This is a genomic window from Levilactobacillus spicheri DSM 15429 (assembly GCF_001435095.1).
In the GTDB taxonomy this organism is placed as follows: Bacteria; Bacillota; Bacilli; order Lactobacillales; family Lactobacillaceae; genus Levilactobacillus; species Levilactobacillus spicheri.
In genome coordinates, this window is record NZ_AZFC01000012.1 from 64,098 (window position 1) to 176,984 (window position 112,887).

At 53.8% G+C, this 112,887-nt stretch carries 109 protein-coding genes, 2 pseudogenes and 1 riboswitch (1 of these 112 cut by a window edge); of the genes and pseudogenes, 70 read left to right on the forward strand and 41 right to left on the reverse strand.

Annotated elements, in window-relative coordinates:
* From FD37_RS03020 to FD37_RS03055, 8 genes are all read left to right on the forward strand, one after another.
* Positions 1 to 121, forward strand: the final stretch of a protein-coding gene (locus FD37_RS03020; protein ID WP_045806567.1) for a THUMP domain-containing class I SAM-dependent RNA methyltransferase. It extends 1,037 nt beyond the left edge of the window; only the last 121 of its 1,158 coding nucleotides appear in the window; its start codon lies beyond the left edge, outside the window; the stop codon is at positions 119 to 121.
* A complete protein-coding gene (locus FD37_RS03025) occupies positions 114 to 500 on the forward strand; it encodes an HIT family protein (protein WP_056963349.1) in 387 nt (128 codons plus the stop codon). The genes FD37_RS03020 and FD37_RS03025 overlap by 8 nt, the downstream gene beginning before the upstream one ends.
* Before the next feature lie 432 nt (positions 501 to 932).
* On the forward strand, positions 933 to 2,270 hold the full coding sequence (locus tag FD37_RS03030; protein ID WP_056963351.1) for an ammonium transporter: 1,338 nt from the start codon (positions 933 to 935) through the stop codon (positions 2,268 to 2,270).
* Between the two features lie 113 nt (positions 2,271 to 2,383).
* The gene (locus FD37_RS03035; protein ID WP_045806564.1) at positions 2,384 to 2,569 is read left to right on the forward strand and encodes a hypothetical protein; all 186 of its coding nucleotides are present in this window, start codon (positions 2,384 to 2,386) and stop codon (positions 2,567 to 2,569) included.
* An 80-nt stretch (positions 2,570 to 2,649) separates the two neighbouring features.
* On the forward strand, positions 2,650 to 3,120 hold the full coding sequence (locus FD37_RS03040) for an 8-oxo-dGTP diphosphatase (RefSeq protein WP_056963353.1): 471 nt from the start codon (positions 2,650 to 2,652) through the stop codon (positions 3,118 to 3,120).
* A 120-nt stretch (positions 3,121 to 3,240) separates the two neighbouring features.
* Positions 3,241 to 3,588, forward strand: coding sequence for a hypothetical protein (locus FD37_RS03045; RefSeq protein WP_045806562.1), 348 nt, complete (start codon positions 3,241 to 3,243; stop codon positions 3,586 to 3,588).
* A gap of 147 nt (positions 3,589 to 3,735) precedes the next feature.
* On the forward strand, positions 3,736 to 5,331 hold the full coding sequence (locus tag FD37_RS03050; protein ID WP_056963355.1) for an ATP-binding cassette domain-containing protein: 1,596 nt from the start codon (positions 3,736 to 3,738) through the stop codon (positions 5,329 to 5,331).
* A 147-nt stretch (positions 5,332 to 5,478) separates the two neighbouring features.
* Positions 5,479 to 6,168: a type 1 glutamine amidotransferase domain-containing protein gene (locus FD37_RS03055; protein ID WP_056963357.1), complete on the forward strand. Its 690-nt coding sequence runs from the start codon at positions 5,479 to 5,481 to the stop codon at positions 6,166 to 6,168.
* A gap of 136 nt (positions 6,169 to 6,304) precedes the next feature.
* On the opposite strand, the gene FD37_RS03060 is transcribed toward FD37_RS03055, so the two are convergent.
* Positions 6,305 to 6,970, reverse strand: a complete 666-nt coding sequence (locus FD37_RS03060) for a CPBP family intramembrane glutamic endopeptidase (RefSeq protein ID WP_056963359.1) — start codon at positions 6,968 to 6,970, stop codon at positions 6,305 to 6,307.
* 194 nt (positions 6,971 to 7,164) lie between these two features.
* Here FD37_RS03060 and FD37_RS03065 point away from each other — a divergent pair, with 194 nt between their 5' ends.
* The 3 genes from FD37_RS03065 (at position 7,165) to FD37_RS03075 (ending at position 9,696) form a co-directional block, all read left to right on the forward strand.
* Complete coding sequence (locus FD37_RS03065; RefSeq protein WP_056963362.1) at positions 7,165 to 7,722, forward strand: TetR/AcrR family transcriptional regulator; 558 nt, start codon at positions 7,165 to 7,167, stop codon at positions 7,720 to 7,722.
* Positions 7,723 to 7,830: 108 nt separating this feature from the next.
* Entirely contained in the window at positions 7,831 to 8,433 is a 603-nt protein-coding gene (locus FD37_RS03070; RefSeq protein ID WP_045806558.1) for a nitroreductase family protein, read from the forward strand.
* Between the two features lie 135 nt (positions 8,434 to 8,568).
* On the forward strand, positions 8,569 to 9,696 hold the full coding sequence (locus FD37_RS03075) for an NAD(P)/FAD-dependent oxidoreductase (RefSeq protein WP_056963364.1): 1,128 nt from the start codon (positions 8,569 to 8,571) through the stop codon (positions 9,694 to 9,696).
* Here FD37_RS03075 and FD37_RS03080 read toward each other — a convergent pair.
* Positions 9,669 to 10,079, reverse strand: coding sequence for a ribonuclease HI family protein (locus FD37_RS03080; protein WP_056963366.1), 411 nt, complete (start codon positions 10,077 to 10,079; stop codon positions 9,669 to 9,671). The genes FD37_RS03075 and FD37_RS03080 overlap by 28 nt on opposite strands.
* Before the next feature lie 34 nt (positions 10,080 to 10,113).
* On the opposite strand from FD37_RS03080, the gene FD37_RS03085 reads away from it, so the two are divergent.
* Together FD37_RS03085 and FD37_RS03090 are read left to right on the forward strand one after the other, a co-directional pair.
* Positions 10,114 to 10,524, forward strand: coding sequence for an EbsA family protein (locus tag FD37_RS03085; RefSeq protein ID WP_045806555.1), 411 nt, complete (start codon positions 10,114 to 10,116; stop codon positions 10,522 to 10,524).
* A gap of 6 nt (positions 10,525 to 10,530) precedes the next feature.
* Complete coding sequence (locus FD37_RS03090) at positions 10,531 to 12,189, forward strand: formate--tetrahydrofolate ligase (protein ID WP_056963369.1); 1,659 nt, start codon at positions 10,531 to 10,533, stop codon at positions 12,187 to 12,189.
* A gap of 368 nt (positions 12,190 to 12,557) precedes the next feature.
* Here the strand turns inward: FD37_RS03090 and FD37_RS03095 are convergent, their stop codons facing one another.
* Positions 12,558 to 13,649 carry an NAD(P)-dependent alcohol dehydrogenase gene (locus tag FD37_RS03095; RefSeq protein WP_056963371.1) on the reverse strand — a complete coding sequence of 364 codons (1,092 nt, stop codon included), beginning with the start codon at positions 13,647 to 13,649 and terminating at the stop codon, positions 12,558 to 12,560.
* 124 nt (positions 13,650 to 13,773) lie between these two features.
* Between FD37_RS03095 and FD37_RS03100 the strand changes: the two genes are divergently transcribed.
* Complete coding sequence (locus FD37_RS03100) at positions 13,774 to 14,676, forward strand: LysR family transcriptional regulator (protein WP_056963373.1); 903 nt, start codon at positions 13,774 to 13,776, stop codon at positions 14,674 to 14,676.
* A 73-nt stretch (positions 14,677 to 14,749) separates the two neighbouring features.
* Positions 14,750 to 15,376, forward strand: coding sequence for a DNA-3-methyladenine glycosylase (locus tag FD37_RS03105; RefSeq protein WP_056963375.1), 627 nt, complete (start codon positions 14,750 to 14,752; stop codon positions 15,374 to 15,376).
* 76 nt (positions 15,377 to 15,452) lie between these two features.
* Here FD37_RS03105 and FD37_RS03110 read toward each other — a convergent pair whose 3' ends face one another.
* Positions 15,453 to 15,689, reverse strand: coding sequence for a hypothetical protein (locus FD37_RS03110; RefSeq protein WP_045806550.1), 237 nt, complete (start codon positions 15,687 to 15,689; stop codon positions 15,453 to 15,455).
* A 182-nt stretch (positions 15,690 to 15,871) separates the two neighbouring features.
* Between FD37_RS03110 and lspA the strand changes: the two genes are divergently transcribed.
* The 5 genes from lspA (at position 15,872) to FD37_RS03135 (ending at position 21,610) form a co-directional block, all read left to right on the forward strand.
* Positions 15,872 to 16,345, forward strand: a complete 474-nt coding sequence (lspA, locus tag FD37_RS03115) for a signal peptidase II (protein ID WP_082077995.1) — start codon at positions 15,872 to 15,874, stop codon at positions 16,343 to 16,345.
* On the forward strand, positions 16,335 to 17,258 hold the full coding sequence (locus FD37_RS03120; protein WP_045806549.1) for an RluA family pseudouridine synthase: 924 nt from the start codon (positions 16,335 to 16,337) through the stop codon (positions 17,256 to 17,258). Before lspA ends, FD37_RS03120 begins: the two co-directional genes overlap by 11 nt.
* A 131-nt stretch (positions 17,259 to 17,389) precedes the next feature.
* Positions 17,390 to 17,944 (forward strand): bifunctional pyr operon transcriptional regulator/uracil phosphoribosyltransferase PyrR, encoded by a 555-nt coding sequence (gene pyrR / locus FD37_RS03125; protein WP_045806548.1) that lies wholly within the window; start codon positions 17,390 to 17,392, stop codon positions 17,942 to 17,944.
* An 18-nt stretch (positions 17,945 to 17,962) separates the two neighbouring features.
* Positions 17,963 to 19,036: a carbamoyl phosphate synthase small subunit gene (locus FD37_RS03130; RefSeq protein ID WP_045806547.1), complete on the forward strand. Its 1,074-nt coding sequence runs from the start codon at positions 17,963 to 17,965 to the stop codon at positions 19,034 to 19,036.
* Positions 19,037 to 19,039: 3 nt separating this feature from the next.
* A complete protein-coding gene (locus FD37_RS03135; RefSeq protein ID WP_056963377.1) occupies positions 19,040 to 21,610 on the forward strand; it encodes a carbamoyl phosphate synthase preATP-grasp domain-containing protein in 2,571 nt (856 codons plus the stop codon).
* Positions 21,611 to 21,820: 210 nt separating this feature from the next.
* Here the strand turns inward: FD37_RS03135 and FD37_RS03140 are convergent, their stop codons facing one another.
* Positions 21,821 to 23,536 carry an NFACT RNA binding domain-containing protein gene (locus tag FD37_RS03140; RefSeq protein ID WP_045806545.1) on the reverse strand — a complete coding sequence of 572 codons (1,716 nt, stop codon included), beginning with the start codon at positions 23,534 to 23,536 and terminating at the stop codon, positions 21,821 to 21,823.
* Positions 23,537 to 23,724: 188 nt separating this feature from the next.
* Between FD37_RS03140 and FD37_RS03145 the strand changes: the two genes are divergently transcribed.
* The 7 genes from FD37_RS03145 (at position 23,725) to FD37_RS03175 (ending at position 30,169) form a co-directional block, all read left to right on the forward strand.
* Entirely contained in the window at positions 23,725 to 24,156 is a 432-nt protein-coding gene (locus tag FD37_RS03145) for a MarR family winged helix-turn-helix transcriptional regulator (RefSeq protein ID WP_056963380.1), read from the forward strand.
* Positions 24,157 to 24,173: 17 nt separating this feature from the next.
* On the forward strand, positions 24,174 to 25,460 hold the full coding sequence (locus tag FD37_RS03150; protein WP_147007651.1) for an alkaline phosphatase family protein: 1,287 nt from the start codon (positions 24,174 to 24,176) through the stop codon (positions 25,458 to 25,460).
* Complete coding sequence (locus FD37_RS03155) at positions 25,461 to 26,708, forward strand: MFS transporter (protein ID WP_056963382.1); 1,248 nt, start codon at positions 25,461 to 25,463, stop codon at positions 26,706 to 26,708.
* A 63-nt stretch (positions 26,709 to 26,771) separates the two neighbouring features.
* A complete protein-coding gene (locus FD37_RS03160) occupies positions 26,772 to 27,638 on the forward strand; it encodes a DegV family protein (protein ID WP_045806541.1) in 867 nt (288 codons plus the stop codon).
* Between the two features lie 198 nt (positions 27,639 to 27,836).
* Positions 27,837 to 27,934, forward strand: a riboswitch (THF riboswitch).
* Between the two features lie 43 nt (positions 27,935 to 27,977).
* On the forward strand, positions 27,978 to 28,502 hold the full coding sequence (locus tag FD37_RS03165) for a folate family ECF transporter S component (RefSeq protein ID WP_225436285.1): 525 nt from the start codon (positions 27,978 to 27,980) through the stop codon (positions 28,500 to 28,502).
* 252 nt (positions 28,503 to 28,754) lie between these two features.
* Positions 28,755 to 29,186 carry a GtrA family protein gene (locus FD37_RS03170; protein WP_045806539.1) on the forward strand — a complete coding sequence of 144 codons (432 nt, stop codon included), beginning with the start codon at positions 28,755 to 28,757 and terminating at the stop codon, positions 29,184 to 29,186.
* A 122-nt stretch (positions 29,187 to 29,308) separates the two neighbouring features.
* Complete coding sequence (locus FD37_RS03175; protein WP_056963386.1) at positions 29,309 to 30,169, forward strand: aldo/keto reductase; 861 nt, start codon at positions 29,309 to 29,311, stop codon at positions 30,167 to 30,169.
* A gap of 51 nt (positions 30,170 to 30,220) precedes the next feature.
* Here the strand turns inward: FD37_RS03175 and FD37_RS03180 are convergent, their stop codons facing one another.
* The gene (locus FD37_RS03180; protein WP_045806537.1) at positions 30,221 to 30,742 is read right to left on the reverse strand and encodes a VanZ family protein; all 522 of its coding nucleotides are present in this window, start codon (positions 30,740 to 30,742) and stop codon (positions 30,221 to 30,223) included.
* Between the two features lie 228 nt (positions 30,743 to 30,970).
* Positions 30,971 to 32,014, reverse strand: coding sequence for an AI-2E family transporter (locus FD37_RS03185; RefSeq protein WP_045806536.1), 1,044 nt, complete (start codon positions 32,012 to 32,014; stop codon positions 30,971 to 30,973).
* A gap of 178 nt (positions 32,015 to 32,192) precedes the next feature.
* Between FD37_RS03185 and FD37_RS03190 the strand changes: the two genes are divergently transcribed.
* Entirely contained in the window at positions 32,193 to 33,209 is a 1,017-nt protein-coding gene (locus tag FD37_RS03190; RefSeq protein WP_056963388.1) for a zinc-dependent alcohol dehydrogenase, read from the forward strand.
* Between the two features lie 115 nt (positions 33,210 to 33,324).
* Here FD37_RS03190 and FD37_RS03195 read toward each other — a convergent pair whose 3' ends face one another.
* The 3 genes from FD37_RS03195 to FD37_RS03205 are packed head-to-tail and all read right to left on the reverse strand — an operon-like array spanning position 33,325 to position 34,712.
* Entirely contained in the window at positions 33,325 to 33,750 is a 426-nt protein-coding gene (locus tag FD37_RS03195) for an HIT family protein (RefSeq protein ID WP_056963510.1), read from the reverse strand.
* Positions 33,751 to 33,787: 37 nt separating this feature from the next.
* A complete protein-coding gene (locus FD37_RS03200; protein ID WP_056963390.1) occupies positions 33,788 to 34,219 on the reverse strand; it encodes a cytidine deaminase family protein in 432 nt (143 codons plus the stop codon).
* A gap of 13 nt (positions 34,220 to 34,232) precedes the next feature.
* On the reverse strand, positions 34,233 to 34,712 hold the full coding sequence (locus FD37_RS03205; RefSeq protein WP_056963392.1) for a GNAT family N-acetyltransferase: 480 nt from the start codon (positions 34,710 to 34,712) through the stop codon (positions 34,233 to 34,235).
* Between the two features lie 447 nt (positions 34,713 to 35,159).
* Here FD37_RS03205 and FD37_RS03210 point away from each other — a divergent pair, with 447 nt between their 5' ends.
* From FD37_RS03210 to FD37_RS03220, 3 genes are all read left to right on the forward strand, one after another.
* Positions 35,160 to 36,074: a helix-turn-helix transcriptional regulator gene (locus FD37_RS03210; protein WP_056963394.1), complete on the forward strand. Its 915-nt coding sequence runs from the start codon at positions 35,160 to 35,162 to the stop codon at positions 36,072 to 36,074.
* Between the two features lie 80 nt (positions 36,075 to 36,154).
* Positions 36,155 to 37,540 carry an MATE family efflux transporter gene (locus FD37_RS03215; protein WP_202813250.1) on the forward strand — a complete coding sequence of 462 codons (1,386 nt, stop codon included), beginning with the start codon at positions 36,155 to 36,157 and terminating at the stop codon, positions 37,538 to 37,540.
* Positions 37,541 to 38,174: 634 nt separating this feature from the next.
* On the forward strand, positions 38,175 to 39,359 hold the full coding sequence (locus FD37_RS03220) for a multidrug effflux MFS transporter (protein WP_056963396.1): 1,185 nt from the start codon (positions 38,175 to 38,177) through the stop codon (positions 39,357 to 39,359).
* 62 nt (positions 39,360 to 39,421) lie between these two features.
* Here FD37_RS03220 and FD37_RS03225 read toward each other — a convergent pair whose 3' ends face one another.
* A complete protein-coding gene (locus FD37_RS03225) occupies positions 39,422 to 39,634 on the reverse strand; it encodes a hypothetical protein (protein WP_056963397.1) in 213 nt (70 codons plus the stop codon).
* Between the two features lie 385 nt (positions 39,635 to 40,019).
* Here FD37_RS03225 and FD37_RS12750 point away from each other — a divergent pair, with 385 nt between their 5' ends.
* The 5 genes from FD37_RS12750 to FD37_RS03245 all read left to right on the forward strand — a co-directional run bounded on the left by FD37_RS12750 (position 40,020) and on the right by FD37_RS03245 (position 46,737).
* Positions 40,020 to 40,670: a WxL domain-containing protein gene (locus FD37_RS12750; protein WP_162256109.1), complete on the forward strand. Its 651-nt coding sequence runs from the start codon at positions 40,020 to 40,022 to the stop codon at positions 40,668 to 40,670.
* 79 nt (positions 40,671 to 40,749) lie between these two features.
* On the forward strand, positions 40,750 to 41,805 hold the full coding sequence (locus FD37_RS03230) for a DUF916 domain-containing protein (RefSeq protein ID WP_056963399.1): 1,056 nt from the start codon (positions 40,750 to 40,752) through the stop codon (positions 41,803 to 41,805).
* Positions 41,806 to 41,835: 30 nt separating this feature from the next.
* Positions 41,836 to 42,621 carry a hypothetical protein gene (locus tag FD37_RS03235; protein WP_056963401.1) on the forward strand — a complete coding sequence of 262 codons (786 nt, stop codon included), beginning with the start codon at positions 41,836 to 41,838 and terminating at the stop codon, positions 42,619 to 42,621.
* A 266-nt stretch (positions 42,622 to 42,887) separates the two neighbouring features.
* Positions 42,888 to 44,522, forward strand: a complete 1,635-nt coding sequence (locus FD37_RS03240; RefSeq protein WP_056963403.1) for an SWIM zinc finger family protein — start codon at positions 42,888 to 42,890, stop codon at positions 44,520 to 44,522.
* A 28-nt stretch (positions 44,523 to 44,550) separates the two neighbouring features.
* Positions 44,551 to 46,737, forward strand: a complete 2,187-nt coding sequence (locus FD37_RS03245; protein ID WP_056963405.1) for a Tex family protein — start codon at positions 44,551 to 44,553, stop codon at positions 46,735 to 46,737.
* 437 nt (positions 46,738 to 47,174) lie between these two features.
* Here FD37_RS03245 and FD37_RS03250 read toward each other — a convergent pair whose 3' ends face one another.
* Complete coding sequence (locus FD37_RS03250) at positions 47,175 to 47,447, reverse strand: type II toxin-antitoxin system RelB/DinJ family antitoxin (RefSeq protein ID WP_056963407.1); 273 nt, start codon at positions 47,445 to 47,447, stop codon at positions 47,175 to 47,177.
* Positions 47,448 to 47,724: 277 nt separating this feature from the next.
* Between FD37_RS03250 and FD37_RS13195 the strand changes: the two genes are divergently transcribed.
* From FD37_RS13195 to FD37_RS03295, 9 genes and pseudogenes are all read left to right on the forward strand, one after another.
* Positions 47,725 to 47,853, forward strand: a complete 129-nt coding sequence (locus FD37_RS13195; RefSeq protein WP_045806521.1) for a hypothetical protein — start codon at positions 47,725 to 47,727, stop codon at positions 47,851 to 47,853.
* Positions 47,854 to 48,007: 154 nt separating this feature from the next.
* The gene (locus FD37_RS12565; protein ID WP_082605105.1) at positions 48,008 to 49,420 is read left to right on the forward strand and encodes a serine hydrolase; all 1,413 of its coding nucleotides are present in this window, start codon (positions 48,008 to 48,010) and stop codon (positions 49,418 to 49,420) included.
* A gap of 326 nt (positions 49,421 to 49,746) precedes the next feature.
* Positions 49,747 to 50,490, forward strand: a complete 744-nt coding sequence (locus FD37_RS03265) for an SDR family oxidoreductase (RefSeq protein ID WP_056963409.1) — start codon at positions 49,747 to 49,749, stop codon at positions 50,488 to 50,490.
* A 35-nt stretch (positions 50,491 to 50,525) separates the two neighbouring features.
* Positions 50,526 to 51,929 carry a hypothetical protein gene (locus FD37_RS03270; RefSeq protein WP_056963411.1) on the forward strand — a complete coding sequence of 468 codons (1,404 nt, stop codon included), beginning with the start codon at positions 50,526 to 50,528 and terminating at the stop codon, positions 51,927 to 51,929.
* 19 nt (positions 51,930 to 51,948) lie between these two features.
* Complete coding sequence (locus FD37_RS03275; RefSeq protein ID WP_056963413.1) at positions 51,949 to 52,587, forward strand: SDR family oxidoreductase; 639 nt, start codon at positions 51,949 to 51,951, stop codon at positions 52,585 to 52,587.
* A gap of 12 nt (positions 52,588 to 52,599) precedes the next feature.
* Entirely contained in the window at positions 52,600 to 53,091 is a 492-nt protein-coding gene (locus FD37_RS03280; protein ID WP_056963415.1) for a YbhB/YbcL family Raf kinase inhibitor-like protein, read from the forward strand.
* Between the two features lie 24 nt (positions 53,092 to 53,115).
* Positions 53,116 to 53,534: pseudogene (locus FD37_RS03285) on the forward strand (cupin domain-containing protein).
* A gap of 2 nt (positions 53,535 to 53,536) precedes the next feature.
* Positions 53,537 to 53,905 (forward strand): cyclophilin-like fold protein, encoded by a 369-nt coding sequence (locus FD37_RS03290; protein ID WP_056963418.1) that lies wholly within the window; start codon positions 53,537 to 53,539, stop codon positions 53,903 to 53,905.
* Positions 53,902 to 54,558, forward strand: coding sequence for an NAD(P)H-binding protein (locus FD37_RS03295; RefSeq protein ID WP_056963420.1), 657 nt, complete (start codon positions 53,902 to 53,904; stop codon positions 54,556 to 54,558). Before FD37_RS03290 ends, FD37_RS03295 begins: the two co-directional genes overlap by 4 nt.
* A gap of 71 nt (positions 54,559 to 54,629) precedes the next feature.
* On the opposite strand, the gene FD37_RS03300 is transcribed toward FD37_RS03295, so the two are convergent.
* A complete protein-coding gene (locus FD37_RS03300; protein ID WP_056963422.1) occupies positions 54,630 to 55,529 on the reverse strand; it encodes a LysR family transcriptional regulator in 900 nt (299 codons plus the stop codon).
* Positions 55,530 to 55,891: 362 nt separating this feature from the next.
* On the opposite strand from FD37_RS03300, the gene FD37_RS03305 reads away from it, so the two are divergent.
* The 6 genes from FD37_RS03305 to FD37_RS03330 all read left to right on the forward strand — a co-directional run bounded on the left by FD37_RS03305 (position 55,892) and on the right by FD37_RS03330 (position 60,542).
* Entirely contained in the window at positions 55,892 to 56,476 is a 585-nt protein-coding gene (locus FD37_RS03305; RefSeq protein WP_056963424.1) for a TetR/AcrR family transcriptional regulator, read from the forward strand.
* Between the two features lie 180 nt (positions 56,477 to 56,656).
* Positions 56,657 to 57,034 (forward strand): nuclear transport factor 2 family protein, encoded by a 378-nt coding sequence (locus FD37_RS03310; protein ID WP_056963426.1) that lies wholly within the window; start codon positions 56,657 to 56,659, stop codon positions 57,032 to 57,034.
* Between the two features lie 13 nt (positions 57,035 to 57,047).
* Positions 57,048 to 58,502 (forward strand): MFS transporter, encoded by a 1,455-nt coding sequence (locus FD37_RS03315; RefSeq protein WP_056963428.1) that lies wholly within the window; start codon positions 57,048 to 57,050, stop codon positions 58,500 to 58,502.
* 123 nt (positions 58,503 to 58,625) lie between these two features.
* Positions 58,626 to 59,066 carry a nuclear transport factor 2 family protein gene (locus FD37_RS03320; protein ID WP_225436286.1) on the forward strand — a complete coding sequence of 147 codons (441 nt, stop codon included), beginning with the start codon at positions 58,626 to 58,628 and terminating at the stop codon, positions 59,064 to 59,066.
* A 1-nt stretch (position 59,067) separates the two neighbouring features.
* Positions 59,068 to 59,670, forward strand: a complete 603-nt coding sequence (locus tag FD37_RS03325) for an NAD(P)H-binding protein (RefSeq protein ID WP_056963432.1) — start codon at positions 59,068 to 59,070, stop codon at positions 59,668 to 59,670.
* A 17-nt stretch (positions 59,671 to 59,687) separates the two neighbouring features.
* Positions 59,688 to 60,542: an aldo/keto reductase gene (locus FD37_RS03330; protein WP_056963434.1), complete on the forward strand. Its 855-nt coding sequence runs from the start codon at positions 59,688 to 59,690 to the stop codon at positions 60,540 to 60,542.
* A 161-nt stretch (positions 60,543 to 60,703) separates the two neighbouring features.
* Here FD37_RS03330 and FD37_RS03335 read toward each other — a convergent pair whose 3' ends face one another.
* Together FD37_RS03335 and FD37_RS13210 are read right to left on the reverse strand one after the other, a co-directional pair.
* Positions 60,704 to 61,993, reverse strand: coding sequence for a replication-associated recombination protein A (locus tag FD37_RS03335; RefSeq protein ID WP_056963437.1), 1,290 nt, complete (start codon positions 61,991 to 61,993; stop codon positions 60,704 to 60,706).
* A 413-nt stretch (positions 61,994 to 62,406) separates the two neighbouring features.
* The gene (locus tag FD37_RS13210; RefSeq protein WP_147007653.1) at positions 62,407 to 62,568 is read right to left on the reverse strand and encodes a GNAT family N-acetyltransferase; all 162 of its coding nucleotides are present in this window, start codon (positions 62,566 to 62,568) and stop codon (positions 62,407 to 62,409) included.
* A gap of 283 nt (positions 62,569 to 62,851) precedes the next feature.
* Between FD37_RS13210 and FD37_RS12755 the strand changes: the two genes are divergently transcribed.
* On the forward strand, positions 62,852 to 64,162 hold the full coding sequence (locus tag FD37_RS12755) for a PDDEXK family nuclease (RefSeq protein ID WP_147007654.1): 1,311 nt from the start codon (positions 62,852 to 62,854) through the stop codon (positions 64,160 to 64,162).
* Between the two features lie 27 nt (positions 64,163 to 64,189).
* Here FD37_RS12755 and FD37_RS03350 read toward each other — a convergent pair whose 3' ends face one another.
* The gene (locus FD37_RS03350; protein ID WP_056963443.1) at positions 64,190 to 65,077 is read right to left on the reverse strand and encodes a hypothetical protein; all 888 of its coding nucleotides are present in this window, start codon (positions 65,075 to 65,077) and stop codon (positions 64,190 to 64,192) included.
* A 44-nt stretch (positions 65,078 to 65,121) separates the two neighbouring features.
* On the opposite strand from FD37_RS03350, the gene FD37_RS03355 reads away from it, so the two are divergent.
* Complete coding sequence (locus tag FD37_RS03355; RefSeq protein ID WP_056963445.1) at positions 65,122 to 65,988, forward strand: hypothetical protein; 867 nt, start codon at positions 65,122 to 65,124, stop codon at positions 65,986 to 65,988.
* A 482-nt stretch (positions 65,989 to 66,470) separates the two neighbouring features.
* On the opposite strand, the gene xerS is transcribed toward FD37_RS03355, so the two are convergent.
* The gene (xerS, locus tag FD37_RS03360; RefSeq protein ID WP_056963447.1) at positions 66,471 to 67,535 is read right to left on the reverse strand and encodes a tyrosine recombinase XerS; all 1,065 of its coding nucleotides are present in this window, start codon (positions 67,533 to 67,535) and stop codon (positions 66,471 to 66,473) included.
* Between the two features lie 215 nt (positions 67,536 to 67,750).
* Between xerS and FD37_RS03365 the strand changes: the two genes are divergently transcribed.
* From FD37_RS03365 to FD37_RS03405, 9 genes are all read left to right on the forward strand, one after another.
* Positions 67,751 to 68,788, forward strand: a complete 1,038-nt coding sequence (locus FD37_RS03365; protein ID WP_056963449.1) for a zinc-dependent alcohol dehydrogenase family protein — start codon at positions 67,751 to 67,753, stop codon at positions 68,786 to 68,788.
* Between the two features lie 15 nt (positions 68,789 to 68,803).
* A complete protein-coding gene (locus FD37_RS03370; RefSeq protein ID WP_056963451.1) occupies positions 68,804 to 69,400 on the forward strand; it encodes an NAD(P)H-binding protein in 597 nt (198 codons plus the stop codon).
* A 143-nt stretch (positions 69,401 to 69,543) separates the two neighbouring features.
* Positions 69,544 to 70,425 carry a LysR family transcriptional regulator gene (locus FD37_RS03375; RefSeq protein ID WP_056963453.1) on the forward strand — a complete coding sequence of 294 codons (882 nt, stop codon included), beginning with the start codon at positions 69,544 to 69,546 and terminating at the stop codon, positions 70,423 to 70,425.
* Between the two features lie 48 nt (positions 70,426 to 70,473).
* A complete protein-coding gene (locus FD37_RS03380; protein ID WP_056963455.1) occupies positions 70,474 to 70,941 on the forward strand; it encodes a flavodoxin in 468 nt (155 codons plus the stop codon).
* Positions 70,942 to 71,135: 194 nt separating this feature from the next.
* The gene (locus tag FD37_RS03385) at positions 71,136 to 71,831 is read left to right on the forward strand and encodes a DUF3658 domain-containing protein (protein WP_056963457.1); all 696 of its coding nucleotides are present in this window, start codon (positions 71,136 to 71,138) and stop codon (positions 71,829 to 71,831) included.
* A gap of 871 nt (positions 71,832 to 72,702) precedes the next feature.
* Positions 72,703 to 74,205: a hypothetical protein gene (locus tag FD37_RS03390; RefSeq protein ID WP_056963516.1), complete on the forward strand. Its 1,503-nt coding sequence runs from the start codon at positions 72,703 to 72,705 to the stop codon at positions 74,203 to 74,205.
* The gene (locus FD37_RS03395) at positions 74,205 to 75,230 is read left to right on the forward strand and encodes a metal-sensitive transcriptional regulator (RefSeq protein ID WP_082605107.1); all 1,026 of its coding nucleotides are present in this window, start codon (positions 74,205 to 74,207) and stop codon (positions 75,228 to 75,230) included. Before FD37_RS03390 ends, FD37_RS03395 begins: the two co-directional genes overlap by 1 nt.
* On the forward strand, positions 75,223 to 78,363 hold the full coding sequence (locus tag FD37_RS13110; protein WP_056963459.1) for an SbcC/MukB-like Walker B domain-containing protein: 3,141 nt from the start codon (positions 75,223 to 75,225) through the stop codon (positions 78,361 to 78,363). The genes FD37_RS03395 and FD37_RS13110 overlap by 8 nt, the downstream gene beginning before the upstream one ends.
* A complete protein-coding gene (locus tag FD37_RS03405; protein WP_056963461.1) occupies positions 78,356 to 79,168 on the forward strand; it encodes a DUF2399 domain-containing protein in 813 nt (270 codons plus the stop codon). Before FD37_RS13110 ends, FD37_RS03405 begins: the two co-directional genes overlap by 8 nt.
* Positions 79,169 to 79,367: 199 nt before the next feature.
* Here FD37_RS03405 and FD37_RS03410 read toward each other — a convergent pair whose 3' ends face one another.
* The gene (locus FD37_RS03410) at positions 79,368 to 79,910 is read right to left on the reverse strand and encodes a TetR/AcrR family transcriptional regulator (RefSeq protein WP_056963464.1); all 543 of its coding nucleotides are present in this window, start codon (positions 79,908 to 79,910) and stop codon (positions 79,368 to 79,370) included.
* Positions 79,911 to 80,026: 116 nt separating this feature from the next.
* Between FD37_RS03410 and FD37_RS03415 the strand changes: the two genes are divergently transcribed.
* The gene (locus FD37_RS03415) at positions 80,027 to 81,028 is read left to right on the forward strand and encodes an NADP-dependent oxidoreductase (RefSeq protein ID WP_056963466.1); all 1,002 of its coding nucleotides are present in this window, start codon (positions 80,027 to 80,029) and stop codon (positions 81,026 to 81,028) included.
* A gap of 138 nt (positions 81,029 to 81,166) precedes the next feature.
* Here the strand turns inward: FD37_RS03415 and FD37_RS13215 are convergent, their stop codons facing one another.
* Together FD37_RS13215 and FD37_RS03425 are read right to left on the reverse strand one after the other, a co-directional pair.
* The gene (locus tag FD37_RS13215) at positions 81,167 to 81,745 is read right to left on the reverse strand and encodes a DUF4811 domain-containing protein (protein ID WP_056963468.1); all 579 of its coding nucleotides are present in this window, start codon (positions 81,743 to 81,745) and stop codon (positions 81,167 to 81,169) included.
* A gap of 1 nt (position 81,746) precedes the next feature.
* Positions 81,747 to 83,228 carry a DHA2 family efflux MFS transporter permease subunit gene (locus FD37_RS03425; RefSeq protein ID WP_056963470.1) on the reverse strand — a complete coding sequence of 494 codons (1,482 nt, stop codon included), beginning with the start codon at positions 83,226 to 83,228 and terminating at the stop codon, positions 81,747 to 81,749.
* Positions 83,229 to 83,370: 142 nt separating this feature from the next.
* On the opposite strand from FD37_RS03425, the gene FD37_RS03430 reads away from it, so the two are divergent.
* A complete protein-coding gene (locus FD37_RS03430; protein ID WP_056963472.1) occupies positions 83,371 to 83,958 on the forward strand; it encodes a TetR/AcrR family transcriptional regulator in 588 nt (195 codons plus the stop codon).
* A gap of 1,603 nt (positions 83,959 to 85,561) precedes the next feature.
* Positions 85,562 to 86,407 (forward strand): CAP domain-containing protein, encoded by an 846-nt coding sequence (locus FD37_RS03435; protein WP_056963474.1) that lies wholly within the window; start codon positions 85,562 to 85,564, stop codon positions 86,405 to 86,407.
* A gap of 73 nt (positions 86,408 to 86,480) precedes the next feature.
* Here the strand turns inward: FD37_RS03435 and FD37_RS03440 are convergent, their stop codons facing one another.
* The 4 genes from FD37_RS03440 to msrB all read right to left on the reverse strand — a co-directional run bounded on the left by FD37_RS03440 (position 86,481) and on the right by msrB (position 88,468).
* Positions 86,481 to 86,933: an NUDIX domain-containing protein gene (locus tag FD37_RS03440; protein WP_056963476.1), complete on the reverse strand. Its 453-nt coding sequence runs from the start codon at positions 86,931 to 86,933 to the stop codon at positions 86,481 to 86,483.
* An 86-nt stretch (positions 86,934 to 87,019) separates the two neighbouring features.
* Positions 87,020 to 87,451 carry an NUDIX domain-containing protein gene (locus tag FD37_RS03445; protein WP_056963479.1) on the reverse strand — a complete coding sequence of 144 codons (432 nt, stop codon included), beginning with the start codon at positions 87,449 to 87,451 and terminating at the stop codon, positions 87,020 to 87,022.
* Between the two features lie 41 nt (positions 87,452 to 87,492).
* On the reverse strand, positions 87,493 to 88,017 hold the full coding sequence (gene msrA, locus FD37_RS03450) for a peptide-methionine (S)-S-oxide reductase MsrA (protein WP_056963481.1): 525 nt from the start codon (positions 88,015 to 88,017) through the stop codon (positions 87,493 to 87,495).
* A complete protein-coding gene (gene msrB / locus FD37_RS03455; RefSeq protein WP_045807807.1) occupies positions 88,010 to 88,468 on the reverse strand; it encodes a peptide-methionine (R)-S-oxide reductase MsrB in 459 nt (152 codons plus the stop codon). Before msrB ends, msrA begins: the two co-directional genes overlap by 8 nt.
* Positions 88,469 to 88,711: 243 nt before the next feature.
* On the opposite strand from msrB, the gene FD37_RS03460 reads away from it, so the two are divergent.
* From FD37_RS03460 to FD37_RS03475, 4 genes are read left to right on the forward strand one after another with little or no spacing between them, the layout of a single operon-like run.
* Complete coding sequence (locus tag FD37_RS03460) at positions 88,712 to 89,449, forward strand: DUF2087 domain-containing protein (RefSeq protein ID WP_056963483.1); 738 nt, start codon at positions 88,712 to 88,714, stop codon at positions 89,447 to 89,449.
* A 4-nt stretch (positions 89,450 to 89,453) separates the two neighbouring features.
* Complete coding sequence (locus FD37_RS03465; RefSeq protein WP_056963484.1) at positions 89,454 to 89,693, forward strand: DUF2087 domain-containing protein; 240 nt, start codon at positions 89,454 to 89,456, stop codon at positions 89,691 to 89,693.
* A gap of 4 nt (positions 89,694 to 89,697) precedes the next feature.
* On the forward strand, positions 89,698 to 90,096 hold the full coding sequence (locus FD37_RS03470; RefSeq protein WP_056963486.1) for a GIY-YIG nuclease family protein: 399 nt from the start codon (positions 89,698 to 89,700) through the stop codon (positions 90,094 to 90,096).
* On the forward strand, positions 90,089 to 90,754 hold the full coding sequence (locus tag FD37_RS03475) for a chloramphenicol acetyltransferase (RefSeq protein ID WP_056963488.1): 666 nt from the start codon (positions 90,089 to 90,091) through the stop codon (positions 90,752 to 90,754). Before FD37_RS03470 ends, FD37_RS03475 begins: the two co-directional genes overlap by 8 nt.
* A gap of 73 nt (positions 90,755 to 90,827) precedes the next feature.
* Here FD37_RS03475 and FD37_RS03480 read toward each other — a convergent pair whose 3' ends face one another.
* The 5 genes from FD37_RS03480 to parE form a co-directional block, all read right to left on the reverse strand.
* Positions 90,828 to 91,403, reverse strand: a complete 576-nt coding sequence (locus FD37_RS03480; protein WP_045807812.1) for a matrixin family metalloprotease — start codon at positions 91,401 to 91,403, stop codon at positions 90,828 to 90,830.
* Positions 91,404 to 91,554: 151 nt separating this feature from the next.
* Positions 91,555 to 92,484, reverse strand: coding sequence for a manganese-dependent inorganic pyrophosphatase (locus FD37_RS03485; RefSeq protein WP_045807813.1), 930 nt, complete (start codon positions 92,482 to 92,484; stop codon positions 91,555 to 91,557).
* Between the two features lie 35 nt (positions 92,485 to 92,519).
* Positions 92,520 to 93,479 (reverse strand): LysR family transcriptional regulator, encoded by a 960-nt coding sequence (locus FD37_RS03490; protein ID WP_045807814.1) that lies wholly within the window; start codon positions 93,477 to 93,479, stop codon positions 92,520 to 92,522.
* 143 nt (positions 93,480 to 93,622) lie between these two features.
* Positions 93,623 to 96,025, reverse strand: coding sequence for a DNA topoisomerase IV subunit A (gene parC / locus FD37_RS03495; RefSeq protein WP_056963520.1), 2,403 nt, complete (start codon positions 96,023 to 96,025; stop codon positions 93,623 to 93,625).
* A 74-nt stretch (positions 96,026 to 96,099) separates the two neighbouring features.
* Positions 96,100 to 98,073 carry a DNA topoisomerase IV subunit B gene (gene parE / locus FD37_RS03500; RefSeq protein WP_045807815.1) on the reverse strand — a complete coding sequence of 658 codons (1,974 nt, stop codon included), beginning with the start codon at positions 98,071 to 98,073 and terminating at the stop codon, positions 96,100 to 96,102.
* A gap of 256 nt (positions 98,074 to 98,329) precedes the next feature.
* On the opposite strand from parE, the gene plsY reads away from it, so the two are divergent.
* The gene (gene plsY / locus FD37_RS03505; protein ID WP_045807816.1) at positions 98,330 to 98,956 is read left to right on the forward strand and encodes a glycerol-3-phosphate 1-O-acyltransferase PlsY; all 627 of its coding nucleotides are present in this window, start codon (positions 98,330 to 98,332) and stop codon (positions 98,954 to 98,956) included.
* Between the two features lie 32 nt (positions 98,957 to 98,988).
* On the opposite strand, the gene FD37_RS12760 is transcribed toward plsY, so the two are convergent.
* The 12 genes and pseudogenes from FD37_RS12760 to FD37_RS13115 all read right to left on the reverse strand — a co-directional run.
* Positions 98,989 to 99,138 (reverse strand): hypothetical protein, encoded by a 150-nt coding sequence (locus FD37_RS12760; RefSeq protein ID WP_156153341.1) that lies wholly within the window; start codon positions 99,136 to 99,138, stop codon positions 98,989 to 98,991.
* Between the two features lie 194 nt (positions 99,139 to 99,332).
* Positions 99,333 to 100,208: an aldose 1-epimerase family protein gene (locus FD37_RS03510; protein WP_056963490.1), complete on the reverse strand. Its 876-nt coding sequence runs from the start codon at positions 100,206 to 100,208 to the stop codon at positions 99,333 to 99,335.
* 67 nt (positions 100,209 to 100,275) lie between these two features.
* Positions 100,276 to 101,685: an ATP-dependent protease ATPase subunit HslU gene (gene hslU, locus FD37_RS03515; RefSeq protein ID WP_045807818.1), complete on the reverse strand. Its 1,410-nt coding sequence runs from the start codon at positions 101,683 to 101,685 to the stop codon at positions 100,276 to 100,278.
* Positions 101,686 to 101,704: 19 nt separating this feature from the next.
* Positions 101,705 to 102,247: an HslVU peptidase proteolytic subunit gene (gene hslV / locus FD37_RS03520; protein ID WP_045807819.1), complete on the reverse strand. Its 543-nt coding sequence runs from the start codon at positions 102,245 to 102,247 to the stop codon at positions 101,705 to 101,707.
* A gap of 30 nt (positions 102,248 to 102,277) precedes the next feature.
* Positions 102,278 to 103,201: a tyrosine recombinase XerC gene (gene xerC / locus FD37_RS03525; RefSeq protein WP_045807820.1), complete on the reverse strand. Its 924-nt coding sequence runs from the start codon at positions 103,199 to 103,201 to the stop codon at positions 102,278 to 102,280.
* Between the two features lie 132 nt (positions 103,202 to 103,333).
* Positions 103,334 to 105,445, reverse strand: coding sequence for a type I DNA topoisomerase (gene topA / locus FD37_RS03530; protein WP_056963492.1), 2,112 nt, complete (start codon positions 105,443 to 105,445; stop codon positions 103,334 to 103,336).
* A 120-nt stretch (positions 105,446 to 105,565) separates the two neighbouring features.
* Positions 105,566 to 106,471 carry a DNA-processing protein DprA gene (dprA, locus tag FD37_RS03535; RefSeq protein WP_056963494.1) on the reverse strand — a complete coding sequence of 302 codons (906 nt, stop codon included), beginning with the start codon at positions 106,469 to 106,471 and terminating at the stop codon, positions 105,566 to 105,568.
* Positions 106,472 to 106,522: 51 nt separating this feature from the next.
* Positions 106,523 to 107,305 (reverse strand): ribonuclease HII, encoded by a 783-nt coding sequence (locus FD37_RS03540; RefSeq protein WP_056963496.1) that lies wholly within the window; start codon positions 107,303 to 107,305, stop codon positions 106,523 to 106,525.
* Entirely contained in the window at positions 107,298 to 108,164 is an 867-nt protein-coding gene (ylqF, locus tag FD37_RS03545) for a ribosome biogenesis GTPase YlqF (RefSeq protein ID WP_056963498.1), read from the reverse strand. Before ylqF ends, FD37_RS03540 begins: the two co-directional genes overlap by 8 nt.
* Positions 108,165 to 108,755: 591 nt before the next feature.
* Complete coding sequence (locus FD37_RS03550; RefSeq protein WP_147007656.1) at positions 108,756 to 111,749, reverse strand: DEAD/DEAH box helicase; 2,994 nt, start codon at positions 111,747 to 111,749, stop codon at positions 108,756 to 108,758.
* A complete protein-coding gene (locus FD37_RS03555; protein WP_147007657.1) occupies positions 111,736 to 112,590 on the reverse strand; it encodes a Hachiman antiphage defense system protein HamA in 855 nt (284 codons plus the stop codon). Before FD37_RS03555 ends, FD37_RS03550 begins: the two co-directional genes overlap by 14 nt.
* A gap of 115 nt (positions 112,591 to 112,705) precedes the next feature.
* Positions 112,706 to 112,887, reverse strand: a pseudogene (locus FD37_RS13115) (hypothetical protein); the annotation flags it as partial.

Here is a 112,887-nt window from a genome sequence, read left to right on the forward strand (position 1 = left end):
CTTCTACGGGCAAAAGGCCACGAAGAAGCGGAAGCTGTATAACGGGGCGCTGCGGACGGACTACTTCCAGTTCTGGGCCCAACGGCGGCCGCGGACCAAGGCGGCGACGGCCCGTGATTGATCCCGACTGTATCTTTTGCCAAAAAACCGACATCGTGTTGGAAAACGACCTGGCCAAGGCCTTTTGGGACCTGCATCCGGTCCGGGTCGGCCACCTGTTGATCGTGCCAAAGCAGCACTACGCGACCTACTTCGCCGTTCCCCGTGCGACACGGGCGGCGATGGAAGACCTGCTAGATCAGGCCAAAGCCTTCCTCGACCAGAAGTATCAACCGGCGGGGTATAACATCGGCATCAACACCGGCGCGGCGGCGGGACAGACCGTCATGCACGCGCACATTCACCTGATTCCCCGGTACGCCGGGGACGTTAAGGACCCCCGGGGCGGCATTCGCAATATGTTGCCGGCGGCGGTGCGGCGGACGTTCCTGCGCCATTAAGCAGAGACGAAGTCAGCGGGTTCTGCAACGACAACGTTCAGTCAAGTCAAAAGTCTTTAAGGGCCGAGTTCACGCAGGTTTCAAAGCTGACCTCATTGTTTTTGCGTTTTGATGGTTCGCCAGTGTGCGACCTGCTAAGATAAGAATGTCCAGAAGACGGGGCCACCCTCCTAACCAGGGGTGGCCTTTTTTGGTGCCACGAGCCAGCCGCGTAAACCGCCATTTCCGTTCTCGTCGGCGTCATTGATTAACGTATGTTATAAAACTTAACATTTGCTTTACCATTGGCGGCGATGCCCGTCAATGCCCTAGTGAGTGGGTCACTTAGTTCATCAATTAGCGAAATTAACCGCTGACTGGCTCATTTGTTCTGACAATCAGCAAATCTGGTGTTAGAATTTCTAACATAAAGAGCAGAGAGGGCGTTGATTCATGGATTTAGCAAATACGGCATTTGTACTCATTTCAAGCATTCTGGTTCTCTTCATGACCCCCGGATTGGCCTTCTTTTACGGTGGCTTGGTCACCGCGAAGAACGTGGTCAACACCATGCTGTCCGTCTTCATCATGACCGGGGTCGCCATCCTCCTATGGATCGGCCTCGGTTACACCATGGCCTTTTCGGGCGATGTGCTGGGCGTCGTGGGCAACCTGAAGCACGTCTTCATGGCCGGCGTCAATCTCGCCAGTCTGACGCCCACCAAGATTCCGGTGGGGGCTTACGCGTTATTTCAGATGATGTTCGCCATCATCACCCCCGCCTTGTTCGTGGGGGCCATCGTGGGACGAATTCGTTTCAAATTTCTCCTAGCGTTTCTCGCCGCCTGGTCCATCCTGATCTATTACCCGATGGTCCACTTGGTCTGGAGCCCGACCGGCTGGTTAGCGCGGCTCGGGGTCTTGGACTTCGCCGGCGGGACCGTGGTGCACATCAACGCCGGCATCACGGCGCTGGTCCTGTCCGCTTGGCTGGGACGGCGGCTCAAGATCGACAGTGAGCACCACTACAATCTGCCCTGGGTCCTGCTGGGGACCGCCATTCTCTGGATCGGCTGGTACGGCTTCAACGCCGGGAGCGCCCTGGCCGTCAACACCGTCGCCATGCAGGCGGCCATCACCAGTACCGTCGCGACCGGGACCGCCATGGTGGTCTGGATGGTCTTAGACATGCTGACGACGGGGAAACCCACGCTGGTCGGCGTCTGCACCGGGACGCTTTGCGGCTTGGTCGGGATCACCCCGGCGGCCGGGTACGTCACGGTGCTGGGATCCGTGGCGATTGGGGCGCTGGCCACGCTGACCAGCTTTGGGTTCATCCACGTGATCAAACCCCGGTTGGGCGTGGATGATGCCCTGGACGCCTTTGGGTGCCACGGCGTCAGCGGAATCGTCGGGAGTATCCTGACCGGCGTCTTCGCCACCAAGACGGTCAACGCCGCCGTGACCACCAACGGACTGGCCTACGGTGGCGGCTGGCGCCTACTGGGCATCCAGCTGCTGGCGACCGGTTTCACCATCGCCTTCGTGGCTGCCATGGGCTGTCTCATCATCTGGGGCTTGCGGCGCGTCATGCCGATGCGGGTCGACGCGACCGAAGAACAGCTGGGCCTGGACGAAGGGGAACACGGCGAACGGGCCGACTACACGGTGGGCTTGAGTGAGCGCTTGGGCACCTACACGGCCGATCAGGAACGCTACGCCGCCGAGTTCAAGGGTCAACTCGAGCACCTCAACCGGCATTCTTCGTCAACTCCCACGTTGCGCCATTGAAAAGTTAGTCGATTTCCTTAAGTTTCTCCCAGGGGTTTGCGGTCAGGACCAATCCTTGTTATCCTATAAATGTGGTAGGGGCCACACAAGTTTAAATTTCTGGGGGTAATTATATGACGAAAGATGGATTGACGTTAATCGTCCTGGTCGTTCTAAGTGTCTGCCTGTTGAGCTTAGTCCTGATGAAGTCACTGTTATGGGCCGTGGGCTTCCCACTAGCGTTCGCCGCATTAGGCGTGGTCTGCTACGGGGCCGAAGCGCTCATCATGAAGAATAAAAATAATCAGCGTCAAGCGTAAGCCAAAATAAGGGCGGCCAGTGAGCCGTCTTTTTGTTTGCCCTGAGGTTTGCTACAATGAGATTCAAAGGAGTGAATGCCATGCACCAACCACAAGCAATCGAACTAGTCACCATGACGCTGGTCACCGACCCGCAGACGCACCGGGTCCTGGTCGAAGATAAACTGAACGTTCCCTGGAAGGCGGGGCACAGCTTTCCCGGTGGGCACGTCGAGGTTGGCGAAACCGGTCTGAGCGCCGCCATGCGCGAGGTACGCGAAGAGACGGGGATTCAGCTCCATCACGCCGACTTCTGCGGAACCTGTGAATGGTTCGACCACCCCGGTCACCGCCGCAAGCTGGGCCTGCTGTACCGCAGCGATGACTTTAGCGGGACGCCCCGGGATAGTAACGAGGGGCACGTCTATTGGCTGCCCCGGCAGGAATTGACCGTGGAAAACAGCGCGGAGAGCCTCTTTGCCCTGTTGCGGGTCTTCGACCGTCAGGTGCCCGCGGTTTTCAGCGACCAGTGGGATGGCTCACTCCACGCCGATTCCGGCGATCAGGGATAGGAGCTGCTCGCCACACCCCATAGAATATTTTACGGGGGCGGGGGTGTTTTCTATTCTTGAAAGCGTTTACAAATAGGCGTAAACTAAAGGGAAGAGAGAGGGACTGAAGGAGTGATAATCGTGAAATCAACGACTCAAACACAACGCTGGTACGGTTACTTCTTTATGGGACTCAGTGGTGTCGCCGCACTGCTGGCCCTGGCACTGACCATGCCAGTCATGGATCACGCACTATTGTTGACGACGGCGTTAGCGTTACTGGTTTATGGCGTCACTTACCAACCCCGGGTGAGTCGGGGCTGGTGGCGAGTACTTTTAGGTGTGAGTTTGACCGTGATGGCCATCGACCTGATCATGGTCTTGACCTTAGCGGCAGAATTGGTTCCGGCTCTCTTTAGTTTCGCGTTACCGTTCGCCTTCCTGGGCGTCGTACTGGGGTACCTTCACCGGCACGTGCTCACCGCCTGAGGACACGGATTGGGAGACTCCCTTTGTGGGGAGCCTTTTTTGTTGGCAGTTATTTCGCTGATAAGATAAACGCTTGATTAAAAATTGATTAGTTTTTTTATTGCTGTATCATAAAAGGTACTTTAGTCATTGAAGAGGCGATCCGCTGTGAAAAAGTATCTGAATCGACCATTATTCACACTGGCAGTGCTGGCCAGTCTGCTAGCGGGGCTGGAAATGCCCTTTAATACTTTTACCTATTCTTTCTTCTTTTATCTCATCGAAAAGCGGTTGGCGAGCTGGATTGTTCCAGCCATTGTCCTGATTTTAATGGGCTATGCCTTGTTCGCTGGCCTAAAATACTGGCAAACCCGCATCGTTAATCGTAATATTTTTCAAATTAACCTGGCGTTGAAAACACAAGTCGTCCAGCACCGAATGGCCATCAGTTCGTCAATTGGGGACCACGAGACCGACAACGTCTCATTTTTCATGAACGATTTGAAACTGCTGGAAGACAACTACTGGCGTCAAATTTTCAGTCTGTTAGGGGCGGGGACGATGGTGATTGGGACGCTGGGATACGCGTTATACAGCAACGTTTTGGTGACTTTAGTTTTCTTGGCCTTTATGGTGGTACCGACCTTTGCGCCCAAATTATTTAGTCGTTCCATTCAAGTCCGAACACAGCAATGGTCGCAGCAAAATCAGACGCTGTCAGCGACGGTGCATGATTTATTCCATGGTGCGTTGCTGTTAAAGCGGTATACCGTTCTGCACGGATTTGATTCACGACTTAAAAGTTCACTTTCCGGGATGGAGGGGGCCAACGCGCGGTTAAAGAACCAGTTGGCCCTCTCTAACGCAGTCATTGGGTTTCTCTTTATGGTCTTCTCGGATATTCCCATTGGCCTCGGTATTTATCTCACCATCACCGGCCGACTCCAGCTATCGCAATTCGTCGCCATTCAATACTCCTCCAGTTGGATTCTCAACGGGTTCAACCAAATCGTTGCCGGTTGGAACACCATTACTAGTACCAAAGCCATTCGCCAACAGGTGGCACAAGACACGACGACTCCCGCGTTGCCTCAGGCGTCCACGGCAGCTGCTGTGCGAACGGTTGAGTTACAGCACGTGACTTTCGCTTACCAGGACCATCCTATTTTTCAGGACCTATCTCTACAGGTTCACCAGGGAGATAAGGTGCTAATCCGGGGACGGTCTGGAATTGGGAAGTCGACTTTAATCCGCCTCCTGCTTCAGGAGGAGACGCCCACAGCAGGCTGCGCATTGGTCAACGGTCAGGCTTACACGCAGGCCGACGCCGACCAGTGGTTCGGGGTAGTCGGCCAGACACCCGTGGTCTTTCAAGATACCGTTCAACAAAACATCACATTAGGTCAGCCAGCCAGTGTGCAGTCCCTCCAATCCGCACTGGCCATGGCGGGGCTTCCTGAGCTAGCGACCACAGCTTCATTGAACGCTTCGATCAGTGAAGAGGGGACTAACTTCTCAGGGGGGCAACTGAAGCGACTGGAGATTGCCCGTGCCCTATTCTTTAATCGAAAGGTTCTGCTGATCGATGAAGGAACCGCTTCTCTGGATCCGGCGACCGCCCTGGCCATCCACCGCCAAATCCTGGCTAATCCTCAACTAACCGTGATTGAAGTGGATCACCACATTCCGGCCGATATTTTACCCCTTTACACGGCCGTTTATGATCTCCAAGCGGGGCAGCTAACGCCCGCTACTGCTAATTAAGGTTCCAATCCTGTTATCGCCATAATGACGAGGGATCCGGCCAAATGGTCGGATCCCTCGTTGACATTAAGGGGCTTTTCTTGACGATGCAGAGAATTTATGGTTTAATGGTTTAAAATCTTAAACTAATCAAAGGAAGTCCTTTTCATGAAAAAAGTACTCGTCGTCCTGACCAACGTGACCCGTTACGCCAACACCAACGATGCGACTGGTTTATGGCTGGGGGAGGCCACCGAGTTCGTTGATGAACTGACCCAAGCCGGCTTGGCCGTGGATTACGTCAGTCCCAAGGGAGGCTTCGTGCCCCTGGACCCGCGGAGCATGTCCTACACCGACGCCAACAGCCTGGCCATCTATGAGAGCGCGACCTTCCAGCGTAAGGCCCTGACCCAGTCACTGCGGCCGGACCAGATTGTTCCCACCGACTACCAGGCTATTTACTACACCGGGGGCCACGGGGTCATGTGGGACTTTCCCCATAACCAGGCGCTGCAAGACCTGACGCGGCAGATCTACGACCAAGGCGGATTCGTGGCCTCGGTCTGCCACGGCATCGCGGGTCTGCTCAACGTGCGCGACGACCAGGGCAACTACCTGATCGCCGGCAAGACCGTTACCGGCTTCACCCAGGCCGAAGAGATCCTCGCCGGTAAACGGCGGGTCGTCCCGTTTTTGAATCAGAAAGTCGCAGAAGCCCACGGGGCCACTTTCCGGAAGAAGCGGGCCTACAAATCCTTCGCTGTCCGGGACCACCAACTGATCACCGGACAGAATCCCTTCTCGGCCCGTGCTGTGGGGAAGTTGCTGGTTCAGGGAATCAACGAAAGCGGCCACTAGGGTCGGGGGACCCTTAACGAAAATTGGGGCAGCCCGCGGGGGAGCACCAGCCGATCACTCACCCAATATTTGCCAATTTCCACTTAAAAAGACTCGTCCATGACCTTAATGGTCCGGATGAGTCTTTTTAAGGTTATTACGCAAACGCCGTGACCAGAATATCCCAGGTCATGTGCAGGATGATCCCCGGCCACAGGGACTTGCTCTTGGCGTAAAGCCAGCCGAAGAGGGCCCCGAGGACGGCGACCGAGACCAGGTTGCTGATCCAGGCGGTGGGGCTCATCGCCGGAACGGTGGTCAGGTAGCGGGGAATGTGCATCGCCGCAAAGGCAACCGCCTGGAGCGTATTGGCCCGCGTGAAGGAGACGCGCTTCAGTAACGCGTTCAGGAAGTACCCGCGGAACATGAATTCCTCGGTCACGCCGACGACAATGAAGTACCGGCCCCAATACTGGGGGACGAAGGTCCGTGAAAATCTGAGGCCGTGATGACTCAGGTAGAATTGCACCAGCAGGTACAGCACCACGACGAGCCAGATCCAGTACCCCGCCCGAAACGACCAGTTGGGTCGCCACTGGTCGGCCGGGGTGATGGCGAGGGACCGGGAGTCGGCCTGGCGAATGAACCACCAGGCACCGCCGCACCAGACCAGTAATTTAACGGCGTCCAGGGTCAATTCCTGGGGCCACCCGTACAGGTGATGCTCAACGGGAACGTTAATGACGACCTGGACCGCCAACCAGAGACACCAGAAGCAGATAAATTGAAAGATTAATCGTTTTCGTGAAATCGTGTTTGCCATGAATCAGTCTCTTTTCTTGTTTAATTTCGACCTAAATTCATTGTAAGCCTTCACCGTTAGTTCGGCTGTAAAAAAAGTGTAAAGCTCACGGTAAATCAGTTGATGTTATCACTGTTTACATATCATGTATACAGTGATAACATATGATGTAAACTCCTGTAACATCAGGACTCACCCGAAAGGAGCCAGGACCCATGACCAAACCATATCATCGTGAAAATCTTGCTGCCGCCATTCGGCAACGGGCGCGGCAGGTGCTTGAACAGCAGGGGGCGGCCGACCTATCACTGCGCCAATTGGCCAAGTTCTTAGACGTCACGCCGGCCGCCATCTACCGTCACTACCCCGACAAGGCCAGCTTACTCGCCACCTTACGAACGGAGATCTTAGCCGAGGTGACGGCGGCGCTCCACCAGGGGGTCCTGGAGTCTCCCGACGCCCAGGCCATGGTGACCCGGATGGTGACGAACCTGCTCGCATACGCTCAGGCGCATCCCCAGGCCATCGCGTTCGCCCTGACCGGCGACTGGCCGGTCCCGCAAAGTCTCCAGACGGTTTTGGCCCTGTTGCTGACGCAGGACCACGCCAACGGCGACCCCCAAGCAGCGGGGCAAGCCGTGTGGACGTTTCTCCTCGGGGTCCTGTGCCGGCCCCAAGCCCAGCTGACGGTCGATTGGGTGGTCAGCCAGATCAAAAAATTATTAAATTTATCCTCATATAATGGGCAGCATAAAAACCTCAACCTTTTCTAAAGTTCCGCACAAAACACTTTACTTTCAAAAAGTAAGTGATAAACTAAATTCAACGCTTAACCAAGCGAATCACTACCTAGTCAGACTAAAAGAGAGGTTATCTAACTTATGAAAACGCAATTAATCGATTTAGCAACCCAACGTCGCAGCATTTACGCCTTAGGCCGGAACGTCAGTGCTTCCCAAGAAGACATCACCCAGCTGATTGAGGACGCCATCAAGCAGAACCCGACGCCGTTCAACAACCAAACGACCCGCGCCGTGATCTTATTCGGGGCTTCCCACGAAAAGCTCTGGGACATCGTCATCGACCGTTTGAAGCAGGAGGTGCCCGACGAAGCCGCCTTTGCGAAGACGACCGCCAAGATCAACGCCTTCAAGGCCGCCTTTGGGACGGTGCTTTACTTCACCGAGACTAAGACTGTGAAGGCGTTCGAGGACAACTTCCCACTCTACGCGGACAACTTCCAAGACTGGTCCGAACAAGCCCAGGGGGGTGCCCAATTCGCCGTATGGACGGCCTTAGCTGAAAACGGCTTAGGGGCCAACCTGCAACACTACAACCCACTGATCGACGACCAAGTTCGGGCCGCCTTCAACCTACCAGCTAGCTGGAAGCTGCGGGCGCAGATGGACTTCGGTTCCATCGAATCCCCAGCCGGCGACAAGGACTTCATGGCCGACAGTGACCGTTTCTTAGTCTTTAAGTAATCTTTAGACCACGCCAAAATCCCCAGGATCGTTACGTCAACGGTCCTGGGGATTTTTTTGCGCGGTCAATAATGGTCGCCATGTGAGAACTTATGCTAGAATGAAAACGAGATCACTTAAGGGGGTCAGAGTCAGATGGAAAAACGCATTGCAATTATTGGCGGCGGCATCGTCGGGGCCACCGCAGCCTATTACCTCAGTACCTTACCCGGCAGTCAGAATCTCAAGGTGACCCTGTTCGACGACGGGATCGGTCAGGCCACCGCGGCGGCCGCGGGCATCATCTCACCCTGGTTATCGAAGCGGCGGAACCAACGCTGGTACCGCTTGGCCAAGGACGGGGCGGACCTGTACCCACAACTGATCCACGATGCCCAGATTGGCACCGACGTTTATCAGCAGACCGGGACCATCGTCACCCGTGAGGCCCAGCCCGACTTGGAGATCCTCCACGACCTGGCCGTCGACCGGCAAAAGACCGCGGCGGGGATGGGGCAAATCACGGTCCTCTCCGCACAGGACGTGCAACGACACGTGCCACTCCTGACGGCGCCGCAACCGGGCATCCTGATCAGTGGCGGGGCCCGCGTCGACGGGGCCGCACTGGTCCACGCCTTACTGGCCAGTGCGCAGGACAAGAACCTGACGATTCGGCGCGAACGGGTCACGTTGACCGCCGACGAAGCCGTGCACACGTCGCTGGGGGACCGGAAGTTCGACCGCATCATCGTGGCCGCCGGTGCCTGGCTCAAGGACCTGTTAGCGCCCCTCGACGTGATCGCTCAGGTACGGCCGCAAAAGGGGCAGCTGATCGAATTAGCCGTGAAGGATTATCCGCTTCAGGAGAACCTGCCCGTGGTCATGCCCGAGGGCGAACGCGACTTCATCCCGTTTGGCCACGGTAAGCTGATCGTGGGGGCGACCCACGAGGACGACAAGGGCTTCGACCTGCAAGCCGAGGCGGCCGTGACCGCCGATCTGCTCGCCAGTGCCCAGCGGCTGGTTGCCGGCGTGACCGCCGACGACATCACCGCCGTGCGGGTGGGCACCCGGGCCTACACGGACGACTTCGCGCCCTTCTTCGGACCGTTGCCGGACCACGAACGCTTACTGGTCGCCTCCGGGTTAGGGTCTTCCGGCTTGACTACCGGACCTCAGATCGGTCGGTTATTGGCTGGCTCGGCTTTGTACGGGGGCACCCCGGACTGGAGCGAATACGAGTTACCGTTAAAGACCTACTTGACGTCGGCTTCGCGGGCGTGAAGGGCCTGATTCGCCAGGGTGTGGGCCCCCTGATTCTGTTTTTCGGGGACCCACTCGGTCAGGACCAGCTGGAAGGCGCTTTGTACGCTGAGCAAGCGGTCGACCTCGGCCTGATAGTGTTTCGCGTAGTGCTTGGCGAGACTCTGACTGACGATTTGACTGTCGGTGTGGAACAGCACGGTCGTTTCACCCGCGGCGGCCCCCAGCTGGTCGCGTAACCGCGTCAACGCGATGGTCGCAATCTCAAATTCAGCGGTATGATTGTTAGTGGCGGTCAACGCCACTTTTTCTTGAGTTTGTTGATGGTCGTGAATCAACAGGATGCCACCCGCGCTCAGCCCGCTTTCGGGTTGCGTCGCCGCATCCGTGTATAAAGAGAACAAAAAAATCACTCCAATATGTGAGGTGTTGTCACTCATGATAACCCAGGAACGTCGTTTTTTATACCAGCCCAACCCAATTAGCAGCATTATTATCTGGAGTTGGACCCTCATGGTGCTGTTGATGGGGGCCATCTTCTGGCTGGAAGTGACCCACTTTAACTGGATCACCTTGGCCTTTTTCGGGGCCTTCGCCGTCCTGTGCTGGGTCGAGATTCATTTTCGCAACATCACCATGGCCAACCAGGTCCTGACCGTCAGCACGGTCCTGAACCACCGGCACCTGGTGATCCCGCTGCACCAAGTCAGCAACGTCAGCCTGGCCCATCACCGGCTGGGCATCGTGGCGCAGGGGAAGATCTACCAATTTTTACTGCCTAAAAACTCGGCGATTGAACTGGCCAACCTGGTTCAAGCCGCCATTACCGCTAACGAAACGAAGGAGTAATGTGGATTGAGTACAGACATCGAGATTTCCCAAGCAACCCCCTTAGAACCCATTGAAAAAATTGCCGCCAAGGTCGGCTTGACCCCCGACCAGATCGAACCTTACGGCCATACCAAGGCCAAGATTACCTTGCCGCTGAAGCAACACCACCAGCTTGGCAAATTGATTTTAGTCACGTCGATCAACCCCACCCCTGCCGGTGAGGGGAAGTCGACCGTCCTGATTGGCCTGGGCGACGGTCTGAACCGCTTGGGACACAAGACCGTGCTGGCCTTACGGGAACCCTCCCTGGGACCCGTCATGGGCCTCAAGGGGGGCGCGACCGGGGGCGGACACGCCCAAGTCGTTCCCATGGAAGACATCAACCTGCACTTCACGGGGGACATGCACGCACTGACCGAGGCCCACGACACCCTGGCGGCGCTGATCGATAACCACATCCAGCAGGGGAACGCCCTGCACCTTGATCCCCGCCAGATCGTCTGGAAGCGGGTGCTCGACATTAACGACCGGGCCCTGCGGCAGACGGTCATTGGCCTGGGCGGCCGGACCTCCGGGGTGCCGCGCCAGGACGGTTTCGACATCACCGTTGCCAGCGAACTCATGGCCGTGTTATGCCTGAGTGAGGACCTGACCGACCTGAAACGCCGGGTCAACCGTATCCTGATCGGGTACAATACCGACAAGCAACCCGTGACCGTGGCCGATTTGAAAGTCGGCGGGGCAATCACGCTGTTATTAAAGGACGCCATCAAGCCGAACCTGGTCCAAACGCTCGAGCACAACCCCGCTATCATCCACGGGGGCCCGTTCGCCAACATCGCCCACGGGTGTAACTCGGTCTTGGCGACCCAGACCGCGCTGCAACTCGGCGATTACGCCGTCACGGAAGCCGGCTTCGGGGCCGACCTGGGCGGTGAGAAGTTCATGGACATCAAGACGCCGGTCTTGGGGAAGACCCCGGACGCCGTGGTCTTGGTCGCCACGGTTCGCGCGTTGAAGTACAACGGCGGCGTCAAGCGCGCCGACCTAGAGACCGAGAACCTGGACGCCCTCAAGACCGGGAGCGCCAACCTGGTACGCCACATCCACAGCATGCAGCAGTACGGCGTGCCGGTGGTCGTAGCCATCAACCGGTTCACCAGTGATACCGACGCCGAGGTGGCCACGTTGACCAAAATCGTGGAAGACCTGGGCGTTGCCGTCGCCACCACGACCGAATGGGCCGATGGCGGGGCGGGGGCCGAAGCCTTGGCGGCGAAGGTCGTCACGGCGGCGAACCAGCCCAGCACCTTCCGGCCGTTGGTGCCGGCGGGAGCCGACATCATGACCCAGATGACCGCAATCACCCAAAAGATTTACGGTGGGGCGCGCGTCGAACTGTCCGGTAAGGCCCAGCGGCAACTCAAGAAGTTTGCCGAGCGCGGCTGGGACAAGCTTCCCGTCTGCATGGCCAAGACCCAGTATTCCTTGACCGACGACGCCCACCAGTTGGGCGCTCCTAAGGACTTCACGATTCACGTACGCGAGTTCTCCCCACGGTTGGGTGCCGGGTTCGTGGTCGCGCTGACCGGCAACGTCTTGACCATGCCGGGTCTGCCGAAGCATCCCGCAGCGCTCGATATGGATATCGACGAGAACGGCACGATCACGGGCTTGTTCTAACGTCTGCGTGGGGCCAGGGACCCTTCTAAAATATAAAATGACTAAAACCGGCAGGTAGTTCTCAAATCGAGAATTATCTGCCGGTTTTGCTACCACCCACGTGGTGATTCGACCTTATTCGCCTTCAGCCATCCCCACAATAAAGAGGAGTCCGTCACCGAACGATACTGGAGAAAATGGTGAATGGACCGTTTGAATTGGTCACTAAATCCAATCTTAGAGGAGATGTGGAAGCATCGACCATTTTCACTGATTTCAACGAGCACGATGCGTCGTTATCTTAATCAAAAGGGACTCGCCAGAAAAATGTCGGCGAGTCCCTTTTGAGATTGTGAAGGTTTAAATGCCGCTAAACTGGGAACGTTCGGCTAGTCAAACGTGACCACGGGTTTCAAGACGGAGCCGTCCTTCGAAGCCGCAAATCCCGCGTTGATGTCGTCGAACGCGAAGAACTTGATCAGCTTGTCGAACGGGAAGCGTCCCTGCCGGTAATAGGTCACCAATTGCGGGATGAACAACTGCGGAATCGCGTCTCCCTCGACCACGCCGGCCAAACTCTTGGCTTCCGCCAGCAGGTCGTCCATCAGGTTAAACGTGATGTCGCCCCCGATACCGACCGCGACGCACTGCCCACCCGGCTTCAAGGCGTGGACCGCGCTCTTGACCACCGGGGCGACCCCCGTCGTGTCGATCGTGTAGTCGGCGCCTGCCGGCAAGATGGCCTGCAGCGCCGTGGCGAGGTCGGTCGTCTTGCTATTGATGGTTTCCGTGGCGCCCAACTCGTGGGCCAGGGCCAAGCGGTTATCGAAGATGTCGACGGCCACGATATGGTCCACTCCGGCGATCTTTGCCGCCATCATGGCCGCTAAGCCCACGGTCCCGGTCCCAAAGACGACCAGGGATTCGCCAAACTGCGGCTTCAGGTAGTTCAAGACCGTCCCGGCTCCGGTCTGAACGCCACAGCCCAATGGTGCCAGCATTTTTAGGTCAAGATCCTTAGGCACCTTTACGACCCCGTGCTGGTCCACGACCGTATACGTAGAGAAGGACGACTGCCCGAAGAACGTTGAGAGCGGCTGGCCGTCCGGCAGGTGCAACCGGTGGCTCCCGTCGTAGTTGTGCCCGCCAAAGTTGAGGTCGTTGAATCGGGTACACAGCCCGGGATGACCGGACAAGCAGTTCGCACAGTGACCGCAGTAGGAAAATGACAGGACCACGTGGTCGCCGGGGACCAGTCCCACGACGCTGTCACCCACCCGTTCCACGATCCCGGCACCTTCGTGTCCCAGCGCGACGGGAAGTGGGGTGGTCGCGCCATCCCGCCCGGCGACGTCGGTGTGACAGATGCCAGTGGCCACCATCTTCACCAGCACTTCATTGGCTTGTGGGGCGTCTAGTTCGGCAGCGGTGATTTTGAGCTGGTCACTTTGACCGTCGGCATAGGCCGTTTTGATCTTCATAAGAATCGTCCTCCTTGAATTGTCGTTTCTTTCACAAAATCTAGTGTAACAGCTTCGCTTTCCGGTGTATTCTGCTAAAATGGGACCAGACCCGAACTAAAAGTTCGGCTAGGAGGGGACATCCATGGATCAAAAACAATTGACGTTGTTCATCGAGACCGCCCAACTGGGAAGCTTTCAGCAGGCGGCTCTAAAGAACCTGCTGTCACAACGGGCGGTCTCGAAACGGCTCCGCGCGCTCGAGGACGAGGTGGGGACCCCGTTATTCGACCGGCAACGCAATCAGGTCGTCCTGACCCCGGCCGGGCAACACTTTCTCACCCGGGCACAAGAGATTTTGGAAACCATGCACGCCGCCAGCACCGAGGCGCAACGGTTGGGGACCCACCACGCCCAGCGCTTGGCCGTGGGGTACTTTTCCCCCTTCGACGGGGCCCTCCTGCGGCCGGCACTCAGCCGTCTGACGCCGCATTACGCTTTGACCATCGAGGAGAAGGGCATGGAGCACCTCATCTCGGACGTCTTACTAGGGCACCTCGACTGTGCCGTCATCCTGCACCACCTCCCATTAGATGGCCCCCTTGATCAGGTCAATCTGGCCAGTGAGACCATCTTCCAGGGCCACACCACCATGGGCATCAGCGCCGCCTTAGCCGGGGAGGGCCCCACGCTGGCACCCCAGTTGCTGACCCAACTACCGGTCATCTATTACATCAGCGAGCCCTCGACCTACCTGGAGACCGGATTTCGGCACAGCGTCGCCCCGGTCGTCGACCACCTGACGATCCACCGGGTACCCTCGTTCGAGCAACTCCAGTTATTGGTCGGTCTGGGGCAGGGGGTGTCCTTCTATCCGGAGGAGCTCCTATCCGCCGTGGTCAATCCGCACGCCGGCATCGTTTACCGGCGGCTGGCAGGCATCGATACCGCCAACGAGACGTTCCAGCTGATCTACCGCAAGGACCGTCACCATCCCGGTGTGCGGGCCCTGTTACGCGCACTACGTCAGCCGGCCAATGGTCGCTGACCCAACCAACGACACCGAGTCCACGGCCTGGCCACCGTCGTGGGGCTAGGCTAAGGGTGAGGAGGGACCTACCATGTCTGAATTTTCTCGAACCTTTCAGCAGACCGCTACCGACCAGTTGGCCCGGGACCTCCTGGGGGTCACGCTGTGCTACCAAACACCGCGCGGACGCGTCAGCGGGTGGATCGTCGAGGACGAGGCCTACTTGGGGGTGAACGACCCGGCGTCGTTTGCCTATCACGGGCATCAGGATCGGCGTAACCTGCCCCTGTATCAGGCCGGCGGCACCATCTACCTATATAAGCTTTACGGACGCTACGTCCTCGACGTGGTGACCCAACCCGTGGGCAATCCGCAGGCCATCTTGTTCCGGGCGCTCGAACCGGCTCAGGGCCAAGACCTGATGGCCGACAACCGGCCCATCAACGGGCGCCAACTGACCAATGGCCCGGCCAAACTGGTTGAGGCCCTGGGGATTTCCGGGGCACAGTTGACCGGTCACGCCTTTGACCAGGGACCCCTGCGCCTCGACTGGCACCACCGACGCCATCCCCGGCAGATCGTCACTGCCACGCGTCGAGGGGCTCAGGCCGCAACGCCCTCAGCATTCAGCCAGCAGCGCTTCTACGTCGCCGGCAACCCGTACGTGTCTACGATCCATGTGCGGGAGATTGACCACGACCGGCACGGGTGGCGGTAACACGATAACCTAATTACCAATCAAAAAAACGCAACGTCATCCCGTTTTCACGAGACGGCGTTGCGTTTTAAGGTTTTTATTCCGGGTTCCCATCCTTACGGGCCTGATGGTAGTCCCACAGGGTCTGACAGATCTGTAAGAAGTCTGCCCGGTCCAGGTCGTGCCCGTCTTGGTGCTCCATCAGAGCCAAGGCGGCAATGATCATCGCACTCGGGGTCTGGCCCGGCGCCATGTTGGAGTCGACGTGGGTCTCTCCGTCGGCACCCGCGTAGATGCGGATGTAGGTCTGAGCGTCGTCGTTCGGTGTTGCCATGCTGGAATGCCTCCTCGTTTTGACGTTACCGTCCATTATACCAGTTCCGGCAGGAAGCACCCGGCAGAACGGCCTCCCGAGGGACGGTTTTTCGGGGAAATCCGCCGTCAGACCGCGCAGTTAGCGATTTTTCTGGTATACTTTTAGCCAATGACTTAATAGAAAAGGGGTTACGAACCGCTATGCTGATTGCCGATTCACTTCTCATCATCGTGCTGGTCGTCATCGACCAGCTCATCAAGCACGCCGTCGTGGCCAACATTGCCTTAGGGGGCCAGCATCCCGTCATCAACGGGGTCTTCTCACTGACCCACCTTCAAAATGACGGGGCCGCCTGGAGTATCCTCGAGGGCCAGATGTGGCTCTTCACGGTCATCACCATCGTGGCGCTGGGCGTCATGGGCGTCTTCTTCTGGCGCTACCGCCACCACCGCGAACAGTGGGTCGAGGAACTGGGGTTGGCGTTCATGTTGGCCGGCACCATCGGCAACTTCATCGACCGGGCCCTTCAGGGGTACGTCATCGACATGTTCCAGCTCGACTTCGTCAACTTTCCCATCTTCAACTTCGCGGATAGTTGTCTGACGGTCGGCGTGATTTTGATTATGATCGGCGTTTACTTGACCGATCGACGGGAGGCACACCATGCAGGTTAAAGAATTTACGGTCGATCAGAAGTTACGACTCGACAAGCTGGTCGCGGTCATGGAGCCGGAGATCTCCCGGTCCCAGGCCAAGACGGCCATCGAAAACGGCGCCATCACCGTGGACGGCGCCACGGTCCGGCCCAAGGACGTGGCCGCCATTGGGGCCACGGTCCACATCGCCTTACCGGACCCCGAGCCGATCGACCTGACGCCGGAAGACATCCCCCTAGACATCGTTTACGAAGACGACGACGTCCTGGTGGTAAATAAGCCGCAGGGGATGGTGGTCCATCCGGCACCGGGGCACCCGAACCACACCCTGGTCAACGCGCTGCTGTACCACAGCCCGCTCTCGACCATCAACGGGCAATTACGGCCCGGGATCGTCCACCGCATCGATAAGGACACCTCGGGACTCTTGATGGTGGCCAAGAACGACCACGCGCACCACAGCCTGTCCGAACAGCTTCAGGCCAAGACCAACCTCCGCGAATACGTGGCCATCGTCCACGGTAATTTCAAGGAAGACGAGGGGGTCATTCGCGCACCCCTCGGCCGATCACCCAAGGACCGCAAGAAGCAGGCGGTCGTCGCCGATGGGCGGCCCGCCGTGACCCATTTTCGGGTCCTCGAGCGCTACGGCAACTATTCACTGATCGCCTGTCGGTTAGAGACCGGGCGGACCCACCAGATTCGGGTCCACCTGGCCTACATCGGGCATCCCGTCGCGGGTGACCCGTTGTACGGGCCCAAGAAGACGCTGAAGGGCCACGGTCAGTTCCTCCACGCCCGCGAATTAGGGTTCAAGCAACCGACCACGGGCGAGCAGCTCGACTTCACGGCGCCGGTGCCACCGTTGTTCGCGGAAACCGTGGATAAACTGCGAAAACAAGCCGGTTTGCCGGTTGACAAAGCAATCTAGATTTTTTATGCTAAACGTAATAATCAAACGGGTTTGCCGGTAGTCAGGCGGGCGGATTTCTTCACCATTTTGCCGAAGAAATCCGCCCGTTTCGACCATCCCCAACTCAAAACTTCGAGGAGGAAATTAACATGCCAAAGGTAGTTGTCGACGCAATGGCGATGCAACGGGCCCTGACCCGGATCACGTATGAAATCATTGAACGAAACAAAGGGGTCGACGATCTCGTCATCTTGGGAATCAAGACGCGCGGGGTCTACTTGGCGCAGCGCATCGCGAGTCGCTTGCAACAACTGGAAAACGTGACGGTGCCGGTGGGGGCCCTTGACGTCACCCCGTACCGCGATGACATCGACCACGATTCCCAAGCCGCCGAACCGGAAGTCTCCGCGGCCGACATCGACTTTAGCGTGGCCGGCAAGAAGGTCATCCTGGTGGACGATGTCCTGTACACCGGACGGACGATTCGCGCGGCGATGAGTGCCATCATGGCCCTCGGCCGGCCCAAGAGCATCAACCTGGCCGTCTTAGTCGACCGGGGCCACCGGGAGTTACCGATCCGTGCGGACTTCGTTGGCAAGAACATCCCTAGTTCGCAACGGGAAAAGATCAAGGTCTCCGTCACGGAGATCGACGACCGGGACGCGGTCGAGATCATCAAGGCGTCCGCCAACCAAGCGAACTAATAAAGGGGCCGATTTTGCATGGCAAAACGTTATTTGATTCTAGAAGACGGCTCGGCCTACCCCGGTGAAGGGTTCGGTGCCGGCGCCACCACCAGTGGTGAAGTCATCTTTAATTTAAACTTACTGGGCTACCAAGAAACGATTACCGATCAAATCTACCACAACCAGATCATCGTCTTCGCCCAGCCCGCAATTGGCAACGTTGGCATCAACCACGATAGTTACGAATCGATCCTGCCCACGGCCAAGGGCATGGTGGTCCGGGATCTGACCAACATCTCGACGAACCGGCTCTCCAAGCTGTCCCTCGACGAGTTTTTGCGCCAGCACAACATTCCGGGCATCAGCGGGATCGACACGCGCCACCTGATCCGGAAGCTCCGGACCGCGGGCCCCATCAAGGGGAGCATCGTCGACGTGGCCGACGCGCACGCGTTCGACCAACTGAACGCCACGGTGCTGACCAACCGGCAGGTCGACCAGGTCGCCACGCCCAAGCCGTATCCCAACCCGGATACCGGTAAAAACGTGGTGGTCATCGACTTTGGCCTCAAACACGGGATCTTGCGGCAACTGTCCGAGCGCCGGTGCAACGTCACGGTCCTGCCGTGGACGGCCAGTGCCCAGGACGTCTTGAACCTGGATCCCGACGGCGTGTTACTGTCGACGGGACCGGGCTCACCCCTGGATCTGGGGGCGGGCGTGCTCGACATGATCCGCGAGGTCCAAGCCGAGATCCCGTTGTTTGCGATCGGGCTGGGCCACGAGCTCTTCGCCCTGGCTAACGGGGCCGAGCTCACGGCGCTGCCGGTCGAGTATCACGGGAGCAGTCACCCGATTCGCCGGATCATCACCAACGACGTGATTTATGCGACCCAGGGACAGGGCTACGCGGTCACCGCGAAGTCCATCGACCGGGATCGGCTGATCACCACCTACGTGGATCTGATCAACGGAACGGTCCAGGGACTGCGCCACCGGGACTTCCCGGCCTTTTCCGTGCAGTTCTTTGCGGACGGCGCCCCGGGTCCCCACGAAAGCCGCGATTTATTCGATGAATTTATGGAAGCGATGACGTCACGGGAGGGATAAGACTTGCAGAGTTTGGAGAATTTACAAAAAGTCCTCATCATCGGGAGCGGACCGACCGAGATCGGTCACGAGACCGAGTTGGATAGTGCGACCGTCCAGATTCTGACCGGCTTTAAAAAGCACGGTGTGCGGACGCTCGTCATCGACAACAACCCGTTCTCCGTCGCCCTCGAAGAGATTCAACCAACGAATATGTACATCCAGGCCGTCACCACGGCCAACGTCCGCCACATCCTGGAGAAGGACCAACCGGACGCCTTGCTCGCCACCCTGGGCGGGCTGCAAGGGATTCGAATCGCCCAGGAACTCCTGGAAAATGGGGACCTGGGCCGCTACGGGGTCCGGCTATTGGGGATGCCCGCCACGACTTTGCGCCAGATCAATAACCCGGCGGCACTGAATGCCACCTTGAAGGACATTCACGAACCGGTCATCGAGGCGCAGGTCGTCCAGACCGCCGACGAGGCCCTGGGCCTGGTCGAGGCGATCGGCTTCCCACTGATCGTGAAGCCGGTGGCCCCGCGGGTGGATACTAACCGGACCATCTGTGAAAACGTCGACGAGATGCTGACGGCCCTGAATCAGGGGTTCCAGCAGTCCCGCTTCGACCAATGCACCCTCGAGCGCAGCGTGGTGGGGTACAAGGAAATTGAAATGGTCGCGTTGCGCGACGTGGCCGACACGGAGATCCTGATCGGGGGCCTCGAAGACGTTGACCCCATCGGGATCCACTCCGGTGACTCGATCGCGGTGACGCCGCCGCAAACGCTGACCGACCGCGAATACCAAGACCTGCGAGACGCCACCTTCCGCATGGCGAGCGAGTTGGGCATCGTGGGGGTCCTCCACGTGAACTTCGCGTTGAACCCGGCCAACCAGCACTTCTACGTGACCAAGGTCGCCCCGTACTTTACCCGGGGCGTCACCCTGGCCGCCCGGACCGTGGGGTACCCGATCTCTCTGGTCACCGGTGCCTTACTGCTTGGACAACGGCTGGTGGACGTCAAGCTGCCGAGCGCCTTTACCAAGCAGACCGCCATCATGGAGCCGACCAACGACCACGTGAGCGTGCGTATCCCGCTCTGGCCGTTCCAGGAGGTCCCCGACGCTGACCAGCACCTCAATACGGTGATGAAGGCCGTGGGCTCGACCATCGGCATCGGCCGGTCGGTCGAGGAGGCCATGTTAAAGTCCGTCCGGAGCTCGCAATTTTCGCCCCGGGACGTCCTACCGTCGGTGAGTCAACTGACCGACGGCGAAATGATCAGCCAGCTGATTCATCCGCTGGCCAACCGCATTTTGGTCCTGATCGAAGCGCTGCGGCGCGGTTACTCGCCGGAAGAACTCAGTGAATTGACCAAGATCGACCCGTTCTACTTCGTGAAGCTGCAGCATCTGCTGACGATCGAACGGGAGATCATGGACAATCCGCGGGACGTCGACACCCTGCGGCGGGCCCGGTACTATGGCTTTGGGGACGGGATGATCGCCCGTATCTGGCAGACCGATACCGCCACCATCCGCCAACTATCCGCTCAGGCCCAGATTCAACCGACCTATAAAATGATCGAACCCACCGCCGGCGAATTTCCGGAAGACCTCAGCGGTTATTACAGCACCTTTGAATACGAAAACGAAAGTCAGCCACTCGGCGACCGGACCGCGCTGGTCCTGGGCCGCGGTGGTAACCAGTTGGGGCCCAACTCGGCGGCGGAGTACTTCACCACCGAGATGCTCAAGCAACTCAAGCGCGCCGGATACCACACGATCCTAATGAACACTAACCCCAACGCGATTGGGGTGGCGCCTGAGTTCTCCGACAAGCAGTACGTCGACCCAATTCAACTGGGGGACGTCTTGAACGTGATTCACGTGGAGCACCCGGACATCGTCATCGTTCCGGGGAACCGGCACTACCTGACCCGCGAGCTCAAGAAGTTGCCCCTGAACCTCCACGTCCTACCACCGGACCAGGAGACCGGGGAACCGGCCCCCAAGGAAGCCACGATTGGGGTCAGCCTGTTCGTCCATCGGCAGCAAAAGATCGCCGTGGGGGTCATGGACATGATCGCCCCGGGGATGAACAAGGCCCTGTCCCAGGTGACCGCCTTTCGGATGCCCGCCGAACTGCCTAAGGCCAAGCGGGTCAACTTGGTCGAGCTGGCCAAACAAGCGGTCAGTGAGCGCCAGGTCACCGGCATGGTCCAGGTCCTGTTCGCACCGAAGGGGGACACCAAGCAGCTGGAAGTCGTGGGCGTCCGGCCGACCCGGTTGACCGAGATGGCCTTCCTCAGTAAAGTCACCGGGATCAACTGGGTCCGCATGCTGACGCGACAACACATCGGTACGCTGGACGACGCCGAACTGGCGAAGATCTCCGTCGACATCAACAGTACCCGGGTGGCGTTGATGAACGCGGCCTTTCCGTTCCGGCAACTCCACGTCTTGAACCGGCCGGGCTCAACCGATCAAGAGGTGGGGGCGACCATTGCCTTTGGCTCCAGCGAGGCGTTGACGCTGACCAACCTCAGCGATACCGCCGAACTCGACCAGATCATCAACCGCACGATTTAACGCCGCCGGTTTAGAACCAGCGGCGGTTGGTTGCCGCCATTGAACGCAACCGGTCGTCGTTTCAACACCGTTTGACAAGGGACTTGGGGCTAATTTTATCCCGAGTCCTTTTTTCAATCGTTTCGCCACTTTAAAAATATTTGGTAATACCAAAAAGGCGCCAACTCAGCATTTGTCGAGTTGGCGCCTTTTTATTTGTAGAACACAAGTTTAACGATTATTCGCGGCCAATTGGTCGACCAACGCGCTTTCGGGCGTCACGAACACGGTCTTCTGACCGGTAAAGATGACGAACCCGGGCTTGGCACCATTGGGCTTATGAATCCGCTTGACCGGCACGTAGTCCACCGGCACGGTACTCGATTCCCGCGCCTTACTGAAGTAGGCCGCGAGGTTGGCCGCCTCTAAGATGGTCTGCTCGCTGGGGTCGGCCGCGTGCACGATCACGTGGGACCCCGGCATGTCCTTCACGTGCAGCCAGATGTCCGTCCGCTTAGCGGTGTGCAGGGTCAACTTGTCGTTTTGCAGGTTGTTCTTCCCCACGGAGATCAGCGTGCCGTCACTGGCCGTAAACCGGTCGGGCTGGCTGATCTTTTGCTTCCGCTGCTTCTTGGCCTTCTTCTGGTGATCGTGATCGCGCAGGTAGCCGCCTTCTTGCAGTTCGAGCTTGATGTCGATCAAGTCCTTCGGGGCGGCCAGCTCGATCTGGGCCATGATGTTGTCGAAGTAGTCGACGTTGGCCTGGGTCTGTTGGATCTGTTCCGTCACGTAACTCACGGCGTTCTTGGCCTTCTGGTAGCGTTTAAAGTACTTTTGCGCGTTCTGATTGGGAGAGAGCTGGTTCGAGAGCGCAATCTTCAACGGCTTTTCGTTGTCGTAAAAGTTGGGCAGGGTCACCGAGGTATCCCCCCGGGTCAGCTGGTACAGGTAGGTGGTCAGCACCTCGCCCTTGATCCGGTACTCGTCGGCGTTCTCGGTGTCCGCCAGGGTCCGCTGAAGCTTCTTAAGCTTGTTGCGGTTCTTCTTGAGCTCGTTGCGCACCACGTGGATCAGAACGCTGCCTTGCTGCTGGACCCGGTCCCGTTCGGCCTTGTCCTGGTAGTAGGTGTCGAGTAAGCCACTCAGCGTCGTTGCCGGTTGCGTTTTCCCGTCCGTCGGATACGGAAAGGCCGTGAAGCTGGTCTTGCCCTTGGGCGAAATGGTCAACGTTGGCTGGGGCTCATCGAAGCCCGCAAAGAACGCCTGGAAATGGTGGGCCGCGTCACCGGGTTGGTGCAGGGCGGCCGCCAGCGCACTGGCGGTATCCTTGCCCAGCCCCTGATACTGTTGCTGCAGCGCGTGTGCCAAGACGTCGCGGTTCGGGTAGTCCCGAATCGTGTCCGTCAGGTCCTCCCGGGGCCCCTGGAAGGGGTCGTCGAGGTCCTGCTTGGGGGGCGTGATGTACAGGGCTCCGGGCAACAGCAGCCGGTAGCGGTTTTGGTCAGACCCCACGTGCTTGATGGCGTCGAGGATCTTGCCACTCTGCTGGTCGACCAGAATCACGTTACTGTGCCGCGCCATGATCTCGATGATCAGGTGGAGTTCCTGCTGATCACCCAGCTCGTTGCGGGCGGTGAAGTGCAGGTGGACGACCCGGTCGTTCGCCGCCTGGGTCACGTCCTTGAGGATGGCGCCCTGGAGGTACTTCCGGAGAATCATGGTGAAATTAGTGGGGACCGGCGGATTCACGTAAGGAATCTGGGTCTCTTGAATCCGCGCGTACGTCGGGTTCGCCGATAACAGAATCGGGTGGTTGTGCCCGTTGGCCCGGATGGTCAGCACCACTTCGTTCGCGTAGGGCTGGTTGATCTTGCTGACCCGCCCGGTCGCGACCGTTTGGCTGAGCTCATGAACCATCGCATGGGTAAAGGAACCGTCAAAGGACATCTTCGTCACACCTTTCGTTTAAATCTTATTTATTCGGAAAAAGTCAACACAAAGCCAATTATAACGGTAATAGTTGGGTTGTGCAAAGAACTTTCCTCGCGTTTTTAGGTCCCAAAAATGTCATGAAATTGTGGCTTGTGACGGGCAAGGGTACCGTTGTATAATGCAACTAAAGGAGTGAGGTTGCCATGAAATCAAGTTTAGCAGCGTTACTAACGGTCACCAAGGCCCAACAGGTGCTTCTCAAGCAACTGACCCGGGAGCACCAGTTAACGGTGGCCGAGTGGCAGTTACTCGACCAGATTGGTGAGGGGGCCAACACCCAGGAAGCCTTGGCAGAGGTCACCCGGTTAGACACCTCGACCCTCAGCCGGCAGCTCAAGGGCCTGGTCGCCAAAGACCTGGTCGCGAAGCAAGCCGTGGGGCGCGATAAGCGTCAGCTGATCTACACCATCACCACCTCGGGGAAAGCCACGGCGGAGGCCATGAACACCGCGTTCGAGGGCTTGTCCGATCAGGTCTTCGAACACTGGTCTGCCGACGAACGGAATTTGCTACAGATCCTCTTGAATCGTTTAGCCAAAAGCATGGACCGGCAACGTAACTTGACGGCCAAATAATCAGTAAGGAGTGACGTATTATCTCGCAACGCTTAGTTGTCATTTCATTAGACGCGATGGGCAGTCGTGACCTGGATGAACACCTCGACGAGCTGCCGAATCTGCGGCGGCTGGTCGTGACCGGCACCCGGGTCCGCCAAGTGCGGGGCATCTACCCGACCCTGACGTACCCATCGCACACCACCATCATCACGGGGCAGTATCCCCGCGAACACGGTATCGTGAACAATACCAAACGTCAATCCCAACGCCCATCGCCCGACTGGTACTGGTACCAGCGTGACGTCCAGGTGCCGACCCTGTACGACCTGGTCCGGCAACAGCACCAGAAGACCGCGGCCTTTCTCTGGCCGGTCACGGCGGGAAGTCGCATCAGCTACAATCTGGCCGAGATCTTCCCGAACCGCATCTGGACCAATCAGGTCTTGGTCTCCTTGAAGGCCAGCAGTCCGGCCTTCCTGTTGCGGATGAACCAGAAGTACGGACACCTGCGCCGGGGCATCCAACAGCCCGAGCTGGATAACTTTATCACCGCCTGTGCCGTCGATACGTTGACCCATAAACGGCCCCAGTTGACCCTGATTCACCTGGTCGACATGGACAGCATGCGGCACCGTTACGGGGTGCGCTCCGACGAAGCCATGGCGGCCCTGAAGCGCCTCGATGAGCGGGTCGGTCAACTGATCGACGCGACCATCGCGGCGGGGACCTTCGGCGAGACCAACTTCGCCATTTTGGGGGACCACTACCAGATCAACGTCGACCACATGATCCACCTCAACCAGGCCTTCGCCGACCGCGGCTGGCTCACGCCGACCAAGGAGGGGACCGTCAAGCCGGACTGGCACGTCTGGGCCAAGTCCTGTGACGGCTGTACCTACGTGTACACCCGCAACTTTGCGGACACGAAGCGCCTGCACGACTTGCTGACGCAGACCGAGGGGGTCGAACGCGTGCTGACCGGCCAAGAAGCCGCCGACCGGGGGGCCGACCCGACCTGTCAGTGGCTGGTCGAGGCGCAAGCCGGGTACTACTTTACCGACGAGACGCACCGGCCCGCGGTGGTCGAAGCCGTCGATCCGGCAAGTCTGGGTCAACCGGACCGGTACCACGGGGTCCACGGTTACGACCCGGACAAGCCGGGGTACACCACCACGCTGGTCTTAGCGGGACCGGCCATCAAGGGTGGGCACACCATCGAGCACGCCGACCTCATCGACGAGGCGCCGACGTTTGCCAAGCTCTTAGGGGTCACGTTCCCCGAACCGTTGCCCGGACACGCATTGTTGGAGGCCTTTAAGTAGATGAAGTTAACGAAAGAACAGTGGAGTTGGGTCTTTTATGACTGGGCCAACTCCGGATACGGCATCATCGTCACCACCGCCGTCTTGCCGATCTACTTCAAGACGGTCGCCCAGGCCAGCGGCGTCACCGCCGCGAACGCCACGGCCTTCTGGGGATACGCCAACAGCGTCGGCACCTTGCTGGTCGCCTTACTGGCCCCGTTCTTAGGGGCCCTGGCGGATTATCAGGGGTTCAAGAAACGCCTGCTGGTAGCCTTTACCACGCTGGGCATGGTCATGACCCTGGGGTTAGCGCTGCTCCCCAGCAGTCAGTGGCAGTGGCTCTTAGTCATCTACGTCCTGTCGGTCCTCGGCTATTCGGGCGGGAACCTCTTCTACGACAGCTTCCTGACCGACGTGAGCGGGGACGCGCAGATGGACCGCATCTCCAGCGTGGGGTACGGCTTCGGCTATCTCGGCGGCGTCATCGCCTTCATCCTCTTCATGGTCCTCGAGTTCACCAACGGCTTCGGGCGCCTGTCGAGCCTGGCCGTGGCGCGCTGGGGTTTCGTACTGGCCGCCGTCTGGTGGGTCATCTTCTTCGTGCCGATCGTGAAAAACGTCCACCAGCGCCACGCCCTGACCAGTCCCGGCGCACCATTGCGTCAAAGCTGGTCGCGGGTCTGGCAGACCATCGCGCACCTGCGCCAACACAAATACTTAGCCTGGTTCTTACTGGCCTACTTCTGTTACATCGACGGGGTCGACACCATCTTCACCATGGCGACCTCCATCGGACTCGATATCGGCATCACCAGCACGACGTTGATCATGGTGCTGCTGGTCGTCCAACTGGTGGCGTTCCCGTTCTCCATTCTCTACGGCTGGCTGGCCAGCAAGACCAGCGCCCGCACCGGGATCCTACTAGCCATCGTGGTGTACTTACTGATCTGCTTGGACGCCTTACGCCTCCACACGGTCACCGATTTTTGGGTCTTGGCCGTATTGGTTGGGACCAGTCAAGGGGGGATTCAGGCCCTTTCTCGGTCCTACTTCGGTCGCATCGTTCCCAAGGACCGGTCCAGTGAATTCTTTGGTTTCTACAACATCTTGGGCAAGTTCTCCGCCGTTTTGGGACCCATCCTGGTCGGGGTGGTCACCCAGCTGACGGGTCAATCCCGAATCGGTGCGGCTTCGCTGGCCATTCTGTTTGTCCTGGGGTTGGTTATTTTTGGAGCGCTTCCAAAGGATGCCGCGGACAATTCCTAGTGGTTCCGGGGTTTTTATGGTATTCTAGTGGGTACAACGAAAGATAAAAAGTGGGTGTAATACATGAAGATTGCTGTGGTCACCGATAGTACCAGCTATTTGTCCGCAGAAGAAGTCGAACGATACCATATCCATGTCGTTCCCATTCCGGTGATCATTGATGGTCGCTCCTATGACGAAGGCGTTGATATTTCGACGGGCGAATTCTACGATTGGCTGCGTAACTCCAAGTCGTTTCCAAGCACCTCTCAGCCACCACTGGGGGAGATGATCAACCTCTACAACCAGTTAGCTGATGAGGGGTACGACACGGTGATTAGTATCCATCTGGCCAGCACCATTTCTGGGTTTGTTAACCAGTTGAAGAACATTGCGCCGACCATTGAAAATATTCGGGTCATCCCGTATGACTCGCAAATTACGGTAAAACTAATGGGCTACCTGGCCATCGAGGCCTCCCGGATGGCCGACAAGGGCGCCACGCCCGAAGAGATCATTGCCCGGCTGGACGACTTACGGTCGACTATCGGGGAATACTTCGTGGTGGACGACCTGCAGAACCTGGTCCGCGGGGGCCGGCTGTCCAACGCCTCGGCCTTCATCGGCAGTGTCCTGCGCATCAAGCCGCTCCTGACGTTTGACGACGACACGCACGAGATCGTGGCCTTCGAGAAGGTCCGGTCCCGCAAGAAGGCGCTGGCCCGGGTGGAACAGCTCTTCGTGGAGGCCCAAGCCAAGGTGGACTACCCGTTGCGGGCGTTGATCATCGACGCCAACGACGAGGAGGGTGGTCAGGCCTGGGCGGACAAAATTGCCGCCCAGTACCCGGACATTCCGATCGAGCGGTCCTACTTCGGACCCGTGATTGGGGCGCACCTGGGCGAAAAGGCCCTGGCCTTAGCCTGGTTAAAGGACTTCGACCGCGCTTAAAGCTCAAACGCACGACGCGTCATCACTGGAAAGAGGTTTCCGGTGGTGACGCGTCTTTTTTGACCGCGGGTAAGCTGTCCGGACTGGTCCCCAATAGGCCGAACCATTCGGCGGGTCGGTCTAATTCACTGGGGAAAAGTTAGGCGAAACGGTGTACAAATCTAACGAGTGTGGTAAGGTGGTTATTGTAATTAAATTTACGGAGTAGGCAATCAGGCGTCAAGTGCCGGTGGAACGCAATGTGAACACCGGACGAAGGGCAAGTGGCCCGCGATCTGATTACCGCATTGGCCGCAGGAATGTGGGCAACTCCCTTAGGAGATGTCGAAATTGAAGACGATGGCAAGAACCCAGCTCCCGAAGCTGGACACGTTGAGTATGGTGACGATGGGATTACTGATGGCGGTGCAACTGGTCTTGAGCCGGTTCACGATTGGCAATCAGTTTATCCGGTTGAGTTTCACCTTTCTGGTAGTCGCGCTGATTGCCCGGTGGTTCGGTCCCTGGTGGGGCATGCTGACCGCGGCGGTCGTGGATATCGTGGGCACGCTGTTGACGGGGAATCCGTACTTTGTCGGGTTTACCGTCTCCGCCGTCTTGGGCTCGCTGATCTACGCGCTGTTCTTGTATCAGCACCCCGTCAGCTGGCCACGGCTGATCATCGCACAGGTGCTGATCGCCTTACTGGTCAACACGGTCCTGAACACGCTGTGGCTGACCATCATGTACCAGACGCCATTCTGGGCGTTACTGCCGATGCGCCTCTTGAAACAGGCCATCGTTTCGCCGATTCAAATCGTGTTGCTGTACCTCTTGTTTAAGAGCCACGTGACGCAAACGATTTACCACCGGCTGACCCGTTAATGAGTAACCAGGGTTTGGGACCACGGTCCCGGGCCCTTTTTTAATGCCTTGGCCGGTGACCCACCGGACCTTAACGGGCAACCAGCACCACCACGTTAAATACCAATCATTTGCCCGGTTAACCGAGGCCAGTAAGCTTACCGACCTTAATTTTTTTTAGCGTTCGGGCGGGGAGGCTTGTCTTTCGGCCGAAACTCCGTTATAACAACGTTAGGATTAACATTATGGGAGTTTGATTTCAGGGGGATATTCATGAAACGCTTAATGCAACTCTACTATCGATATAAAGACGTCCTGGCCTACCTGATTTTCGGGGGGCTGACCACCTTAGTCAACCTGGTGGTCTTCTTCGTGACTGTCACGCTGGGGGGCTGGAACTACCAAGTCGGCAACGTTTTGGCCTGGTTCCTCTCCGTCCTCTTTGCCTACGTGACCAACCGCGTGTGGGTCTTCCACTCCCATTTCACGACACTGCGCGCCCTGGGGCAAGAAACGTTCCGCTTCTTCTCCGCCCGGGCCGCCACGCTGGTGCTCGACGTTGGCATCATGTGGATCGGGGTCTCACTCCTGCAACAAAATGAGATGCTGACGAAACTAGTCGATCAAGTGGTCGTGGTGGTTGCCAACTACTTCTTCAGTAAATGGTTTGTGTTCACGAAATCTAAGGCGGCAGCCAAAGAGTAATCCAGTCGGTCCGGGCTTTGTGCTCGGGCCTTTTTAATTGCCCGGCCACCAAACGAACCATTGCGCCCGCGGCCCAAGTGGCCTACAGTGAGACCAGACCACTTATCTGAGGAGGAATGACTTTGCAATCAGTTACGTTGAATAACGGCGTTCAGATGCCCCAGGAGGGCTTCGGCGTCTATCAGATTCACGACGCCGCCACCTGTCAGCAGGCCGTCCTGAGCGCGCTTGAGGCCGGGTACCGGTCCATCGACACCGCCCAAGCTTACGGCAACGAGGCCGCGGTCGGGGCGGCCTTACAGCAGAGTTCCGTGGACCGGCACGACATCTTTTTGACCAGTAAGATCTGGCTGTCGAATTACGGGTACGAAGCGGCCAAGGCGTCCATCGACGAGTCCCTCAAGAAGCTGCAAACCGACTACCTCGACTTGATGCTGCTCCACCAGCCGTACTGCGACGTCTACGGCGCCTACCGCGCGCTGGAGGAAGCCTACGATGCCGGTAAGATTCGCGCCATCGGGGTCTCTAACTTCTACCCGGACCGCTTGGTGGACCTGGCACTGAACGCGCGCATCGTGCCAGCTGTCAACCAGGTCGAGACCCACGTCTTTGACCAGCAAGTCGCCGCCACGCAGGTCATGGCCAAGTACGGGGTGCAGATTGAAGCCTGGGCGCCACTGGCAGAAGGGGCCCACGACCTCTTTACCCAGCCGGTCCTGACGCGTATCGGGCGGGCTCACCAGAAGACGGCGGCCCAAGTCGCCTTACGCTACCTGCTGCAGCGCGGCGTGGTCATCATTCCCAAGTCCACCCACGCCGACCGGATCGCCGAGAACCTGGCTATCTGGGACTTCACGTTATCACCTACAGAACTGGACCAGATTCGGGCGCTGGATACCGGCAAGAGCGTCTTCTTAGACCACCGGGATCCCGCCACGGTCGAGGAGTTCGTGGGGCCGCGCCAAGCTAACAACCACTATTAAAATAGACGTGCCCAGCGGTGGTCGCCACTGGGCACGTCTATTTAGGTGTTCTTAACTTGCTTGCGAAGGGGCCAGCTTGCGTTGATGCGTCGCGTGGACGTGCTGGTAAATGGCGACGATGAGGCCGCCGACCAGAATGCCCGCGGCGTTGGCCAGCACGTCGTTGATGTCGCTGCTGCGATTGATCAACCAGTGATGGGACAAGACGTACTGGGCCGTCTCAATCGTGCCCCCGACGAAGAGGCCGAACAATCCCACGTCCAGCAACGATAAGCGGGGCAGGAGCCACTTGATCAGCAGCCCCAGGGGTAACGTCAACACAATGTTTTCCATAAAGCCGAGGTTGAACACGTCCAGTTGGGTCAGGTTCACGCGCCCGACGCCCACCGGCATGATGTACAACGACGTGCCGTCAAAGGACAGTGGCGTAAAGACGATGGCACTTAAGCCGGTTAAGTAGGCTAAGGTCACCAGGGCCAGCCAGCGGTGCCGACGATTCGTCATGGTCATGCCAATCATCAAGCCGCTCAGACTCGCCACTAATAAGATGAGTAATAAGGGTTCCCAGCGCATCTAACCACCTCCACGGTATTTTTGTTAATCAGCGGGTAACTTTTAACATGGCTTCAGCATACCGCCATTCCGCGGTGAGGGGAACCCATCCCCACCCGGCTTAACCGTTTCTTGGGGCCTTTAGGAAAAACGCAAGGTTGTGTTCAAATAATCGTCACATTTGTTTAGGGCTCACGCGAACGGGATGGAAAAGAGCCTGGGACTTTTGTCCCAGGCTCTCATGCTGCATCAAGCAGCGGATTTTTTAGTATGCGTCGCGGCGGGCGTGGTCAGGTTCACGTCAAAGACCTTGAGGAAAAAGGCCACTAACGGGACCCCCACGATCAACCCCCAGGCACCAAAGATCTGTTCGCTGACGATCAGGGTGATGAAGGTCACGAAGATCGGCAGGTTGGTGGCGTTGGCCATCAGCCGGGGATGCAGGAAGTACGATTCGAACATGTGAATCAATGCGACCAGCACGAGAACCTCGACCAACCGGAGCAGCCCCCCGGTCACAAAGGCGATGATCCCCAACGGAATCAAGGAGATCAGCACCCCGGCGACCGGAATCAGCCCCAAGAAGAAGACCATGATGCCCAGAATCAGCAGGCTCGGCATCTTCAGAAGCCACAGGCCAAACACCATCAGGATCGTGTTGATGGTGCAGATCAGTAGTTGCGTTTCAATCACGGTCCCGAAGATCTGCACGAAGGTCGCAATCAGCTGGCCCATCGGCACGAACAGCTTGGCAAAGCGGCTCAGCGTAAACGCGTGCACGAAGCGCTGTAGTTGCGGCTTGGTCAGGTTAAAGATGAAGCTGAAGAAGAAGGCCAACACGATGGTCTCGACCCCGGAGCTCAACCGGGACAGCTTGCCGATACCGGACGTGAAGATGGCCTTGCCATTGCTGACGACGGACGCATTCTGCGACAGGTTGGTCATCAGCTTCTTGGCGGAGCTTTCAAGTTGCGGGTAGGTCTGAATCAGGCGTTCCACCGTGTGGGGCAGGTTCGAGGCCTCACTGACCAGTGGCGGGATGATCTGGGCAAAGGCCGCGACCAAGATGCCCAAAAAGACTAGGTAGACCAGTAACGTCATCAGCCCGTGCGGCAGGGGCAAGCGGCGTTCCAATCCCCCGATGGCCGCGTTTCCCAGGTAAATAAAAATAATCGTAAACAACGCTAGGGACAAAAAGCCGCGGGCGAACCAAGCCAGGATGATCAGAATGACCAGCGCTAAGTAGTACGCCGTGAGTGGATTTTGCCAGAGTCGTTTTAAACTCGCTAACATAAAGAACCTCCCCAAAAGAATGTTATATTCAGTCTACGCTAGGTCCATCCGCTTGTAAAATGGTTAAAGACTTCGATAACGGGTGCCGATGTTCTAAGCGTGTTCTTTAATGCTGATTAGCATTGCCGCGGATGTAAGCGCTATAATTAACCTATCCAAACCAAAGGAGTGATGATAGATGCGTGGCGTTATTTATGAAGGGATTCATGATATTCAGGTTAAAGAACTTCCTATTCCGCGTGCTGGTGAACATGATATTGTAATTCAAGTCATGCGAAACGGCATTTGTGGTTCCGATTTGCATGCATATAATCTCGGTGGGGATGAAATTGGTATTCTTAAAGGGGCGGCTATCGGCCACGAATTTGTTGGCGTTGTCACAGAAGTTGGCACTGCCGTTACCGATATTGTGACGGGAGATCACGTTTTCGTTAATCCTAGTTTGGCAAAGGGCAGTACTAGTCAACTAGCAATGGCGGGTGGCCTATCACAGTACAACTTAATTCAGGACGCTCGTTTGAACTGGAATGTCTTCAAGTTACCCAAGAGTTTGAGCTTTGACCGGGCTGTCGTCACCGAGCCCTACGCCGTCGGTATCCATGGAAAAAACTTGCTCCATCCTCAGGCCGGTCAAAACTTCGTTGTATTCGGTGCTGGTCCGGTTGGCTTAGCTAGTGCCTCTGGACTGTTGGAACAAAACATTCCGGACGTTGTTGTTATTGACATTGATGATCAACGGTTAGCCTTTGCTAAAAAGCTGGGCGCTCACGTCATCAATCCCAAATCCGAGGATTTACATACCGCCTTAATTAAACGATTTGGAACGGGTCACGGTCTTATGGATAATGATCGGGTCAACGTTGATGCCTATATTGACTGTGTGGGAATCCCAGAATACATGACTGACTTTATCAATTGGGGAAAGTTTGGAGCTAAATTTGTGGTCGTTGCTTTAGGCGCAAGTCCAGTAACCTATAAGCCACAATTTCTGGCAATGAACGAGCTGAGCTTTATCGGTTCCGCTATTTACACCGCAACCGATATTAAAGAAGCTATTCAAAACATCTCAAAACCAAGCAATCATTTTCCTGAAATAGTTTCAGCTCACTATCCGCTTGAAAAGGCCCAAGAAGCGTTTGAGCGGGCCAATACGGACAAAGAGGCCGTTAAAGTCATCATTGATGTTAATGATTAATGAATATCAAAAAGAGCAATGTTGTTGGCTAGAAAACTGAATACATTCCCAGCAACCAATGCCTCTTGATTGAATTTAAAAACTCCCCACCATTGCAAAGGTAGGGAGTTTTTGATTAATTAGCGGTTAGCGATTGCTCCAAATATGCTGTTAATTCTTGGCGTAGCTTAGCATGTTTCGCTGGTTGATAGGCTGTTGCGGAATCTTGCCAGCTAGCCGGTGGATATTGCCAAACTGGCATTTTACGACGTTGGTCCGGTTCCCAAGCATACCGGGGAAAGATATGGGCGTGGAGAAAGTCATCCGTGTTTCCCAAAATATCATAATTGATTCGCTGAGCATGGCAAACGGCAAGTTGGGCATCGCCCACTAGTGCCATGCTGGTGAGAAAGTCCGCCCGTTCCGAGAATGACAACTCATTTAACGACCCCACGACTCTTTTGGGCAATAACACACAATAGCCCGGTAGAAATTGAACATCACCCATGGCCACAAACCCACCGGGAAGTTCCGTCATCACCATCGGGTTCGTGCCCGCCATGGCACTTTCAATCCGGTAAACTCGCCAATTCAATGCCTTATTCACCTCGTACTTCACCCGTTTTCACGCTGCCCCACCAGTTGGGGAAGATTTCGCCTAACGTCACGGTTTTCCGTTGCGCGTAATCAACCATGATCTCCGTCTGGGCGTTGTTCGCGGAGAATTCCATCAGGGTTTCCCGGCAAACGCCGCAGGGCATGCCGCCCATACCGGTGGGGGCGGCATCCCGAAAGGCAATAATCCGCTGGACCTCGGTCTCACCACTGGTGGTGTACATGTTCAAGAGGGCGACCCGTTCGGCGCATAAGTTCAGGGTCCCGCATAGGCCTTCAATACAAAAGCCCGTGTAGATGGCGCCAGACTTGCTTTGCAGGGCACAAACCACGTTGTGTGCATAAATGAACGCATTCACTTCTTCCGGGTGGTACAGGGGCTTGGCGGCGGTATACAGTTGTTCCCAAATATCCATATGTCAGTTCTCCTTAAGGGGTAATGTTTTTTTCTAACCGGTACAGGCCCTCGGCATCCGGCTGGGTCTGGGGATGCTTGAGATGGTACCCGAACCGTTCGTAGAAGGGCCGGGCGGTAATCGACGCCGGAATCTCGATACGCCGGGCCCGTTGCGCGTAATCGTCGTGTTCCAACGTGGTGATGATCAACCGACCAATACCGCGTCCCTGATAGGCCGGGGCGACAAAAATTGAGAAGAAACTCATTTCAGTCGTGCTGCCCCAATACGGGCCAATTGCGCCGGTCCCGACAATTTGGTCGTGATCACAGAAAACGTAAAAATGGGTGTGCTGGGCGCGCTGGCTAAAGGCGGCCGGCGTCAATCGGTGAATCAACCGATCCAAGTAGTCCGATGAATAGTCTGCGGCATTCGTCGTCCGTAACGTCTGAGCGACCAGTGCCGCTACCGCAGGCGCATCGGCGGGTTGAAACCGACGAATCGTGATTGTCATAAGCAACCTCCTTCAAAATAAATAAATTTTAATCGTTTTCTAATTCTATCTTAATTTTAATAATCGCACAAGGCCACCTGAATCAGTACTGTAGAAAGTTGGCAATCTGGTGGCCCCTATAGGCGGGGGGTTCCGGCATGTCCGCCCGTAGCCAAGTGATGGATATGTTGATCACGGTTCCGAAAAGAAGGCAACGTAGCAGGCCCGTCGTAACGGACCGGTCACCGGGAGGCGTTGGTGGAGGCAACGGTTCCGATAGCCAACCCTTAAGGCCTTACCTGATACCCCCAGATGGGACGTCCGTTTTTTTGACTTATGATTGTCAAACCTCACTGATGAGGGGAGAATAGACCTATTCCATTCTTTTGAGTTCATCATTTTTGGCAAACAGGACAGACACCTGTCGTGTTTCACTTGTTAGACTAAATCGTTGTAAGGAGTTTGTTCATGAAATTAGAAAGATTGATTGGGATCTTAGCGGTGCTACTCCAGGAAAAACACGTGACTGCACCGCAACTGGCCCAAAAATTCGAAGTGTCTCGTCGAACCATCAACCGTGACATCGTGGCCTTGGCACAGGCTGGCATTCCGCTTTACACCACACAAGGTGTTGGCGGGGGCATTCAAATCATGGATGATTACCGCCTGGACCGGACCGCGCTGACCTCCCGCGATATGCAAAGTATCTTGACTGGCTTGCGTAGTCTGGACAGTGTCAGTGGCAGCCATCATTATCGTCAATTGATGGAGAAGCTCCAGTCAGGGTCGTCCGACTTTGTAAGTGGACGGGACTACATGCTGATTGACTTGGCGTCCTGGTACAAACGAACGTTGGTACCCAAAATGGCCAGTCTTCAGGCCGCCATCGAGGGGCATCATCCGCTGACTTTCAACTACACGTCGCAACATGGCGATAGTGTCAAAGTGGTTGAGCCGTATTACCTGGTCTTCAAGTGGTCCAGCTGGTATCTGTGGGCATGGCGAAAAAGTGACCAAGCCTGGCGGTTATACAAAGTCAACCGCATGGGTCAACCAACCGCCGCAACCACAACTTTCACGCCACGACCGGTCCTGGATCCGACCACGGTATTGACCCACATCACGACCAACACCGTTCAGGTTCGAGCGCTCTTTACGGCGGCTGTGAAGTGGCGGGTCGTTGAAGAATTTGGTCCTGAACAAGTGACGTTACAGGCAGATGGCCGTTGGTTGCTGGTCGGTGGTTATAGTGACCTTGAGCACCTGATTCAGTGGCTACTAACGTTTGGTTCCCAGGCTGAGGTTTTAGAACCAGTCGCCGCACGTCAGGCCTTATACCAACAAGCCCAAGCACTGATGGCACTTTACCGGCCAACCGACTAAAGCACTCGCAAGCTACGGGCATGATTTCACTGGCACTCCTTACATCCATCGATTGATTATCCCAAAGGAGTTCTCGTTTAATGCCTAAAAATGATCTCAGACACGACCACATGCCGCAACTGGTCCTTCGACTAGCGCTGCCGACCATGTTGGCCCAATTTGTCAATGTTCTCTACAGTATCGTGGACCGGATGTTTATCGGCCACATTCCCCATCTGGGCACCGCGGCTTTAGCTGGTGTTGGCGTGTGTGGTCCCATCATTGCCGTTTTATATTCGTTTGCCTACTTGATTGGTCAGGGGGGCACTCCGCTAATGGCAATGGCCCTGGGGGCGAAAAAGTCTGGCGAAGCCACCGCCATTCTAAGTACCTGCTACCGCCTGCTTTTACTGTTAGGCGGCATCTTAACCGTTCTTTTTTGGGGTTGGGAGCGTCACTTTCTCTGGTGGTTCGGTGTGAGCGCCCGCACGTTGCCATACGCCATGACGTTTTTAACAATCTATATTGGCGGCACCACATTTGCGCTACTCTCCGGTGGCCTGAACAGCTTTCTGATTGCTCAGGGGCGGGCTGGTTTAGGTGTGGGAACCGTCCTGATTGGTGCACTGCTCAACGTCTCACTGGACCCGATCCTAATTTTCTGTCTCGGTTGGGGTGTAGCCGGAGCGGCCATTTCCACCGTCATTTCTCAGGTAGTCTCCAGCGGTTTTGCCATCTACTGCTTACGGCACCTCGATTTACCGGTGACCCTTACTTGGGGCCGTTGGCGTCCCGACCTCTGTCGCCAGATTCTCACGTTAGGTCTGGCCCCGTTTTTGACGTATGCGCTAGATAGCAGTCTGCTCATTTTACTCAACGCAACCCTCCAACGAACGGGCGGACCGGGAGAAGGTGACCTGTTGGTGACCTGTGCGACCATTGTACAAAGTTACATGCTCCTGATTACATCTCCACTTAGCGGCATCACGTTAGGGTGTCAGGGCATCGTTAGCTTTAATCTGGGCGCACGCAATGCCCCCCGGGTGCGGCAAGCATTGTGGTGGGTCTACCTAGTATGCTTGGGGTTCTGTACCATAATGGGTCTGATCACGTTACTGGCAACGCCGTTATTTACTCATCTATTTACCACCGATCCGACGATTCTGCACCGCAGTGTCCCATATATTAAGCTTTATTCAGCCGGGGTCCTTTGTATGGCGGCTCAGTGGACGGTGACCGATATGGGAACGGCCTTGGGAAAGATGAAAATGGCGTTGACCTGTTCTCTGATTCGTAAGGGAATTTACGTGCTGGGCGTGCTAGGGCTGCCCAGACTGATTCGTCCGGATGCTGCATTTGCCGCGCAACCCCTGTGTGATGTTGTGGCATCGGTCGTATCGTTACTTGTTTTTTGGCAGGTGGTTCCACGCCTGCTGAAACAACCGGGGGTAAACGGGACTGGAGCTAGTAAACAAGTTAGTATTTAGCATTATTAACTTTTTGAAGGATCACTGTCTAGTGAACTGGGCGGTGGCCTTTTGGCTTGAATTCTAACATTTTCAGGAAGTTTTTCCCTATGACTATCAGACTAAGTTTCAGACCAAACTGGCAGTTGAACGTCAAATGGGACATCAAATTATTTTATGCTGTACCACGACCAACGCCCACTATCTGGTCATGAACGATGGCCATCTCGTCGCGCTTCAACGAATCACATCCGCGATGGTCGTGTCACTGGGGACGTGCCTGGCCGAATTTTACGCAAGGGTTCAGCCATTTTCGGGAATCAAATGGCAACGGCATCCGTTCGAACGACTACAGACAACCATTGACCAGCTTACTGACCTCAGCTTCCGCCAATGTGCCGAAGAAATACTAACCAACGTTGCTCAGTTTCATTTGTAATTCGGTATCATGCGCGTGTCTTCTCAGAGGAGTGCAACTTTCCCCGACAATCTAAAATTCTTTACATGATTTTGACAAATTCCCCGCTTTCCCGTAACATGAATCCTCAGAAATGAGGTGACGACACATGGACTATTTTCAAATCCTGGTGTGTGTAGCCGTAGACGGTCAAGGACGTTTTTCCCCAAATTCTTAAACTTATAGGAGAAAAGCATCATGAAAAACGTCCAAAAACAACAACCATCCTTACTGCTACTGATTGTCTTAGTGGGATTTCCCCAAATCAGTGAATCCATCTTTACCCCCATCTTACCGGCGCTCAGTCGGGCCATGCACGTGACGGCGGGGCACAGCCAGCTGACCATGAGCTGGTACTTCATCGCCTTTGCCCTCGGCGTGCTTCTCTGGGGCCAGTTCGCCGACGCGTATGGCCGCCGTCCCGCAATGCTCGGTGGCTTAGCCATTTACTTGCTGGGAAATCTCGGGTTGCTCCTGAGTCCTAGCTTTAGCTGGCTACTCGGCGCCCGGTTAGTTCAGGCCTTCGGTGCCAGTGCCGGGTCCGTGGTGACCCAGACCATCATGCGGGAAAGCTTCACCGGAATCCGCGGGGCGCAGGTCTTCGCCCGCGTCAGTGCGGCCCTCGCCCTGTCACCGGCCCTAGGACCGCTGATCGGTGGGGCGGTGCAGACCCACTTCGGGTACCGCAACGTCTTCTCCGTACTGGTGATGCTGGCCGTGGCCTGCCTGTTGTACGCGGGAACCCGGCTTCCCGAGACCCGACCGGCAACGGTCCGCGTGGCCAGCTGGGCGCAACAACGCCAGGTGGTCGGTCGCCTGATTCGGGACCCCGGTGTGTGGGTTTATGGCTTGTTAATTAGTGGTATCAATGGTCTTTTGTTTAGTTATTACGCCGAAGCACCGTTTATCTTTGAAACGCACTTCGGTTTCTCCGCCGTGGCATACGGCAGCCTGGGCCTCCTGCTGGCGGCCGCCAGTCTGGGCGGGGCGCTCTTGGTTAACTGGTTGGTCACGTTCTGGGCGCCCACGACCGTTGCACGTAACGGTCTTTGGCTCAGCGTTGCGGCCGCCGGGGGACTGGTCGTCGCCGCGACGTTCCACCAGCTGGTGGGGATGCTGATAGGCATCTTCCTGGTTTTCTTGGGGCTCAACATCACCTTGCCCAACGCGCTCAACCGGGCGTTGATCGGGTATGAGGCGGTGATGGGCAGCGCCAGCGGCTGGTTCAGCTTGGCTTATTACCTGGCCGTCAGTGCGCTGACCTACCTGATGAGCTGGTTGCATCACGGCAGCATCACCACCTTGCCCTGGTACATGTTCGGGGTGACCCTGGTGATGGCTCTGGCTTACGGGTGGCTAGGGTACCACCAAGCGCATCACTAAAAAATGATGAAACGACCGGTTTGCGGATAGAATTCCGTGAGCCGGTCGTTTTTCTATGCACATTATCTTCGAGAACTAGGTAACGGCGTTTTAAGTTTAGTCGGCTTACCGGCCACGTGCGACCGTCGCCAGATAGATACCGCCAGGTCATCGAAGTAGCAGGGGACGGCTAGCCCTAAGAAGGCGACGGGGTAGATGAGGTGGTTAAGCAGCACCAGGCTGAGCAGGGCCACTAAGATCACGGTTAAACTGACAAGCGTTAACGTATCACGCATTGAGCATCCCTCCAAACATTGGTATATCCTGATGATAATCGGAATTATGCCCCGTTTCACGGGGGACCAAGTGAGGAGTGTCTGAGGGATTCTCAGAAAGAAGCCGCAAAATATAAAAAAGTTTGTGAGCTAATTAACCAGCCGTTCACGATTAACGGTGTACAATTCAATTGTGGTAATTAATCATCAGTTTGATTACCTCGTACTATCTGTCCTTAACATGGACAGATAATTAGCATTTTAATATAATTCCGCAAAGAAGGTGATAAAAGCTGATGACCAATTCATTTGTTTAATTTAATGCGACCTGTTCAATTTAGAGAGAAAGTAGGTATCTCCAGTTCACCCTGAACAGTGTCGTTATTCCGAACTGGAGCACAAAATATTGACACATAAATCAATACTGGCTTTGTTAGCCATTTCCTTAGGGTTGATTAGTCCTTTAACGGCCAAAGCCGCAAACACTGCTAGCTCTTCAAGCTCTACAGATTCATCAGACAGCACTCAAACCCAGAGAACAGCATCCATTGAAGTTTTACCAGGAACTCTCAGTTTCAATAGCGATACCGCTAGTGACATATCCTTTGGAAGCCTTAATGTCAAGAATCTAACTAAACTAGACAAACTATCTACTAACCCACAACGTTTCAGCACCGGGGCTACGAAAAATCTTGTGATTGATAATTATTTAGGAACCGGTGATCAGTGGTCTGTGTATGCGAAGTTGAGTTCGTTTACGGATGGCACTAAACAACACACAATGTTTGGAACCATGACTATTTCCCCTAATACTAATGGTCAAAAGGATGAATCGGGCATTGACTTAAATTCTGGGAAAACAGTTCAATTGAACTTTGGAGAAAAAGAAAGTGACGACATTCCTATCTACTCAGCAACAGCCGACCATGGAATGGGTAAGGTAACTCTACCGATTAACTATCAACTTAATGTGACTCAAGCGAAGTATAAAGGAACGTATACGGCGAAACTAACCTACACTTTCACTAAAACACCAACTACTGCAGTTGGCTCATAAACTGTCTAGTATTGCACCATCCCTCCACAGAGATCCGCTTTAACATAACCTAAAGCGGATCTTTCATTTATAAAAGGAGTTGATTTTTCTGTTATTTTTCCAATTTACTAGATATTGGTTTCTGGGACTTCTTGCCGTCAGCCTTGGATTACTGTTTACTATTCCGGCCCAGGCTAAAATGGCAAGTTACACCGTTAGCCCCGTACTCCCAGCCGATAATGCGCCCAAAACCGGATTCTTTCAGTTTAAGATCAAACCGAAAGAGCGGCGCGCATTACCCCTTAATATCACGAATCAAGATTCATCACCCGCAACTTATGTCATAACACCTCATATTGCTAGTACTAATTCCAGTGGAACTATCGATTATACACACGATAACCATAGTCCCCAACTTCCGGCTCAGGCAGCACAACTTTTTCGCCCCGTACACGCGCAACGAGTGACCGTTAGTCCACATGCTACGAAACGGGTAACCGTAAAATTGACAGCTCCCGCAAAATCTTTTAACGGTATTATCTTAGCAGCCCTTGAGATTCATCAAGCAGGGAAAAGGTCGCCAGTTCAACATTCTAACCAACCCCAGGTAACCATCGCAACCGCTTTTACCATTGGGGTCATCTTCTACAACCACATTCCCCATAACGTTCTCGATAGTCAGTTGGACATTAAACGGGCTAGCTACCATGCCGCGTATGGTCAACCGACCGTAGCCATGACGATTAATAATCGTACGCCGAACATCGTCGCTGATGGACAGCTAACAGCTACTTTAACAGATCAAAAGGGGCATACCACCCAGCATCTTCGTCAAGCGCACCTATTAATGGCTCCGCAAAATCAGTTTGACCTCAATCTAAAATTAAATGACCGTGAATTAGCGGCTGGTCACTATACGCTGGATGGAAAATTAACGACACGCGGTGGTGTGATACATCCCTTTCGCCTATCCATGATAGTAACGCCTCAAATGGCTTCCCGGGTTCATCAGAAGATTCCAGCCAAGACCTCTTCACCAACTAATTGGGCATTAAAAGTAGTACTCGGGATTCTCATCTTAACGACCTGTATGCTAGGTGGATTGGTCGTTCATTTATGGAAAAAGCAACGTATTCAAGTCGTTCCACGTGAATAAAGGAAAACCATTTCTGAAAGGAGGAGGACCATGCGTCATCATCTAGCCCTTAAGTTTCTGATTATGATTAGTGTTTGCGTCATCATGGGAAGCATACCTAATCGTGCTGTGGGTGCGACCACAACGGAGCCGTCCATCACTCGAGGTTGGACGGATATTTTCACCTCAATTAGAAAGCTTCTGAATAGGCTGAATCCGCTTGCCCAAAAACAAATCAAGAACGAACTAGAAAAAGCTAAAAATGATGGGAATGCTGAAAAAATAAATCAAATTAATCAAGCTGCTAAGGGTGAAGCTGAACGGGAAAAGAATCAGCAAGCCACTCACTACTTTGGCTTCGCTAGTGCACCTGGAAAACAAATCCAACAAACACCGGATTTTAAATTTAAATCCACCACTGTTACCTCAAAAGAGGTCAAACTCTCGAACATCCCCCAAACTGATTTTCTTTCGCAAAGAGATACCGAAGCAGTTTATTCGTCACCCATAGGAATCAGTAACTTTCGCAATCAACCCGTAAAATTCTCGCTTTACATGGATTTGAGTCCTTTCACAACTAGTGGCCCCACACCTCGTACACTTCCGGATGCCACTATGCACTTACAGCCGACATCGCCTGAAGGCCCATCGGGAGCAACGGCTTCCAAGTATAATCTCTCCGTGAATGGTCGAATTGCGTTAGCTAATCAGGTCAGTGTCCCGCCACAGAAAACTTGGACACTCAATCTCAATCAACCGACGCTCGAACTACCTCGTGTCATTTATGCCGGAGACTATCAAGCAACTATCACTTACACTATCGTACTCGCTCCCTAAGTCCCAAAAATCAAAAAGAGGGTGATAACGCAAGCAACTATCTTTGCGCTGTCATCCTTTTATGTTCGCTTAAAATCAATTCAGCACTATCGCGATAAAACCTCCGTCAGATAGCCATCGTACGTTGCTGGTTATCGGACAAGTCAGTGTGCACCTAAGACGACCTGATTTCACCTGATTAGTTGTAATCAGACGGTTTACAGTCAAACTGAAATTGTCTATAGTTTACCTATTAAGTTCGTTTTATTGAGAAGAGGGGCACGCTTATGAACTGGCAACAACTTTTTCAGTTGCGGATCCTCAATCGCGGTTATGATTATTATCAATCCGGGCACGTCCATCAGTTGCAACGAACGGCCACGCAACTGGTGGCGCAGGTCCAAGGATCACAAAGGTACCAAGTCACCATCACGTTACACCACGGGAAGGTCCAGACCATGACCTGTGATTGTCCGTATGCCGCTGGACAGCGCAACTGTAAACACATGGCCGCCGTCTTATTTGCCGCCGAAGAGACCGCTACTGGCGATGGGGACGATTCGATGACCGATCTCATCGCCCAGGCGACGACGGAACAAATGCGGGACTTTTTGAGGTTGGTGCTACCACACAACCCGGCCCTCGTGGCCTTGTTTCGCAATAGTTCTCCCACGGAACCCGTCCGGCCGATTCAACCAGCGATTGAGGTCATTGACGCCATTTGTGACCAGTACACGGACCAAGACTTTATCGACTATGAAAACGCGACCCCGTTTGCGGACGAACTCTTAACCTACCTCGATGGGGACCTCACCGCAGCGTTACGGGATCACCAAGATCAGGACGTTTTCGCGGCCGTGAGTCACCTGTTTTTAGTGCTCGACCAACTGGAGATCGACGATTCCGACGGTGAGGTCATGATGTTGCTCGATGCGGGGACGACGCTTTGGACGCAGCTGATCCATCAGGCCGCCTTACCATTGAAGCGGCGACTCTTCGACTGGCTACGCACGCAACTGCAACACCCCTTAGACGTCATCGAGGAAACCGTTCAAGACCTGTTATTCAACGCCGACTTCACGGAGCCCGAATTTCTAACGGCTAAGCTCGCCCTCGCAAACGACGCGATTCGGCGGGCCCACCATTTGCCAAGCTGGGAAAGAGACGATCGGGTTGACCGGTGGACCGGTCTGCGGCTCAAGGCCATGGTCTCGGCGGAAGTCGCCGATGCCGATATCGAGGCCTTCTGTCGCGCCAACGTGACCCGACACCGGATTCGCGACTACTACGTGGATTTTTGCCTGCAGCGGCACCGGCCCCAGGAGGCCATCGCGCTATTACAGGAGGGAAAACGGGTGAATTGTGACTTATCCGGCGTGGTGTGTCACGATAGTCAACGGCTCGTGGCCATTTATCAGCAACTCGGCCAAACCGCTAACTACCGCCAGGAACTCTGGCGCTTACTGACCACTTACGATCCAGCCAACTTGGACGAGTTTCAGGCCTACCGGGCCTCGTTTCAAGCGTCCGAGTGGCCGGCGCAACGGCAAAAACTCCTGGCAACGTTAAAGGCCCACGTAGCGCCCGCCGACTTGGCGCCGCTATACGCCCATGAGAAGCTGGAGCAACCGTTGCTCCAGGCAATCATCGCCCAAGACGGTTTAGCGGGGGTCCGAACTTATGGACCGGCCCTCAAAACAAAATACGCTAAGCGGATTTTACAAAAATACGTCGCCACCGCCCAACAAGCCATGCGGACCACGGGGCCCCGGCAGCATTACCGCCAAGTGGTGGCTATGTTACGCGAAATGGCCACCTATTCCAATGGAGCGATTCAGACCCAACAACTCGTCAGCGAGTGGCAACAAGCCTATCCCCGGCGCACGGCCATGCTGGATGAACTCGCAAAATTTGAACCCTAATCATGATAATCAAAAAGTGAGGTAAATTATGGCAACAGCAACCACCACACTGGCGGACCTGGCTCAACCGGTTCACCAGCAACTACAGCAGTACCGCGTGCAACAGATTCAGGCCGTCCTGACCTTACTGGACGAGGGCAACACGGTCCCGTTTATCGCCCGTTATCGGAAGGAACGCACCGGGACGTTGGACGAGGTCGCCATCCGCGACATCGAAGACGAGGCCCATCGGCTCCAAAAGCTGAACCAGCGCCGCCAAGACGTTTTGAAGTTGATCACGGAGCAGGGCAAGCTCACCCCGCAACTTAAGCAGCAGTTGGTCCAGGCGACCGCCCTCCAACAGGTCGAGGACTTGTACTTACCCTATAAACAAAAGCGTCGGACCAAGGCCACCGTGGCACGGGAAGCCGGGTTAACGCCGCTGGCCAAGTGGCTATTGACCTTCCCGGCGAGCGGACTCGATGCCCGGGCCCGGACGTTTATCGCCGCCGACAGGGGGCTCACCGACCTGGACGCCGTCTGGGCCGGGGTCCACGAGATCCTGGCCGAGACGTTTAGCGAGCAGGCCGCCTTTCGCGAGTGGATCCGCCGCTACACCTGGCAACACGGCGAGCTGACCAGCAAGCTCAAGCGGGGCGCCGAGGATGAGCAACAGGTCTACGCCACCTACTACGACTTTCACCAAGCCTTGAAACAACTGCCACCGTACCGGGTCCTGGCGCTCAACCGCGGGGAACGCGAAAAGGTCCTCACGGTCGGCATCGCCGTAGACCCCACGTCCATCTTGCAATACGGGCATTTTCGGTTAGTCGGGCAACACCGCGGCCCGGCCGTCGCCAAGATCACGGCGGCGTTTGCCGACGCCTACAAGCGCTTCTTAGGCCCGGCCATCGAACGGGAGCTGCGGCGCCAGCTGACCGACACGGCCGCCGCCCACGCCATTCAGGTCTTCGGCAATAACCTCTACCACCTGTTGATGCAGGCACCGCTGAAGGGCAAGGTCGTGATGGGCTTTGACCCGGCGTACCGGACCGGTTGTAAACTGGCCATCATGGACGCCAACGGCCGCTTCTTGGCCAAGCAGGTGATTTACCCGCATAAGCCCGCCAGCGCCAAGCAACGTGCCGCGGCGGGGCCCGCGTTCAAACGATTACTCGACCAGTACCACGTCGAGATGATCGCCATCGGCAACGGGACCGCTAGCCGGGAGTCCGAGGAGTTCGTCAGTGAGATCTTGAAGACGCTGGATCACCCGGTCTACTACGTCATCGTCAATGAAGCGGGGGCTTCCGTGTACTCGGCGAGCGCCAACGCCCGGGCCGAATTCGCCGACCTGCACGTGGAAGAGCGCTCGGCCGTCAGCATTGGCCGGCGGCTGCAGGACCCCTTAGCCGAACTGATCAAGGTCGACCCCAAGGCCATCGGGGTGGGGCAGTACCAACACGACGTCCCCGAAAAGGCGCTGGACGAACAGCTGGACCGGGTCGTGGAAACGGCGGTCAACCAGGTCGGCGTCAACGTCAATACGGCCAGCCCGGAACTCCTGACCCACATCTCCGGCTTAACGGCGACCACCGCGCAGAACATCGTGACCTATCGCAACGACCACGGGGCCTTTGCGAACCGGCAGGCCCTGAAAAAGGTGCCGCGGTTAGGACCCAAGGCCTACCAGCAGGCGGTCGGCTTCCTGCGGATCATCGCTGGGAGCGACCCGTTAGACAACACGGACATTCACCCGGAAAGCTATGCGGCCGCGCGAAAACTCCTCACGGCGTTCCACGCAACGCCCCAGGACGTGGGAAGTCCGCAACTGAAACACCCATTGGCCCAGCTAAACCGTTCCCAGTGGGCCCAACAGCTCGACCTGGGAACGGCCACGCTGGCGGACATCCTCGACGGCTTGCAGAAGCCGGGCCGCGACCTGCGGGATAGCATGCCGGCCCCGTTACTGCGTCAAGACGTCTTGACCATGGCGGACCTCAAACCGGGGATGGAGCTTCAAGGCACCGTCCGCAACGTGGTCGATTTCGGCGCGTTCGTGGACATCGGCGTGAAGCAGGACGGCCTGGTCCACATTTCGCAGCTGGCCGACCACTACGTCAGTGACCCCAGCACGGTGGTCACGATTGGCGATATCGTGACCGTCTGGGTGCTGAGCGTCGATGAACAACGGCAACGGATCCAACTGACCATGCGGCAGGACCACCAAGCTTAATTTTAGAGCGTAGAAAAACGACCGGCGGTGACCGGTCGTTTTTTAAGAGTATTCATTGCCAGACTAGAGCTGATCAAAAATCGAACTGTGACTTCCAATCGCTAACAGAGTTGTGACTTCGGGGCTATCGTGGTAGACCAATAAATGGTCGCCGTTATGGCCATCAAAGTGTAACTCCAATACTTCAATCGTTATGGTGGTCCCCAAGCGGCGTTTCAATTGTTGTTTTAATTTATGAGAAACAGATAGTTGATGCACATAAAAATAGTCTGGCAATGGTGCCTGTTGAAAAAAGCAACTAATAACAAATTGCCACGGAGATATTTTCTGCGAGAGAAATGGAACTTGTCCCTGAAAGACTGGTTTCCAACGAGGATTGCGTTTAACCTTCTTAAACTGCTTATGAAATAAAGCTGTTCGCTCAATTCGATGAGGCATTATTCAAGTGACCGTTCTAATTCTTCAATAGTTGTTCCGCCGGGAAGCGATTGATGCTTGCTGTGAGCATCAACCATTTCTAGAATCGATGCATTCACTGCTTCATTAGGGAGCGCAAAATTATCGGGCAAGCCGTGCTCAGCGACACCCGTCAAAATAATTCGGATATACTCCGAAATAGTAAGACCGTTCTTGGCAAGTTCTTCTTGCGCCTTTGCTTTGACGTCTGCATTAATCCGTGAATTAATTCTACCCGTTCGCATATCTTGCATTCAAAACACCTCTTTTGAAATGATTGTACACCATACGTCATACGTGTCAATGAAAGTCCTTTAACGACTGCAAGCGTCTTAAGAACGGCGAAATGACTGTTAAAGTTCGCTGAACCTGGTTTTTTAAAACAGATATTCTGTTAAAATGGAAAAGGCAATCAACGCAGTGCAATTTGACCTGCTGCAACATGGCTGACACGCTGGGTCCTGACGACCGATCAATACCATTGTTTTAGCAGCAACCAACCACGTTCCCCTAAGAAGGCGGTGACAACTGATGACGGAAAAGGAAAAGATGATGGCCCTCATTGCCAAGAAGAAGCAAGACGGCCATAACAAGCAGCGGACTAGCGCCAAGAACGACCGCAAGAACATGCGCAAGGGCCCCAAGATTTTCAACAAGTAGGGCTAAAATCAGTTCCAGTAGGACCAGTCGGGGCACGGCTGGTCCTTTTTGGCGAGCCCCCGGACCGGCAGTTGCCGGCAACGTGTTCTTTAGCTCCCAGATAACGTATAATGAGTTTAGCAACAGCTAGACCAGCTAAAAAGGAGAAATAATTATGAATGTCAAGCAGAGAAACCACCGGCTGCGGGGCGGCGGGACCCTCATCATGGGCGGCCTCCTGGGGTTAATGTCGTTAATTGGTAGCGCTAACACCCCGGCGAAGGCGGCTAGTGTGGTCACGCCGCTACCGCCCAACGCATATTACGCCGTGCAAGACGGACAACTCGCCGACCTGACCGCGACCGGGATGACGGCTGCCCACCCGTTAGACCGAACCACGCCCACCACCTGGACGGCCACGGCTCAAACCGACGTGCCCACCGCGACCGGCCAGACCAATCGATATCTCTACATAAGTAGTGCCCAAGATGGCGTACAAGGGTGGACGGCCGCCACTAATCTGCGAGCGGGCCGCACCTACCAAACGACCGCGCCACAAGCCGTTAAGGCCCGAAACTATGTGGTCGTGAAGTCGTTTAAAGCCGCCCCGGTGCCGACCCGCAAGGTTTACCGGCTGGTCGGGCAGCGGCGGGCCATGCATTGGCAGGCCCGGGCAAGCTTGCAGCGGGACAAGACCTACCGGGTCACCCAACGCCGGACCTATTACCAAGCCGGGAAGGCCTATACCTACCTGCGCGTCACCAGCGGGAAGACCACCGGCTGGGTCTGGCAAGCGGATCTGAAACGTGGGACCGCCTACAACGTGGCGCACCACCAAGCCGCCATTAAGACCAAGCTCCAGAAGTACCTCAACTCGGTGACTAAGGATGGGACCGCCGCGGTCGCCTTTTATAACCTCACTCCCGTTAAGGGCAGCCGCGCGGCTAAAGCTCCCCACGCGGCGGTCTATCGGCAGGGGAAACTGGCCGTTAACGCCCGGGGCAATCACGTCACCACGTCCGCCAGCACCTATAAACTCTACATCGCCGCGTATTTGATGCATTTAAAGCAACGCCACCGCTTCTCCTGGACCCACGCAAACCGGGCGGGGATGACCCGGATGATCGTTAAATCGGCCAACGATTACCCGGTCAGCGTGCTCCAACGGCACGGCCGAACGTCCATTAACCACTGGGTAACGTCACAGGGCTACTACGGCCACCCGTTCAGCGCGACCCGGGCTTCGCGAACCACGGCGAACAGTCTGGTCAGGGTTTTAAAGGACCTTCAGCTGGGGCAGCAGGCCTTCACCAACCAACAAGACCGAGCCTTCATCCTAAGCTTGATGAAACGTCAGGTCTATCGCCGCGGCATCCCCACGGGGGTGGCCCGCGCGGACAAGGGGACGGTGGTCCGGGATAAGGTCGGTTTCCTGAACGACAACAACGGCGACGCCGGCATCGTGACGCTGCCCAACGGCCAACGGTACATACTAGCGGTTCTCACCTGGGGCCGCGGCCAACACGGGTTTAGCGGTTACCCCCGGATCGCGCGGATTGCTGAACACGTGCAGAAAATCGTTTATTAAGAATATTATTACCAGCAAAAGGGCCACAGCAGGGAAAACCTGTTGTGGCCCTTTTGCTATGGATTAAACGTTATAGACGGTTTCTTTTGAGGATTTGATTCAAGGGCTAGCTTGCTGAAAATTAGAAAATCAGTCAGATTAAGACGTAAGTATCAACCAACAGTTTATAGATAGCTAACCAACGGATTCTTCTATTATCCCATAATCCGCTTATACTAGTTCTTGTAGTTGCGATACAGCAACGAGTGACAGCGCTCGATAATCAACTAAAGGGTGATAGAAGCATCATCTCATCTTTTAATTAAGTTCATGAGGGGGAAACAATTATGTCAGTTGAAAACAAAGTGATCGTCATCACCGGGGCTTCTTCCGGGATCGGGGAAGCCAGCGCCAAGTTATTAGCCAGTCACGGGGCCAAGGTGGTTCTGGGGGCCCGACGGGAAAGCCGGCTGCAAGCCTTAGTACAAACCATTAAAGACCAGGGCGGTCAAGCCGCCTACCGGGTCACCGACGTTACGAACCCCGCCGACCTCACGGCACTGGTCGATTTAGCGAAAACCACATTCGGCGGAATCGATGTGATTTTCAATAACGCCGGCATCATGCCCACGTCACCAATCAGTGCACTGAAGGTCGCTGAATGGAACGCCATGATCGATGTGAATTTAAAGGGCGTTCTAAACGGGGTGGCAGCCGTGATGCCTGCATTTACCAAACAAAAGCACGGTCAAATTATTACCACGTCTTCGGTCGCTGGCTTGAAGAGCTTCGTGGGTTCCGGGGTTTACGGGGCCACTAAGTTTGCCGTACGGAACTTAATGGAAGTCATCCGGATGGAGAGCGCCCAGGAACATACGAATATTCGCACGACCAGCCTTTACCCAGCCGCCATCAACACGGAACTGTTACACACGATTACGGATACCAGCTCCAAGCAGGGAATGAATCAGCTCTACAACGCTGTGGGCATCACCCCAGACGCCGTCGCTCGGGTGGTCGACTTTGCAGTCGCGCAACCGGACGACGTGAACGTCAACGAATTTACGATTTACCCAACTAAACAGGGTTAAGCCCTGTGAACTCATCAGAAAGAAGCGATTCACGAATGGAACGATTAAGTGCACCAGCAAGAATTTATCAGTGGTTGATTTTGGGATTGGTGATCATTCAGTTGCTAGGTCTGATTGTCCCCGTCAACCTGACCGTTCTGGATGCCATCTGTGCCATTGGGGTTTCCGTACTCGGTCTGCCGCACCTCAGTCGTTCCTTTCAAGTTGCGACGCTGATCTTTTTTCTGGCCGGTCTAGGACTGATGGCGACAACCGGCTTATCCGTGAGTCACTTGGCGGCAGCCATTACGTCCATGGTCGATATCGTGGTCTTACTGGTCGTGATGCAGCTATTCTTGATTCCCGTCACCGTGGGCCACTATCAAGCTGCCGTTGGGGCCTTCATGCAGCGCCACGTTCATGGGCCAAAACAGACCTACACCTTCGTTATGCTGGTGACGCATCTGCTCTCCAGCATCCTTTCGATGGGGACTGTGGCCATCGTCCTCTCGATTTTAGGTGACAGTATTCGCCACCAGGTCAAAGATTCCGCCCACTTTGCGGCTACTTCCGTTCTCCGAGCGTTTACGTTGGGCACGCTGTGGGCGCCCGGCGCCGCGACGATTTTTCTGATCAGTACCGTCACTCAGGTGAGGTGGACCCGGCTCTTTCTCCCGTGCCTAATTCTGGGACTATTGGGATTGATCCTGGCGTACCTGATGGAGCACCGGCAACCGTACATGCGGGTTCAACCGGTGCCTAGTCGGTCCGAACCGGCCACGCCCGTCACAGCTCACGCGCCACTCCTGGGCCTGGTTTTGGCGGTCCTGGTTCTGTTGGCACTGAGTTTCGTTCTGATGGAAAAACAGGTAGCAAGCTCAATGGATTCGGTGACCCTTGCCGGGTTGGTGGTCGTGGGTGGCTGGCTTGGCCTACTCGGTTGCCGCAAGGCTGATTCGCAAGCGTTCAAACCGGTTTTAAGGCAAGCTGGACGTACCTACTGGCAACGCGGGTTGACCGGTGGGGCGGCGTTAGCACCTTTCTTTGTGGGGATTGGGACCTTCACATACGGGTTTGAACACTCGACACTGAGCCCCGCGCTGACCAAGGCGCTAGCTCCCGAATTTGCGCACCTGGGCTGGAGCGTCATCGTCCTAATTCCATTGATCGTGGTACTGGTGTCACTGGTGGGCATTCATCCGTTAGCTTCGGTGGCCCTGATTGGCAAGATCATCATGACCCTGCACGTGGCCGTCTCACCACTATTAATTGCGTTAAGTCTCAATATCGGTAGTGTGGTCGCGTACATGTTTTCGCCGTTTGCGGGGATCGTCCTGATCGTGGCCACGCTCCTAAACGTTCATCCCGCCACGGTTTCGGTTCGTTGGAATTGGCGATTTTCCCTGACGTTCTTAGTTCTGAGTCTGGGCGTGGCGACGCTATTGAGTTTTGTCTTCTAAAGAAATGAGGTTATTTAAAATGAAAAAAGTGATTTTATTGGGTGCCACGAGTAATATTTCCCGTTATTTGATTCCGCGGTTGTTGCAACAAGCGGATGTGACCCTCACGTTATTTGCCCGGCAAGCCACTCGGCGTCTCGGTCAATACGCGGATCAGCCGCGGGTGACTCTGGTCGATGGCAACTGGAATCAATTAGACGACCTGGTCCGGGCCATCGCGGGGCAAGACCTCGTCTACCTGGCCACCGGACACTTCACCACCGCGAATCAAAACGTGGTTCAAGCCATGAAGCGGACTCACGTGGACCGGCTCATCGTTGCGGGCGGACTCGGCATCTATGATGAAGTTGCCGGTAAGTTTGGCGCCTGGAACGCCCGGATGATGGGCGACTATACCGAAATCAAGCGGGCGGCCGCGGTGATTGACCATAGTGGCCTGAACTATACTTTTTTACGCATGGCGTGGTTGTATAACAACGACCAGCACACGGCCTACAAGGTGATTCCCCAGGGCACGCCCTTTAAGGATACGCAGGTCACCCGTCAGGCTGTGGCCACGTTGATCGCCGAAATGGTGCAAACCCCACAGCTCTACCAACGTGCCAGCATCGGGGTCGCCGAACCCAACACCGCTTGGGACAAGCCGGCATTTTATTAGGAGGTTTTGGCTATGCAGATTCACGTTCAACTAAATAACGGCTATTTGCCCCAACGGTATACCCGTGAGGCGACCGACCGGTACCAAGCACAACCAGTCGAATCGTTTCCAATGATGCTCCAAGACATTCCCGCCCAAACGGTGGCACTGGCCGTCTCACTCATCGACTACGACGCCGTACCCCGAACCGGGTTTCCGTTCATTCATTGGTTAGCGGCTAACATCCCCGTCATGACCGAGCTGCCGGCGGACTTTAGTCGGCAATTTACCGGTCCGCAGGGGCAAACGTCATGGATGTCACGCTTTTACCAGCTAGACGATCCTTATTTCGCGCAGCATTACGCCGGGCCTAATCCACCAGATCAACCGCATCACTATACTTTGACGGTCTGGGCCCTTAAGACCCATCTGGCATTAACTAACGGGTTTTACTACAACGACTTTCGTGACCAATTAGCGGGGAACGTGCTCGCCAAGGACGAAATTCAGCTTTTAGCACAATAGCAATTTAGAAGGGAGTTTTTTAAGATGGCAAATAATGAGAACAGCGTTAAACAGGGTTTATTTGCGATGGGCGACCTCAACGTGGCCTTCCAACAATACTTTACGGGGCCAGCTACCACAATTCTCTGGTCAAAGACGACCAGGTCAACGTTACGGTTAGCAACGTTAGCTTCGAACCGGGCGCGCGGAACAACTGGCATATTCACCACAACGGCTACCAGATTCTCCTGGTGACCGGTGGGGAAGGCTGGTACCAAGAAGCCGGACACCCCACCCAACGTTTACACCCCGGGGATGTCGTGTTCACCCACGATGGCGTGAAGCACTGGCACGGCGCAACCAAGGATAGTTGGTTCAGTCACATCGCCATCACCGCGGGCACGCCCGAATGGTTGGAACCCGTCAGTGACGCCGACTATCAGGCTTTAGATCAGGAGGGTTAGCCATGAAAGAAGTCAACATCACGGTCGACGGCCAGACCTTAACGGCTAACTTCGAAGAGAACGCGACCACGGCCGCTTTACTGGCACAATTTCCATTGACGCTCCCAATGCTTAACCTGTATTCTCGGGAATTGACCTACCGGTTCAAGCAGGCCTTACCAGCCAATGAAGCCCGGACGTCCGGATACGCGGTCGGGGACATCGCCTACTGGACGCCCCGGCATAGCTTCGTCATTTTCTACCGGCAAACAGGGGAAGTCATTGGTGACTTACAAAAAGTGGGCCACCTTAATGGCGATCTCAAGCAATTTCGTGCCGCCGGTAACGTTGAAATGACGTTTAAAGAAGCTCAGTTAGGGGCAAGCGAATGAAAAATATTTTAATTTTAGGGGCTAACGGCCGGATTGCTAGAATCGTTGAACGCCGGCTCTTGGCCGAGACCACTGATCATCTGACACTGGTTTTACGCCATACTGAGCGTTTAACTGTGCTGGATGCCGAACGGGAAACCATCGTCGAGGGCGATGCCAGTGACCCCGCATTATTGGCGCGTTTGCTACCAGGTCAAGACCTCGTCTATGCCAACTTAGCTGGCAATATGACCTTACTGGCCCAAACGATTACGACGACCATGCTTAAGTTCAACGTGGTCCCCCTCGTGTGGATCACGGGTTCTGGTTTATATCACGAAACACCGGAACCCTTTGGCTCCTGGGTCGAAAAAGTCGTTGGCCACGCCTCGAAAGAAGATACCCGCCGAGCCGCTCAAATTATTGAAAAGTCGACGCTACATTATACGATTATCCGAGCAGCCTACATGACGGATGATGCCAAGATTGATTATGAACTGACCCAAAAGGGGGAATCCTTCAAGGGAACGTTGGTTTCCCGGGCCAGCATTGCGGATCTAGTGTTGAAAATTTTGAGTCAGCCCCAACGTTACACGCGCACCAGCTTGGGGATTGCTCAACCAGGAACCGACGATTGTCTACCACAGATTAAACTAATGGCAAAGAATCAATAAAGAGCGGAGATCGTTAAGTAAAATGAGGCCCCAAAATGAGCTTGAGAATCAACACCAAGCCCATTTTAGTGTTACTTTTTTTCGGCAATGGTTTGAATAAAGTCGTGCAAAAAGTCAGCCGTCTTTTTGCCGGGCAACTTGGTGCTCAGCAGCCCATAGTCGACCGTAATATCGGTCTTCAAGGGGACCGTCACCAGGTTAGGATGGATGCTTTTCCACGGCGTTAACGAAATCATGGCAATATTTTCTTCCACTGTTTGGTTGAACGTGTTGATATCGTACCGGCCCGTCGTCTCCACGGGTTGAATCGTGGGCACGGCCGCGAGCATTTGCTGCCGTAAGCGGTCATTCTTTTCGCTAACGCCCTGGGGAACCATCAAGACCTTTGCGTGGGCTAAATCGGCGAAGGTGATTTCGTCCAGCTGTGCCAAGGGGTTGTCACTCCTGACGGCAATGCCGAAGTGGTAGGCGCCTAACTTGGTGGCGCTAAATGAGTGCTTGAGCGTGGCACTGTCAAAGGTGCCGACCATCAAGTCGCTACTACGTCCCAGCATCGCGTATTCTCGGTTACTGGAATTGAGATCCTCCTGTAACTGAACGAGGCGAATCTGAAACTTAGGCATGCTGGGCGCCACTCTTTTCCACAGGGCCATGAAGGGGTCCGCCGGGTGAAGTAACGACGTCCCTAGCAGGATGACGCGCTTGTCATCGGTCCGCACTCGCCGGGTCTCTTCGACCGCCGTGTTCAAGAGGTCGAGTAGTTGGTGCACGTAGGGTTGAAACGTCTTGCCTTGGGGCGTCAACGTGACCCCCGTGGCGGTACGCGTAAAGAGCTTTAAGTTTAATTCATTTTCTAGCCGATTGATCTGCTTCATCACGGCGGTTCCCGAGATAAAACTTTGTTCGCCAGCCTTGGTAAAACTACCGTATTCGCTGACCCGTAAAAAGGTCTGTAACTGATTAATGTCCATGGTCATCCCTCCGATAGTTTTAGTGTAAACTAAAAGTTTTTACGAACCAATCAAAAGGCCTTAACTGTTCATTTAGAATGGCGTGCTATGAAATAGAATTCGCTCTACAGCAGCAAACTGAATAGAGCTTAGTGTGACTATCTATGAACTAAAAGTTCAATCTAATCAAACCAACCGTGTGGACCAAAAACAACTTTTAAGTTTGATAATAAGTTAGTCAAAACTCTATCCGCAACCGCGAGACTTTCTGATTTGTAGAATGCTTACAATCCTTTAATGACAGCAGGCAGCGAGTCTTAACTAGCTTCCAAACCGTCCGTTCTATATAATTGACCTGACAAGTTCATTAGGAGGTCAATCGAATGCAGGTTAATGACTATCAAGATTTACGCGTCCAGCGCACGATTACCAGTATTTACGATGCATTTAAACAACTCATTTGTGAAAAAGACTATTCAAAAATTACCGTGACCGAGCTCGCACGGTTAGCACGGATCAATAAAAAGACGTTTTACCGTTACTATCCGACGTTGGACGACCTCCTCCGTGAGTTACAGGCTCAGTACTCGAAGGCCTACCTCGACAAGATTGCTGATCTACGCTACCCACGTGATTTGGCCAAGAGTGTGGCAGCTTTTTTTACCTATTCTGCCAGCCAAGGCGAGGCTTACGACCGGATTACCACTTGTACGGTGGGGTCGTACGTGGGTATTCGGCAACAAATGATCAATGATGTGATGACTAAAACCTGGGGACAATCCCCGGAATTTAACCAATTAGCCGACTGGCAAAAACAGATCTTATTGAATTTTGTGGAACAGACGGGGCTAAAGGTTTACACCACTTGGGTGGCCAACGGGCGAGTCGAACCGTTAGCCGACGTGATTCGAGCAGCCACGGCGTTAATGCAAGGTGGGGTAACTCAGTATTTAAATTTAACTAAATAGATGGCCGTTCAGACGGTGATTATCGAATTTTTCTCGATAATCACCGTTTTTTGGTAGTTTTATGCGTCACATTCCTCAAAAGGGTGGCATATGTCTCACTTTGAAAAAGAGTGCCCATTTTTTTGCCGTGGGGTTCCTTGCATAATAAAGCCATCAACTAAATCACGGAGGTTATCAGAAATGTCAATACAACTTAATGAGGAACAAGCGGTCACTCAGGTAGTTCACCAGCAGGTTCAAGGGATGCTCACCAAGAATTTAGCGTTACTGGACCAGGTCATTGCCCCGAACGCCAAGTTCTTTCACATTACGGGACAAGTTCAAAGTAAGACGGAGTGGTTACGCCAGATTCGGTTAGGCCGAATGCATTATTTTAGCAGTCGGGAGGTTTTGTTTCAGGCTACTGTGACGGGTGATCAGGCTCAGGTCATTGTGCGTAACGAACTAGATGCCCGCATTTACGGGTTCCGCAACACTTGGCCGCTACAATCGCAAGTCAAGTTAGTTAAAGGACCACGAGGCTGGCAAATTATTGAAGCTCACGCCTCGATGTATTAATTAAGGAGGAAACATGACAAAAAGAAGAATGACCATCGCGACCATCGCGCTACTCATTGCGAACTTTATGGGGGGCTTAGACGCCACCATCGTTAATACGGCTTTACCGGCCATTACCAGCGACCTTAACGGAATTCGACTCATTGGTTGGATCAGCTCTATTTTTTTACTGGGAACGGCAGTAACTACGGTCTTATGGGGACGCGTCGGTGAAGCGATTGGCAACAAACGAACTTTTCAGATTTCAGTGATTCTTTTTATTGTTAGTTCGTTGGTCGGCGGCTTGTCCACCAGCATGCTGATGTTAATCGTCGCCCGAGCCTTCATGGGAATTGGTGCCGGCGGAATGGTCTCGATTCCGTTCATCATTTACGCCGATCTGTACGCCAACCCAGCTGAACGGGCACGTGCTTTGGGATGGGTGACCGCATTTTACACCTTATCGACCGTTGTGGGACCACTAATTGGGGGTTGGTTGGTCGATACGCTCTCGTGGCACTGGGTCTTTTTCATTAACCTACCCATCGGGATTATTTCATTACTCCTTTTACAATTTTCCTACCGTGAAGGGAATCGTGCGGCCACACAAAACCGCTTCGATTATTTAGGTTCCGGCCTGTTGATTGCGACTCTGGTCGTCTTGTTATTCGCCAGTGATTCAATTGCGACCAATATCGGTCAAACACTGGTGTTGGTCATCATCGGTTTAGTGCTCATGGGCGTCTTCTATCACGTCGAAAAGCATCAAACCCACGCCTTAGTGCCCGTTGAACTACTAAAAAACTGGCAGATTCAATCCCAGAACGTCATCATGTTCTTAATTAACGGCTTTTTCATCGGGTACAGTGTTTACGCGCCAATGTGGGCGCAAGGGCTCTTAGGAACCAACGCGACTTACGGGGGGCTGACTCAAATTGCCGGGTCCGTGCTACTGCTTATTGGAACGCGCTACACGGCGCATCTTATGGAGAGGCTTCCTTACAAACACATCGTCATGCTAGGCAGTCTTAGCGTTTTATTGTCAGCAGTCGCCATGACACTGGCGACCCAATCCGCTCCTTATTGGTGGTTGTTGGTTAGTGGGGGCTTTAACGGCCTGGGAATGGGGCTGGCCTTTACCCCCATGCAGGTGTCGTTACAGGACGGTGTACGGCAAGACTTAATTAGCGTCTCAACCACATTCGGCTTACTTTTTAGAACCTTGGGCCAGACGTTTATGTCCGCCATTTTTGGGGCAGTTTTGAGTCTAAGCACGGCTAGTCAGGTCGGCGGTCGGCTCACCACGCGGATGATGAACCAATTGACCGACGCTAGCTCAGCTCGTCATTTACCTCAAACCCTGTTACCCCAATTACGGACCATTTTATTCAACGGTTTGCATCTGATTATGGGGATTGGCTTGGTCCTCGTCATTTTAGCCATTTTTATCAACCTCATCCGGAAAGAACCCGCCAAACAACCCCGGTAAAACAATAAGCGTCGTTTCCATCAAAAGCGGGGCATAAGTCCCGGTTTCAAAATCATTGACCATTTTTTCAGAACTCAATTCACGAGATAATGACATTGTCATCAAGAAGGGAAGTTACAAATTATGAATACTCAAGAAATCGCAGATCGGTTAGCTTTGAAGGAACTTGTTGATTTATTTTCTAATTACTCGGACACCAAGGAAAATGACAAGCAGGTCCAGCTGTTCACTCCGAACGGTCGCGTTAATATCATCAATGATGGTGAGGTCACGTTTACGCTAGACGGACGGGAGGCCATTCTAAACGCCTTCAGTTCTTCCATGGATGACTATTCCGCTGTCTTTCACATGAGTGGTCAACAAACCGTTAGTTTTAAAGACGCTACCCATGCGGATGGTATTGCCTACAATTACGTAACCCTGGTTAAGACCAACGGCCAAGGACAAGCGGTCACCACTAACGAAGGCGTGCGCTATCAAGACCAGTACGAAAAGATTGATGGTCAGTGGTATATTGCCGAACGTAATTCCAACTTTATCTGGCATACGGAGGAGGTTCACTAACATGCAAAAAGGATTAATTATTGGGGCGACCGGTTCGATCGGCCGGACCGTGCGAAAAATGATGTTGGCACAAACCGACGTCCATTTAACCCTCTATTCCCGGCGGGCCAACCGACTCAATCTGGACGCTAAGCGAGAAACAGCCATCGCCGGAAGTGCTTTAGATGACAAGCAGCTAGATCAGGCCATTTGCGGTCAGAACTTCGTCTTTGTGGCACTAAGTGGTGACATGGCTAACTTTGCCGCACATATTGTGGCGTCCATGGAACGGGTCAACGTCCACCGACTAATTTTTATCACCACCATGGGCATTTACCAAGAAATTCCGGCGTGGTTGGGCGACTCACCGGAGCCATACCACAATCCCATTTTGAAGTCTTTCCGGCAAGCGGCTGACCGGATCGAACAGTCGTCCTTAAACTACACCATCATCCGTCCCGGCTGGTACACTAACGGTCCCATCAATTACGAAATTACGCAAAAGGGAGAACCCTTTGGCGGACACGATGTTTCGCGTCAGAGCATCGCGGATTACGTGATTCGTTTAATCAACGACTCAACTCTAGACAACCAAGCTAGCGTCGGCATCAATACACCAGAATAGAAGAGGAGATACAATCAATGAAAAATGAACTCACGTTAAACAATGGTCTCAAAATGCCCTTACTGGGATTTGGCGTCTTCCAAATTCCCGACTTCGAAGACTGCAAACAGGCCGTTTTAACGGCCCTACAACAAGGTTATCGCCTGATTGACACGGCTGCTGCGTACGGTAACGAGCGCGCGGTGGGCGCCGCCATTCGCGAAAGTGGCATTCCGCGCGATGAGATTTTTGTGACGACCAAATTATGGATTCAAGACGCCGGTGAAGAAGCCACTAAGGCCGCTATTCAGGCGTCCTTGGATCGCTTGGGGCTGGATTATCTGGACCTCTACTTGATTCATCAACCATTGGGTGACGTTTACGGTACGTGGCGGGCCATGGAAGCTGCCTACCACGATGGCCGCCTGAAGGCCTTAGGAGTCGCCAACTTTGAAAATGATCGGGTACAAGATCTGATGATGCACAACGAGATTAAGCCCGCTGTTGATCAGATTGAACTCCATCCGTTTTATCAGCAACCGCAACGGGTTCAATGGCTTCTGGACCACGATATTGTTCCAGAAGCTTGGGGACCGTTTGCTGAAGGGCAACGGGGCATCTTTACCAATTCAGAAATTCAAAATATTGCGATAGCTCACGGTAAAACCAACGGTCAGGTCATTTTAAAATGGCTGAATCAACGTCAGATTGTCGTAATTCCTAAGTCCGTGCATGCTGCGCGGATTCAGGAAAACGCTCAAATCAACGACTTCGAACTGACCGCAACTGAGATGCAACGTATGGCTGCACTGGACGAAAAGCAAAGTTTATTCGGTAATGCTCATGATCCTGAAGCGGTGAAACAATTGGGAAGTTTCAAGTTTAATTATTAGGTAGATTAGTCGGTTACCCCACTTCTACTCACTAAAAGTACCTCTTAACGTTTATTGATTGGTTAGTAACCATTAAATAAACGCAAAGAGGTATTTTGTTATTAAATTTCGTTTAGCCAACCGTCACTAACCTGGTAACTCACGACCAATTCACCCAACTATCAGGATTTCGGGGAGTTGTTCCGGTCTGAATTTCGATAGTCTTTGCCATAGATAAACTTATGAAGCTTAAAGTACTGTGCGCCCAGCTTCCGTTCGTTCTGATTATCCTTGGGGTGGTAATACTGCCGACCTTCGAGGCCCTGGGGCATGTAGTTTTGCTGGGCAATCTGATGCGGTTGCTGGAAGGGACTGTCGATTAAGCCGCCACCCGTGATTTCCTCCGAGTGTTTGTAATGCATATCGCGCAGGCCACGGGGCATCGGGTGCAGGTTCGGGTGCTCGGTATCTTGGTCTAGCTGCTCCCAGGTCTCATCAAACGACCCGGACTTGGGCGAGATACACATCAGCATCGTGGCAAACATCAACGGATACTTGGCCTTAGGCATGCCCACCTTTTCGGCTTGGTTGGCGGCGACCACGATCTGCGTGACCTGCTGCGGATTGGCCAGGCCGATATAGGTGTAGGGAATCTCGCGTAAGCGGCGGACCACCGAGGGCAGGTCGTCGTTTTTGAGGAGGACCGCCAAGTAGTACAGGGCGGCGTCGGTATCCGAGCCGGCCATCGAGTCCGAGTAGGCGGCCAGGTAGTCGTAATGCTTCGTCGCCTTGCGGTCGTAACTGAAATGCTGTTGCCGGGCAAAGTACTGAACGGCCGCCACGGTGAGCTTGGTGCCGTCGATGGCGTGCAGGGTCTCCAGGATGTTTAAAGCCACCCGGAGATCCCCGTCAGCCGCGGTGGCAATCAAATCGAGGGCGGACACTTCAATCTGGTCGTCATCCCACTGGTAAACCGTGGTGACCGCCCGCTGCAGGGTGGTTTTAATGGCCGCCTCGTCGAGCGGTTGAAATTCGAAGATCTGGCAGCGGGAGCGAATGGCCGGAACGATGGACATGATTGGGTTCTCGGTCGTGGACCCAATCAGCATCACGTGACCGTTTTCCAGGTGGGGCAGGAGAAAGTCCTGCAACGTCTTGGTCATGCGGTGAATCTCGTCGATCAATAACACGAACGACTGATGGGGGTACCCGGCGATGGCGTCCGTGAGCTTAGCCTTGTTTTCGGTCGAGGCGTTAAACGCGACGAACGGATACTTGTTGTGAGCGGCAATGAGTCGGGCCAAGCTGGTTTTGCCGGTTCCCGGGGGTCCCCAGAAAATCAAGGGAATGTTGACGTGCTGGTCAATGATTTGGCGCAGGGGCTGCCCGGGGTCTAAGAGGGCGGGTTGTCCCACCATCTGATCCAATGATTGGGGCCGTAGCTGGTCGGCTAAGGGGGTGTTGAAGGCCAATTGAAGGCTCCTTTCTGGTTGTCTTAACCTTAAAGTTATAGGATAAGCATAGCACGAACCGCCAGTCTTGATTTTATTTTGGCTCGCTTGGGCAGGGGAAAATGAAGGGTTAAGCTGGCGCCATGGAAATAACCATTAAAGCGAGGTAATTAGATGGTCAACGTTAAATTTGATGACTTTTTAAAACAGGAATTACAGGACCCTGAGATTAAAGCCGGTTTTGAAAAACAAAATGGGTAACTCGTTCGGGACGTTGCGGCCAGACAAACTAAGTTGGCATGCTGGCACTAAATAGATAAAAGATCGCCTGAAATCGGCATTCAGGCGATCCTTTTTATTTTGGGCCCGCGGTTAATCTAACCCTAAACGTTGGCGAAGCTGAAGCCGAAGAACTGTCTCACCATGACTTAGCTTTAAGTTAGCCATAGCATCTTGGTAGCCAGAACGTTTAGCTCGATGCGGTGGATGCCTTGCCGACGAGCTTCCGCTTTTAAAGCGGCCATCAGTTGACCACCGACGCCTTGCTGCTGCATATTTTGGGCCACACCAATGCCGATATTCCAGGTACGGTGCATTGACGGGAGGGCGACCGGGGGTTCCAAGAAATCATCCCCAGGACTTGGGTGCCCTGCACGGCGACCAATTGACTACCCGCGGGATCGGGATAATGTTGCTCGTAAGCTGCCGGACTTTTAAGGCGGATTGGTCCGGGGCTATTGGTGGTGTTCCAAATGGTTTATGATAAACAATCTGGAGAATTTTGTATCCAGAGTACCAAGTTTTAATAGCTAAGCTAACTCATTGTGGTATAATTTATAAGTTAAATTAAAAATATGATTAATTATAAAGAGAGGCTTTATGGGAGCAAGGATAAGTAATGAAGAGTTCCTGTGTCGCATAAAAAAGTTAAGAGGGGATGAATATACCTTCTTAGAAAAGTATGCAGGTTCTGGTAAAAAAATTAAATGTCGGCATAATCTCTGTGGTTTCGAATATGAAATTACACCGAATGGTTTTTTAAATGGCAGTGAATGTCGAAATTGCAATAAGGTGACCAATGAAAAATTTCGAGAAAGGGTTTTTAAACTAGTGGGTGATGAGTACACCTTTATTGAAGAATATAAAAAGGCGTCAGTTAAAATTATGTGTAGGCATAATTTTTGCAAATACGAATATAAAGTAACCCCAAATCATTTCTATACAGGTAGCAGATGTCCTAAATGTTCTAAGGAAGCTGGAACTAAAAAACGTGCTAATATATTGCGACAATCCGACGAAGAATTTCGCAAAAGAATGAGGAATATCGTCGGAGACGAATATACTTTTCCAAACAAATTTATAGGAGTTATGGTCAAGCAAACTTGTATTCATAATAAATGCGGCTACATTTGGTCAGTACAGCCCAATAAACTTTTTAATGGAACTCGCTGTCCGCAATGTAATCGAAAAAAACATGGTCAAAATAATGAATCATATCAAAAACAAGCAAAAGATATTAGGCCCGGTTTTACGGTTCAAAGTAAATATATTGGATGTCAGAATTTGGTTACGGTCAAACATGATTCATGTGGTACTATCTGGCAAGTAAATCCCGGTCAATTTTTACGTGGAGCACAGTGTCCTAAATGTCTGAGTAAAAAAATGTCAGAGCTAATGAAACTTGATCCGATAGAATATTCTCAAGATATTAAACAATTGTATGGCAACGAATACACGCTTTTAAGTGATTACATGAAGGCAACTATAAAGGTGAAGGTAAGGCATAACAAATGTGGTTATACTTGGTTGGTAAATGCTTTCACTTTTAGAAAGGGGCATGGATGTCCCAAGTGCAAACGGTCAACTGGCGAAAAAGCTATAGAAGAATTCTTAATTAACAACAATATCAGGTATGAAGCACAAAAAAGATTTAACGATTGTAGGAATAAATCTCAACTTCCCTTCGATTTCTTTATAGCTAATAAATTCCTAGTTGAATTTGATGGGCAACAGCATTACAAGCCAATTGATTTTTTTGGTGGTGAATCAGCTTTTAATAAACGTAAAGTTAATGATGAAATTAAAAATAAGTGGGCTGCGGACAATGGCATACCACTTATTCGCATTAGTTTCGATGAATATAAAAGAATAAATGAAATAATGTCTAAGTTAATTGAGCAATATATTTAAACTAGTTTTGAGAATTTTATAAATGCACTAGAAGTGGTTGACAACATCTTTATAATAAATAGGATTTAGGTACTTAATTTCCTTATTTGAATGTTTAACTATTGCAAAGCTGGGGGAAATATAAGCTTTGCGTTTTTTAATAAAGTCGACTTGGGAACAACTAAAACTATAGTTTGGTAATTGATCTAGTTCAGTTGAATTCTCCTTTTCGACTTGAAAAGAAAGATTATTAATTTCGGCCATTTCAGTTTCATAGGTCATCTTGACAGAAATTAGCATAAAATGTTTTTTATATAAAGCAGGAACAGGTACGACGATGGCACGTTCTCTAGGATTAATAGCAGCAAGAATAATTTTTTCTATGTGGCGTTCGTCCTTTAGTTTTTTTAATAAAGCATCATTAATGGTAATACCTTGCTTTAAATAATGATCTGTAAGAGGGCCATTACAATATTCTAATTCAAGTAAACAGGTATATGCGTCATGTCTTGAAATATTTTCTATTCCTAATAGCTGTGGATTATATCGTAATTTATCATTGAACTCTAAGCCCTTCATTTCTTGACCATTTTCGTCTTTCTTTGTTAATAATGTTGCCTTAGTTATTTTCCCCTTTGGACCAGACACCAACCACTTGCCCCAATTATTACTAGTGTATACCTTTTCATCGACATTTAACGATTGAAGGTATAGAATACTGAACTTCGGTCGGACACTGTTAGTATCTTGCTTTCTTTGATCCGATACTTGCCAATAAACTCCCCCAATAGCGATAATTGCACCTAAATATCCTCCTAGAAATCCTAACCATTCACCTGGGTAACGACTACCAGGGAAAACACTAAGTAATAGTAGTGGTGTTATGATAACTATGATTACAAAGACAAACCAGAACTTTAAATTTTTAAATGACATTGAAAATACAACCTCCGACATATTTTTGAAGGGAATGATAATGAGTGGAGCTTAGTAATACTTTATTTACAGTGGTCGGGGCACTAATAGTAGCGTTAATAGGTTATTCATCAGCAATGCGAGTAAAGAGACAAGACATTAGTTCGGAAAATATAAGCCAAAATAGGCAAGAATGGAGAAAGAAACTTAGAAAAATTGCTGTTAAAGATAGCCTTTTAAGTAATGGAGATTACCAACAAATTTTGGGTAATATTAATCCATATCACGCCGAAAAAAGCAAACGTTCTTTTTTTATGAGAGATCAACATATAAAAAACGCTATAAATAACATAGAAGATAACATTGAAAAAAGCAAAATAGTCAAGGAGTATTTAAGATTATTATTGAAGTATGATTGGGATCGTAGCAAATGTGAAATTATGGGGACAAGTAGGAGGGAGATTTCTGATAACTATATAAGCTCGATCGCACTGTATTCAGTTTCATTTAGTGACAAGGGACAAAAATTTATGGAAATATTTAAAGGTACTGATTGGTCCCAAGAAAGTATAAAAGAATACGCATTTAGCCTAAGTTCAGAAGAAAAGAAAGCAAAAATTAAATGCAGAAATTCAATCATTTACATAGTATTAGCTACCCTCTTTATTATATTGGCGTTTGTATCAACAACTTTTACTAATATGACTTATTACTCATGTGCCTTAGTCTTTGCTCTTCCAAGTGTTTTCTTAGGGACTTGGATAATATATTTTACCAAAGAAAAAATTATATTTTCTATAATTATAGAGGTATGGTACTTTTTAGCAGTGTGTGTGCTGATAAGCTTCATGTTGCCCAGTTTTAATTGGAATGCTATTCCTTTCAATGCACGGCCTGGCTGTTTGTGTAAGTACATTACCTTTTATAATTAGAGGCTTTTTCTATACCGAATAAAATAGTTGTTTTTGTCGTCTAATAATAGGTACAGAGGCATATACAAACACCTTATAAAGAAAGCAGTAGTATATTCATCTGGAGTCCCTCTATAACGACCATCCTTGCTTTCTTCTAAATTGAAGGCGTACTAACTACCTGTTGGCATATCTTGTAAAACAATGGTTCAAACTGTATATCAGTCTACTTTAGAATACAATTATAGTAATGTGGTTGTACTCTAAAGTAGACTCTTGGACAAGAATTCTGTTGCTTTGAGAAGTTTAATTGTCTTCATAGATTCCCTTCACACCTTCTTAGTTGAAACAACAGAATCAATATCTGAAACGGCAAAAGGCACAGAAATCTTTTCAAAATGGCTCCTAAGGTTAAACTTCTTGTTTAGTCTTTAGAGGGTCCACTTTATGGCTTCTCTTTAAACAAAGGTGATCAATAATTTTTACTTATTTTTAATCTTGCCTTACAGTTTCTTCAACCCATCCCGCTGCTCCTCATCGATCATGTGGGTGTACAGCCCGGTCGCACTGGTCGAATTTTGCCCCAGCTGGGTGGCCACGAGTTGCTCGTTCTTAGTGGCCAGGTAGAGCTTGGACGCCAGCGTGTGCCGCAGCTTATGGGGCGTGATACGGACCTTGAAGGCCGCCGAATACTTGGCGACCATTTTTTCGATGGTGTTAGCCTGCATCCGGGACGCCTGACCGCGGTAGATGGTCAAAAACAAGGCCCGGTCGCCGGGGGCCGCGTGATACAAAGCTGTACGCTGGTCTACGTAGGCCTGAATATAGGGCATGGTCCAGGGGGCAATCGGCACCGTATCGCGTTGGCCACCCTTACGAATCACGCCGATTGTGCTGGTCTTCAAGTTTAAATGCCGCAAATCGGCGTTGGCGGCCTCCGAGACCCGCAGACCGCTGCCCAATAAGAGGGCGTTGATGGCTAAATCGCGGACCTTGTCGCGTCGAAAGTAGCGTTTTTGGGTCGGGGTCAACCGGGACTCATAGGTCTCGTCGATGAAGGCCAGGTAATCGTGGTCGGTATTGCCCAGCATCAGCTTGGTCTTGAGGTTGGCCGCCCGGGTGGCGTAGGTCTCGTTGGTCCGCACCAGGGCGATCTTGTGCATCACATTGCGGTCGAAGTAGGCCTCGCCGTGCTCGTCTTCCGTGTCCTCGGTCAGGTACTTGAACAGCGACGAGAGGGCGTTTAGCGACCGGTTGATGGTCGGATGTGACCGACTCCCCGGGGCGCCGTTGGCCTTGGTCTGGTTCAACAGGGCGGACTTGTATAACTCCACGGTCTCCTTTTTTAAATGGGCCAGGACGTCGAGCTGAATGTCGGCCGGTTGGGTAGCCGGCGTCAGGCCTTCTTGAATCAGCCAGGTAAAGAAGCGGCGAAACTCCGTGAGGTACTGGTACAGCGTGGCCGGTGACAGGGGAATCGTGGCCTTGGCCTGGTAGTATTCTTGGACGAACCAGGGCGCGGTGGCCAGTTCTTCATCGATCAATTTTAAGTAGTGTTGTTTTTCCATGAACCGGGCCTCCAAACGTTTGTTCTAATGGCTTTATGATACCAAGAAACCGGCGGGGATGACAACCAAAGTTCCCTAATCGCAAGCAAGGAGCGTTCCATAAGTAAAACTAATGAATAACCAACTTATTCGGAATTGGTCAGTTGACGATGGGCGCGTAAACTAAGACTTATCAATTAGGCTAATACCCAAATAGCAGTGAAGGAGATTTTAAGATGAAAGCAGCAACGTTTATGGCACCCGGCAAAATGGTCGTCAAGGATTACGCGAAACCCGAGCTTCAAAAGCCCACGGATGCCATCATCAGGATCGTACGGGCCTGTGTCTGCGGCTCCGATTTGTGGTGGTACCGCGGTATTTCCCAGCGCGAAGCCGGCTCAACCACCGGTCACGAAGCCATCGGAATTGTCGATGCCGTGGGGGCGGACGTCAAGGACGTGCAAGTCGGCGACTTCGTGATTGCGCCCTTCACCCACGGTTGTGGTCACTGTGCCGCTTGTTTGGCGGGCTTTGACGGCGATTGTTTAAACCAAGAAGCTGGGGGCAATGGCGGCTACCAGGGTGAATACCTGCGTTTCACCAACGCCAACTGGGCGCTCGTCAAGATTCCCGGGCAACCCTCTGATTACTCCGATGAGATGCTCAACAACCTTTTAACCCTCGCCGATGTCATGGCGACCGGTTATCACGCCGCGGCCAGCGCTGAGGTCAAACCAGATGACACCGTCGTCGTGCTGGGCGACGGGGCCGTGGGCCTGTGTGGCGTAATTGCGGCGAAATTGTTGGGCGCCAAGCGCATCATTGCGATGAGCCGCCACGCCGACCGACAAGCCTTAGCCAAGGAATTTGGGGCCACGGACATCATCGCCGAACGCGGGGACGAAGCCGTCGCCAAGGTCATGGCCTTGACCGGCGCTGGCGCCGATGCGGTCCTCGAATGTGTGGGAACGGAACAGTCCGTCGACACTGCCGTCAAGGTTGGCCGCCCCGGGGCCGTTGTCGGGCGCGTGGGCGTCCCCCAGAAGCCGGAAATGAATACCAACAACTTGTTCTGGAAGAACATTGGGCTGCGGGGCGGCATTGCGTCCGTCACGTCCGATGACCGGAAGATTTTACTAGACGCCGTCCTTAAGGGCGACATCCATCCCGGGAAGGTCTTCACGCAACGTTTCACCCTGGACCAAGTCCAAGCGGCCTATGAAGCCATGGACCACCGGCAGGCGATTAAGTCGTTGTTAGTGATTAGTGATTAAAAAGGAGCTCCTCTGATGAAAAATGTCTTGATCATTGGCGCCACGGGAACCATTGGCGGCGCCGTGCGCCAAACCCTCTTGAACGAAACGGATGACCACTTGACCCTGTTTGCCAGAAGCACTGGCCGGCTCCAACCCAGTGACCGAGAAACGGTGATCGCCGGGGATGTGACCAACGATGCCGACTTAGACCGGGCGTTGGTCAACCAAGAAGCCGTCTTTGTCGCGTTGAGCGGCCCGTTAGGTCAATTTGCCCGCAAAATCGTTGCGGCGATGGACCGTAACCTGGTCTCACGCTTGCTGTTTATCACCTCGATGGGCATCTACAACGAAATTCCCGTTTCCGTGGGCAGTAACGGGAACCTGAGCCATAACGATGTCTTACGGCCATATCGGGAAGCCGCCGACGTGGTGGAGGCCTCGGACTTGACCTACACTGTGATTCGGCCGGGCTGGTTCACCAGCGGTCCCGTTAATTATGACATCACGCGGAAGGGCGAGCCCTTTGGCGGTCATGACGTGTCGGTGAGCTCCATTGCCGACTTTGTTAAACGAGCCATCGCAGATGATGGCTACTACGCCCACGACAGTGTGGGATTGAATACGAAATAACAGTTGCCTCCTAAATTTGGACGTTAATGCCATTTAGGGGGTTATTTTAGGGGCCGTTTAACCAGTGTCCGGGAACCTTGCCGCATGATGTGCCGATGACAAAGATTGCTATAATAGAAAGAAAACAGCTTGAGGTGACTGCGATGTTCCAACAAATGCAATACTTTATCGCCATCGTTAAAAATCATAGTTTTACTCAGGCGGCCGTCGACTGTCATATTTCCCAATCCGCCATCTCGCAGCAAATGAAGGAATTGGAGAACCGGCTGGGTGTTCAGTTGTTGACGCGGCAGGGGCGCAGCTTTGAGATCACGGCAGCGGGACAGTATTTTTACACGCACAGCCAAGCCATCTTGGCCGACGTGGACCAACTAGTGAGTCAGACCGTCAAAATTGCCCAGCCAGACACCGTTAACTTACGCATTGGTTATCTGCGGAGTTTTGGCGCCACCGAATTTCTTCAGACGGTGGCGCAGTTTACCCAAGCCTTCCCGCAGGTCAAGGTCACCATCACGAGTGGCACCCACGAGGGCCTTTACGAGTTGTTAAGGACCGGCCAAATCGACTTGAATTTCGCCGATCAGCGCCGGGCACTGTCTAACGAGTACCAAAATGAATTTTTGACGGACAGTGACTTCATGGTAGCGGTCAACCGGGGACTTCCCGTCACGACTGACCAAATCGAAAGTACTGACCTAGCCGACTTACCTTGCATCCTGCTTGGCACCGACCCGCAACCAGCGCCGGCGGAAGAGGCGTACTACCGAGAGATCTTGGGCGTTCAGAGCGACTTTGTCCCGGCCCAGACCTACGATGAGGCCCAAATGTTGATTGCGGCCAACCAGGGCTATTTGATTACCAACCGCCGAACGCAAGTCCAGCTGGATCACGCCATCGTTAAGTTGATTCCGTTAGTTAAGGGCGGGCGTCCACTACGGCAGAATTATTACGCCTACTGGAAGGCCGACAATTCGGGGTACTATATCGAAAGCTTTGCGGAAATGTTAAAACGAAATTTTGTATAAGTTGAATTATCGTTCAATTTCGATTGATTCTCAAGGGAGAGATGCTTCATGGCTAATAAAACACTGATTATGTACTACTCCTGGTCCGGCACGACCAAACGGGCGGCCCAAGCGCTTGCAAAGAGCGTCACTGCGGACGTCGTTGAACTCACAGTTGCCAGCCAGACCTTCTCAAGCGATATGTTTGCGACTTCGGACATCGCGAAGGACCAGCTCAGTACGGGAGCATTGCCGCCGTTAACTAATGCATTGCCCGATTTTAAGCAATACACCACGATTCTAATTGGTGGCCCCGTTTGGAGTGCGATGGTCGCCACGCCGGTGCGGCGCCTACTAACGGATTTAGCCACGTACACGGGCACCGTCGCGCCGTTCTACACCGACGCGGGGACCGCCGGCCAATATGAACAAGACTTTGCCAGTCTGGTGAACCAGGCGACCGTGAAACCCGGACTCGAGTTCCACGGTCAATCCGCAGACCAGCTAGCCGCTTGGGTCCGCACCGTTACGGGGTAGGCGGCTGGGCTAACGCGGTTCATCGAATGCCGAAAATCCGTTGTCAATTGAGATTGTTTAAGCTTGAAAAAAGCTCGTCCATTCGGCGGAATGGCGGGCGTTTTTTGCGGGCACGTACTCAGCAATTAGGCTTGTCAGGTGTAACCGGTTACGCGATAATGGGAATACCACTGACCTTGAAAGGATGTTACCTCATGGAAATCACGTTTAACGAAAGTTTCGCGAGCAATCTCGCCCAAGCCCTGAACCGACCCGTCATTGGTTTGCCCTTAGACCTCCAGCTGGGGGACTTACATCGGTTTGAAAACGCCCAGGCGCCCTTTTGGAGCTTAAAGGCCCAGTACGACCAGGACGCGACAAGCACGGATTATTTTAGCGACAGCATCCAGAAAATTAAGGAAGTTCAAGCGGCCATCGCGGCGGGGGACCCACTGCGCGTCTGGTGGAGTGAAACGCCCGATGATTTGAGCGGCTTTTACTGGCTGTGCGACCAACTCAAGGGCCACTTCAATCAATTGTCCCAGGTAAAGGTGCCCATGACGGCACCGAAAATCGGCGAAACCTTGGGCTTTCGGGAATGGGCGAGCCTCGGCGAAATTGGTGTTGACGAGATTCCCCAATATTTACCCACGACCAAGGACGTGTCGTTAGCCGACCGCCAAGTCTACGAGTACGTGTGGGCGAATCTGTTGGCGGAGAACGCACCGGTCAGAGCCACGGTCAACGGCCACCTCATCGGGGTCGCTGAAGCCTTCTATGACGACCTGTTAGTGCGACCGGCTGGTCAAAATTGGTCACCGATTCGAATCGTGGGCGAGACGTTGGGGCAGTACCCCATTGGCGTTCCCGACTGGTGGTATTTGTATCGGTTGGATCAGTTGTCGCGGTAAAATATCGTTTTATTTTTGTAAAAAGCCGGTGGCTCCGAGAGATGGGAACCACCGGTTTTAATTAGCGCATGAACACCAAGGCCTCGAGAAATGACCGAAACTGCCATGTCCATTTTTATTAGAGATGGCCAATTCATGAAATAGATGTCTTGTTGGTGGCACTGATGACGCGGTTTGTACGGTTAGTTAACAAACTTGGCTATTATAGAAATACGTGACAAAGTCATGGAACTGTGAAATCTTAAACCGTTGATTTCTCCGTAACCAATCGCTTGTTTGACCAATCCTCACTATAAATAACGCAGATAACTTAATTTTGCTAGTTTAATCAAAAGAGAGAAGAAACGGAATAATCTGGAAAATCTAGTGTTCATTTAAAATGTATCGGCACTTTCAATTACGGAAAACAATTTTTGCTGAACGATTTTCGGACCTATCTTAAGGATTGAAAATTTGGGGACCACCGTGGTTTTTCTAGCGTAACGGTGGCGAGCCGCCAAGTGAAAATGGTTTCCTCACGTGACCTGATTTAGATCATTCACCGCAACGAATGGTGAAGCCTTGATTCCGATAACAGGAATCATTAATGGCTCTGACCGACAAAATTATTTCTACGGATTTAAGGATACAAGGTTCTTAATCACCCGCTTCGTGAACGCTGATTAAGGGAAATATACGGTGATTTAACAAAACTAAGGGGGAAAACGTCCTATTTGTAAAGTGCTTAATGACACTTAGGTGGGGGATTAAAAGTTAACTAAAACCATTAAATTAGCCAGTAGTGCTACTTACACCTTGAAATTAGCTAACCTAACTTTACAAAAACGGTATACTGATGGTCAGTCAGAACAGAAAGGATCGGTGATTGCTTATCGCCATGACCATGCAACCAGAATTGAAACACCTTTTAGCGGCCGTTAATTTGGGCCACAGTCGTGATCATCCGCTAGCAGGTTGGTTCATCTTAACGATTCTTTACGGGGACCACACCGGTGAACCCCAAACCTTTAACTATCTCAGTCAACACTACAACGCTAATTATTTAGACACCGATGAGAAGCCGCTCACGGACGCGATTTTAAAAAACGTCTTGAGTGAGCTGAGCGAAACGGCCCGCCTCATCGAAGTATCGCCGCGGAAAGTCCGCATGAAGATGAAAAGTGGGGCCTTTCACTTACAACAGGCGCCCGTGTACCGCATTACCAGTCAAGGCATCGAATACCTGACATTGATGCCTAAGGTCCTAGATGCCGAGAGTACCGTCACAGCCAACATTGCCCGCATCGATGAATATTGTGCCCTAGTGCAACAATTAGGTCAGCCCGTTCAGGACAGTACGTCGACCCGGTTGTATAACGACTTTAATAGTCTCTTATCAGCCTACACTGACGTGATGAAGGGGATGCACAAGCTTGACGAGGACCTCGACGACCTCGCCAACGATCTGGCCTTTAATCACGGTAGTGACGCCGCCCAACACCTCCAACAGATGCTCCACCACAAGGCCATCCCCGCGTTTGAACGCCTAATGACCCAGGGCCCCTTACTGCAGGCCATGGCGAACTCAACCACGTTTTTCGAGCAAGTCGCGCGTAGTCGCCAAGGGCAAGATAGCCTAGACGTCAACCGCGCGCTCAACGACCAAACGGCGCTTACCTTACAACTGCAACAAGACGGCCAGTACGTCCAGGCCCATTTACAACGACTCTCGGCGAGCTTTGAGCCCACCGCCAGTGCCATCGACAGTAGCTACGATTCCATTTACACGGTCTTTCAAACGATTCTCAGCGCGATTCAGCTACTGGGGCGGGCGTACGACCACATTCAGGATCAGACCATCGACATCCGGGAGTTGACCAGCCAAATCGATACCTTACTGGCCCGTTACGACACCCTCACGATTCCGCGGGCAATTCCTAAACATCTGGCGCAAGACCGATTAGTCTCCGATACCGCGGACCTGTTAAACGCCACGACGATGGGACCGGTCAAGTACTTGGCCACCCGGCAGCAGCGTCCGGTGGCAACGGCCGCGGACAATCCCACGGTGGCCCCCGTTGACGTGACGACCGACCACCGTCAACAAGGGTTAGCCGAATTTCAACGGTTAGTGATGACCGACGCCACCCATGGTAGAGTCGGTCACGACCTGGAGTTTCAAACGGTCTTAGCGCGTGACGAAATCGTCCGGTTGTATAGCGCCACCGGCTACGACCATTACCAAAGCTTCGCGCCGTTCGGGCGGCCGGTAACGGCGGTGACCGCCTTGCCCAACAGCCACCCCGTCTGGTTGCACTACGCCGGAGAAGCCTTTAGCGTGCAATTACCCAGTGGATTTACCATCACGTTTGCTAGTCAGGAGGTCAGTGACTAATGGTGACACATTTACGCGGTGCCGAACGAGACATTGTCAATCAGCTGATTGACCGCAATCTCTTCACCAGTACCTTAACCGCCCAAACACCCAAAGCAACAGTCAATGCCGTTAAAGCGTTGAAGAAGACCGTCGTCCAGCAACACGTGAACCATTTTCTGCAAGAATTGGTCGGCACCATCCCGGAGAATTATCAGGAAAATCTGGTCTGGCTGGTAGGGCCACCCAAGGAAGATGCCGAAACGGTCCACATCCTGTTAGCCACCCTAAAGGCGGTGATCAACGTGCCGGAATTACAGGGGAACCGCGCCGACCGGTCCGTCCTCACGCAAACCATCGTGCGGCAGGTCCACAGCGAAGTGCCCCAACTGGATGAACGGGAAATCCACCGCCGAATCACCCAGCTGTTTGTGGACCGATTTCAGTTGTTTACCCCGGATACGCCGGAGTACGTGCCCCTCGATCAGGACCAAGAGGTGATTGAATACTGGAACGTTGATCCCGACTTTAATCGCATCGCCCAAGCGCTCGTGACCCGCCTGGCGACTAAAGCGGCCACACCACCGTTAACGCGCCTGCAACGGCTGAACCGAGCCTTACTGATCAAGCGGTCGTTGAGTCGGGCGACCACGTCCCCGCAGCTCTGGCAGACGCTGCAGGAGCATCGTACCGAACTAGCGCAGCAGTGGGCCGAATTAGGCCGGTTCGACCTGGAGTGCGGGGACGATTACGCCTTACTTTTGGATCGAACCCGCACGCCTAGTCGGGCGAAACCCACGGTGGTAGCCATTGCCGTTGCCCGTCAAATTGGTGAGGTGGGGCTGCCTGCGGCCAAGTTGATGGCCAAAATCAAACAGGTTACCGCCGTTTTGTTTCCCGACGCAACTATCAGCCCCACGCTGGTCAAACAAGCCCTAGCAGAATTGGGTTTAGTAACTGTTCGGGACACGTTTGTCGTCGCTACGCCCATTGCGCAACGTTTTCTAGCTAAAACCACCCCCGAGGAGGAATCCCATCATGAATGAAATGACCACGTTACATCCCGTTAGTTTTCATCTTCGTAACTTTAACAAGTACCCTAAGCTAGATCTCGTTGCCTCCAAGCGGGGGAACCTCACGTTAGTCGGGGAAAACGCCGTGGGGAAGACCACGTTGGCTAACTGCTTTTTCCCAATGCTGATCGATGGGTCAATCGCCACGCCATCCTTTAATCCCGCCAAAGGGACCGACCGGCTAGATAAGGCGGGCAGTGCCCGGAACAGTTCGCGCGAATCCCGCAACTTCGACAGTATGCTCCTGGGATGGGGCAGCGGCGCCATGAAGGTTCGGACTGGGTACAGATACATGGTGCTGGAATCGGCGACCCGCCAAGTCGTCATGGGCTTAGGTGCACACCGGACGGTCGGGGACCGCCGCAAACCGACCTGGTGGTTCATCGCCAGTGTCCCGATAGAGCAGGCACCCATTCAATTGGTAACCACCGATGCCGAAGGGCAAAGTCTGGAAAAAGACGCCTTTATCGCCGCTAACCAGCAACTGGGTCAGCACTTCAAGGTGTTCACGCAGGTGGAAGGCTATCGTAACTATGCGGCCGAATACGTTTATGGCTTTACGCGCATTGAAAATCTGAACCAATTAGCCACGGCCTACCGGCTACTGGCTTCCCCAATCTTGACGGCCGGTAACGCCCGCTTTACCCCGATTCAAAATGCCCTGAAGAACGCCCAGGAAGGTATCGATCGTCAGGTGATTGAGAACGTCGCGGCGACCCAACGGGAGCTCAACCAGATGAACGGATTGCACGAGCGTATCGTCCGCGCCCAGGACCGGCTCGACCGCCTCAAAAAGGAAATCTTTTGGCGTAACTTGAACCGGTTCAAAGAGGTAGTCCTGGAGCCGTATACGACCACTAGTCAGCAACTCGACCAGCTCAAGCAGATTCAAACGACCGAACAACAGGGTCTCACTGCGGCACAACAAACGTTGGCGCAACTGACGCCGCTACTGGCAAAGGCCGAAAGTGCGGTCAGTCAATACGTCCAGGAGAAGGCCGTTCAAGAAGACCTGAAGGCCCGCCGGCAGGGCTTAAAAAATGAAATCAGTTTATTAACGGACCGAATCACGCGGTATCAACGACTGGGGCAACAACTCGCCCAGCAGCAACAAATTCTGGCCGAGTTTACGCAACAGCGAACGGCTATTACCCAACAGCAAGTCGCCTTGCGCCAGGAACAGTTGCGACCACTGCAGGCCCAGCTAGCGGCCAAAACGGCGGGAATGCCGATGCTACTAGACGTGATGACGGTGACCGACACCGCCGAACTAAGTCGGACCCTGAAACACTACCTGCGCAAGATGGACCGGCTCATCATACAGGTCCACGAAATTCAAACTAGCCAGCAACACGTTAACGAGGACGTTAAGATCGTCACGGACATGCGCCACGACCTGGACGACCGCATCGACCAACGGGTGCAAAATCCAGTATTCGGCCGGTTTCGTGAGGGCCTGCATACGGATAACTTGGCCGTCCATCAGGCTGGGTCGGCCAAGATGAGTGCCCGGTTCAACCAGCTGGAACAGCAACGTATCGCCTTGATTCACGAGAACCCAGATTTAAAGGCCTATTTGACCGATGATCAGCTATTGGGGACCCTTAAAACGGTGGCCCACACGTTAAGCGACCTGGTCACTCAATTTGCTCAGCTCCAAGCCCAACTTGACCAGCTGGCCATTCAACTACAAAACGCGCAGCAGCAGGTCACGGCGACTAAAACCGTGTTAACTACGGATTTCGCTGACTTTGACGTGACCACCACGCAAGCACAGGTGACGCAACGCCAGGCCCAACTTGACCAGCTCGTTTTAGACCCGCAAATCGACGATAAGCTGGCGCAAGCGCGGACGGACGTGCAAAAATATCGCCATCAGGAACAAAAAGTGGGCGCCCAGCAGGCGACGCACCAGGCCAACCTAGATTCCAATGCCACCCAACGCGAAACGGTCACCCAGCAACTAGACCAGCTCGTCCAAGATGGACACGCGGGGTTGCATGACCTGACTCCATATTTTCCTACGGACGTGGCCTTGACCAATTTGACCGCCGCACTAGCGTTTACCCATAGTCACGGTAGCGAACTGAATAGTCACGGGTATAGCGACTTGACCGATCAGATTGGGCGGTTGATCCACCGCAACGACGAGAACGGTCTCGACCGGTACGCCTTGGACACCATCTTCGAGGAACGGGGGCACTCCGCGATTGCCAGTGCTATGCGCCAGCAACGAGCTGTTCCATTAGGCGACCTCGGGTTTCGAGTGGTGGCGTTTGACCTTAAGCAAGCCCAGACCCTCCTCGCGGACGATGAAGCCGCCGTGGCCAACGCGCTGGACCAGTCGGCCTCGGGAAACGATATCGCCCAGAAGACCTATCTCGGGGCCGCCATTCACCAGATTGCAGATCAGTACCGTTTGATTACCAGCTATAACGAGATGCTAGCGAAGGGGACCCAAAGTGACCAGGAAATCCGGCTCAAGGTGTCCCTGGCGCCAGTCGACGTCGACCAGCAGGTAATCGACGAGGCCTGCGATGCGCACTTAACGAAACGTCCCGCACTGTCAGCCGAGATTCTACGCCGGCTCGAGCGGTTGGCTAACGAGGTGGCCATCGACAACGACGATGCAAAGTTCATGGACGAGGCTTACCAATTGCTCGATATTCGGCAATGGTCGGCGTTTAAGATCTGGATTCACCGCCGCCAAAGTCCCGTCGACGACTTTGAAGAGGTCGATGATAAGTTCGTTCAATCCGGCGGTTCCGGGGCGGAAAAGGCGCAAGCCATGGTCCTACCGCTACTGTTGGTTCCTAAGATGATTCTCCAACGCTCCCGGCAAGCCGACGTGCCACACCTGGTGATGTTTGACGAATTTGCCGATAAACTCGATCCCGAAACCGCCAAGTCGTTCGCGCGGACCATTGACCATTTCGGGTTCAACTTTATTGCGACCATGCCAAGTGGGGCGCAAAACAAGGTCTTGGCGGATGGGGTCGAAAATATCGCGTACGACGTGTTGGCGCCCACTCAGAAAAACGACGGCCAGTTCCACCCTAACGTGGTCCGCCCGGCACTGGTTTGGCAGGTCAAGCCCGATGATTGATTACCAGGCGGCTTACCAGCAAGCGACCGGCCAACCGGCACCGGAAAATGCCGCGAACCTCACGCCCTTGTTTGACGCGATTGCGGCGGACCAGGAATTGCCACCCCGAGGGCAGCAGAGCGTTGACGCTGGGTTCACGGCGCATACGTTAAGCGACCCCCAGGAAAATCCGGCCGTTTATCGTTATTACCAGTGGGTGCTGGCCAACTGTCTCGTCACACATCCCATGCGAGAACTCACCGCGCAATTGGTGGGGACCGCCTTCGTCAGTGCAAACGTCTTTCAGACTAATTTGCCGCAACCGGTCACGCTAAATCCTTGGCAGGTCGCAGCGATGGCGACCATCCCCCTCATTGCGACCAAGGCCGTGATCCTAGAAAATAACGGGGTATTCGTTTGGCTCAATCACCGCCATCCCACGTGGCCGTTGATTGACCAGGCGGGGAACAACTTTAACGCCGCATATTGCCAACTTTTGCCTCAGTTAGTCGCCCGCGGGTTGACCGTCACGTATCTGGGAGACCTGGACAGCCCCGGCATTCAGATTGCCGATCGAGTTCAAGGATTGTTGCCGCAGGTCGCGGCCGACGACTTGTTTACCCTCCAAGCACCCCAGCAAGTGGTCGAATGGCTAACGTTGTATGGTGAGGGACACACGGACGCTCGCCGGACCCGGCAGGTCACCGTTCAAACGCCACTACTGCGCGAAGAACTGCGCGTCATTCACACGCTGGGGAACTTTGTGGAACAGGAACAGTTGATCACCGCGTACGAGGCGAAGATTGAGCGGTGGTTACGCGAATAACATATTAATTGGTAACGTGATGGGTTAACCATCACTGAGTCAAAACAATTCTAAAATGGACGACAATTATTGGATGCTAAAGCCAATAGTTGTCGTCCATTTTGAATTTAGGCGGGGATGCTGCCAACATCGTCTAACACTTACCCTAACGTTTTAAGATCTAATCAAGGCCTGCTAGTGGTCCGCCTGCGCAAGTTAGTTAGACGCCACCCTTGATCAGATTCCAAATGGCTTCAAACCGGTCGGTATATTCGGCATCGTTCCAAGAGCTTTTAAAGTTAGGCAACGTAAAAATGGCAAACGTGGCGAGAATCATCTCGGCGTGGTCGTAGTCTTCTGCTGGCAGGCCCAGGATCTCGTTCATTTGTGCATAGGCGCCCTGCAAGACCTGGCTGAGGGCGGCCGGATTTTGGTCGATATAGGTGGTATTCAGGGTAAACATCTTGGAATCGGAATTATAGGCGGCCTTTTTGGCGTTGACGAAGGCCCACAGCCAGGCGTGTAACCGTTCCTGACGGGAGCCCCGTTGGGGGATGCTGAGACGGTTAAGAATTTCTTCCTGGAACCACGCCGCCGCGACTGCCGTCCAGAGTGCCTGTTTATTGGGGAAGTGCTTGTACAAAGCGCCGTGGGTGATCCCTAGCTTGGTACTAAGTTGGGTCAGTGAGATTTCAGTATTGTCCTGCGCGAGAATAAGGGCCTCGGCCGCGGCTATGATTTGTTGTTTAGAGGTTTTGGCCATCGTTAAGCACCTGCTTCTTTCTAGATAAAAGTAACTTTATTTGATTTTTGTTACTTTTTAGTTTAGAGTAAGGCCAACGTAAAAGCAACTAAATTGATCATAAGCGGGGTGCCGAGATGCAAGCAGCGCAGTTAGACAAGTACGACAAGAATTTTCAACTCAAAGTACGGGATATTCCGAAGCCCGTGCCCCAGCCCAACGAAGTCCTGGTCCGGGTCAAGTACGCGGCCGTTAATCCGCTAGAGGCGCTCATCGGCACCGGTAGTGTGCGGGTACTCCAGGGGTATCGCTTCCCATTAACCATGGGCAACGAATTTTCGGGAATCGTTGAAGCCGTTGGCGCCAACGTGACTGCGTTTAAACCCAACGATGCGGTTTACGCCCGGATGCCCCTGGCGAAGATTGGGGCGTTTGCCGAGTATCTGACCATCGATCAAGCCGAACTCGCGGGGATGCCCAGTCAGTTAGATTTTGCCCACGCGGCGGCCGTTCCGTTGACCGGTTTAACCGCCTACCAGGCCTTTCACGACATCCTCAAGCCCCAACCGGGACAACGGCTGATGATTCCCGGCGGCTCCGGGTCACTGGGGCAATTAGCCATCCCCATGGCTAAACAGCTTGGGCTTACCGTGGCGGTCAGTGGTAACCAGCGGGGCCAAGCGGGGGCCTTGCGGTTAGGCGCAGACCAGTACTTTGATTACCGTACCGAAAACTACTGGGACCGATTAGCGCCGGTCGACTACGTTCTGGACACGTTAGGCCCGAAAGAGTTACCACACGAACTGGCCGTCTTGAAGCCAGGGGGCACGTTGCTGTCCCTCAAGACGGGACCGAACCGGGAGTTTGCGCAACGGAACGGTTTTTCGTGGTGGCAGACGCTTGCGTTTTCTCTGGTCGGGCGAAAGGTGGACCAGCAGGCTCGGCAACACCACGTGGCTTACCGTTTCCTGTTCGTGAAAAGTAGTGGCGCCCAATTGGCCGAGGTCACCAAGCTGGTCACTCAGACCCACCTCGAACCGGCCATTGACCCCCATTTCTTCACACTGGGTGAGGTGAACCAGGCACTAGACCTGGTGACGACCGGGCACCCTAAGGGGAAGGTCTTAATTGAATTTTAACGGCACGCAGAAAGCAGCGCCGGGCTACTAGACGTTGCGATGACCGGATAATCCATCAGTTCTAAAACAAAAGTGGGTCCCAACAAGACCTCACCCGTCATTGACGTGGCAAGGTTTTGTTGGGACCCGCTTTCTTCTTTAATGCGCTGTCTGGCGGAGCACTCGACGGGCTTCCTGAGTCGTCAAGACGCGCCAAGACAGTGGTACCGTGACGGTTGTCCGTTCACTAATTAGTTGATGATCATTGTGGTCGAAGGTAAGGAGCCGGGCATAGAAGGCCGACTTAAACACCCATTCTCGCCGGGTAGTGGTCACGCTGGGACGGTGAACCGCTTGACGGCGAAAAGTTGCGCGCTTCTTTGTTGCCGTTGCCAGTTGCTTGCGGTCAGGAACAAAGTGTGGCCGCGGTTGGGATTGAGTCGCCGTTGTGCGGTAAATGAGCACGTAATTCTGAGCCCGAGTCCCCAAACGCCGAACGATGATCAGATTATTCGGTATGGTCGATGGGCCCGCCGAATAAATCCGGTGGGTCGTCTGGACAGTGGTTCGGGGGGACATCCCCCAATGAACAGCTAAGTTAGCGGATAGTCCCCCGATGCAACTGGCCAGCAAGAGTAGCGTGACCGTTCCGGTTATCTTTCGTAATTTTGGCGAGCGAATCAGGAACCAGGCCATAAACGTCAACCCAGTCAGCCCGATGATCAAAACAATCAGCATATTAGTTCTCCCCCTTAGGCTTTAGAAACCACGCAACCCCTAGTCCGACGACCGCAAAAACCAACCCAATGCAAAAGGACACCCTAAACCCAGCCATCGACGCCGCGAGGGTTTGACCAGCGTAGGCCACTGGATTCGTTACCTTCAACTGACCGGTGGGCATGTGCTGACTGATGATGTTCTGTGTCACGGAAGATAACAATGCCACGGCGACAGAGGCCCCTAACTGACGGGCCATATTGTTGGCGGTGCTGGCGTGGGCAGCCATTGATTGGGGAAAAGCATTCATCGCACTGATCGTTAGCGGCATCATGACCAAGGCAATGCCGATGAGGCGGAGTGCGTAAATGATGCCAATGAGTCTCGCGGAAGTCGTGGTCGTGATAAACGCAAAGGGCAGGGTCCCCAACGTTAACAGACTAAAGCCGAAGAGGGCTAACCGGCGAACGCCCACCCGATTAAACAAAAATCCGGAAACGGGAGAAAGCCCGCCCATAAATAGGGCACCACCTAGTAACGTCAGACCAGACTGGAAGGGCGTTAAGCCCAAGATGTTTTGAAGATACGTCGGTAACATCATTTCAACGCCGTACATGGCCATCATGACCAGAACCACCAAAACGGTCGGGAGCGTAAACGCCTTGTTCAAGAAAACTCGAACATTTAGAAAGGGGATGTCCAGCCGAAGCTGGCGGTGAATAAAGACGCAGATCAGGAGCAGACCGCTGATTCCGGGGACGAGGACCGCGGGGATGTTCCACCACCCGACCGTGGCCACATTAGTGAGACCCAGCAGAAGGCTCGAAAAACCAACTAGGGATAAGCTCAATGAGGTGAAATCACGCGGGACTGCTCGATTCGGCAGCACGTCCTTCATCTGGAAAATGGCGAGAATCAACATGCAGGCGACCAAAATAATCGGGACTAAGAAAATATTACGCCAGGAATGACTGATGAGTAACCCGAAAAGCCGGTGATTACGACTCAAAATCCACCCCGAGAGAATGGGACCTAAGGCGGGAGCCAAGCCCACCACAAGTCCCGAAAGTCCCATAGCGACCGCCATCTGTTTGGGCGGAAAAATGGTCGCAATAATCGTCTGCATCAGGGGCAGCAGAATGCCAAAAGCGGCTGCGGCCATGATTCTCCCAGCAATGAAGAGCCACCAGCCATTGGTGGCGGACGGTGCGGCGTAAGAAATCAGCATCCCTGCCAATAAGAGCACATCCAACCCCAGTAAGAGCCACTTGGTCGGAAATTTAATCGCTAAATACGCCGAAAGCGGAACAACCGCACCATTAACCAATAGAAACCAGGTGGTAGCCTGTTGAGCGGTACTGAAGCTAATCTGGAAGGCCTTCATGAGAGCTGGCATGGCAGTCGCCATCGTTGTCTGCATGAGTGATCCAGCAAAAGTGGTCGTCAACGTGATTATAAGAATGACTGTTGCGTGATACGTTTTTCCATGAATATCCTGTGACACGGGTCATGACCTCCTCAATGGATTAATTACCCTTGAGGCTACCCGTCTCGTAACGGCATTGCTACAACAAAATCCATCATCCCGTTGTATTTACAACACAATGACGGATTTTGTTGTAAAATTAGGAAAACAGGAGGCTATCATGTACTCGAAAAAACAAGCGGCAACCAAAAATCAGTTTGAGACGGCACTATTGCAATTGTTGGCGGTTAAAAAGTTTGAAACCATTACCGTTCGCGACGTGACCGAGGCCATGCATTACGACCGCAGCAGTTTCTACCGTTACTATGATGATAAATATGCCTTACTGGGGACCATTGAAGATCAAGTAATTGCTGACATTCAAAGACACTATCGTCAGGTGACTGACTTGAACGAACGCGCTGGGGTGACCGTTGCTCAACTAACGGAGCTATTAACGGTCTTTGATCAGCCAACGATGGCCTCGCGAATGGCAATTCTGTTGGGCCCCAACGGTGACCGTCTGTTTGAGGTCAAACTGACGAAACTATTTTCCACGATTTTCTACGAATCAACTGAACCAACGGTCAAGAAAACAGCCGGAACGGCACTAATTGAGCAATACTTAGCCAATCTCTTCATTCAGACGATTCGTTATCAAACGTCGCCATCGCGCTCACTATCCACGGAGGAGTTGGCCCAACAGTTGAATGACATCTATTGCAGGGGCTTTGTCACATCATTACATCGATCACATCACGAAGTTTAGAACTAGCCGTCCGGTTAGCCAAGGGGGGCCAGGCCGACTGGCTGACGGTAGGGGGCGCTATTTCTGTATCATTGGGAACCAACCGCTTACGTTGTCACAATCCTCTCGCGTAAAAATAGGGGGCTCCACGCTGTTTGTCTGAGGGACGTTCCTCTCACAAGGGCATAAAAAGGGCGGGGGATATGCAAGGGTGACGAAAATGATTGGGGGAGGTTGGTAACGTCTGTGACCATGACGAAAAAATGGACATCAGGTAGTTCACACTCATAAAAAATATGATTCAAGGGACTCGTTGCATGTCCCCAATGCAAGTTACTTTCCTCGGACTATTTTTTCAAACAAAGCTCCTGTCTATTTTTCGATACTAGTATCTTTAAAATCCACATTTTAATGAAAGTAGTCTTCGAACATTTTCTATCTTTTTTACAGGCGACCTCAATTATTGAATGAGACTTGGTCCACCAACTATCTCAAAAACAGAAATAATCAACGACAATGCCGTAATCAAAGCACCATTATTGGTAATTTAACCGTCTTAGTGGCGTGTTTTAGACGCCAGCAAGTCATTTATTTATACGGCTGCTGCCACCAACAGGCTATCGATCTGATAACGCTCAGCAATTGTCTTGGTACTAACTTACTGAGCGTTACGCGGCGTGCTAGCACGCGGTCATATGCCGGCAGCAAACGTCAGCATGAACACACGCGCTTCGTCACTAACCAATCAGCCGCGTCCAGCAGCTAGTCAGCCAATTGGCCGGCCAAACACGTAACCAATTCAAGCGGTCATAATGACTAGTCGATTCACCCAAATGGACGTTGATTCTGACGACACGTTCGCACGTTCGATGGGTAGTTCTACGTCTAAATGTGCTCAGCAACGCCTAGGATTTTGGCAACTTTGCCATTAGTCAGGCCGCATACGTCCAGTCGGTGAGTTGCTGACACGTTTAGCCTTAGTGGTCGGTTTGCCGTTGCGGCTGAGTATCCGTCCGTCAGAAAATTTCCGTCGGACGTAAGCTGTGTGTCCTGAAGAAAAGTCAGCATCAGCAACGTCACTCTAAAATAAAAAAATGCACGCTATATTAAGAAGAGGGCCGGCCCTAAATGTGGCCCAAATAAACTTTCTTTTTCTACTTTACATAATATATATTATCGAAAGTAGGCCATTCAACAAAAAAGCCCCCCGTAAGCTGCTGCATTTCTGCCGCTGATCATCTTTTCAGCATTCCGTTAAGTTACCGGCCAACTACCCACGTTTAACAACTGCCGACCAACTCGTCGTCAATTTTTTAGTCCCAGTCATGCGACACTCATCCGTCAGCCACACACGTCAGCATACCCAGCGGTCATTAGCCAGTTTTCGTTGGCGGTTTATCCATGGCGAATCTGATACACGGGTTGCCACCATCGGTTGATCAGCTCCGTCATCACCAACTTATCCAAGTTAGATATTCCATTAACGACACACTAATTTAGCCTTAAATTTGCTCAACTCCCAGGATTCGGCCACAGACACGGCCTTATGAGGCTCCTATAATGAAATTTGAAATGGTTAAGTCAATTAACCACCAATTCAGCATTCACTAAGGAGATCGATGACATGTCGTCCAAACGACTATTCCAATTCGTCACGTTATGTGCGCTCGCGTTCACGGCCGTCGGTGCCGGAACCACCGCGCAAGCCACCACCAAGCATCATCGCGCCGCAACGGTTTATTCACAGCGCAACTGGTACCCCCGGACCCGGGTCAAGGTAACCAAAGGCACCCTCTACGCCAGCACAACGCTCACCAAGAAACGGGCGCAGCTCAGCCAGGCCAAGTACCGCAAGCTGACCTACCTGACCGGGACCCAGTACAGCCTCAAGAAAGCTAACGGTAAGAAGGCCCGTTACAATTACATCGTCTCCACCAACGGCAAGGTCAAAGGCTACGTCTGGTACGGCTATTTGCACGCGGCCAAGAAGACCGCTAAGCGCACCCAGGCCACGGCTCCCAAGCCGGCCGCCACACTGACGGTCAGCGCGTACCGGGCCGAATTTCTCAAGGACCTGAACGCCGAGCGGGCCCAACGCCACCTAGCCCCCTTAACGGAAGACAGCCGCTACGACCAGATCGCCCAGCAGCGCTCACAACAACTGCTGACGAACTTTGACCACAGTGACGCGACCAGCGACTTCATTGCCGCCGACCTGTTTGCCCAGCAAGGCGTTCCCGGCCTTTACGGTGAGTGCATCTCCATGGATTATCTGGACGACGATCAGGCCAATCCGAACCAAAACGTTGCCGATAAGAACATCTACAGCTATATCTACGACGATGCCGACTCCGACTGGGGCCACCGCGACATCCTGTTAGACGCCACCACGACCACCATCGGCATCGGTGCCACCCAAAAGCCCGGTTCCGAGTACGTTTACGGCGCCATCAACACGGGGCGCGCGTAATCTTGGCACATCCCCATACCATAAAAGGCACCGCAATCCCCCGTATTCAGGGATTTCGGTGCCTTTTAGCGTTTCAGCGGGCCTGGATCGAGAGGTCGACCAGGCGTAAAACCTCTTGGGTTAAGGGCGTCAACGTCCCCGGCAAGCGCTTCAAACGAAAGAACTGGTGCTCTAACGGATGACTATCGGCGAAGACGTGCGCGTGGACCCGGCCCATCCGGAAAACCACGGTCACGGCATCGACCTGGTCCCCGTTGGCATACTGGCACTGCATCCCCTGGCCACTGACCACCGCCAACAGTTCCGGTCGGTTGCCGACCAGGTTGGTCTCCTCGTACAGCTCCCGGACGGCCGTTTCCATTACCGACTCGTTGAGCTCCTTGGAACCGGCCGGTAACCCCCAGGTATGCTGGTCACGGCGGACCAACAGGATGCGCTGCTGCCGGTCAACCACCACGGCCGCTCCTTCGACGACCACGAGGGGCCGATTGCCGACCGTTTCCCGTAACCGTGTCACATATCCCATGACGCTTTCCCCCTTTTATTCACCAGCTCGGTCGTTATTCGGTCAAAAATGGCCACTAGCTGGGTAGTGACCATTCCATAAATTTATCATGTCAAATGCTGCAAAATTCGTTGGGTAATCGGGGTCAGGTCCCTTGGGAGCGCGTCTAGATCGAAGAACCGACTCTCCTGGGTCTCCGAACTGCCCTGCGGCGTCCCCGTAGCGCGTAATCGATACACCACGGTCACGGAATCGATCTGGTCACCGTTGGGGTACGTATACTGCATCCCCGCACCGCTGACGACCGTGACCAGCTTGGGCTGGGTCCCCGCTAAGCCGGTCTCTTCTTGCAGCTCCCGGATTGCCGTCGTCGCGACTGATTCGTTGAGTTCTTTAGAGCCCGCGGGCAACCCCCACAGGTGATTGTCTCGCCGATGGACCAATAGTAACTGTCCGGCCCGTAAGACAACGGCCGCTGCTCCCACCACGACCAGGGGCTGAGACCCCACCGTTTGTCGTAACCGTGTGACGTAACCCATTTCTCTTCACCATCCTTGGCTCCGAGTATAGCAAACGCCGGTTAATCTGACCAGTGCTGCGCAATAAAGGCACTGCGTCCGCCCATTTCTTCGATTTGATAGCGGAAGGGATTGCGCCGGTAGAAGTCCTGGTGCGCCTCTTCCGCCGGGTAAAACGGTTGGGCGTCCTCAATTTGCGTCACGATGGGCGCGTCAAACTGGCCACTCGCCGCTAACCGGTCCTTCGAGGTGGTCGCGATGCGCCGTTGCTCGGGCCCGTTCACGTAAATGACCGGGCGGTAACTGTCGCCCCGGTCCTGGAACTGGCCGCCGGCGTCGGTCGGATCCGTTTGGTGCCAATAGATCTCGACTAATTGGGCGTAGCTGATGACGGCCGGATCGAAGGTGATCTGGACGGCCTCGGTGTGCCCCGTGGTATGGCTCGCGACCTCGGCGTAGGTCGGGTTGACCGTGTGCCCCCCGGTATAGCCCGACACGACCGAGACGATTCCCGGTTGCGTGTCGAAGGGCTGGACCATGCACCAGAAACAGCCGCCAGCAAAGATGGCGGTCTCCGTCTTAGGCATGGGCGTCACCCCCCTGGACCAGGGCCTTGAATTCCCCGTAACCGGCCGCATCGAGGTCCGCCAAGGGAATAAACTTGAGCGCAGCCGAGTTGATGCAGTAGCGCAAGCCACCACGGTCACGGGGACCATCGGTAAAGACGTGCCCCAGGTGCGACTGGGCGTCCTTGCTCAGCACCTCCTGCCGGACCATGCCGAACGACTGGTCCGTGTGTTCGACCACGCTAGCGGGATCGATGGGTTGGCTAAAGGCCGGCCAGCCACAGCCGGAGTCGTACTTATCCGTCGAACTAAAGAGTGGCTTGCCACTGACCACGTCGACGTAGATGCCGGGTTCAAAAAATTGATCATACTGGCCGGTAAAGGCCGGTTCGGTCGCCGCGTGCTGGGTGACGGCAAATTCCTCGGGCGTTAACCGCTGCTTGAGGTCTTCTTGTGATTCTGATTGACTCATGCAAACCCCTCCTAATCAATTGTACACAATTGTTTTGCTACAATTACTATTCTACTGAATTCGGCCGGGATGGCAAGCAAGTGGCTCACTTTTTCCGAAAAAGTTTTTCTCTGGCAAACGGCGGTCTACGGGGGGTTATCGGGGCTGGCAGGATTATTTGTTGACGATTATGATAAACATTTTGTTGACAGATTCGATAAACGTCTTTAAACTAGGGCCATTGAGTCGAAGGAGGATGCATCCATGGATCTTAATCAGCTAACCTTAACGGACCTCAAGCGCGGGTGGTCGCAGACGGCCACGGCCATTCAGTGTAACTACTGTGACACTCAGTGGCCCCGGGAAACGGCGCCCGCGGTCATGGCCCAGCACATTCAAACCGTTCACGGCGGGGCCCTGCAGGCCCTGATTCACCTGGACAGCCGGTATAACACCCTGACGGCTAAGCAGCAAGGCCTGCTGACCGCCTTTGCCACCGGTATCAAGGACCGTGACCTGGCGAATCAGACCGGCGTCAGTGCCGCCACCATTCGTCACCAAAAGTTCACCTTCCGGGAGAAGGCCAAGCAGGCCAAGTTGTATCTTGCAACCTACCAGGCGGCCTTTGCCCAGGAGGACCCGCACGAACGTCTGTTGGACGTGCCCCAGCATCCCCAGGACCCCGATGACCGGTGGCTGATCACCGAGGACGAGGCCGCCAAGACCCTTCAACGGTACTTCGACTTTACCACGGAGCCGCCGACCCTGATTCGCTGGCCCAAGAAACAAAAGGCGGTCATCGTGATCCTGACCCGCATCATCGCGGAGATCCCCCTGAACCACCACTTTACCGAACCCGAGATCAACGCCTACCTGCGCCCCATCTACTTCGATTATACGATGGTGCGCCGCTTCTTGATCGAATACCACTTTTTGCAACGCACCCCGGACGGGACCGCTTATTGGCGGACCGTTCCCACACAAGAACGAAAGGACGTTTAACACCATGCCTCCCTTACACCTGACCCGTTTACCCAAGAAACAACAGCGGCTGCGCCAAACGCTCGAACGCGTGAGCCAGACCATCCCGGCCGACCGACGCTTCACCGAGCCCGAGATCAACGCTTACCTGCGTCCCATCTACGCTGATTACGCCCTGTTACGGCGTGAACTCATCGATTACCAATTTCTCGCCCGGACCGCCGATGGCACGGCCTACTGGCGTACTCCCGAAAGGACGGCCTAAGACCATGAATTCCCAACAAAAACAACGCCTCAAGGCGGCCTATAAGTTTGCCCCGACCTACTACGGGGTCATTCAAATCGAAAACACGCGCAATCATAAGATCTTCATCGATACCGTTGCGAACCTTCATAACCGCTGGGGGTATTACCAGCTCAACCTCAACCAGAATTTCTACCACGGAACGCCGCTCCAGGCCGACTGGCTGAAAGACGGTGCCGCGGCCTTTACCTACACGGTCCTGTGGAAGGCGGACGCGGCCGACGTTGTGAACATGCGGCAGACCTTAAAGACGTTACAAGACAAGTGGCTCCGGCGGCTCACGCCCTTTGGGGACCGGGGCTATAATCACCGGCCCCGGCGCTGGGACTATGACCAGCCCGACTCGGAGGTGGCCCATGACTGACATCGACCGCACCTTTACCCCGATCGACCAGACGACCTGGCCGCGGCGCGAGGTCTTTTACTACTTTACCAAGCTGATGCCGACCGGCTTCTCACTGACGGTCGACCTCGACATCACCGCGATCCTGCAATGGACCCGGGCCCACCACGTGTCCTTCAACGCCAGCTACCTCTACCTGGTCAGCCGGATCCTGACCCAGCATCCCGAAATGCGCATCGGTCGGTTGAACGACCAGCTGGGGACCTTCGACGTGTTACATCCCTCCTACACGGTCTTACACGCCGACCACACCATGGCCAACCTCTGGACGGCCTACGACCCCGACTTCACCGTCTTTCATCAACGCTACCAAGACGACCTGGCCCAGTATGGGGACCAAGCGCAGCTGATGCCCAAACCACCGCTGTCACCAAACCTGTTCACGATTGGCAGCCTGCCGTGGGTCCACTTCACCAACTACACGCCCCTGCCCCTGACGTCCCTGAACACGTTCTTTCCCATCTTCCAGGCGGGTAAGTTCGCCCAGGACGCCCAGGGCGCCTGGCAACTCCCGTTATCAATCACCATCCACCATGCCGTTGCCGACGGGTATCACGTGAGTGCCCTGTTCAACGACCTGCAAGCCGCCTTTACGCAACCGGACGTTTACCTGAGTTAACGCAAACAAGCCCCTCACGGAAGTCTTCGCTGATTTCCGTGAGGGGCTTGTCGTCTTCACCTTAAAATCGCGTTTAGCTGGTCTCGCCGGCGGGAGTCGTATACCGCTGCTTGACCCCGGCAATGTCTACCTTTTGAATCCCTTCCGAGCGATTCCGGTAATACATGACGCTGTGCTTCGAGGGGTTATGGTTCAACCCCATGGCGTGGCCCAGTTCGTGCTCGGCCACGTGGGTCGCATCCGACCGCGAGTAATCGTATTCCTTCATCAAAGACGGGTTCAGCGAGCAAACCTCGGCGATAAACTCATTGTGCCGAGCCCAGTAATTCGTCATGCCCACGTCATCGCCCATCGCCGCGGCCTGCTTCGCCGTATCGGTCGACAGGTCGATCTGCGCACTTTGCGCGTGCCCGAGCTTGAACTTAAAGACACCGGTCGCGTTCCAGGCCCGAATCGCCTTTTGCCAGATCTGCCGGTAGTACGTGGACTTCGTCGTGATGGCGTAGGTCGCATGCGCGTGGGCGAACCGTTGGGGCCCAAACGGCGTCATCGAAGCAGCCGCCGCGGTCCCCGTCACCGCTTGACTGCAGAAAATCCCCAACGTTAACACACAAACCAATGCTTGATGTACCCAGACTCTTCGTCGCATGGCAACTCCCCCTTGTTACCGGGGAGGCCTCCAGTGGCTACCATCGCCATCATTGTAGCACCCCCGCGCCACAGCCGACGAAAAAAGCCTCCACCGACCCCATCAGGGTGGTGAAGACTTTCGGTGCGTTAATTAAGTTAAAGGACTGCGGTTAGCCTTCGAAAGCGTCGGTCAATGGTGGCACCACTTGCTTCTTCCGGGAAACGACCCCTGGCAAGCTGGCGCGGTTGTTGGCCAACTTCACGTTAAAGGCCTTTTCGACCACGTCCTGGCTATCGCCGGTCACGATCAGTTCGGAATCGCTGGTCAAAACGTTGGTGGCTAACGTCAGGAACAGGTCGTAGCCGTCCGCCGCGTTTTCGGCAGCCATTTCCTTTTCCAAGCCCGCTTGGCGGTCGATGACTTCGCTCAGGTCAACCGTGTTGATCTGACCAATGCGCACGCTCTTGCCCGCCATGTCGAAGGACTTGGCGTCGCCGTCGATCAGTTCCTTGTCGCTCTTAGCGGCCAAGTTGGTGCCGGCCTTCAGCATCGCGACCCCGTAGCTTTGCACGTCGATGTCGGCGATTTCCGCTAATTCCCGCACGGCTTCGCGGTCAACATCGGTCGTGGTTGGGGACTTCAGCAGTAACGTGTCGGAAATGATGGCGGATAACATCAAGCCCGCCAACTTCGCAGGGATCTCGATCTTGGCTTCGTTGAACATTTCCGTCAAGATGGTACTGGTACAGCCGACGGGTTCGGCCCGGTAGAACAGGGGTGCGGCCGTTTCGAAGTTGCCGATCTTGTGGTGATCGATCACGGCATCGATGGTGACCTGGTCCCGGTCAGCGACACTTTGTTGGGCTTCGTTGTGGTCGACCAACATCACGTGGTCGGTCTCGTTGGCCACCGTCTTAACGACCCGGGGAGCCGGTTCGTCGAAGTGGTTCAAGACAAAGTTGGTTTCCATGTTGGGTTCGCCCAAGGCCACGGCCTCAGCGTCGACACCCTTTTGGCTTTGGAAGTAGGCGAAGGCCTTGGCAGCGACGATGGCGTCGGTGTCGGGGTTTTGGTGACCGAAAATCAATACTTTACTCATTGGTAAAACTCCTTTAACAACTAGTTTTTTAAAACTTACTTGTTACGCAATTGTTTAAGCCGCGAGATGTAGTCGTCGGTATGCAAGTACCGGTCGAACTGGGCCAGAAAATGGCTGATCCGCGGAATTTCCGCCTTGCCCTTGCGGAACACAAAGGCGAGGTCACAGCGAATGTTGGGATCGAAGTGGGCCGTCCAAGTATTCGGCAGGTCGTCTTGACCCACCATAAACGAGTTCGGCAACGCCGTGGAGACCTGCGTTTGCATCGAGAAGTGCAACAGCTGGGTCGGCGTCGTGAAGTTCGCCACGCCCTTCGGGAAGTCCGCTAGCTGGTTCTTGTAGGCTTCATGCAGGGCCTGGTTCAGGTAATACCCATCGGGATACAGCGCCCAATCGTTGGCCGTGGTGTCCTTGAACTTGATCCGGCGTTTCTTGGCAAGCTGCTCATCGTGGTGGATGAACAACAGGTCGTCGGTGATGATCTTCTTGGACTCGTACGGCTTCCAATTCTTGATCGAATCATCCGGCAGGTACATGATGGCCAGATCGATCCGATTGTTTTCGAGCTGCTCCCAGATTTCCTTCCGCGTCAACATGTGGAAGGAAATCTTGATGTCGGGGTTGTTCTGGTAGGACAGAATGGCGAAGTCCTCGAAGACCGCATCCTCAATGGAAGCCAACAACCCAATGTTGATCTCCCCCTGAGTCGCACTGGTCGCCTGCTGAATCTCGTCGGTCGCCTGATTCAAGATCCCGTAGATCTTATGGGTGGCATCCAACATGGTGTACCCCGCGTCGGACAGCCGGAGCTTCTTACCCACCGAGTAAAACAGGGGGGCGCCCACCGTCCGCTCCAGCTTCTTGATCTGTTGCGTCAGCGCCGGTTGGGTGATCCCCAGAATCTGGGCCGCCTGCGTATAGTTCATGGTTTCAGCTAACTGTAAAAAGTACGTCAGCGTCTTTGAAGAAAAGATGCTTTCCTGTTTCGTCTTCATTGCGTTTGCTCCTTATGACCGCCCGTCAACGGGGAACATCCCCCAATTACGAGCTGGCCTAATGGTTACCATTAATCTATATGATAGGCTGTTTACCCTGAAAGCGCAATTAATTCCGCTTATAAAATCATTAATAAACGGCGTTAGTTCAGAACCAATTCGGTTGGCTTGAGCCGCAACTGAGTCGGAATTCCTTCAACGTCTGTATCGACCACGAAGGAGCCGTTGGAGTACCGCCCGCTCAGGGGATGCTCCGTCGGCAAGATGTCGTGGGTCCGTTCCCGGCTGGTGATGACCTCCAGGGCCGGGTTGTCGTGCGGAATGACCAGGAAGTCGACGACCCGGTGTGGTTCGCGCTTAAGCTCCCGCAAGACGATGACCCCGCGCCGCGCCCGACTCGTCACGGACAGTTCCTTCATGGCGAGGCGTTTGAAGGCCCCCCGTTGGGTCACCAGTCCGATGGTGTCTTTGTCGGTCACGAGGGCCAGGTTGACGACCTCGTCATCGTCCCGCAGGTCCATTGAGCGGACCCCGGTCGTCCGGGCCCCGTTCACGGAGACCTCGTCGATGGCGTAGCGTAGTGCGTACCCGTTCTTAGAAATCAGGAGGATGCCAGCGTCAACGGGTTCGGTCAGGTAACGGACCGCGACGACCCGGGCATCGGGATGCTTGAGTTTCTCGAACGTGGCCGCCCGACGTTTGTAGGTCCGGCCCGGTGTCAGGTCGCTGAAGGCCGTCTGCTTGATGTAACCATCGCTGGTGGCAATCAGGAAGTGCCCCGGTTCCTTCAGCGTCTTGAAGGCGTAGGTCGCCACGATTTCCTCATCACTGGCCAACCCAATGGTCTGGGAGATGTGCTCCCCGGTCTCCTTCCACTTCACGTCACTGATCTCGTGAACCGGTCGGTAGATCAGGTTCCCCTTACTGGTGAACATCATCAGGTGATCCAGGGTGCTGAGCTGCTTCAAGAAGATCGGGTAATCCTCGTCCTTTAACCCGTTGTCGTTCGGGTCGGACGCCGTGTAGGACCGCACGCCGGAGCGCTTCAGGTAGCCGTCGTGGCTGACGAGGACGATGACCTCTTCGTCGGCGACGGTGACCTCGGTCTTGATCTTCAGGTCTTGAATCTGGTCTTCAATCTCCGTCCGTCGCGGATTCCGGTATTCCTTGGCCATGGCCTTGAGCTCCCGCCGCATCACGGCGTTCAGTTCCTTAGGCTCCGCCAAGATCTTGTGGTCCTCTTCGATAGCAGCGGCCAGCTTAGCGGCCTCATCCTGTAATTGGGTGACGTCGGTATTGGTCAACCGGTACAGTTGTAAGGCCACGATGGCGTCGGCCTGCTTTTCCGAGAAGTCGTAGGCCGCCACCAGATTATCCCGGGCGTCCTTGCGGTTCTTGCTGGCCCGGATGGTCTTGATGACCTGGTCCAGGATGGACAGGGCCTTGATCAGCCCCATCACGATGTGCTGCCGGTCCAGGGCCTTCTGCAGGTCGTACTGGGTCCGGCGGGTGATGACGTTGCGCCGGTGGTCCAGGTAGGCCTGTAAGATGGTCTTCAAACCGACGTGTTCCGGCCGCTGGTGGTTGATGGCGACCATGTTGAAGTTATAGGTGACCTGTAACTCCGTGTTCTTGAACAGGTAGTTCAGGATCCCCTGGGCGTCCGCGTCCCGTTTGAGTTCGATGGCGATGCGCAGGCCGTCCCGGTCGGTCTCGTCACGCACCTCGGCCAGGCCCTCGACCTTCTTGTTCAGCCGAATCTCGTCGATCTTCTTGACCAGTTGGGCCTTGTTGACCTCGTACGGGATCTCGGTGACCGTGATCTGGCTCTTATTGCCCCGCAGCGGTTCGATGGCCGTGCGGGAGCGGACCACGATGCGACCGCGACCCGTCTCGTAGGCCTTGACGATGCCGTCTTTCCCCTGGATGATCCCCCCCGTAGGAAAATCGGGACCCTGAACGAAGCCCATCAGGTCCGCCAAGGTCGCCTGCGGGTGACTCAGCAGGTAAACGGCCGCGTCGATGGTCTCGCCCAGGTTGTGCGGCGGGATCTCCGTGGCGTACCCGGCCGAGATCCCGGTCGAGCCGTTGACCAGCAGGTTCGGGAAGCGAGCCGGTAAGACCGTGGGCTCGTACTCCGTATCATCGAAGTTCAAGACCATGTCGACGGTGTCCTTATCGATATCGGCCAGCATCTCACCCGCCAGCTTGCTCAGCCGGGCCTCGGTGTACCGCATGGCGGCCGCCGGGTCCCCGTCCATGGAGCCATTGTTCCCGTGCATCTCGACCAGGGGTTCACGGACCTTCCAGTCCTGACTCATCCGGGTCAGCGCTTCGTAGATGGAACTGTCACCGTGGGGGTGAAAATTCCCCATGACGTTTCCGACGGACTTCGCCGACTTCCGAAACCCCTTATCGTAGGTGTTGCCGTCCTTGTTCATGGCGAACAGAATCCGCCGTTGAACCGGCTTTAGCCCGTCACGAATGTCGGGTAAGGCCCGTTCTTGAATGATGGATTTGGAGTAGCGACCGAAGCGATCCCCCATGACCTCTTCCAACGTTAGTTCTTGAATCTTTTGTCCTTCACTCACGAGTTCATAACTCCTTTCACCGTTTTGCTTTACTTCCCGGAGGTCTTGGTGGCCTCACCGGTTAAGAAGTCCTGGTCGTCATCCTCCAGCGTGAACTGGACGTTATTCTCGATCCACTTCCGCCGGGGTTCGACCTTGTCGCCCATCAACGTCGTGACCCGCCGTTCGGCCAGGGCCGCGTCGTCGATCTGGACTCTGATCAGCGTCCGCTTATCGGGATCCATGGTGGTCTCCCAGAGCTGTTCGGCGTCCATCTCCCCCAGCCCCTTGAACCGTTGAAGCGTGTAGCCACGGTTCTTGATGTGCTTGGTCTTGGCGACCAGCTCGTCGTTGGTCCAGGCGTAGTCGATGGTGGCCTTTTTACCGTTGGTCTTGATGCGGTACAGTGGCGGCAGGGCGATGTAGACCCGACCGGCGTCGATCATCGGCCGCATGTACTTGTAGAAGAAGGTCAGCAGCAGGATCTGGATGTGGGCCCCATCATCATCGGCATCGGTCATGATGATGATCTTGTCGTAGTTCGCGGAGTCGATGTCAAAATCGGCCCCCACGCCGGCGCCAATCGTGTAGATCATGGTACTGATCTCTTCGTTCTTCATGATGTCCGGCAGCTTGGCCTTTTCGGTGTTCAGGACCTTCCCCCGTAACGGCAGGATGGCCTGGAACTTCCGGTTCCGCCCCTGCTTAGCCGAGCCCCCGGCGGAATCCCCTTCGACCAAGAACAGCTCGTTCTTCGCGGCGTTCTTGGACTGAGCGGGCGTCAGCTTCCCGGACAATAACCGTTCGTGGCGCTTATGCTTCTTGCCGTTGCGGCTCTCATCCCGGGCCTTGCGGGCGGCTTCCCGGGCACTTCTGGCCTGGGTCGCCTTGCGGATCAGCATCTTACCGAAGTCCCCGTTTTCCATCAGGAAGTAGGTCAGCTGTTCCGCTACGACCCCGTCCACGATGGTCCGGGCCTCGGGCGTTCCCAGCTTTTCCTTGGTCTGCCCCTCAAATTGAAGCAGGTTCTCGGGCACCCGCAGCGAGATCACGGCCGACAAGCCTTCCCGGATATCGGAGCCTTCCAGATTCTTGTCCCGTTCCTTCAACAGGCCCACCTTCCGGGCGTACTCGTTGAACGCCTTGGTCCACCCGCTGCGCAACCCGGCTTCGTGGGTCCCACCGTCCTTAGTCCGGACGTTGTTGACGAACGACAACAGGTTTTCGGTGTAGCCGTCGTTGTATTGGGCAGCGACCTCGACCTCGATGCCGTCCTTCTTGCCGTCGAAGTAGAGGATGTCGCCCAGGGTGTCCTTGTCTTCGTTCAGATAACTGACGAACTCCTTGATACCATCCTTAAAGTGATACTCTTCGGCGCGTTCCTGACCCTTACGTTCATCGGTCAGGGTGATCTTCACGCCCTTTAACAGGAAGGCAGATTCCCGTAACCGTTCGGCCAGGGTCCCAAAGTTATAGACCGTCGTGGTAAAGATGCTGCTGTCGGGCTTAAAGGTGATGGTCGTTCCGTTATGGGCCCGCGTGTTACCCAACTTATTCAGGGTCCCTTGGGGCTTGCCCCCGTGGGCGAACTTCTCCTGGTACCGCACGCCATCCCGGACGATGGTCACGGTCAGTGAGCTCGACAGGGCGTTGACGACGGATGCGCCGACCCCGTGCAGGCCCCCGGACGTTTTATAGCCGCCCTGACCAAATTTCCCACCGGCATGCAGCACGGTCAGGATGACTTCCGGCGTCGGAATCCCGGACGCGTGCATCCCCACGGGCATCCCCCGACCGTGGTCGACTACGGTGATACTGTTATCGGGATGGATGGTGACGTTGATCTCCTTTCCATAACCCGCTAACGCTTCATCCACGGCGTTATCGACAATTTCGTAGACCAAGTGGTGTAACCCCCGGCTGTCGGTCGACCCGATATACATCCCCGGACGTTTACGAACAGCTTCCAACCCTTCCAACACTTGAATGGAAGAGTCGTCATACTTCGGTTTTGCTTTCGCCATGCGTAAATCTCCTTTACTGTTTAATCTCATTGAACGATACCCCTTAGTTTACGCCTATGCGAACATATGTTCAATAGAAGCGACTAAAAGCCCCGCTAGAGGTATCCATAACCTCATAATCATACCACAGGAAACTCAAAAAAAACCAGTTCACCCGGGATAATTGGCGTTCCCGGGAAAACATGCTAAAATATAGAGCAGCTTATTTGACGGCGATTTTCACGGGCCGTCACAGACAAGAGCGGAGGAATGTGTTGTGAAAATCATTGGCTTACTTATCTTAGCCTATCTCTTGGGGGCCATTCCCAACGGCGTCTGGGTCGGCAAACTGTTCTTTCAGACCGACATTCGCCAGGCGGGGTCCGGCAATATCGGGACCACCAACACCTACAGGGTCCTGGGACCCTACGCGGGGAGTGCCGTCATGGTCCTCGACATCGCCAAGGGGACCGTCGCCACGTTACTGCCGACCTGGGGGCACGTGACCACGGTCCTGGGCAGCGCGACCCCGTTACTCTTCGGGCTCTTCGCCATTTTGGGCCACACGGTCTCCGTGTTTGACCACTTCAAGGGTGGCAAGGCCGTGGCGACCTCGGCGGGGATGCTGCTGGCCTATAACCCGATCATGTTCGTCATCGCCGCGAGCCTGTGGGTCGGCCTGATCTACTGGACCAGCATGGTGAGTCTGGCCAGCATGATCGCCTTTACCCTGATCACCATCATCTCCCTATTTTTCCAAGACCCGTACCTGACCGGCATTGCCCTGGTCCTGACGGTCTTCGTGTTCTACCGGCACCGGACCAACATCCAGCGCATCCGGCAGGGCACCGAATCCATGGTCCCGTTCGGGCGGGGCTACCGGCGCAAACAGCATCGCTCCTAACGAAAAGAAGATTGACACGTCCCGTGGGCGTCTCAATCTTCTTTTTTGGTGGGCTTGAGGTGCAGCAGGTCGGTGACTTGCTGGTCGTTGAGCGTTTGCATCCACTTGGCGATCTTGGCGACCCGGTCGAGCTGCTCTTGACTGAGCGGCTGGTGATTGTTCTTCTGCGTGGGTTGCGTCATCGGTGAAGCCTCCTTTCGTCAAAAGCGTTCTTCCATCATAGAACGCCCGGGCCCCAAACGCAAGTCAGGTCCCTTGTCCCCCACGATCCATTAGAAAAACAAAACGAGTCTGGGACAGAGGTCTCAGGCTCGTTTTTCGACTATCTGGTGTCGAAACGTGGAAAAAAGGCTAACCGCCTTTTTCCTCTTGCTGGTTAGAAATACGTGATCTGATACCCGGCGTTAAAGCTGGCGTGCGGGTCGAGGTGCTGGATGGCCACCTTGGTCTCCAGGTCCCCCGTGGCCTGCACGTCATCGGCCAGGCCCCACCAAGGCTCCAGGCACACGAACGGCGCCTGCTTGGGGTACGGTGACCAGATGCCCAGATACGGCGCCGCCACCGTCAGGGCGATACCGTGGTCGTCGTTGGGCGTGCTGACCATGACCGTGGTCTCCCGGTCGTCCAGCGTCAAGACCTGGGCGTCGTGGGCGAACAGATCGTGGGTCAACGCCAGCGGGTGGGTCAGGTCTAGTGGGACGGCGTGTTGCGTGTCACTGTACGGCCCCACCAACGGGACGCGCTGGTAGACGCGCTTGGGCGCCACCGTGACCTGGTAATCGGTAAAGTCCGCCGGGGCCCCGCCGAAGGGCAGGTTGAACCCGGGGTGGGCGCCGAAGGAAAACGGCATCCGTTGGTCGTTTTCGTTGGTGATCTGAGCCGCGACTCGGAGTTCGTGGTCCGTCAGCGTGTAGGTGATGGTCAGGTCGAAGTCGAACGGATACTTCTCCCGGCTGACCTCATCGGCCCGTAATTGGAACGTCACGGCCGTTGCCCCCTGTTCCGCAACGGTAAAGACCCGGTCCCGGGCGAACCCGTGCTGGGTCATCTGGTAGGTCTGCCCGTTGACCTGGTACTGGTTATCCTGTAACCGCCCCACGATGGGGAAGAGAAACGGGGCGTGCCGCCCCCAGAAGGCCTTATCGGCGGACCACATGTACTCGAGGTGGCTGGCGTTATCCCGCACACTGGTCAGTTCCGCCCCCAGTGGATTGATGGTGACCGTCAGATAGTCATTTTTTAGCGTAACCATGTTTTAAACTCCCTTTCGCTCTATGTAAAAGGGCGCGGTCACACGACCCACGCCCCTTGATCTGTGCTTACAGAATGTACCGGGAGAGATCCTTGTTCTCCACGATATCGCCAATCTTGTCGTTGACGTAATTCTCGGTAATGGTGACGTCACCGCCGCCCATGTCCGGCCCTTCGTATAACAGGTCTTCCAGAAGCTTTTCGAGCACGGTCTGCAACCGCCGTGCCCCGATGTTTTGGTTCTCGTGGTTCAATTCGAAGGCCAGTTCGGCAATGCGCTCGATGGCCTCCATAGTGAAGGTGACCTTGATGTTGTCCGTGCCAATCAACGCGATGTACTGCTTGACCAGCGCGTTGTTGGGTTCGGTCAGGATCCGCACGAAGTCCTGCTTGCTAAGGTCGTTCAGTTCGACGCGAATCGGGAAACGTCCCTGCAATTCGGCGATCAGGTCGCTGGGCTTGGATTCGGCGAAGGCCCCGGCCGCGATGAAGAGGATGTGGTCGGTGTTGATGTTGCCGTACTTGGTCTTGACCTGCGTCCCTTCAACGATTGGCAAGATGTCCCGTTGGACCCCTTCACGGGAGACATCCCCGCTATTTTGGCTACTGCCCTTGGCAATCTTATCGATTTCGTCCAGGAAGATGATCCCGGTGTTTTCGGCCCGTTGGATGGCGTCATGGTTGATATCGGCGTTGTTGACCAACTTCTCGGATTCCTCGGCGATTAGGATCTCCCGGGCTTCGGCGACCGTGACGGTCCGCTTGATCCGCTTCTTCGGCATGATGGACCCCAGTGTATCGCTCAGGTCGATGCCCATCTGGCCCAACATGTTGTTGTCAGTCGCGTTGGCCTGTTGCGGGTCGTCCATCTCGATCTCCACCATGTGGTTTTCCAGCAGGCCCTTATTCAGCTGTTCCGTTAAGGAGAGCCGTTCGTTACGAATGTCGTCCGTGACTTCCTCGTCTTGCTTGGGCGCGGTGGGCGTCTGCCCGTTTTGCATCTGGGAGAACATGTTCATCATGTTGGCAAATTCGTTGCCATTGTTCTCCTTTTTCTTAGCGGGCGCCATCAGCTTGACCAACCGCTTGTTGGCCGCCTGGGTGGCATCGGCCCGCACGTTCTTGAACTGGTCGTGCTTTTCCATGGTCACGGCGACCTCGACCAGGTCACGCACCATGGACTCGACGTCCCGGCCGACGTACCCGACCTCAGTGAACTTGCTGGCCTCGACCTTGGTGAACGGCGCGTGGACGATCTTGGCTAACCGCCGCGCAATTTCCGTTTTCCCGACCCCGGTCGGTCCGATCATCAACATGTTCTTCGGCGAGATCTCTTCTTGCATCGCCGGGTCCAGCTGCATCCGCCGGTACCGGTTCCGTAAAGCAATCGCGATCGCCTTTTTGGCATCGTCTTGGCCGATCACGTACTGGTTCAGCAGGCTGACGATTTCTTTTGGTGTTTTGTTAATCGCATCCACGATAGAATTCCCCCGTTCGTTAAAGTTCTTCTGAAATGACGTTTTCGTTGGTAAAGATATCGATGCCCCCGGCAATGTGAATGGCACTTTCGGCAATTTCCTTGGCCGTCATGTCGGGTGCGTGGTGGTGCAGGGCCGTGGCGGCGGCGAGGGCGAAGTTCCCCCCGGAACCGATGGCCAGGATGTCGTCATCGGGTGCGATGACTTCACCGGACCCGGAGACCAGCAGCATCTCGTCCTTGTCCATGACGATCAACAGGGCCTCGAGCTTCTGTAAGGCCTGGTCGGAGCGCCATTGCTTGGCCAGTTCCACGGCGGCCCGTTGGAGATTCCCGCTGTATTCGTTGAGTTGGGCTTCGAACTTTTCTTCCAAGTTGAAGGCGTCGGCGACACTGCCGGCAAAGCCGACGACCACTTTATTGTTGTAGATCCGCCGAATCTTGTGGGCGGTCCCCTTCATGATGACCTTTTCACCCATGGTGACTTGTCCGTCACCCGCCATGGCGTTGTGCCCGTTGTGACGAACGGCACAGATGGTGGTTGCTTCAAATTTTACTGGCATAACCGCATGCTCCTTTTTAAGTTGTCTAAGTTAATCGTGATGCTCCTCCGTGGCCCGGGGAAAGAACTGCCGGTAATCCCGTTGCAGGTGTTCCCGCGTCACGTGGGTATAGATCTGAGTGGTGGCTAAACTACTGTGGCCGAGCAGTTCCTGGACGGAACGAAGGTCGGCCCCGCGGTTCAGCAGGTGCGTGGCAAACGTGTGCCGCAGCATGTGGGGATGAATCTCGGTGGTCAGGCTACTGCGCTGAATGATCTGATTCAACAGGTAGGTCACCCCGGCCGGCGTCAACTGGTGGCCCCGGTGATTCACGAACACGAAGTCGTGGTGCTCATCGTGGGCCGCCATCAGCGGCGTGCGCGCGACCTGAAGATACTGGGTCAACGCGTCGAGGGCGTAATGGCCAAACGGCACGTAGCGCTGCTTGTTGCCCTTCCCGGTGATCAGCATCAGCCGGTTGTCGAAATCGATGGCCGTCAGCGTCAGGTTCACGCACTCGCTGACCCGCATCCCCGTGCCGTACAGCACCTCGAGCAACGCGGAATCTCGCGTAGCCAACTGCGAGTCGGGATTAGCGGCCGCCGCCGTGAAGAGCGCGGTCATTTCCCGCTCGTAGAAGAACCGCGGCAGGTGGTCCTGATGTTTCTTCAGCTGCACGTAGGCGAACGGATCGTCTTTGGCCAGCTGATTACTCATCAGGAAGCTGTAAAACGAGCGCATGGTCGACAGTTTCCGGGCGATGCTGGTCCGCGCGTAGTGGTGGTCGTACAGGTGACTCAAGTAGACCTCCACGTCGAGCTGATCGACCTGGTCCCAGGGCTTGGTGCCCCCGTTGGCGGCTAAGAACTGCCAAAATTCGGTGAGATCCTCCCGGTAGGCCTTGACCGTCTCGGCGGAATACTGCCGTTCACCGCGCAGGTAGGTCATAAATTCCTGAACTGCTTGATCTTGCATGCTGCATCCCTCCTGCACACCTGTAATGCTAGCAAACGATTTCTAAAAACACAACTAACTCATCAAATCACGGGTCCTCTAGGCCCCACAAGACAAAAAACGCAACACCCGCGGGTGTCACGTCTTGCGTCGTTACTTTTGCGGAGCTTCCTCGTAGTCGCCGTTCGGGCACACGATTTGGCTGCCGCCTCGGATCTTCTTGCTGACCAGATAGTGGCCATCCTTCGGGCAGTCCCGACCGACCGGCTTGTCCCAAGAGACAAAATCACAGTCAGGGTAACGGGAACAGCCGTAAAAGATCCGGTTCTTCTTGGATTTCCGTTCGATGACCTGCCCCTGATGACATACGGGACACATCACGCCGATCTCCTTCACGATGGGCTTGGTATTGCGGCAGTCCGGGAAGCGCGAACAAGCGTAAAACTTCCCGTAACGCCCCATCTTGATGACCATCGGGGCCCCACAGATGTCACAGTCAAAGCCCGCCGGTTCGTCACGAATCTGAATCTTTTCGATGGCGTCTTCGGCGTGAGCCACTTCCGTCGAGAAGGGCTTGTAGAAGTTGTCAATGACCTTAACCCAGTCCTGCTTACCGGCTTCGATGCCGTCCAGCTCGTCTTCGAGCCCGGCGGTAAAGCCGACGTTCACGATGTCTGGGAAGTAGTCCTTGATGATCTTATCGACGATTTCCCCGAGTTCGGTCGGTTCGAACCGCCGGCCCACGAGTTTTACGTAGTAACGCCGTTGGATGGTGTCCAACGTTGGCGCGTAGGTCGACGGCCGGCCGACCCCGTTTTCTTCGAGGGCCTTGATCAGGTTGGCTTCGGAGTACCGTGCCGGCGGCTGAGTGAAGTGTTGGGCCGGATCGGTCTTGGCCAGGGTGACCTGGTCGCCGATTTCAAGGTCGGGCAACAGGTTGTCCTTTTCCTTGCCGTCCTTGTAGATCTTCAAGAACCCTTCGAACTTCATCTTCGAGCCGTTTGCCCGGAACGTGACGCCGTTTTGTTCGATGGTCACGGCCATGGTATCCATGATGGCGTTGGTCATCTGGCTGGCCACGAAACGGTTCCAGATCAGCTGGTATAACCGGAACTGGTCCTTGTTCAGGCGGTCCTTGAGGCTGGCCGGCGTCCGGAAGACCGAGGTTGGTCGGATGGCTTCGTGGGCGTCTTGGGCCCCTTCCGGCAACTTGCCCTTGATGGGCTTGGTCGCGGCGTATTCCGCCCCGTACTTCTCGTGCAGGAAGGTGGAGGCCTCGTGCTTGGCTAAGCTGGAGATCCGGGTCGAGTCGGTCCGCATATAGGTGATCAGCCCCTGCGTGCCTTCCTTCCCCAGGTTGATGCCTTCGTAGAGCTGTTGGGCCGCCATCATGGTCTTGCGCGTCCGGAAGTTGAGCTTCCGGTTGGCGTCCTGTTGCATCGAGCTGGTGGTAAACGGTGGTTGCGGCGACCGTTTCCGTTCTTTGCGGACCACGTTGGTGATGTCGAAGGCCTGGCTCTTATCGATTTGGCTTAAGATGTCCTGCACGGCGGCGTTGTCCTTTAAGCCGTGCTTCTTGCCCTTGAGGCCGTAGAAGCTGGCCGCAAAGGTCGTCCGGGCCTTCTTGAAGGCGCCGTCGATGGTCCAGTACTCTTCCGGTTGAAAGGCCTTGATCTCGTTTTCCCGCTGAATGATCAAGGCTAAGGCGATGGACTGTACCCGCCCGGCACTAAGTCCCTTCTTAACCTTCTTCCACAGCAGTGGCGAGATGGAATACCCCACCAGCCGGTCGAGGATCCGCCGCGCCTGTTGGGCGTTGACCAGGTCCATGTCGATCGACCGGGGCGTCTTGAAGGCTTCCTTCACGGCGTCCTTGGTGATTTCGTTGAAGGTGACCCGGTTCTTATCGGTCACGTCGAGGTTCAGGATGTGGGCCAGATGCCAGGCAATCGATTCACCTTCCCGGTCGGGGTCAGACGCCAGATAAACGGCCTTGGCCTTCTTGGCCTCGGACCGTAAGCCCTTGATGACGTCACCCTTTCCCCGAATGGAGATGTAGTGGGGATCGTAGTTGTTGTCAAAGTCGATTCCCATCGAGCTCTTCGGCAAGTCCCGCACGTGTCCCAGACTCGGTACGACCTTGTAGGTCCGCCCCAGATACTTCTCAATGGTTTTGGCTTTCGCGGGTGATTCCACGATCACCAATTTTTTTTGTGTTTTTTTCCGCTTACGCGGGCTGGTTTTTGGTTTCGCCTTGGTTGGCAATGCGCATTACTCCCTCAAGTGGTGGTGCGGTAAAGCCCCATAGACCGGGCTTACGGGCAACCACAAATTTATTTTGGTTCACGAAGCATAACTTCGCGTAACGCTTCACTATAATCCAACTCATAGTATTTCAAGTGATGGTCGCTTGTCAACTAAAAGTTCTTCCATTATATGTTCGGAATTAAGGATTGGTTTCGCACCGGCCAGGATTAATTCGTTGGTTCCGACCGAATTGGGCGCGTCGATGGGGCCCGGAATCGCCAGGACATTGCGGTTTTCCTGCAGGGCGAAGTTGGCCGTGATCAGGCTACCGGAACGCCGGGCCGCCTCGACCACTAAAACGCTTTGACTCAACCCAGAAATCAGGCGGTTTCTTTCCACAAATTGAAATTTGGCTGGGCCGGTCGCCCAGGGGTACTCGGAGATCACCAGCTGGGAATGCGTGAGGGTGCGCATCAGCTCGCGGTTGCTGGCTGGGTAGCACCGCCCCAATCCGGTCCCTAAAACGGCGATTGTGCTCCCGTGATGGGCCAGGGCTACCTGATGGCCCAGGGTATCGACCCCCTGCGCCATCCCCGAGATCAGACAAATCTCGGGGTGGGCCACCACCGCGGGCAACACCTGGCGCATGGCCCGCACGGCGTACCCGCTGGGATGACGGGTCCCCACGACCCCCAACCCCACGGCCTGCAACAACCGGGGATCGCCCAGGTAGTACAGCACCACCGGCGGTTCGTAAATTTCCCGTAGTAACGGCGGGTATTCCGGGTCCTCGAGGGTCACGTACGGCGTGTACTGCAGGTTCAGGCTTTCACGTTCAAGCACCTGGGCCTGTTGCCAGCCAAAGCGGATCTGCGGCGCTTGATTTCCCAACGGTAAAGCCGTCAGTAAGTCCGTGACCACCGGGGACGTCACCGTGGTCACCTGCTGGGCGACCAACCACCGCCAAATCTTCAAAATCGTCTTGCGACCCACTCCGGGGATGAACGTTAAGCGTACTAAAAAATCACGGCGTGTCAGGTGCATGGGCACCGCCTCCTAGGTTCGTTTAGGAGTAACTCCGTGATTCATCGTCAATTATTCGGTTGAAAGGGCCGCCTTCACCGGGGCAAAGCTGCGCCGGTGGATCGGGGTCACGCCCCGTTCGGCCAGCCCGGCCAGATGCTCGGCGGTCCCGTACCCCGCGTTCTGGGCAAAGCCATACCCGGGATACAAGCGGTCGTAACTGTCCATCAGGTGATCCCGGAAGACCTTGGCCACGATACTGGCCGCCGCCACGCTGGCACTCTTAGCGTCCCCCTTGATCAACCGCGTTTGCGGCAGATCCACGGGAATCTGCATCGCGTCGACGATCAGGTGCTGCGGCGCCAGGCCCAGGCCCACAACGGCGCGCTGCATGGCGATGCGGGTCGCCTGATAGATGTTGACCTGGTCGATCAGCTGCGGGCTCGCCGCCCCAATGCTGACGGCCTCGGCCTGGGCCAAAATAATGGGATAGAGCCGGGCCCGCTCCTTGGGGGTCAGCTGTTTCGAATCGTTGACCAGGGGCACGTCGAAGTCGGGTGGCAAGATCACCGCACTGGTGATCACCGGGCCGGCCAGGGGCCCCCGCCCGACCTCGTCGATGCCGGCGACCCGTTGGCCCCGTTCCCAGAACGGCCGCTCGTAATGCAAGCGTTCCTGGAAGGCCGCCTCGGCGGCCGCTTGCTTGGCGAACCGCCGCTCGAGTTGTTGGCGCAACTGTTGAGCGCCCTTCCGCGGGTCGGCTTGTAAGGCCAACAACCGCGGATCATCGGCCGTGGTGACCGTTGCAAGGTCCCGGCGCAGTTGGGCCAGGCTCGGGCGCTTCTCCTCAGTCATGCGGGGTCGCAGCGGCCTTTTGCGGGGCCCGGTCCAGGGTGAAGCCCCCCAGCTTTTGGCGCCGGGCGTCCAGGATCAACCGTTCACTGGCCCGTTCGTAGTCGTCGCGCATCCCCACGTTCGCGGTGATCTTCAGCAAGAGGTCGACGTCACTGAGCTCCCGGTCAGCGGCACTCAGATGGTACCGGGCCTCGAGCGCCGCCAGATGGTACTGGCGGAAGAAGGACAGTGCGTACAGAGCCACGTCGTCCTTGGCGTAGAGCTTTTCCTTGATGGCCCCGGTCAGCGCCAGCTTCTGCGCGGTCGTCTGGTCCTTAAACTTCGGCCACAGGATTCCCGGGGTGTCGAGCAGCTCCAGGTGCTTACTGGACCGCAGCCATTGCTGTCCCTTGGTGACCCCCGGCGTGTCGCCGACCTGGGCGGCCTTGCGACTGACCAGGTGGTTCAGCAGCGTGGACTTCCCGACGTTCGGGACCCCCACGGTCATGGCGCGAACGGGGCGTTCCTTGAGCCCCTTGGCCTTTTCGGCGGCCAGCTTGTCCTGCAGGATCTCCAGGGCCAGCTTCGTGATCTGCTTGGGCGTCACGTTGGCGCGCGAGTCGATGGCGATGGCGGGCTGGTGATGGGCGCGGTAATAATTTAACCACGCCGCCGTTTGTTGCGGGTCGGCCAGGTCTTTTTTGGTGAGGATGATCAGGTGCGGCTTGTCCCGACTGATCCGCGCCACCTCGGGATTCCGGGATGCGGCGGGGATGCGGGCGTCCACCAGTTCGAACACGATGTCGACCAGGTGCACGTTTTCTTCCATTTGGCGAATCGCCTTGGCCATGTGGCCGGGGAACCATTGAATAACTGACATGAATTGTACTCCTTTGTGATATCACGACTTGTAAGGCTTTTTAGCCGCTTTGATGTACATTATTTTGTGAAATTTACCAAAGATTTATCGTGTGACCTGCAGTTGTTTCTTCCATATTATTGAGTTACTGATCCTAGATAAAAGGCCGTTCTACCCTTTTATGCCCCTTTTCAAAATCCATAAAAATTATTCTTTCCCAATAGGCATTTAAAAGAAAAAAGATAAGATGGAAACTCAATTAACAATTCCCATCTTATCATTTTTTATCCTTAATTGAGGTATCGTCGTTGCTTCCAATAAAAGAATTTTTCAAAAAACCTAAAATTAAACAATGCAAGTTAGCGTGTTGGGTTAATGACACTCTTGCTAAAGATAGCATTATTTTGCATTTCTTCAAGCCGCCGATTCAGTGTGTAGGTAGATAGAGCTCTTTGTAATTGGAGTTTTATTTTCCCACTGCAACACATAATTAGTTACAGGCATGTATTATCTTAGTATATTTTCTGTGTCTACTTCCTTGCAGGACAATTATCGTTAATAAATTATACTCTTTCTGATAGCCAAGTTTTACTTTGAGTGCCGATATAAAGATTACCAAATTCGGCTTCTAAAATACTCAGGGATAATATTACCAAATTTTTCAATAATTTTCCCTTTATTCATTCGTAGCCAATGTAATACTTCTTTATAGTCTGCAGTATCAACACCCATTTCCTCACAAAACAAGCGTGCCAAAACGCGATCGCTAATCCCAGCACCATACATTACTTGTTCTGTTTTCTTAGGTAATCCAAGTTTCATTGCAACCTGTAGTTTTTCTAATCGCGCATACTTTACAGGATCTGTAATAACTTCCATTAGAGCAGTCAGTTTTAACTGCATATCAAATTGAAATGCCTGGCTACAAATAATATACACTTTTTCAACTGTAGGTTTACGATTTGACAACCTAATGTCCGGGTACTCTAATTTCCATGACTCGAGAATTTCAATATAGCTGCTCCCTTTAATCCACTTATTTAACAAGAAACGATAAAGGCTATCTTCAGATTGATTCTTTATAGAAACGGAGGTTCGTAGAATTGGCCAAATATCGGTAATAATCTGTTCCATGTCATCACTTGTGATAATTACTTCATCATTGCTATCTACAAAACTCTTAATAGTTAATGCTTCATTAATCCCAACCATCATTTTACTCATGGTCAAAACATCATGTCTATCGACAACTAGACGACTAATCCTCTCACCGAGATACTTAAACGTCCAGAGCATTAAATCAAATTCATCATCTCGTATACATGTAGAAGCAAACATTTTTTTAACAACATTTTCTATATTTTCTTCCTGAACGCCCTCCTGAATTACATTCCATATAGACATAAGATAATTTTCAATTTGCCATATACCATTTGCTTTTTTTAAAAATAAGCGTCGATATGCTTTGGCTTTACTAGGAGAATCACCCTTGACTCGATTTGAAATCCACTCCATCGGATTATCAAGAAACTCAGGAACACACCACTCAGATGCCCGGATGTCTTCTGATCTACTATATGAGTTAATCGCTGTAGGCATGAATAATGCCGCGAGAGAACTTCCTAGAGGTTCTGCGGGGGCATCTATTGCTAGACTATTCAACGCATGTTTCACGCGCTCATCAGAGAAGGAACTGATATTCTGCATAAAAATGATGTTTCCTTCATTGATGACCCCAGTTCTTCCGACACGTCCAATTAAGTTGATTGTATCTCTGTTATTCAATTCCATTTCGCCATTTCCAATCGAGGTTATAATGATGGTCTTAATAGGCAAGTTGACCCCTTGCGCAAGAGTATTCGTGCACAGTAATAGAGGAATATTTCCGTTTCGAGCCTCAAATTCTAAAGAACCACGAATACCATCAGGGATGTCCCCATCATGCACAAATATTCCGTTCCGGTACGCTCTTACAAGAACTGAGTCTTCACCAAAATTCAGTTCAAATAATTTACATAATGCCACAACCGACTCATTACCATCAATTAGAATTGGAGACTTTTCCTGTAGCTCCATGAAAACCTGAGCCAGGCCCTTAATAGTATCCTTTCTCGGAACATATACAGCGACCATCCCCCCCTTCATGAATTGCCTTGTAGTTAATGCTGTAGCCCACCGTATACCCTTTGTACGATTTTTGATAGTAAAATCAGGCTGTATTTTGTTTTCTTTTATCTTAACTGGATCAAAAAAGTACGGAAATTTCACCAGTGCTTTGGCTTCCTGAAGTTTATTCCAAATATAAAGCTCTCCATGCATCGTCTTATCGTTCCAATAGGAATATCCTAAGACTTTTTCAAGTTTTCTTGGCGTTAACTTGTTAACGACATTATTGTTACCAGAATTAAACCACTCAGATACTTCGTTTGGATTGCCGATCACGGCTGAAACAAATATTTTCTGTATTTCGTCCGTCACAAAAAAATTAATCGTGCTAAGTAACAATTCAAATGTTATTCCCCGATCACTATTATCTAACTGATGAGCCTCATCAAAAATGAACAACCCAGTTTCACTTAAAAAATTAGGGTCATACCGAATCATAAACAACAATTTTTCCGGAGTAACAATTAATATCGCGGGACGCTCTATCAAACTGAAATCTGAAAAATCAAATTTTAATTCGGTACTGATACGATTAATATCAACCTCTTCATCATGAAATTGTAGCTTCAAATCCAAGTAAATCTCATCACGAATTGATTTAAACGGTGCCACAATGACTGCTATATGAAAGGAATCCCGATACAAACTAGCCCTAAGGATAAGCGAAAATGAGGCAGTTTTTCCAGACCCGGTGGGAAGTTGAACCACTGCCGAATTTCCTCGAAAAACATTATGCTTTCCAAGTTCCCGTTGGGCACTCCAAAGAACGGGATGTACTTTTCTAGCAGTAAGCGGTAAAACCCACTTTTGCGGGTCAGTATCTGAAAAACTTGGCATTAGATTAATCGTGGCATTTTCCCAACACTGCCGGATAATTTTTTGCACGCATTCCGCTGCAATTATATCTATGTCATGGTCACGCCGATACGCATCCTCTAATAATGAATCTACCTGTTTATATAGGATACTAATATCTTCGCGACCCGAAAAGACAAGGGAAGTAGTCAACCCAATTTTGCTATTTTCCCATGGAAAGTTTACGTCTCCGTATCTGATGACCTCAGCTAATACTCGCTCGGTTGAACTAAGTTTGTCACCTGTTAGTCCTTTTAGTACAACCGCACTTGCACCTGGATAGCCCGCAAATACGTATGCTGTCGCTGAAAATAAGATCAGTTCCTCATCGCCAAATAGCTTATTAACATCTAAATTAATCTGTGGCAATGTTTCAAAGAACTTGCCAGCAAATTCTAATTGCGAACGAAAATGTTGATTAACAGCCAAATTATCTTCACACAAATAATCAGTTACAGATGATAGTGCATAGTAAAGAAGCTTATTCCACATTTTTCTATTACTGGATAAGTCTGAGCTTCTTGCAAATTCTTGTTCTTTAAGTCTTACCCAGATATCGCGTAGTACTTCATTATTCGTTGTCAAGATTGCTTACCCCTAATTCACTGTACAGAGCATTTATTAACTTTTGAATTTCTGAAACTCCAAAAGCAATCATTCTCAATGAATCAACATGTTGAGACTCTTTCGTCACAACTTTTTTCACGGTATTTTGATTAAGCTGCTTCTGATCCACAACTGCTGCTGCAACATACTGAATTTGGTACGGCCTCTCAATTGGATTTTCAAATCTTGCTATTTCACGGTATGAATACCCATCTTGATTCTCCTGCCGCTCTCGATGTTTTATTTTTAATTTAACCGCATTCAATCCAACACTACCTCGTTTAGCACTAAGTAGGTCAATACTATCCTTGTCAGAGTCATTTATAGCAGCCTGTAATCTTTCACGAACAGTACGTGTCGATCCAGTCTTAATCTCACCAATGCATAATAAATCTTGGTCAGATTCATGATCTGAGTCTTGATAAAACCGAATTGCAACTATGTCTGACCCTTTCGTAGATTCCTCTTTATTGGATTTTTCCGAATATCTTAAAAATAATGTTGGAACCCAGAAATTTTCAGTGTACATTAAGTACTCAGCAACCAAAATCTCACCAAAATCGCCACTTTGAAATTTTTTGTTTTCGGGATATACCATTTCCTTTAGGAAATCAATTGGTTCATTCTCCCCGATATCTTCCATGCCTTCTAGCAAATCTTCATCTGAGATATATTTGTGTCGAAAAGATCTCGCCCAATCAGCAATCACCTTAATATTGTCAAATGGTGCTTGAACCAAAATTATTTCAATATTATTTTCTTCAATATTTTGAATAGGATCAAAATGAGCATAACTGTTCATGTACTCGGGTATATTCAACATCTGCCTCCAAGTAAGTTACTAATTGCTTAAATTATACGCTACATATTCATTTTGAATGAAAGTACTTCAGACATTAAGATTAGTCCCATGTATTTCCAAAAAATAAACTATACTACATAATCATAATATCATATGACCATTCAACAAATCTATTTGCCAAAAAATTTGCCAAAATTTGCTGCTTATTGCTTAGCATTGCACAACTCATCAAAATAAACGATCCCATCAACTCGTTAAATGGCAGATTGTAAAATTTAAGTTGAACATTTAAGTGGACAGAAAAAACCATCAAGG

Coding starts and splice junctions, on each gene's coding strand:
- FD37_RS03030 (WP_056963351.1), top strand. CDS start 933: ATGGATTTAGCAAATACGGCATTTGTACTCATTTCAAGCATTCTGGTT.
- FD37_RS03035 (WP_045806564.1), top strand. CDS start 2,384: ATGACGAAAGATGGATTGACGTTAATCGTCCTGGTCGTTCTAAGTGTC.
- FD37_RS03040 (WP_056963353.1), top strand. CDS start 2,650: ATGCACCAACCACAAGCAATCGAACTAGTCACCATGACGCTGGTCACC.
- FD37_RS03055 (WP_056963357.1), top strand. CDS start 5,479: ATGAAAAAAGTACTCGTCGTCCTGACCAACGTGACCCGTTACGCCAAC.
- FD37_RS03060 (WP_056963359.1), bottom strand. CDS start 6,970: ATGGCAAACACGATTTCACGAAAACGATTAATCTTTCAATTTATCTGC.
- FD37_RS03065 (WP_056963362.1), top strand. CDS start 7,165: ATGACCAAACCATATCATCGTGAAAATCTTGCTGCCGCCATTCGGCAA.
- FD37_RS03070 (WP_045806558.1), top strand. CDS start 7,831: ATGAAAACGCAATTAATCGATTTAGCAACCCAACGTCGCAGCATTTAC.
- FD37_RS03075 (WP_056963364.1), top strand. CDS start 8,569: ATGGAAAAACGCATTGCAATTATTGGCGGCGGCATCGTCGGGGCCACC.
- FD37_RS03085 (WP_045806555.1), top strand. CDS start 10,114: ATGATAACCCAGGAACGTCGTTTTTTATACCAGCCCAACCCAATTAGC.
- FD37_RS03095 (WP_056963371.1), bottom strand. CDS start 13,649: ATGAAGATCAAAACGGCCTATGCCGACGGTCAAAGTGACCAGCTCAAA.
- FD37_RS03100 (WP_056963373.1), top strand. CDS start 13,774: ATGGATCAAAAACAATTGACGTTGTTCATCGAGACCGCCCAACTGGGA.
- FD37_RS03105 (WP_056963375.1), top strand. CDS start 14,750: ATGTCTGAATTTTCTCGAACCTTTCAGCAGACCGCTACCGACCAGTTG.
- FD37_RS03110 (WP_045806550.1), bottom strand. CDS start 15,689: ATGGCAACACCGAACGACGACGCTCAGACCTACATCCGCATCTACGCG.
- lspA (WP_082077995.1), top strand. CDS start 15,872: ATGCTGATTGCCGATTCACTTCTCATCATCGTGCTGGTCGTCATCGAC.
- FD37_RS03120 (WP_045806549.1), top strand. CDS start 16,335: ATGCAGGTTAAAGAATTTACGGTCGATCAGAAGTTACGACTCGACAAG.
- pyrR (WP_045806548.1), top strand. CDS start 17,390: ATGCCAAAGGTAGTTGTCGACGCAATGGCGATGCAACGGGCCCTGACC.
- FD37_RS03130 (WP_045806547.1), top strand. CDS start 17,963: ATGGCAAAACGTTATTTGATTCTAGAAGACGGCTCGGCCTACCCCGGT.
- FD37_RS03140 (WP_045806545.1), bottom strand. CDS start 23,536: ATGTCCTTTGACGGTTCCTTTACCCATGCGATGGTTCATGAGCTCAGC.
- FD37_RS03145 (WP_056963380.1), top strand. CDS start 23,725: ATGAAATCAAGTTTAGCAGCGTTACTAACGGTCACCAAGGCCCAACAG.
- FD37_RS03155 (WP_056963382.1), top strand. CDS start 25,461: ATGAAGTTAACGAAAGAACAGTGGAGTTGGGTCTTTTATGACTGGGCC.
- FD37_RS03160 (WP_045806541.1), top strand. CDS start 26,772: ATGAAGATTGCTGTGGTCACCGATAGTACCAGCTATTTGTCCGCAGAA.
- FD37_RS03165 (WP_225436285.1), top strand. CDS start 27,978: ATGGCAAGAACCCAGCTCCCGAAGCTGGACACGTTGAGTATGGTGACG.
- FD37_RS03170 (WP_045806539.1), top strand. CDS start 28,755: ATGAAACGCTTAATGCAACTCTACTATCGATATAAAGACGTCCTGGCC.
- FD37_RS03180 (WP_045806537.1), bottom strand. CDS start 30,742: ATGCGCTGGGAACCCTTATTACTCATCTTATTAGTGGCGAGTCTGAGC.
- FD37_RS03185 (WP_045806536.1), bottom strand. CDS start 32,014: ATGTTAGCGAGTTTAAAACGACTCTGGCAAAATCCACTCACGGCGTAC.
- FD37_RS03190 (WP_056963388.1), top strand. CDS start 32,193: ATGCGTGGCGTTATTTATGAAGGGATTCATGATATTCAGGTTAAAGAA.
- FD37_RS03195 (WP_056963510.1), bottom strand. CDS start 33,750: ATGGCGGGCACGAACCCGATGGTGATGACGGAACTTCCCGGTGGGTTT.
- FD37_RS03200 (WP_056963390.1), bottom strand. CDS start 34,219: ATGGATATTTGGGAACAACTGTATACCGCCGCCAAGCCCCTGTACCAC.
- FD37_RS03205 (WP_056963392.1), bottom strand. CDS start 34,712: ATGACAATCACGATTCGTCGGTTTCAACCCGCCGATGCGCCTGCGGTA.
- FD37_RS03210 (WP_056963394.1), top strand. CDS start 35,160: ATGAAATTAGAAAGATTGATTGGGATCTTAGCGGTGCTACTCCAGGAA.
- FD37_RS03215 (WP_202813250.1), top strand. CDS start 36,155: ATGCCTAAAAATGATCTCAGACACGACCACATGCCGCAACTGGTCCTT.
- FD37_RS03220 (WP_056963396.1), top strand. CDS start 38,175: ATGAAAAACGTCCAAAAACAACAACCATCCTTACTGCTACTGATTGTC.
- FD37_RS03225 (WP_056963397.1), bottom strand. CDS start 39,634: ATGCGTGATACGTTAACGCTTGTCAGTTTAACCGTGATCTTAGTGGCC.
- FD37_RS03235 (WP_056963401.1), top strand. CDS start 41,836: ATGCGTCATCATCTAGCCCTTAAGTTTCTGATTATGATTAGTGTTTGC.
- FD37_RS03240 (WP_056963403.1), top strand. CDS start 42,888: ATGAACTGGCAACAACTTTTTCAGTTGCGGATCCTCAATCGCGGTTAT.
- FD37_RS03245 (WP_056963405.1), top strand. CDS start 44,551: ATGGCAACAGCAACCACCACACTGGCGGACCTGGCTCAACCGGTTCAC.
- FD37_RS03250 (WP_056963407.1), bottom strand. CDS start 47,447: ATGCAAGATATGCGAACGGGTAGAATTAATTCACGGATTAATGCAGAC.
- FD37_RS13195 (WP_045806521.1), top strand. CDS start 47,725: ATGACGGAAAAGGAAAAGATGATGGCCCTCATTGCCAAGAAGAAGCAA.
- FD37_RS12565 (WP_082605105.1), top strand. CDS start 48,008: ATGAATGTCAAGCAGAGAAACCACCGGCTGCGGGGCGGCGGGACCCTC.
- FD37_RS03265 (WP_056963409.1), top strand. CDS start 49,747: ATGTCAGTTGAAAACAAAGTGATCGTCATCACCGGGGCTTCTTCCGGG.
- FD37_RS03270 (WP_056963411.1), top strand. CDS start 50,526: ATGGAACGATTAAGTGCACCAGCAAGAATTTATCAGTGGTTGATTTTG.
- FD37_RS03275 (WP_056963413.1), top strand. CDS start 51,949: ATGAAAAAAGTGATTTTATTGGGTGCCACGAGTAATATTTCCCGTTAT.
- FD37_RS03280 (WP_056963415.1), top strand. CDS start 52,600: ATGCAGATTCACGTTCAACTAAATAACGGCTATTTGCCCCAACGGTAT.
- FD37_RS03290 (WP_056963418.1), top strand. CDS start 53,537: ATGAAAGAAGTCAACATCACGGTCGACGGCCAGACCTTAACGGCTAAC.
- FD37_RS03295 (WP_056963420.1), top strand. CDS start 53,902: ATGAAAAATATTTTAATTTTAGGGGCTAACGGCCGGATTGCTAGAATC.
- FD37_RS03300 (WP_056963422.1), bottom strand. CDS start 55,529: ATGGACATTAATCAGTTACAGACCTTTTTACGGGTCAGCGAATACGGT.
- FD37_RS03305 (WP_056963424.1), top strand. CDS start 55,892: ATGCAGGTTAATGACTATCAAGATTTACGCGTCCAGCGCACGATTACC.
- FD37_RS03310 (WP_056963426.1), top strand. CDS start 56,657: ATGTCAATACAACTTAATGAGGAACAAGCGGTCACTCAGGTAGTTCAC.
- FD37_RS03315 (WP_056963428.1), top strand. CDS start 57,048: ATGACAAAAAGAAGAATGACCATCGCGACCATCGCGCTACTCATTGCG.
- FD37_RS03320 (WP_225436286.1), top strand. CDS start 58,626: ATGAATACTCAAGAAATCGCAGATCGGTTAGCTTTGAAGGAACTTGTT.
- FD37_RS03325 (WP_056963432.1), top strand. CDS start 59,068: ATGCAAAAAGGATTAATTATTGGGGCGACCGGTTCGATCGGCCGGACC.
- FD37_RS03330 (WP_056963434.1), top strand. CDS start 59,688: ATGAAAAATGAACTCACGTTAAACAATGGTCTCAAAATGCCCTTACTG.
- FD37_RS13210 (WP_147007653.1), bottom strand. CDS start 62,568: ATGCACCGTACCTGGAATATCGGCATTGGTGTGGCCCAAAATATGCAG.
- FD37_RS12755 (WP_147007654.1), top strand. CDS start 62,852: ATGGGAGCAAGGATAAGTAATGAAGAGTTCCTGTGTCGCATAAAAAAG.
- FD37_RS03350 (WP_056963443.1), bottom strand. CDS start 65,077: ATGTCATTTAAAAATTTAAAGTTCTGGTTTGTCTTTGTAATCATAGTT.
- xerS (WP_056963447.1), bottom strand. CDS start 67,535: ATGGAAAAACAACACTACTTAAAATTGATCGATGAAGAACTGGCCACC.
- FD37_RS03365 (WP_056963449.1), top strand. CDS start 67,751: ATGAAAGCAGCAACGTTTATGGCACCCGGCAAAATGGTCGTCAAGGAT.
- FD37_RS03370 (WP_056963451.1), top strand. CDS start 68,804: ATGAAAAATGTCTTGATCATTGGCGCCACGGGAACCATTGGCGGCGCC.
- FD37_RS03375 (WP_056963453.1), top strand. CDS start 69,544: ATGTTCCAACAAATGCAATACTTTATCGCCATCGTTAAAAATCATAGT.
- FD37_RS03380 (WP_056963455.1), top strand. CDS start 70,474: ATGGCTAATAAAACACTGATTATGTACTACTCCTGGTCCGGCACGACC.
- FD37_RS03385 (WP_056963457.1), top strand. CDS start 71,136: ATGGAAATCACGTTTAACGAAAGTTTCGCGAGCAATCTCGCCCAAGCC.
- FD37_RS03395 (WP_082605107.1), top strand. CDS start 74,205: ATGGTGACACATTTACGCGGTGCCGAACGAGACATTGTCAATCAGCTG.
- FD37_RS13110 (WP_056963459.1), top strand. CDS start 75,223: ATGAATGAAATGACCACGTTACATCCCGTTAGTTTTCATCTTCGTAAC.
- FD37_RS03405 (WP_056963461.1), top strand. CDS start 78,356: ATGATTGATTACCAGGCGGCTTACCAGCAAGCGACCGGCCAACCGGCA.
- FD37_RS03410 (WP_056963464.1), bottom strand. CDS start 79,910: ATGGCCAAAACCTCTAAACAACAAATCATAGCCGCGGCCGAGGCCCTT.
- FD37_RS03415 (WP_056963466.1), top strand. CDS start 80,027: ATGCAAGCAGCGCAGTTAGACAAGTACGACAAGAATTTTCAACTCAAA.
- FD37_RS13215 (WP_056963468.1), bottom strand. CDS start 81,745: ATGCTGATTGTTTTGATCATCGGGCTGACTGGGTTGACGTTTATGGCC.
- FD37_RS03430 (WP_056963472.1), top strand. CDS start 83,371: ATGTACTCGAAAAAACAAGCGGCAACCAAAAATCAGTTTGAGACGGCA.
- FD37_RS03435 (WP_056963474.1), top strand. CDS start 85,562: ATGTCGTCCAAACGACTATTCCAATTCGTCACGTTATGTGCGCTCGCG.
- FD37_RS03440 (WP_056963476.1), bottom strand. CDS start 86,933: ATGGGATATGTGACACGGTTACGGGAAACGGTCGGCAATCGGCCCCTC.
- FD37_RS03445 (WP_056963479.1), bottom strand. CDS start 87,451: ATGGGTTACGTCACACGGTTACGACAAACGGTGGGGTCTCAGCCCCTG.
- msrA (WP_056963481.1), bottom strand. CDS start 88,017: ATGCCTAAGACGGAGACCGCCATCTTTGCTGGCGGCTGTTTCTGGTGC.
- msrB (WP_045807807.1), bottom strand. CDS start 88,468: ATGAGTCAATCAGAATCACAAGAAGACCTCAAGCAGCGGTTAACGCCC.
- FD37_RS03460 (WP_056963483.1), top strand. CDS start 88,712: ATGGATCTTAATCAGCTAACCTTAACGGACCTCAAGCGCGGGTGGTCG.
- FD37_RS03465 (WP_056963484.1), top strand. CDS start 89,454: ATGCCTCCCTTACACCTGACCCGTTTACCCAAGAAACAACAGCGGCTG.
- FD37_RS03470 (WP_056963486.1), top strand. CDS start 89,698: ATGAATTCCCAACAAAAACAACGCCTCAAGGCGGCCTATAAGTTTGCC.
- FD37_RS03475 (WP_056963488.1), top strand. CDS start 90,089: ATGACTGACATCGACCGCACCTTTACCCCGATCGACCAGACGACCTGG.
- FD37_RS03480 (WP_045807812.1), bottom strand. CDS start 91,403: ATGCGACGAAGAGTCTGGGTACATCAAGCATTGGTTTGTGTGTTAACG.
- FD37_RS03485 (WP_045807813.1), bottom strand. CDS start 92,484: ATGAGTAAAGTATTGATTTTCGGTCACCAAAACCCCGACACCGACGCC.
- FD37_RS03490 (WP_045807814.1), bottom strand. CDS start 93,479: ATGAAGACGAAACAGGAAAGCATCTTTTCTTCAAAGACGCTGACGTAC.
- parC (WP_056963520.1), bottom strand. CDS start 96,025: ATGGGGGATCGCTTCGGTCGCTACTCCAAATCCATCATTCAAGAACGG.
- parE (WP_045807815.1), bottom strand. CDS start 98,073: ATGGCGAAAGCAAAACCGAAGTATGACGACTCTTCCATTCAAGTGTTG.
- FD37_RS12760 (WP_156153341.1), bottom strand. CDS start 99,138: ATGACGCAACCCACGCAGAAGAACAATCACCAGCCGCTCAGTCAAGAG.
- FD37_RS03510 (WP_056963490.1), bottom strand. CDS start 100,208: ATGGTTACGCTAAAAAATGACTATCTGACGGTCACCATCAATCCACTG.
- hslV (WP_045807819.1), bottom strand. CDS start 102,247: ATGCCAGTAAAATTTGAAGCAACCACCATCTGTGCCGTTCGTCACAAC.
- xerC (WP_045807820.1), bottom strand. CDS start 103,201: ATGCAAGATCAAGCAGTTCAGGAATTTATGACCTACCTGCGCGGTGAA.
- dprA (WP_056963494.1), bottom strand. CDS start 106,471: ATGCACCTGACACGCCGTGATTTTTTAGTACGCTTAACGTTCATCCCC.
- FD37_RS03540 (WP_056963496.1), bottom strand. CDS start 107,305: ATGACTGAGGAGAAGCGCCCGAGCCTGGCCCAACTGCGCCGGGACCTT.
- ylqF (WP_056963498.1), bottom strand. CDS start 108,164: ATGTCAGTTATTCAATGGTTCCCCGGCCACATGGCCAAGGCGATTCGC.